Below are 115,343 nucleotides of genomic sequence, written 5' to 3'. Positions count from 1 at the left end.
ATCTTAGTGAAACATCTGATAAATCTAAAATATCTACTATCCCATCATCATTTAAATCACATTTATCCTTAATATTAACTTCAATAGTTTTTTCAATATAATTTCCTGCTAAATCTTTTACTCCTAAAGTTATATTTTGTATTCCTACTTCACTCCATTTAGGTTCACTAGCAAACTCAACATTAACTTGTCCATTATTATCTCTTGCATTTAAAAATTGAGATGCTTCAATTTTTTCATCTTCTATAATTGAACTTATTTTTATTCCATCTATAACTGGTAAAGTTTTATCAATAACAAATCTAATTGCATCATTACTATCAGCATCTGCATTTACTCTAGTAATATTATTAAGAGATACTGCATATTCCCCCTCTTCATATAAAATTCCATCATTGCTTACGTTATATTCTTGACCATCTTTTACTATATTAAGAACTTTGTTATCTATTCCTGAAATATTAACTTCTACATCATTTTTAAAATAAGATAAATTATCTACTGATTCATTATCACAAACTGTTATCCATCTATAGTCTTCATATATATCTCCATTATTGCCTTTTACTAAATATTTAATTAAATATAGACCTTCCTTATTTATGTTTACTTGTCCATAATATTCTAATTTGTTTGTAAGATCCCCTTCTAGGTTATTAGAAAAAATTACTCCCTTAAGCGTATCAAATTCTTCACCCTTTTTTATTACTTTATTTTCTGTGCCTATAAATGAATATTCTACATTAAAATTATATTTCGTTGAATCAGTATTCTCAAAATACTTATAATTCCCTGCTTTATCATATAAACTAATAGATGATATCCACCAATTTCCACTTTTCATGTTTGATGGTATTTTATAATCCACTTCAAAATTTCCTGTATTTATATTATATTTTGCTCTTACAAGTGTTATAACATTGTGTCCATTATACAAATTTAATGAACAAGAAGTCTTTTCATCAAATCCAGATTCTGTATCTGATGCTTCTATACTTACTTTTAAAATATCCCCTGTCTTAACTTCTTTGTTTAATATATTTATCTTATCTATACTTGGCTCTGTAATATCACCATCATTATTTACTACATTAAAATTATATTTCGTTGAATCAGTATTCTCACAATATTTATAATTCCCTGCTTTATCATATAAACTAATAGATGATATCCACCAATTTCCACTTTTCATGTTTGATGGTATTGTGTACTCTACTTCAAAATTTCCTGTATTTATATTATATTTTGCTCTTACAAGTGTTATAACATTGTGTCCATTATACAAATTTAATGAACAAGAAGTCTTTTCATCAAATCCAGATTCTGTATCTGATGCTTCTATACTTACTTTTAAAATATCCCCTGTCTTAACTTCTTTGTTTAATATATTTATCTTGTCTATACTTGGTGCTATAATATCACCATCATTATTTACTACATTAAAATTATATTTTGTTGAATCAGTATTATTAAAATATTTATAATTCCCTGCTTTATCATATAAACTAATAGATGATATCCACCAATTTCCACTTCTCATGTTTGATGGTATTGTATAATCTACTTCAAAATTCCCTGTATTTACATTATATTTCGCTCTTATAAGTGTTATAACATTACGTCCATTATACAAGTTTAATGAACAAGACGTCTTTTCATCAAATCCAGACTCTGTATCTGAAGCTTCTATTATTATTTTCAAAGTATCTCCTGGTTTAAGCTCTTCTTTATTTAATATTGTTATATTATTTATAACTGGTGGTGTAGTATCAGATTGTGCATACGCTGGTAAAGTGTTCATAAAAACTATAATAATAACTAAAAAACAAAGTATTTTCTTTTTCAAGTTAATATACCCCCTATTAATTTCTTATATTTACCTTAATAAGATAATTTTACATTATTTTAGCTAATACTTCTACTGAAATAAACCAAAACCGTTTATAATTTTAGAATTCACTCTATATTTGTTTTGATTTCATTATTTAATAAAACATTAAAACAAAAAAAGTGATGATATTTAGCTACCATCACTTTTTACTATTTTTAATTATCTTTATTTTTATTTCTTCTAAATTTGTAATAATAGTATCCTGCTCCAGCTACAAGAACTACAGGTATTAGTATATAAAATATCATAGAAAAATTACTCTTAGAAGTTTCACTACTTCCGTCTTTATCCTTTGAAGTATTGCTTCCTTTTATTCCATTAGCTTTACTACCAGAATTGCCTTCATCATTTGAAGTATTTCTATCTTTATTATCTTTATTTTCTTCAGTACTTTCTAAATTATTTTTATCATTGGAACTCTTATTATTTGAACTTTTATTATCACTTTCATCATTACTTGAACTATTACTTCCACCATTATTTGAACCAGTATTATATCCATTTGATGAGCTACTACTAGAATCATTCCCTCCATTATAGCCTATAAAATTGTAATCATAATTTTTTACTGTCCCATCAGCTTTTTGAACTAATTTTATTTTCATATTTTCTTTAGTAATTGATACTTTATCATTATTAAGTACATTTGCATTAATTTTCACTAGTGTTCCTGATCCCATAAGTCCATCTACATCTCCTAAAAACGTAAATGAATAAGATGCAGTATCACCATTTTTATCAACTTCTCCTCCGAGCTCCATTATATTATCTATATTCTTTGATATATATTCTGTTGATTTAATACTTTCTACCTCTAGTTGCTTTGTATCGTATGTGAAATCTATTGATGCAGCATATAAATTATCAACATTTTTTACATCAATTAAAATCTCAATATTGAAGCCTTTTTTAATTTCTCCTATTACCTTAGCCTCTACAGATACATTATTTTCTGCAAAAGCTTTTACTGGTGTCATAATCATAAAATATGATAATAATATCATTATTATTTTTCTCATTTAGTTCTCCATTCATTTATCTAACTTTTAATACTTTTTGAGATATATACAATATCAAACAAATCAATTATTCCATCTTCGTTTATATCTATTTGAGGGTAAAAGTCAGTTGTTTTATTATAATTTAAGGCTGCCACTGATATATCTTCAATATCAATTTCCCCATCTTTATTTACATCTTCCTTACTATAACCTGAAATAAAACTATTCTTAGGATTATTTACAAGCTTAACATTATTTGAGTTTATAAATCCATTTTCATTCCAATCATAATTTCCACCATAGGTACCTTCATTAATATTAGTAGTTCTATCTGCAAAAATCTGATATCTTCCTAAGTTATTTTTATAATTAAACTTTAATGCAACTAAATTGCCAGCATAACCACCATATCCACTAACTGTTGGATTAATATTATATAGTAATTCTCCTTTTGAGTTTAAAACATCATTACCGCCAGTAAGCAATCCAATTTGATATCCATCATAATCTCTAAGATTATTTAAATTTTTACCAGATAATTCATAGTCTACAGTAAATACATGTTGAGCTGCTTTTTCTCCCCAATATGGATCAGAAGCATATTTAACATTAGCTCCTAAAGCTTTATTGCCAAGATATCCACCATAATATCTCCAGTCATTTGGATCTGCATATCCACTAGATATATAGTTTTTACAAAATTCTAAAACACTATCTCCTGGGGTTGCAAAAGCGCTTGCTGATTCTCCTGGATTTGAGTCTACTGCTTTAATACCAAAAAGATTATTCTTTTCTTGAGCAATAGGTGATTCGCCCCACTTAGACTCATTAATAGCAACTCCTAATGCCAGTACTGGATTAACTCCATATTTATCTTGACCATCAATCAAAGCTTGTCCTATACCTCTTAACTTGCTGTAATCTACAGTATTACTATTTATAAAAGAATTAAGCTCTTCAGCCGTGTAATTTGATTTAGTTCTAAATGGTAGGTAACCATAATAATTATAATGTGGCTTATCGTAATTTACTGCATTGCTATTTGTACTATTTTTCAAATCAGTAACAAGCTTATTTAATCCATCAACTCTACTATTTCCACTATAGAAATATATACCATCATAACTATAATACTCAACTCCAGGAACTAAAAAATCAGGAGCTTTTCCTATTATAATTTGATGTCCATTAGTATCATTTAAGTCAGTCATATTATAGGATATATAATGATATAAAAATCCATTACTAACATAATAGCAACTTGGATTAGTTACTTGGTTTATTGGAACTACTACTAAATCATAATTTCCTGATGCCGAATCCTTATTTATCCATCCCTTATATCCGCTTACTTGTATCTTTGCTGATTTTCCGGCATCTTCAATAATTGGAACATCATCTATACTTACTTGATTTATATAAGTATATGCATTTGTTAAAGAAGAATCTAAGAATATATTTGTTACTACAGTGTCCCCTTGAAGAGCTTCTCCATTTCTATGATTCCAAATTCTTCCCATTGAATTAGTTGAATAAATAACTTGTCCATCATTATTAATTATTGCTGGAATCACTGTATTATCATTATATGCTTTTTCTAATTCATTGACTTCTACTAAAGCATTTTCAAAATCATTTGTATCTTTCATATATTTATAGCTTCCATCACTATATGCAAGAGCAATTTCATAATTGGATTCTGTCTTAGGTTGTAACATTTTATAGTTACTCATTTCAGCCATCTTTTCTTTAATTTCTAATTTTTCTTCACTAATATTTATACTTCTTTTATTATTATAAGGCATCATTTCTTTTACTCTTACTTCTTCGTACACTTCACCTTCTACGGGTTTCCCTTTTATTTCAGCCTGTACAGGAATTCCTGTAAAAACAAATAAACCAATTGTTAAACATACCAAAAACCTCTTCATATATAATCACTCCCTTATAAGTCTTAAGATAATTATCATTATATTACATAATTACCTATATTAATTATATACTATTTATTCACTTTTTCATAAATATTCCATTAAATTTATTATAAAAAAGTAGACATATATAAATTTACTTATTTCAAAAATTTAATCTAAATCATTACAAGCTTATATATCTATTAGGAAATTAAAGGAGAAACATTGTAAAGAGTATTTCATTGTAACTACTTAATAACTTTCTAAATAATAAAATAAAATTCTGTAAAAATAGTTATATTAATATTTTTACAGAATTTCATATTTAAGTTACATTCTTTTTCCTATGAACACTAAATCATATAAGTCTATTATCATATCCTCATTTAAATCATACTTGTTAAAATTTTCTCTCTCATCTATAGGAAAATTATATTTTTTGTTATTATATTTTAAAGCTACTGCACTTAAATCCAATATATCGACAACTCCATCTTCATTTGTATCTTCTTTTATATATTCTTCTTCTAAAACAATAACTTTTAAATCTACATCCATGCCATCTCTCGAATTACTAAATGTAATTGTAGCCTCACCTGCATTTTGCGCTGTAAGTTTATACTTTTTATCTACAGTAGCTATTCTTGAATTACTACTACTTATAGGTACACTATATATATTTTCATATGTGTTCATTAACCTGCCTAAATCTAATGTTTGTCCCTTTTTAAGTTTAACTTCTTTACTTTTTAAAATAATTGAAGGTTCTTTTCCTATATATATTTTTTTACCAATTAATATTTTATCATTATTATTAAGCCTTGCTGTTATTAACACTTCTCCTTTAGAACAGTTTTTAGGAATTAATAACTTTCCAGTATCATTATCAATTTTTATACCTAAATCATTTTTCTCTACTTGCCAATTTACTTTATAATTTAGTATCTCATTATCATTTTGATCTACCAATCTACTCTTAAATTGTATTTCTCTATCTATATTTTCTATATTAAAATATTGTTCTCCTATTATTTCTAATCTTGAAGGGATTAACTCATTTTTAACTGTCTTAGTAGAAATTACATTAGCATATCCATAAGATGTCCTTCCACGCCCTACTGAGACATATTTAGAACCATTATATGCTATACCTGCTCCTCCAATAGGTTTATCTATTGCTTCAAGAACTTCCCAATCAACTCCATCTTTTGATATTATTGTATACTGATCACTTGCTACTCGAAACTCCTCTCCTGTCCATAATATTTCATTTGAATTATATAAAGAAATTCCAAACTTCTTTACTACATTCCAAGAAATACCATCAATAGAACTTAATATAGAGTCATTTCCAATTGTAAGGCCCTTTCCAATTGCATAGTATTTTCCATCTGCAAATATTACTTCGTTTATACGCCCCTTATACTCATATCTATCCCACTTACTATAATCATCAGTCTTAATAATTATAGTTTCCTCTGTATAATTATTATAATTATATATCCACGTACTGCCATTAGCTCTTACTATATTTTGTATATTTAATTTTCCCCAAGGTATAGGATCAATTTGATATATTTTTTCCCAATTTAATCCGTTAAATGAAGAAAGAACTTCTCCATTTGTAGATACACAAATATATCTATCCCCTACCCACTTGATATCATTTAAAACTGTTCTATTACTTGATAATTCAGGAGTTTCTGCTATCGTCCATAAATCTCCATTCTTTGAAAAATAAATCTTACAATAAGCTCCGCATGCCACATAACCTAAAGGTCCATAATCAGTGGATACAATCTCCCTAAATCCATATTTATCTTTATTCCACTTTACACCATCAAATGATTGAAGTAATTCTCCATTATTTCCAACTACGATAAAATTACCATTTCCCCATTCAGCATCAGTATACATTTCAGCACTTGCAAATTCACGTATATCCTGTAAATTTACCCCATCTTCTGATTTAGATATATTACTATTACCATATGGTTCATTAAATATTATTATAATTTTATCTTTATAATAAATTAAATCACTTGGACGGCCAGATTTTGAAATATTATTACTACGTGTCCAATCTATTCCATCAGTTGAACTGTTTAATCCGTTGTTTGAATACATTAAAAATTTTCCACCACCCCACCTTAGCTTTGAGTTATCATATTCATCTATGAATTTTTTACTCCACACTTTACCATCACTAGTAGTATCAAAATATAAATATATTCCCCTGTATTTTGGATTAACTTCATAGACTCCTTCATCCTTATATGCTATTACTAATTTATCATCATTCGCTTCTATGCTAATATAGCTATGTACACTTTTTATTTTCATAAAATCTTTCATATTAGTTGATTTATATAAATTATTATTGCTTATCATATATATTTCGCCTTTAAAAACCTCCATTTCAAGTATATTTTCGCTTATCTCTACTTCCCTTTTATTCCAAATATATTTATCACTTGAATATAAAACTGTTCCTGAATCTCCTACTAAATAATATGTATCATTATAAAAAATTATATCTTTTAAGTTTGTACTTACTCCAGTATAAACCTCTTCCCAATTTAATCCATCACTTGAAATTAAAAGAGTACCTTTATCTCCTACAATAAAAAAATTATCATTAATATTCCTAACTTTATATAAATTATTTTTATTATTAGTATAAATAATATTCCAGTTATCCCCATCATTTGATCTTTTAATTAGACCTAAATCACCAACAGTGACTAATATATCATCTTTATTTTTGCTAATAGAATTTAAAGGTATTCTACTTGCTTCTAATGATATCTGCCAATCTTCATCCTTTTGATATCCTTCATTATTATCAGCATAAGCTAATAAATTAAAATTCATAAATAATAAAATAGTTAATAAAAAACTTGTCGTTTGCATTATTATTTTTTTCAATATTTATCCCCCGCTCTGTAAAAATTTATAGTATGTAAATCCGCTTTATTTAAATACTTGGTATTAATTAAAAAAATATTAATATTATACCAAATATGCTTTTCTATTATACCAAATATATCTTTTTTAGGAAACATATAGCTAAATATAATATAAACTGTTTAAATTTCACAATTTATGTCTAAGTAAATATCACATAGTTATTTACTTTAATGATCACTTATAGTAAAATTTACATTGTAAAATTATTGTATAAAAGGGGGATAAATGTGAATTTAATGAAAAAAACTAAATTACGAAAACTTTCACTATTAGTTTGTTTAACCTTTATGTTTCAGCTAATAGTTTTAAGTCCCAAAACTACTTTAGCTGCTTCTATTGGAAACGCTAGTACAAGCATTTCCTATGATATAAAAGGTGATCCTAAAGTTGGAAACACTATAGAAATAGCTGTTAATACTTCAAATGTAAGTGACCTATATGGTGCTTCTATCGATTTTGTTTATGATTCTAGTTTAATTGAAGTTCAAAGCATAAACAAAGGTTCTATATGGGGTACGGGTACTAATGTAAAGGAACCAGTTAAAACCATAAAAAATGGACAAGCAAATTTAGCAATTACTTTTACTGGTAATACTCAAGGAATATCTGGTAATGGTACTATTGCTATAATAAAAGCTAAGGTTTTAAAATCTGGAACTGTTAACCTTAAAACTACTAATCTAAATGATAGCTTATCATTGTCTGGATTTACTAGTAGGGTTAAATTAGCTGATAGTGAAGCAACTAAAATTGACTATGTTTGTACAGATAAAACTATAAATTTATATAATTTTAATAATATGGAAGTTATTCAATCTGGTAAATACGAACAAAATAATACTAATATTTCTTACTTAGGTTCTTGGAATTCTCAAAACCATTCTTCTTATTCTGGTGGATCTGCTATGCTTTCTAAAAAGCCTGGTGATTCTATTACGTTTAAGTTTAATGGTACTGGTATTAAGCTTTATTCTTATACTTCTTATATATGCGGTATTTCTAAAATTACTATTGATGATGAAACTTTCACTATCGATAATTACTCAGCTACAGCTACACCAAATAAATTAATTCTTGATAAAAAGGATCTTTCTTCTGGTGTTCATACTGTTCGTATTGAAGTTTCTAACACTAAAAATACTGCTTCTAAAGACTATAACTTTGTATTAGATAATTTTGAAGTTATTGATACTAAACCTTCTATGGAAGTTATTCAACCTGGTAAGTATGAACAAAATAATACTAATATTTCTTACTTAGGTTCTTGGAATTCTCAAAACCATTCTTCTTATTCTGGTGGATCTGCTATGCTTTCTAAAAAGCCTGGTGATTCTATTACGTTTAAGTTTAATGGTACTGGTATTAAGCTTTATTCTTATACTTCTTATATATGCGGTATTTCTAAAATTACTATTGATGATGAAACTTTCACTATCGATAATTACTCAGCTACAGCTACACCAAATAAATTAATTCTTGATAAAAAGGATCTTTCTTCTGGTGTTCATACTGTTCGTATTGAAGTTTCTAATACTAAAAACACTGCTTCTAAAGACTATAACTTTGTATTAGATAATTTTGAAGTTATTGATACTAAACCTTCTATAGAAGTTATTCAACCTGGTAAGTATGAACAAAATAATACTAATATTTCTTACTTAGGTTCTTGGAATTCTCAAAACCATTCTTCTTATTCTGGTGGATCTGCTATGCTTTCTAAAAAGCCTGGTGATTCTATTACGTTTAAGTTTAATGGTACTGGTATTAAGCTTTATTCTTATACTTCTTATATATGCGGTATTTCTAAAATTACTATTGATGATGAAACTTTCACTATCGATAATTACTCAGCTACAGCTACACCAAATAAATTAATTCTTGATAAAAAGGATCTTTCTTCTGGTGTTCATACTGTTCGTATTGAAGTTTCCAACACTAAAAACACTGCTTCTAAAGACTATAACTTTGTATTAGATAATTTTGAAGTTATTGATACTAAACCTTCTATAGAAGTTATTCAACCTGGTAAGTATGAACAAAATAATACTAATATTTCTTACTTAGGTTCTTGGAATTCTCAAAACCATTCTTCTTATTCTGGTGGATCTGCTATGCTTTCTAAAAAGCCTGGTGATTCTATTACGTTTAAGTTTAATGGTACTGGTATTAAGCTTTATTCTTATACTTCTTATATATGCGGTATTTCTAAAATCACTATTGATGATGAAACTTTCACTATAGATAATTATTCGGCTGTACCTACACCTAATAAATTAATCCTTGATAAAAAGGATCTTACTTCTGGTGATCATACCGTTCGTATTGAAGTTGCTAACACTAAGAATCCTGCTTCTAGAGATTACAACTTTGTATTAGATAATTTTGAGATTGTTAAATAAATAAAAAATGAAATTATATCTAAATTAATTTAGATATAATTTCATTTTTATCTTTTTTAATCTATATTAATATAGATTATTGTTTTTATGTTAATGTTATTCCAGCTTCTGAGTTTAATTCTTTTATCTTCTTTGCAGGCACACCTATATATACGCCTAATCTCTCAGTATTTTTTATAATTAAACTTCCAGCCCCTATTAATGACTCATCTTCAATTGTTAAATTATTTATTATAGTTGAACCTATTCCTATAAAACACCCTTTTTTTATTTTTGTAAATCCAGCTATATTATTTCCAATTGATATAATATTATTTTCTCCTAAAATACTATCATGTCCAATAACTGTATTGCTATAAACAATATTATTATTTCCTATCTTTACATTAGGTTCAATAACTACATTAGATAAAATTAAATTGTTCTTCCCTAATTGTATAGGCTTATTTATAATTGCACTTTCATGAATATAATTTATGAAGTCGTACCCCTTTGCTAAAATATCATTATATATCTTATTACGAATTCTCATATTACTGTATCCAATAGCAGTTATAAACTTATATTTATTAACTGGAAATTTTGATTCTATATCTTCAAATGGTATAATATCTTTTCCTAACAAACATTTATCTTTTATATACTTCTCATTCACAGTAAAACAAGCAACATTGAATTCTTCATCATTGTTTAAATAGTAATAAACTTGTTTAGCTAAATCTCCACAGCCAAATATTATCACATCTATCATTTATACATCTTCTCCTAATAATATATCTTCAACTTCTAAATACTCAGAATATGTACCAAATTGAAATAATATATATCCATATCTATTAGAACTATCAGTTACACTTGTAAATATATTATTTATAGGTAAATCCTTCTCAATAATATATTTATTGAGATATTTATAATTCTTTATGATGTTATTTAAATCATCTTCGTTAAAAATAAAATAAACAAAAGAATATTTATTATATTTTTTTTCAATATTGCTAATCTTTCCTAGAGATTTGTTCATTACAGCTTCAGTAAAGTCAATTCCTGTAGACAATCTTACTAATTCACTTCCTATGAAATCTCCACCCATTCTAGCTCCTATTTCAATAATAAATATTGCATCTCTATCAACTTTTATCTCAACATGAGACGCACCATCGCAAATCTCCAATGCATTCAATCCATTAATTGCAACCTCTATAGCTTTCAATAAGGTTTCTTCTTTTATTCTTCCAGGTTGAAGATGAGCTCTCTCAATAAAATTTGGTGCTCCTGTAGTAAATTTTTCCGTTATTGCTAAAAAGCTATGTTTACCATTATCACTAAAAAACTCCATACTATATTCTTTTCCATCAATAAATTCTTCTACAATTACTTCTTTGCAAAAAGACTCATTTTTAGCCTTATTAATAGCTTCTTTTAACTCATTTATGTTGTTAATTTTATTTACTCCTCTACTACCTGACCTATCAGTAGGCTTTACTATTAATGGAGTTATCATATACTCAATATCACTATTATTAAACAAATCTTTAACTTTCTTAAATTTAGGACAAGGAACTTCTTTTTCGGATAAAGCTTTTCTCATTTCATATTTATCCGTAGAAATTTTTGTACAAAATAGTGAATTACCAACAAGATTTAAATTTGCTGCAATATAATTAACTGTTATCATCGCTAAATCTGAGCCAATAGATAATACTGCATCGACTCCTATTTCTATGCACTTTTTTAAGATTTTCTCTTTCTCTGTAATACTTATATCATAAAAAAAATCACAATACTGCTTTCCTACAGCACCATCCTCCCAAGCAAAAACATGGGTCTCTATATTGTTTTCTCTACACTTTAATATTAACTTAGCTTGATATTCATTTGCTCCAATTATCGCTATTTTCATTTATAATCCTCCGGATCATTTTAATTTTTAATCTCATCTCCATATAATTAAGTTCTTGCTCACTATATATTTAAATTATATTAACCTTAGTTATTAAAACTCGTTTAAGAAAAATTTATGTAATTATCTAAAATTACTATCTTTATTTAATAAAAAAATCGTTAATTTTGTCTATTATATATTCAACTTTAGATTTGTCCAATCCATAATACAATGGTAATCTCAATAATCTTTCACTTTCTCTAGTAGTGTATTTATCTTCTCCATGGAATCTTCCAAATTCTAAGCCAGCTTTTGAAGAATGAAGAGGTACATAATGAAACACACTTGATATATTTCTATCTTTTAAATAATTTATTAATTTAGTTCTTTCTTCTAAATCTTTAACTTTTATATAAAACATATGAGCATTATGTTTGCATTCCTTTGGAATATAAGGTAATTCTATCACGCCTTTATTTTCTAAATCTTTTAGACCTGTATAATATAAATTCCAACTATTTAACCTATCTTCATTTATATTATCTGCTTCCTCTAACTGAGCATAAAGATACGCCGCATTAAGTTCACTTGGTAAAAATGATGATCCAACATCCACCCATGAATACTTGTCAACCTGCCCTCTAAAAAATCTACTTCTATCAGTACCTTTTTCTCTTATAATTTCAGCTCTTTCAATAAAATCTTTATTTTGTATTAAAATAGCTCCGCCTTCACCCATACTATAATTCTTTGTTTCATGAAAACTATAACACCCAAAATCTCCTATTGTTCCTAAAGGTTGTCCTTTATAGCTTGCCATAACTCCTTGAGCTGCATCTTCTACAACATATAGATTATACTTTTTAGCGATTTTCATTATTTTATCCATCTCGCAAGAAATTCCTGCATAGTGAACTGGTATTATAACTTTTGTTTTTTCTGTTATAGCATCTTCAATTAACCTTTCATCTATATTCATAGTATCTGGTCTTATATCTACAAATACAATTTTAGCTCCTCTTAATACAAATGCATTTACCGTAGACACAAATGTATATGATGGAGCTATAACCTCATCTCCTGGTTTTATATCACATAATATAGCAGCCATTTCTAAAGCATGTGTACAAGATGTAGTTAATAGTGCCTTAGGTGTACTAAATTTACTTTGAAACCACTCATTACACTTCTTAGTAAAATTGCCATCTCCACACAACTTTCTATATTCCCTAATTGCTTCGCTTATATATTTTTCTTCTTTTCCAACAAAAGGTGGAACATTAAAATTTATCATATCTAATTCCCCAATCTAATATAATTTTTTCTCTAATATATTAGTATAAATCAGTTACCTATACATTTCATTATAGTAATTCAAATACTCACCAGATGTTACATTGTCCATCCATTCTTTATTATCTAAGTACCACTTAATAGTTTTAACTATTCCAACTTCAAATGTAGTTTCTGGGTACCATCCAAGTTCTTCTTTGATCTTAGTTGGATCTATTCCATATCTTCTATCATGACCTTTTCTATCTTCAACAAACTTCTTTAAATACGTATTTACTTTACTATCTACATTTTTATTTATATAGTCTATAACAGTATCAACTATTTGAAGGTTTGTTCTTTCATTATGTCCACCAACGTTGTAAATTTCACCTAATCTACCATTATTTATTACCATATCAATAGCCTTAGCATGATCTTCGACATATAACCAATCTCTTATATTTAATCCATCACCATAAATAGGTAAATCCTTTAATTTAAGGCAGTTATTTATAAGTAGTGGTATTAGTTTTTCTGGAAATTGGAATGGTCCATAGTTATTAGAGCATCTTGTTATGTTAACTGGCATTTTATAAGTATCTCCATATGCCTTAACCATCATATCTGAAGATGCTTTGCTTGCTGAATATGGACTATGTGGATCTAAAGGTGTATTTTCCATAAAATATCCAGTTTTTCCAAGAGATCCATAAACCTCATCAGTTGATACATGAAGAAATTTAACTCCTTTTTTCCAGCCAATTTCAGTTTCCCATGCATTCTTAGCACAGTTTAAAAGATTAACTGTTCCCATTACATTAGTTTTAGCAAAAACCTCTGGCTCTTTTATACTTCTATCAACATGAGATTCTGCTGCAAAATGAGCTACAAAATTAATTTCATACTTTTCAAATAAAGAAGATACTAATTCTGCATCACATATATCTCCTTGAACAAATATGTATCTCTTATCATCTTCAATAGATTTTAAATTTTCTAAATTTCCCGCATAAGTTAATTTATCTAAATTTATTATTCTAATATCTTCATATTTCTTTAGCATATATAAAACAAAATTAGAGCCTATAAATCCTGCTCCACCAGTTACTAGATAAGTCTTCATATAATCACCTACTTTAATCCTCATTAATAATATCAATCAAATATTTTCCGTACCCAGTTTTCATTAGTGGTTCTGCTAACTCTCTAACTTGATCTCTTGATATCCATCCTTTTCTATATGATATTTCCTCTAAACAAGCTATGTAAGTTCCCTGTGTATTTTGAATCACTTCAACAAAGTTAGAAGCCTGTAACATAGAGGTATGGGTTCCTGTATCTAACCATGCCATTCCACGACCAAATATTTCTACCTTTAACCTATTTTCATTCATATATAGCCTATTTAAATCAGTTATTTCTAGCTCTCCTCTTTCAGATGGCTTTAAGCTCTTAACTTTGTTGATAACAGTATTATCATAAAAATATAACCCTGGAACTGCATATTTTGATTTAGGTTTTAATGGCTTTTCTTCTAATGAAATAACATCTCTATTATTATCAAACTCAACTACTCCAAAAGCTCTAGGATCTTGAACATACTGTCCAAAAACTATAGCTCCTTCTTTTAATTTAGCAGCTCTTTCTAAATATCCTACCAATCCTTGTCCATAAAATATATTATCCCCTAAAATCATGGTAACATTATCTTTTCCAATGAAGTCCTCACCAATTAAAAAAGCTTCCGCTAGACCATTTGGTGATTCTTGAATTGCATATTCTATTCTCAATCCTAATTCTAAACCATCTTTAAACAACTCTTTAAAGCTAATAATATCTCTTGGTGTAGATATTATTAATATCTCTCTAATACCAGCTAACATAAGAACTGACATTGGATAATAAATCATAGGCTTATCATAAATAGGCACCATTTGCTTTGACATTGCTTTCGTAACAGGATAAAGTCTAGTACCTGAGCCACCGGCTAATATTATTCCTTTCATAATTCACACCTCTATATTTTTATAATTTAGTTTTTAAATATTTTTTGCAAGTCCAATATTAATTTCTCTTTTGAAAAATACCTTTTTACACTTTCAATATTTTTCACACTATCATTTAAATCTAAAGGAGTTAATAAGTCATTATAACTTGTAGTTGCATCAAATACTGTCAAATCGTGAGCCTTGCAAAAATCCCATGTAGTTACATCACTTCTTATATAAACCTTTTTACCAAATCCAAGTAAAGAAGTTATGTTACCTACTGCTTGCTGTCTTTTATGGTTAAATATTGCTATATCTATTTTGCTCAATATTTCTAGATATTCTTGAAGATCCATAAAGTCTAATAATGGGTTAAATTTATCCCCAAATATTCTTTTACCCTCATTTATTACTTTGTCTTTATAATCTTCATCCCCATAGGATAATGGACAAATTATTTTTATATTTTTATCTAAATAATTTTCTAACTTTTTAAAGATATCCAAGTGGTTATTAGTCGGATCTGCTGAATTTCCTATTTGTATATAAGTTGATCTATTTAAGTCTAAGTTATTTTGGGGTAAATCGTAGCACTTATAAAGATTGCTTGGATACATAAAAGAATACATATACTTACCCTTCGCTCCATACCATTCTTTAGCTAACTCATAATCTCCTTTTATATGAGTTATTAATCCTCCTAAATTACTTATTATTTTTTTTCTAATAACTTCGTTTAAATCAGATTTTAAATTTTTATTTCTTATTTTATATAAATATAAGTCTCCGCCCCAAATAACCCAATTACTTTTTTTTATTATACTTTTATTAATAAATAAATAATACTTAATCCAATTAGGAATAAATAATGAGTGCAATATAATCTTATCTGCTTTATTTACATATCTAATAGATTCTATTAGATTATTTTTACTATCTCTATTAACATATATTATATTATTGTATTGTTCCACTTCATGCTTATTATAATTAACATTTCTGCCATGTACTATAAATAAATGTTCATTTTCATTAAAAGTACTATTTATAAGCTTAATAAATGGAACAGTAAACTTTTCCTGCGGAAATAAATGTACTACCATATTTACCTCTCTAAACTTATTTCTTTATCTTATTTTTAACTATATCTATTAGTTCTAAAAATACATCTTTATATAAAAATATAACTATAATTATGTTGATAAAAGTTAAAATTACTACACCTATATTAAACTTATAGAAACTTGAATATGTAGCTAAAATATATATTGCTATAATAGATACTGCAAATTTCCCTAAGTTATAGTTAATGTAATAAAGCTTTTTTGAAAAATATGTTCTTAACATAAAAAATATTATATATGCGAATCCTGTTGATATAGCTGCTCCAGTAGCACCAAATTTAGGTACAAGAATTAAGTTTCCTATTAAGTTTACTAATGCTGATATAGCTGCTACATATATATGCTTCTTAGGCTGCTTTTTAAAATTAATGCCTATTACTGTAGTTTCCGATATTGTGTACATTATAGGCATAAATACTAAATAAGGAAAAATAAAAACAGCTTCTCTATATTTAGGTCCTAGTAATAAAACTATTATATCCTTGCAAGAAATAAGGCCAATTGCAATAACTAACATTCCAACTGTTACTATTTTGTTTATTTTTTGAAAGAATTCTTTATCACTTGGATTTTTAGAATATTTCTCAAATGCCACTGGTGTCCAAAAAGTAGTAAATGTAGTTTGTACAGCATTTAATAATGCAATTATAGTCATAGCTCCATTATATAACCCCACTTGTTCATATCCTGAAAATTCTTTAATCGTTATTCTATCTATTGATTGGAATATCCAAGTTATTGCCATAGAAAATACTAGTGGTAAACCATACTTTATAATTTCTTTTCTTGATGTATGTAATTTAATTCTACTCTTACTTGTCCACTCTTTATTTTCTATTGCAACAGCTAAAACTGTTATTAATGCATTTGTTAATACTATTGCTAATGTTAATGTCATATAATTATTTTTATAAACAAAAAATATTGCAATAGCAAATAATAAATTAGCTATTTTCATTATTATATTAAGTAAAGAATATAATTTAGCCTTTTGCTTCATTCTGATCTGAAGTAAGGCAAATCTTGAAATTATACTTAATAATAAGTTTATTACTAATAATACTGTAACAGCAAATGATTCTTGCTGAACTATATATATTGATATAGGTTTATAAAAAACTATAATTAAAACTCCTACAAATAAATTTATTATTAAAGGTAGCTTAATACAATTCCTTAAAAGTTTTCCCCTATTCTCCTCTTCTTCATCATAATAATACCTAACATACGCTTGATCTAATCCTAACATTCCTATTACTAATAACAGATTTGTAACAGTATTAAACATTCCAAATTTCCCGTTTTCTTCAGGGCTTATCATTCTAGTTATTATTGGAGATGATATAAAACCTAAGATTAAGGTTATTATACTTCCTATACCAAATTCCATAAACTTTTTAAACAAATTATTTTTCATCTTATCTCCTACATTACTTCACTATTTAAAACTATCTTATATTACTGTTAGATTTGATACTAGCCATAAATTTATAGATTTTTCTTAAATCTAATACTAAAATATAATTTTTCTACTTCTTCTCTAAATCTATAAAGACTTTATATTAAATCTCTATTTATATTACTTCATCTTCTTTGATTAAATGTGATTTAGAAGAGATTAAATAAATATAAATCATAATAACAATATACCTTGTTTGCCTAATTAGGTGAGTTGAAACTAATCCACTTGAGAGCATACTAATTAATAATATTCTTTCTGCTGGTCTATTTTTTAAACTTATATACATTTTTATAATAACTAAACATAAAAATATAATACTAATTATATTTAACTTCCACATAACTGTTATATATGTATTATCTGTAATAGTATACTCAATGATTTCACTATTACTATTTAGTTGAAAATAATAAGTGCTACCTAACCCTGAACCTAAAGGAAAATTATTCTTTATTTCTTTATGAAGTATATCATTAGTATATAGTCTATATTTTATAGATGTATCCATTTTAATATTAATCATATTTTGTATTCTTGGATCATTTGATGTTTTAATAGTATATATACCTAAAATAGCGATAAATGTTAATACATATATCGAAAAAATACGTTTATAATAATTCTTATCAGTAAATATCTTGTAAATAAAAATTAATACTATTGCTAATGAAAACATAACAATTGTTTGCCTATTTTTTAGAATGATAATTGAAGGAATTCCTAAAATTAAAAAACTAAATAATTTAATTTTTCCTTTTTTAAACTTATTAAAAATAAGATCAATTATTACTGGTAACCAAAAAGATAGCTCTGGGCCATATATTCTATTTTGAATTTCTTCTTTTTCTGAAACCATCATCTTATAAAAATTATTTATTTCTCCATTAGGAAAAATATAATTAATTATACATATTACACTACTTACTAAAGCTATATAATAAAATAATTCTAGCATATATGTTTTATTATTATACTTATTTTTATTATTAAATATTATTAAATACCAAAACATATAATTCATTATTATCATTACATCTGAAAATATGTAATTAATTTTGTTTCCGCTAATAATACCAACTAAAAAATCTATTAATAAACTAATGAAAAATATTATATTCGACTTTTTAATGTTATACTCCTTTGTTTTAATTTTATTAAATATAGATATCATTATGTATCCTAATATTATAATATCTAGTAATGAAATACCTTTAACATAGATTAACCTTCTAGTATAATAATTATATCCAAAAAATATTAGTATCCATAATGCAATATCTTTAATATTAATTTTCATCCATTTATAATCCTCGCTATTTATTTTTAATATAATCTTGTTTAGTAATTATTATAGTTACTTACCTTCACTGTTATTATAAAATTACTTCTTACTTTTTTTATATTACGATTAATAAATTTTAATATAAAATATATTTTTCTTATCTAGAAATTATTTTTCCTGCCTTTACAAATGAATTTTTCTTAATTACAACTGGACCAAATATCATACTATTCGGAGCTATTACACAATTTTCTTCTATGACAGGTTGTGATATTTCTTTACCTTCATAAATATCTGTTTTACCATTGTTACCTCCCAATGTAACTCCTTGATATATTTTGACTCTTCTATCTATTCTAACTTCATGCCCAATTACAATTCCTAAACCATGTATAAGCATGACTTCCTCTGAAATTTCAGCTCTATAGTCAATATCAACATTAAAAGTTACTCTATTAATAAACCAAATAACTTTAGCTAATAACTTTAATTTTCTTTTATACATATAATTGCTAATTCTAAATAATACCATACATAAAAAACAAGGGTTTATTATTACTGCCACTCTTGATTTAGATAATGAATTATTTTTATAATATTTAAAGTCTTTAATTATTTTTTTCATTTAATTTCTCCGTAATAATATAAATATTCTTTAATACAATATTCTTTTGAATACTTATTTGAAATAGCCGTTCTATAATTTATATCATAATATGTTTGTATGTTTTCTAGACTTTTTATTTCTTCTTCATCTAAATCCTCTATATTTTCTACAGCTACACCTAGCCTATTGTCATTTTTTATTAAATTGTAAAAATCTCCTATTTTACCTATCATACAAACTGAAAGACCTTTTGAAAAATATTCAGCCACTTTAACCGGACATGCAACTTCATTAAGTACAATATTATCTCTAAATATAACTCCTACATTTGATTTTGAATATATATTATCTAATTTATCTTTACTCAAGTTATACAATATTTGTAACTCAATATTTTTAACTTTTGCTACATTTCCTATTTTATTTTCAAACTCTATATTCCTATTTCCATTAAGGCAAAATATCCATTTAGATCCATCCTTACTTAATCTCATTACTTTATCATATTTTTCTAGCTTCTGATAAAATTGCTGTCCTCCAACATATAAATAAGTTAACTTCTTATCTTTTAAGTTAGTTATATTATTAATATTAGATTCAAATGAAGCAAAACAAGGTATTATAGACTTAAAATTTTCAATGTTATATATCGATTTGTAGTAATAAAATAGCTTCTTTGAAATAAAGTTTAAATATATGTCTTTATTTTCAAATAACTTTCTATCTATTTCTTTAAAGTAAATACTTCTTTTATAATTTAGATTCTTTAATTCTTCCGATGGAACGCTTCTTATATCTGAGTAAATAATTGTTTTATCAGTTTTACATTCTGAAGCTATAAGTCCTGCTTCTTGTCCTCTGCAGTGTACTATACTTTCTCTGATTTCTTTTGATAACTTATCTATTTTATGTTTTATTATCTTTTTTGCTATACTATATGATAGCATATTCTTATATCCTATATATGGAATAATTGTTACTTTAAACGTTTTGTTTTTCTTAACTTTTTTTATCTTATTTAAAATCTTTCTATTCCACCTAATATTTACTGCCTGAAGACATAATAGCTCTACATCATACTCTATACTAATTCTGCTATTTAATAATTCATATACCTGAGAATCAAAAACCGTAGAATTTATTCCCTCAAGTGTTATATATAGAATTTTTTTTTTCATTTTCATGCCTCACTTATTTTAAGTAATTCTAAGTAGTAACTAATATGATTTTTAATCATATTAGTCAAAGTAAATTGACTTAGAACCTTAGACTTCGCTTCTACCCCTAATTCATCTAAAATTTGCTTATTATCTAAAACAAACATCATTTTATTTAATATATCGTCCACCGATTTAGAGCTAACTATATATCCATTGAAATTATTATCTATTATTTCTCTATTTCCTCCTACATCTGTTGCTATTAATGATTTTGAATTAATCATTATCTCCATATTAGTCATTGGAAATCCTTCAAATATTGATGGTAATATATACATATCTAAAGAGGAGATTATGTTTATAATATCATTTCTAAATCCAGTCATAAATATATTTTTTTCTAATTTATTCACTTCAATAAAATTCTTAATTTCTGTTCTTAATTCCCCATCACCTATCAGTACAAGATTACAATCATATTTTTCGTTAACAATAGATTTGAATGCCTCTAACATATATCTTATACCTTTTTGTTCACTTAATCTTCCTATAAATCCAAAAGTAAAGCCCTCTATATTAAGTTCTTTTTTTAAATCTATTTTTTTTGCATTTATATATTTTTTTTCGTCTATACCATTATATATAACAGTTATATTTTTTTCTTTTACGCCATGCTTAATTAAATTATCTTTTACACTCTGTGATACAGAAATAATATTTTTTCCTCTTAAATTAATAAAGTTTTTACTTGGAAACACATTATGTTCTGAATGAACTACTTGTAAATTAGAATTCATTTTTGCCATTCTACATAAAAATGTAGTATATCTATGGTGTGAATGAATTATATTTATTTTCTCTTTTTTTATTATTTCTTTTATCTGAAAAATGGATTTTAATATATTTTTCTTATTATCTATCTTTAAATTATGAATATTTATATTTTTATTAACATACTCTAAAAACTTACCACCATTACAAATTAAATGTATTTCAAATTTATTTTCATCTAAATTATTCATTAAATCTAATATAACTTTTTGTGCTCCACCTATATTTAAATTAGGATATATATATATAATTTTAATCTTATCTTCCATGTAAAATCCCTTTCATTGTAAATTTAAAGTTTATTATATATATAACAAACTTTAAATTACCTATTATATATCTTTTAAACATTCTTCGTGGCTCTTGAATAAATCTGTAAAACCACTCTAGACCATACTTTTGCATCCATTTAGGTGCTCTTTTTGTTTTACCAGCTATAACATCAAAGCTACCTCCAACTCCCATAGCAAATGGCACTTGCATTATTTCCATATGATCTCTTATCCAGAACTCTTTTTTAGGTGAACTAAACGCCACAAATAATATATCAGCATTAGATTTTCTTATATCTTCTGCAATACTTTTAGACTCCTCATCTTTAAAATATCCATTTCTATAACCTGCTATTTTAAGCTTAGGATATTGTTCTTCAAACTTTCTTATTACTTCAGTTACTACTTCTTCTGTAGCTCCAAAAAAATATGGTCTATAACCCTTTTCAGCCGATATTTCAATTAATTCTGTAAATATATCTATACCTGCAACTCTTTCTGGTAAAGTATTTCCTAAAATTTTTGATCCCCAAACTATAGATTGTCCGTCGGCATTTATTATTGGACACTCATTAATTATTTTGGTTAATTCTTCATCCCTTTGCATTAAATTAATTTTACCTGCATTAATAACCACGTGCTGGATACACTTTCTATTCTTAATAGAATCCTCTATTTGTTCTAAAGTTTGCTCCATCGTTAAAGCATCTATATATGTATTTAAAAACCTTACTCTTTTCTTCATAAGAATTCTTAATTAGAATAAAATATTAACCATTAATTCTAATATTTTATCCTAATGTTCCCTTCATAGTTTCTATATCTTATAGATTTTCTTTCCTATATTAATAATATTTCTAGTATCATAAACAACTTTTTCACTCAACAATTCTTGATTATCTTTAATTTCATCATGACTTACTAAAACAATAACTAACTCTGTTTCCGTTAAAAAAGTATCCATATCCATTACTTGATTTTCAAACTTTTTTTCTTTTACAAGAGGATCATAAACTTTGATGTTATCTATATTATACTTATCAAATATAGATAATAATTGTAATGTTGGACTCTCTCTCAAATCATCAACATTTTCCTTATATGTTAGTCCATATAATCCTACTTTAGAATAATCCTTAATATTATTTTCTTTCATTATTCTATGTATCTTATCAAATACATATTTAGGCATTCCATCATTAACTTCTCTTGCACCTAACACAACATTAACTATATCAGGGTAATCTCCAACTAAGAACCATGGATCTACTGATATACAATGTCCTCCAACTCCCGGACCTGGTTGAAGTATATTAACTCTTGGATGCTTATTAGCTATTTTGATTAATTCATAAACATCCATACCTTCTCTATCACACATTTTCGCTAACTCATTGGCGAATGCTATATTTATATCTCTAAAAGTATTTTCTACTACTTTACTCATTTCAGCAGTCTTTATATCTGTAACAACAATCTCATTTTTACAAAACGACTTATACCAGGATTTAACTTCTTCTCCTACTTCTCTTGAATCTGCTCCAATAGTTCTGGAGTTATTTTCCAACTCATAAACCATTTTTCCTGGTATTATTCTTTCAGGGGCATGCACTAAATGTATATCTTGTCCTATTACAAATCCTCTTTCTTCTATTATAGGTCTAACAAATTTATCTATTGTTCCAGGAGATATTGTAGATTCAATAACAAGAATTGTTCCATTTTCACAAACTTCTAATACTTGTTTTACTGCTGAAACAACATAATTTGCATCAATTTGTTTTGTTTTCTTAATATAAGGTGTTGGAACTGTAATTATATATCTATTAGTTTTTTCATATTCAGCTTGAAACTTAATACCATTATTTACAGCTACATTAAATACTTCCTCTAAACCTTCTTCTTCAAAAGTTAATTTCCCCTTATTTAAAGTATCAACTAACTTTTTATTTAAATCAGTACCAACTACTTCTATTCCATTTGATGCAAACATAAGCGCTGTTGGTAATCCTATATATCCTAATCCTATAATATTTAATTTATTCATTTGCACTTCCCCCTTTAATTGTTAATGTCACATTTATGCTTTAATATTTCTAATATTCTTTCACAAGCTTTACCATCACCATAAGGATTAGTAGCTTGTTCCATAATTTTATAAGCTTCATCATTATTTATTAATTCATTTGCAGTACTTACTATTATTTCTTTTTCAATTCCTGCTAGCTTTACAGTACCAGATTCAACAGCTTCTGGTCTTTCTGTTTCTGTTCTTAACACGATGACCGGCTTTCCAAGTGCTGGAGCTTCTTCTTGTATTCCACCAGAGTCAGTCATTATTAAATAAACTTTACTCATTAAATTAGTAAACTCAACATATTCTAAAGGCTCAATTAAATGTACTTTCCCTTTATAACTATCAAAATATTTATGTGCTAATTCTCTAATTGATGGATTTTTATGCATTGGGAATATTATTTCTACCGCTTTATTATTTTCTATTAACTTAATAATAGCTTTAAATATATTTTCCATTGGTTCTCCCCAATTTTCTCTTCTATGAGTAGTTAGTAATATTACCTTTTTATTTTCAAAATCTATCTTATTTAAAGCATTTTCTTCAAATATATGATTCTTATTCACTACACTAAGTAAAGCATCTATAACTGTGTTTCCTGTTACATAAATTTTTTCATTACTTATGCCTTCTGAAAGTAAGTTACTTTCATTTGTTTTAGTTGGTGCAAAATGAAGGTTTGTAATAACTCCTGTTAATTTCCTATTTGCTTCTTCTGGGAAAGGAGAGTATATATCATAACTTCTTAGTCCAGCTTCAACATGTCCTACTGGCACCTTGTTATAAAATGCAGCTAAAGCTCCATTTAAAGTTGTTGATGTATCTCCATGAACAAGTACTATATCTGGACTACATTTTTTAATTACTTCATCTACACCATTAAGGACTTTATTTGAAATATCAACTATCGTTTGTCCATGAGCCATTATATCTAAATCATATTGTGGCTTTATATTAAATATATCTAAAACTGAATCTAGCATTTCCCTATGCTGAGCTGTTACACAAACTATTGATTCAAATATATCATCCTTCTCTAATGCTTTTACTAGAGGAGCCATTTTTATAGCTTCGGGTCTAGTTCCAAAAACACTAAGCACTCTTATTTTTTGCATAGTTTATTTCTCCTTCCCTTAACAAGCATTCTTATCCCCAAACAAAACAAAAAATGTTTGGAATATTAATTTTAAGTCTAGTAAAAAACCTCTATCATTTACATACTGTAAATCAAGATTCATCCAATCGTAAAAATCTATATTGTTTCGCCCTGAAACTTGCCAGTAACATGTTAAACCTGGTTTTACGCTTAATCTTTTTAACATCCACGGTTCAAATTTTTCTACTTCTTTTGGAAGGCTTGGCCTAGGTCCCACTAAACTCATTTCTCCCTTTAATATATTTATTAATTGTGGAAGTTCATCTATACTTGTTTTTCTTATAAACTTGCCTACTTTAGTAACTCTAGGATCATTTTTTATTTTAAACATAGGTCCTGACATTTCATTTTCTTTAGCTAAATTTACTTTTAGCTCTTCCGCATTTTCTACCATAGAACGAAACTTATACATTTTGAATTCTTTTCCATTTAATCCTATACGTTTTTGTGAGAATATAGCCTTGCCTTTAGATTCTAGTTTTATTAAAATAGCCACAATTAACAGGACTGGACTTAGAATAGTCAATCCTAAAAATGAAGCTATAATGTCAATAAATCTTTTTGATATTTCGTATAAAGCACTTTCTTTTTTTTCTATTTCAATTATCTCTTCATTTTCAATCTGAATTCTTTCCATTTTCCATTCTCAACCCCTTCACACCTAATATATAAATTATTTATTTAATTAACCTATACTAAACATACCAAAAAGCCCCTTTTTCTCTTTTATTAAGCTTCCATTAAACTTAACTTCCTCATTCTCTATAAGCTTTTCTCCTGAAGCTTTTAAGTAATTAAAGTAATCTTTATCTAAATTCTTTATAGCTTCAGTTCCACTTCTCATATCTGTGTTTCTTTTTGTATCTCTATGAGCATCAGAACCTATAAAGCTATAAATCTTATTTTTCAAAAACATATCAGCTGTTTTTTTAACATCTTTACCAAAGTCTCCAGTTATGCTTCCCATATTTACTTGAAAAAGAAATCCCTCTTTTATAAACTCATTTATCAAAGAAGGATTTTTTATAAATTTTTGATATCTTTCTGGATGGGCTATAACTGGTACTATTCCCTTAAGTTGTAACTCATATATATTTTCAACTGCTTCTTTAATAGAAAAATCTCTCATATTAAATTCAATTAGCATATATCTTGAATCATTTATGGTTCCTATATATCCATTATAATAATTTTCTAATAAGCTTGATGAGTAATATACTTCTTGTCCATAATATATATCAATATTTAAATTTTCCTCTTTGGCTAAGTTTTTTACATCTTCTATTCTTTTTTTCACTTCTTCTAGGGGAGCCTCGTAATATCCAGGCAGGAAGTGTGGGGTAGAAACTATCTTTGTAGTCCCTCCCTCAATTGCCTTTTTTAACATATTTAAGGTCATTTCCCTAGATTTAGATCCATCATCAATTTCCCAAATTAAATGAGAATGTAAATCTACCATATTTAACCCGCCTTTATAATATTTATTTTTCTCCGTAATAATAATAGTATTTATTTCTTGAGTTATCTACTCCATTTAATACTGTTCCAATAACATGTGCATTTACTTTCTTTAAAAGACTAACTGCATTTTGAACTGAATCTTTTTTTGTTTTTTCTGCTCTTACTACTAAAATTGTTCCATCTGCTTTGGTTGACAAAATTTGTGAATCCGTGACAGCTTGTACTGGTGGTGTATCTAAAATTATATAATCAAAGTTTTCTTTAAGATTTTCTATTAAATTAGTCATTGACTTTGATGAAAGCATTTCTGATGGGTTTGGTGGTATTTTACCAGAAGTTAAAATTACTAAATTTTTATTATATCTATGCATAGCTGTAGTTAAATCTTCTTTTCCTATAATTACATCTGATAAACCTATTATGTTTGAAATTCTAAATTTCTTATGTATTGAAGGCTTTCTTAAATCACAATCTATTAATATAACCTTTTTATCTCCTTGAGCTAAACATAAAGCAAGGTTTCCTGAAGTAGTTGACTTTCCTTCGCCTGGCTCTGAGCTTGTAACCATTATTACTCTGTATTCTTTATCAAAGGATGAGTATTGTATATTTGTTCTTAAAGTTCTATAGGTTTCTGCCGCTATAGATTTTGGTTCTTTTTCTACTATAAACATATTGTCCTCCTAAAGCTCCTTAACGTTAGGTATTACACCAATTACTGGAATATCTAACTCTCTTTCTAATTGTTCTTTAGTTTTAAATGTATTATCTAAAAATTCTAATAAAAATGCTAAGCCTACACTTACCATTAATCCAAGTAAAAATGCTATTGCTATATTGAGCTTTTTATTTGGACTTACTGGCTTTTCTGGGAACTGAACTTCTTCTATTACTTTTATATTTCCATTTGGAACTAAATCTTTAGATGTTTTTATAAATTCATCTGTTATTTCGCTTATAACTTCCTTTGCTTCTTGAGGATTAGTGCTTTTATATTTAATTTGTAGTATTTGTGTATCTGCAACTGGTACTACAGTTAAATTTGCTAAAACTCCTTCTGGCTTTAAATTAAAACTTGTATTATCTATACTTCTTGAAACTAAATCCTTAGTTTTTATTGCTTCAGAATATGTTTTCATAAGCTTTTGATACATAAGAACATCATTTTGATTATAAGCTTGATTTTCTCCTTCTTTACCTATAAACACTTTTGTAGAGGCCTCGTATTTAGGTTTTATTACAAAAAAATTTAACGCAGCTACTATTACTGTAGCTATTATTGTAATTGTAAATATCATTAACCATCTCTTTTTTAAGGCTTCAAATAATTCGTCTAATCTTATTACTTGTTCTTCCAATTAAATTCCTCCTAAACCATAATTACATTACAGGCTTATTATAACATTAAATCGTATATTTTTACACGTTTTAACATTTAAATTAAATATAAAATTTACTATTATTTAATTTTCTATTTAAACTCCCTTATATATCACTTAATTAAATATGTATTTTATCTGATTTATTAATTTAATATTATTTTTTATAATTATACCATTTTTTAACATAATTATTCGCATAAAATTTATTATTCCTTCTATAAACTTATTCAACAATATAAAATTATACCATAAATACACTATTTTGTTATGATTTTTTCATTAAAAATTATCTACATATTTAGATAATTTAAACCTTTCGACATTAATGTAGTTTTTTAATATCACTTTTATTAAATTTTTTATGAATTTTTATTTAATAAAATTATATATTTTGTTGATAAAAATTAAAATTATGTATATTTTTTATGCAAAATCGTGTATTTTCCTTGCTTGTAAACTCTTTTAATTGTAAAAACATTACCTATACTTCATCATACTTAAATTTAGTTTTTAATTTTATTTAATTGATTTTTATTAAATGTATTTTTTTGTCGTATCGCAATTTGTTTTTCTAATAATATAATATTTTTTTAATAAATATACATTTTACAGATGAATATACATTACTTCTATAGTTTTCTAAATTTCATCTATTTTATTGCATAAAAATAAGATATTCAGACCTTTACTGAATATCTTATTAAAAAATCTAACCCTTATTTAAAAAATCCAACCTTTTTTCTTTTTAGAATCTCTTAAAGGTTTTCTAGTTCCTGAACCTTCAGGTTTTAAAATAAATAAACTTTTTTTGCTTAAATCTATTACCTGCCTATCTATAAATTCTTTTTCTATTTTCTCTTCAAATCCAACAAATTGATATACATCTTTTTTTATTAAAGCCTTTGCTGCTTTTTGAACCTTTTTCCCATAAATCCCCTGTAAACTTCCTGGGTCTAATTGAAAAAGACAATCTTCTTCTAAAAGCTTATCTATCTTTTTATTATCTTCTATTATTTCTTCTATTTTTTCTGGACTAACTATTATAGGCACTAAATTACGTAACCTATACTCAAAAACTATTTCTAAAAGCTCATCTATTTTATTAGATTCTTCAACATCAAGCAAAATATAGTTACTATTATTTATACCTCCTGCATCCCCACTTATATAGTCTTTTACATTTTCATAGTTATCTCTTAATAAATTAGCTGAATATAATGTTAAATCTATATTTTTAGCTTTTAAGTAAGCGTTTAACTCTTCTACAATATTATTAACTTCATCTATACTTGTTTTACTTTCTATATCATAATATGCTGGTGCTAAAACTAATCTTTTTATATTACACTTAATTGCTTCATCTATTTTTTTAAGTAAACATGTTGATTTAAATTCTCCTCGTATAACTAAATCCTTAAAAATTAAATTTGCAAATAACATTTTATCCCCCCGCTCCCATATATCATATTTTAATTATAGATTTAAAATTTTCTTTAAACCACAATTTTATTTCTACAGCTTTAGACAGGTTAATAGTAAATTTATATATTTAATGTTAAATATTAGTTCAAATCTAGTTAATATATACTCTATTAGCATATATTTAATTATTTTTATTCCCTTATTTAATATTGTTTATAACTAGATTAATGTATTTGGAGTAAATTTCCATTTTTTTGTATTATTTTAACTAAATATTTTTTTAAAATTTTTTCTCAAAAAATATTTTTTTAGGATATTTATTTAATGAAATAAATTTTTATATTAAAGGAGAGAAGAATTTTATGGAGGATTTATTAAAGAAAGCAAAAAATCAGGATTCTTTTGCAAAGGAAGAAATAATAAAAATGTATTATCCATTAATAATAAAAGAAGCTAAAGGAATTTATCTTAAGAACAAATCCTTTGATGATCTTATTCAAATTGGTATTGTAAATTTACTTAATGCTATAAATAAATTTGATTTATCTAAAAAGGCTAGTAGTTTTCCTTCTTATGCTCTTTGGGCAATTAAAAATGGTTTTAGATATATTTGTAGAAGGGAAATTAAATATAATGATGAGTTTAGTTTAAATAAAACTACTGATGATGGTTATGAGTTAGGGGAAAGTATATTAGATGCAGGCACTAACCCTGAAGAAGATGTAATTAATGATATTTTATATGAAAGGCTATATTTAGCTTTAGATTATTTAGATCCTGAGGAAAGGGAGTTAATTGAATTTCTTTATATATCTAATAAAAAACCAAATCTTTCTAAGTACAGTATTTTAAAGGACAAAGATTATTATTATTGTAGTTGCTTAAAAAAGAGAGCTCTTCATAAATTAAAAAGTATAACGCTTAATGTGTATTAATACAAGTGAGGAGAGTAATTTTCTTTGTTCCGTCGCTTCGCTCCAAGTCACCATAAAATTACTCTCCACACTTGTAATCACATTTTAAAAACTTTAAACTTTTATACTTTCATAAAAATTAAAAAAATTATACTTTAAATAACTACTTCCTTTCTTAATTTTTCTATTATTTTATCCTTCATGTATCTCATTTTATGATATTCAATATTTTGACTTTTTGAGTAATCCTTTAAGGTTATTCCTTTTACATATAGTGAGTTAAGTAAAGCCTTTTCACTGGATTTTAGTTTTTCTATAACATTATATAAACTTTCTCTTAATTCTTTTTTTATATAATCTTCAGTTATATTAGTATTTTTATCTACTATTTCTTTTATATCTATTGAGGAGACTATTTCTTTATTCAATTTATTGTCATAGTATTTTTTAGTAGCCTTTTCTATTTCTTTATACATTTGGTTTCTTATTCCCTTTTGTACATAAGCCGAAAAGGATTCACTTAAGTCAATGTTAAACTTATCTACTAATTTAATTATTGTAAGCCTTGTTATTTGTTTAATATCTTCTGTATCGCAGCCGTATATATAGTAGCTAATTGAAGTTTTGTAAACTAATGGCTCAAAACTATTTAGTATTTCTTCCATTGCTTTTTTATCCCCTTGTTTAGCTTTTTTGATTAATTGATTCATAAATTCATCTCCCTCAAATTTATTACAATTAAATTATATCAAACACACGTTCGTTGTTCCACATATTATTATCGCAATTTATGACAGAATGCTTTATTTTAATAAAATTTTTATTTTTTTGAATTTTAGATTATACTAGTGATAAAGAGTTTTTTAAACTTATATTTTTACTAGGAGGATTTTATATATGAAGCAAAATATTAAACTAATTTGCATAGATATGGATGGTACTTTACTTAATAGTAAACATGAAGTAAGTGAAAAAAATAAGAATGCCCTAAAAAAAGCTAAAGAAATGGGTATTAATATAGCTGTTACTACTGGAAGACTTTTTTGCTCTGCAAGATATTACTCTGATTTACTTGGGATTGATACCCCTGTTATAGCTTCTAATGGTGCTTATATTAAAAATAAGTATGAAGATGACCCTATACTTGAATGTCCTATCCCTAAAGATATGTTAATCGACATTTATAAAATTATTAAAAAACATGATTTAATTGTTAACTCTAATAGTTGGAATACTTTTATTAGAGATGCTGAAATCCCTGAAGGCCATGCTTATAAAACTATGAATAAGGATTTACCTGAAGGAAAAAAGGTTAATTTTATAGTAAGTGAAGATTTTATATCTGCTATAAATGAATTTGAAGGTAACCTTCTCAAGATAATAATCGTCGAAGATGAAAATAAAGAGAAGCTTTGGAGAGCTAAAGAAGAGCTTCAATCAATTTACAAGGATAAACTTCACATAGTTAGCTCTGGTACAAATAATTTTGAAATAATGATTGGAAATGTTTCTAAGGGAAATGCTGTAGCTTACTTAGCTGATTCTCTTCATATACCAAGTGAAGAAATTATGTGCATAGGTGACTCTGAAAATGATATTTCAATGCTTAAGTTTGCTGGACTTGGAGTTGCAATGGGAAATGGGCTTCAAATGGTTAAGGATATAGCAGATTTTGTAACTGATACTAATGATAATGATGGCGTTGCTAAAGCCATTGAAAAGTTTGTTTTAGGACAGTAAGGGATATTAGATAAATTTACATAAAATTTCAAAAAGGCTATATCAACTCTAAGTGATATAGCCTATACTTTTTATTTATTCATATTTTCGTAGTCTTTTAAGAATTTTTCTATTCCTATGTCTGTTAATGTATGTTTTGTCATTTGGACTATTACATTGTATGGAATTGTTGCTATATGTGATCCTGCTAATGCACATTCTAAAACATGCATTGGATTTCTTACACTAGCAGATATTATTTCTGTATTTATATTATGTATTTTAAACATTTCTGCTATTTCTTTAACTATGTTTATTCCTGGGTTTCCTATATCATCCAATCTACCTAAGAATGGGCTTACATAAGATGCACCTGCTCTTGCTGCAAGTAAGGCTTGTAGTGGAGAGAATATTAATGTTACATTTGTTTTTATTCCTTCTTTTGATAAAACACTAACTGCTTTTAATCCTTCTTCACACATAGGAATTTTTATTACTATGTTTTTATGAAGTTTTGATAATTCTCTTCCTTCTTTAATCATAGCTTCATGCTCTAAAGATATAACTTCTCCACTTATAGGGCCATCTACTATTTCACATATTTCCTCTATTACTTCTTTTAGATCTCTTCCCTCCTTTGCTATTAAAGATGGATTAGTTGTAACTCCTGCTAGTACTCCTAGCTTACTTGCTTTTCTTATTTCGTCAACATTAGCTGTATCTATAAAAATTTTCATATATTAACTCCTCCTAAGGCTTTGCCATTTTTATTTTGTAGATTAATCATCTTATACTCTAGCTATGTTATGGCAATTTATAATGTTAATTATACTGTTTTATTAAACATGTTATTTTATAATATTTCTTTAGCTCTTGAAGCTATTTCTTCTGCTGTTAGTTTATATTTTTCCATTAATTCATCTGGAGTTCCTGACTCTCCAAAAACATCATTTATTCCTACTTTTTCTACTCTTGCTGGAGAGTTCTTACAAACTACTGCACTTACTGTATCTCCAAGTCCACCTATAATAGAATGTTCTTCAGCTGTTATTATTCCTTTTGTTTCTTTAGCTGCTTTTATAATTATTTCTTCATCTATTGGCTTTATAGTTGCCATATTTATAACCCTTGCATTTATTCCTTCTTCTTCTAGGATTTTAGCTGCATCTAAAGCTTTTGCAACCATCATACCTGTAGCAATAATAGTTATATCATTACCTTCTTTTAAAAGTGATCCTTTTCCTATTTCAAATTTATAATTTTCATCATATAAGTCTGGTGTTGTACATCTACCAAATCTTAAGTATACTGGTCCATTCATTTTTGCTGCTGCTTTTACTGCTTCCATTGCTTCTTTATCATCAGCTGGTACTATTACTGTCATATTAGGTAGTGAAGTCATTAATGCTATATCTTCTATAGATTGATGAGAGCCTCCATCTTCTCCAACTGTTATTCCTGCATGAGTTGCTGCTATTTTAACATTCATCTTTGGATAACAAATTGAATTTCTTATTATTTCAAAAGCCCGTCCCGTTGCAAATACAGCAAAGGTACTTGCAAATGGTATTTTTCCTACATTAGCTAATCCTGCTGCTACTCCCATTAAATTTTGCTCTGCTATTCCTACATTAAAAAATCTATCTGGAAATTCATTTAAGAATATATTTGTTTTTGTTGATTTTGAAAGGTCAGCATCTAAAACCACTATATTTTCGTTTTTTCTGCCTATAGCTGCCAGTGCTGCTCCATAAGATTCTCTAGTTGCTTTTCCCATATTAACCTCCTAGTTACCTAGCTCTTTTATAGCTAATTGTTGTTGTTCATCATTAGGTGCTTGTCCATGCCATCCTGCTTGGTTTTCCATAAAGCTTACGCCTTTACCTTTAACTGTTTTAGCTATAATCATAGCTGGTCCATTTACTTCATTTGCTTTTTTAAAAGCTTCATCTATAGAATCATAGTCATGTCCATCACATGGAATTACAGTCCATCCAAAGCTTTCAAATTTTTCTTTTACTGGAGAAATAGTCATTACATCATCATTTTTACCATCAATTTGTAAGCCATTATAATCTAATATAGCTACTAAATTATTTAATTTATAATGAGCTGCACACATTGAAGCTTCCCATACTAAACCTTCTTGTATTTCTCCATCTCCTAACAAGCAATAAACTTTGCTTTCTTGGTTGCTTAATTTTAAACCTAAAGCCATTCCAACTGCATTTGATATACCTTGACCAAGAGATCCCGTTGAAACATCTACTCCTGGGATATGCTTAGAATCTGGATGTCCTTGAAGGAGTCTTCCTATTTTTCTAAGTCCAGTAAATTCACTTTTATCAAAGAAACCTTTTTCTCCAAGTACACTATATAAAGCTGGTGCTCCATGACCTTTTGATAAAACAAATCTATCTCTATTTACCATCTTCGGATTTTCAGGATCTATGCTCATTTCTTCAAAGAATAAGTATGTCATTATATCTGCACAGGATAAGGAACCACCTGGATGTCCTGATTTTGCACTGTGAATCATATTAATAATATTTTTTCTTACTTCTTTAGATACTTCTATTAAATAATCTTTATTCAAGTTACTTTCCCCCTTTGTTACTTAGAGCACTTTTGAATTTTATATCCATAAATTTTCTTGTGTTCTTTATAACTTCTTTCCAATCTTCATTTCCTACATACCAAAATTCTGCTGTAAATTTTCTAACTCCTAGGTTTAATGAAGTTTCTATTATATCTTCAAAATTTACGTGACCTGTTCCAAATGGTATTTCTCTAAACTTTCCTGGAACTGTTTCTTTAAGATGTACTGCTGCTAAATGTCCTGCTCCTATTTTAAAGTCATCACTAGCTGTTCTTTCTGTATTTAACACAGCATTAGTTACGTTACCACAATCAGGATAAACTTGAAGATACGGTGAGTTTACTAAATTTACGTATTCCATTGCTTTTTCTACAGTATTTAAGAAATCTGTTTCCATAGTTTCAAAGGCTAGAATTACTCCTTTTTTTGATGCCATTTCTACTGATTTTTCTAGATTTTTTATGAAAAGCTCTTTTGTTTCTTCGTTGCTTTCTTCATAGTAAACATCATAGCCAGCTATTTGAATTACTCTTATTCCAAGGTCATAAGCTAGGTCTATTGCTTTCTCCATTATTTCTAAGGCTCTATTTCTTGTTTCTTCATTTAAACTTCCTAAAGGATATTTTCTATGTCCACTTAAGCACATTGTTCTTATCGGAAGTCCAACTTCAAACATAGCCTTTACTATTTCAAATCTTTCTTCTTTAGTCATATCAAGTCTTGCTAGTTTTTCATCAGTTTCATCTATACTTATTTCCATATAATCGAATCCACATTCTCTAGCACATTGTAATTTTTCTTTGAAGCTTAATGTATTAGGCATTGATTTTTCGTATAAGCCTAATGTATATTCAAAGCTCATATATATACCTCCTTAGCTTTTAGTTAGAAGTTTGTCCATAATATGCATTAGGGCCATGTTTTCTCATAAAGTGTTTATCAATAAGCTCTTGAGGCATTTTCTTTATATAGGTTCCACCTAAGATTTCAGTGTTCCATGCCATCATTGCAATTTCTTCTAAAACTACTGCATTATGAACTGCTTCATTTGCATTTTTTCCCCAAGTAAATGGTCCATGATTTTTAACTAAAACTCCTGGTATAAAATCTGGGTTTAGGTTTTTGAATGTTTCTACTATAACTTCTCCTGTGTTGTATTCGTAGTTATTAGCTATTTCTTCAGAAGTCATATCTCTAGTACATGGAACTTCATTATAGAAGTAATCTGCTTGAGTAGTTCCATATGGTATTACGCTCTTTCCAGCTTGTGCAAAAATAGTTGCCCATCTTGAATGTGTATGAACTACTCCTCCTATATTTTTAAACTCTTTGTAAAGTCTTATATGTGTTGGAGTATCTGATGAAGGCTTGTACTTTCCTTCTACAACATTTCCATCTAAGTCAACTACAACCATATCTTCCGGACTCATTTCGTCATATTCAACACCTGATGGTTTTATTACTATCAAGCCTTTTTCTCTATCTATTGCTGATACATTTCCCCATGTGAATGTAATTAATTCATATTTTGGCAAAAGCATATTTGCTTTATAAACTTCTTTTTTTAGTTCTTCTAGCATAAATATTCCTCCTCTTTATGATGTAGTTATAAGATTTGATAGAACACTACATCCATTTCTAACGAATATTAAGACACATCATTTATTTTATTATTCTTATTTTAATATTTTTCCCCTAAATTTAGAGGTATAGAACTTTTTAATTCGTATACCTCCTAAGATGTCTTTATTCTTCTGTTACAAAGTAAAGTGCAGCTTCTCCAAGTTCTCTGTTTGCTGAAATTATTATATCTCTATCTTCTTCATTTATTACTGCAACGTTACTTGGTCCTACCCCTGCTTCAATAACTTGTGTTTTAAATGTAAGCTTTTCTTTATCATCACATTGGATAATAAATAATTCTTTTTCATTTCTTCTGTATCCACCAATTATAGTTGGGATTCCTCTTAATTTTCCACCCCATACTACATGTCCAAAATCCATTTCTTTTGGATATTTATATATAGTTTTGTATTCGCCATCTATTTTTTTATTTATTAAGAAGTTTCCTCCATGGAAGTCTTCAATTGTAACTAATTCGTCTTCTCCATCTTCATCGATATCTACAACAGCAATATCACTTGTTGGTCTATTCATTATTTGTTCTACTGACCACTCGTCTCCATCTTTTTGAGGTGGAGTTACTACAAATACTCCTTCTTCAGATGTTACAAGTCCTGCCATTTTTCCATTCCATGTAGTTCTACAGTATCCATGATTTTTAGTTAATCCTTCTTTTATAATTTTAAATTCAAAAGGAGTATTTAAATCTTCTGGAATTTCTGCTATATATATTTTTCCTGGATTACTCCAGTCATCTTTAAATTCTTTTGTTGTGCATAAAGTAGCTCCTATAAAATAGTGCTTATCTCCAGCTGATAATATATCAAATCTATGAACATATGGCATTTTAAATAAAGTTTTTACTTCAAATTTGCCATCTTCAACTGGTTTTGCCCATACTATAGTTGCATTTTCTGATTGGAAAGTTGGGAAGAAATTTTGTACTGCTAAAAAATCTCCATTTTTTCCTGGTACAGGTATCATAGACATTGTTCCACCTGGTCCATCCCAAACTGTATTTTGCTCAAACTCTTCTCCTCTATAGCTATAGCAAGGACCTTCTCCTTCTGTCGCTAATAATATATGTCTTTCTCCATCGATTACAGTGCTACTTGTTGCATAACATCTATGCAAGTTTGTAAGAAATTTCTTTTCAAATTTCATATCCTTCTCCCCCTGATACTACTTTTTTTGTTACTATTGTTAACTATTCTTATCTCAAAATTGTTAATATAAATTAACTTATTTATTTTCTTTATCAATTTGTAGATAAACTATTTTTTGTTTACTACATTTTCCATAATCTTTTGCTCTATTTCTTGCTCTGATAATAAATTTCTAAGTCCTATAACTATCGTTCCTGCTTCTTCCGCTCTCTTAAAATTGCTTTTTAAGGCATCTGAGCAAAATACTACATCATAGTTTGATGCTTGAGTTTTAGCTTCTCCAACGCTTGAATGCTTTATAGTAACTTGAATATTTAATTTTTTAAATATCTTCTCTATTTTCATTTTTATAATTTGACTTGACCCCATTCCACTTCCACATGCTGCTATTACTTTTAACATATTAATCCCTCCAAAATTTTCATATAGATTTTATTTATTTTAATGTTTAAAGATCCTATTTCTTTTGATGCTTAAATTTATTTATGTAAATTTTTAATTGCTTTCGATTCAATATTTTTTCTTTGTTTATATTATTTGTATTGGTTACATTTATTTTTATTTGTTGGCATTAGCTATTTATATTAGCTAACCACAATTTTAACAAAGTGCCAAAAATGTTAAGGAGTATATTATTATAGTGCATAATATATTGTGGTTAGCTAATTTTAAGCTATTTATTATTTTAATATGAGTGTTATTACTTAATATATTTTTACTAAATAGTAAGTTATTTAGTTATGGTTTACTTATTTTTAATCAGTTATAAATTATTAAATTTCTCCTGCTGCTTTCTCAGCGATATATTCATCATAATTTTCTGCTAACTTGAAGTATCCTTTTTTGTTCTTCATATATTGAAGTTGTGGAATAGCTAGTAATGCTATTATAGCGATACCTACTCCTACGTATTGTAATTTGTTCATTAATATACCAATTACTGGCCAAACTGTTGCAAAGTCGAAGTTTCCATGCCATCCTCCAAATTGTGCTAATTGGAAGTAGTATGCTGCAAAAGCTCCACCTATAACTTGGATTACTCCTGATGCAAATGGTATAATCATAGCTGCTCTTAAACCACCTTTTTTGTTTGCAAATACTGCAAAAGTAGCATTATCAAAGAATACTGGTACGAAACCTGTTATTATTAATACTGGGCTCTTAAATACGATTAACCCTAAAATTGCTATGAACTGTCCTATAGCTCCAAATATAAATCCTATAGTTACTGCATTTGGATGTCCAAATCCATATACTGCTGCACAGTCTACAGCTGGTACTGAACCTGGAAGTAATTTGTTTGATATACCTTGGAATGACTCAGTAAGTTCTGATACGAACATTCTAACTCCAAGTTGTAATATACTTAAATAAACTGCAAAGTTAAGTGATTTTTCCATAATGTAGAATATAAAGTTTCTATCTGCTTTAAATCCTGCATCTATTTTGTGTAATAGATCTGGTCCTAATATAAGCATTATTGCTCCAAAGAATAACATCATTAATGTACCAGTTGCGACAACGTTATCATTGAATATTGATAAGAACCCTGGTAATTCTAAATCTTCAATAGACTTTTCTTTATTACCAACTTTTCCTGCAATTTTGTCTGTTAACCAAACTCCAAACATTTGTTGATGTCCTATTGCAAATCCACCACCTTCAGTAAGCTCTTGACATGCTTCAACTGTAAGGTTAGAAGAAACTGCCCAATATGTTCCTAGAAGTAATCCTAGCATAGCTACTACTTTTGTATCTTGTAATTGTGGGAAACAGAAAAGTACTAACCATAAAACTGTTGATGATTGCTGAACCATTATATGTCCTGTTATAAATACTGTTCTAACTTTTGTTACTTTTCTAAATAATACCAATATTATGTTAAACATGAATGCTACAAGTAGAACAAGCATCATCATTGAGAATGATCTGCCTACGCTTTCAACAGCTGACTGTGCTGCTGTTTGACCAAAGTAAGGGTCAATAACTGCTGCTGTTAAATTAAAACGATCTTTAAGTCCTGCTAATATAGGTCTAAAGTTATTTACAAGTCCCCCCGCTGCTACATTTAAGATTAAATAACCAACTGTTGCTTTTATAAATCCAGCAAATGCTTCATATATAGGTCTCTTTAATAATAAGTAACCAATAAGTACTATAAATCCGACAAAGAATGCTGGCTGTGTTAAAATATTAACTTGGAAAAATTGCCATATAGAAACTATAAAATCCATTTAAAATCCCCCTTAAACTTTTGATTTTAATTTTTTAATAAAGCTTTTAGATCTTGTGCTGAATTTGAGTTTAGTAATTTTTCTACAACTTGTTGGTCTTCTACTAATTCACATAGTCCTACTAAATTTTGCATATGTTTTTCATTGTCTGTTGATGCTAATACAAAGAATAACCTTGCATCATGCTCTGCCGTCTCTCCAAAGTGAACAGGTTTTTCTGTTCTCATGAAACAAATTGCAGTATCCTTTACCCCCTTTCCTTCTTGTGCATGTGGAATACATATATTAGGAGCAATAACTATGTAAGGCCCAAAGCTTTTTACATTTTCTATTATTGAATCTACATAGCTTGTTTCAATTACCCCTTCTTCAATTAAAGGTTTACACGCAGCCTGAACTGCATCTTCCCAATTATCAAATTCTTTATGGAATGAATATCTTTTATTATCTATTAGCTCTTTTAACATATAGATTACTCCCCTTCTTCATGTACTTCTTTAGTTTTTACTTTGCAAGCTAGATATATACCTAGCTTGCAAAATGTTTACTTTTATAGGAATGAGTTGTATGGAGTATTAATTTCAACTGAGAAACAATCATCAAATCCTCTTGGATAATGATATTCTCTATTATTTTTATCTGCTGGGTAAACAAATTTACCGCCAACTTGCCAAATATATGGGTTGAATTTATATTGTAATCTGTGTTTTTTCATATCATATAGCGCTAATATTTCATTTGTATCAGCTTGGAAGTTTGACCATATATCATGGTGGAATGGAATTACAACTTGAGTATTTAAGCATTCTGCCATTCTTAATATATCCACAGATGTCATCTTATCTGTTATACCTCTTGGATTTTCACCGTAAGATCCTAATGCAACATCTATTTTGTGGTCATTTCCATGTTTCGCATAATAGTTTGAATAATGAGAGTCTCCTGAGTGATATATATTTCCACCTGGTGTTTTAATTAAGTAGTTAACAGCTTTTATATCCATATTTATTGGCATTGTTCCTACTAAATTTCCCTTTGGTGGAGCTGTAATTAATGCTGTTCTATCAAAAGATTCTAATGCAACTAATTCTATATCTTTTACTTTTACTGTATCTCCAGGTTTAACTACTATACATCTTTCTTTTGGAACTCCCCAAGATACCCATTTATCTACGCAAGCTTGTGGTCCTATAAATGGAATTGATGAATCACAGTTTTGCATAACTGCTGCAGCAACGTTTACATCAATATGATCATTGTGGTCATGTGTTGAAATTACAGCGTCTATTTCCTTTATTGCAAATGGATCTAGAACGAAAGGAGTAACTCTTAAATTCGGTTGTAATTTCTTTCCTCCACACATTCTTGCCATTTGATGTTCTGGATCTATGTAAGGGTTCTTTCTAGTCTTCTTTCCAGTTCCACACCAGAAATCTACACATATATTCGTATTTCCTTCTGTTTTAACCCAAATTCCTGTGCAACCTAACCACCACATAGCGAAAGTTCCAGGTGCAACCTTTTCTTCTTGGATTTCTTCATTTAACCATGTTCCCCATTCAGGAAATGTATTTAAAACCCATGATTCTCTTGTAATTTTTTCTACTTGTGACATTGCTATACCTCCTAAAATATATGCATTCTTAATTTATTACTTTGTAAATTTGTTATTTTATTTCTTTATTATTTTATATTTTTGTTTTTTTGTTTCTTTGCTCATTAAATTTAATTAAATGTTCTTTTTTTATTGTTACTTTTCACTTTATCTTTAATTTTTATTATTATTTTTGTTCTTTTTGTTCTTTTAGTTTGTTTTTCTTGTTTATATTTTTATAATAATCTATTTTTTCACAAAAATCAACACCTTTTTTATATTATTTTTATCTTTTCTTATTTTAATTGATTTTTATGTTCTTTTCTTTTATAATAAAGATGCAAACAATCATAATTAAACTTTAATTTGTTCATTTTATATTTTCAAGTAGTATATAATGATTTTTTTATTACAATCATGAAGAGATTCTAGTTTGTTCATCTTTAATTTTTTATACTTATAATAAGTAATAAAATTTTCTTAACAATTTATAAGAGGGGGAACTTTCATGGGTAAAAAGGGTTGGTATTCTTTAAGTAAGAAAAATAAACAGTATTTAGATTATTTAGTTTATATATTATTTGTAATATATATGATCTATTTAATTTCTACTTCTACTGATATTAGACTAAAACTTGTTTATTTATTATTTTCATTAATAATGATATGTTTTGTATTTTTACATGAATATTTGGATAAGCTTTATAAAAAAGCTATTAATGAGCTTACTGTAAGCTGTAATCCTGTTAATGGTTTAGAAACTTTATCTAAGCTAGAAAAGTATGACTTACTTAAAAGCTATAGAAAATCTATTTTAGTTTATAAACTTTTAGCTTTTAGTGATTTGAATAAGTACAATGAAATAATTGAATTACTAGAAAAGGTTACAATAAAGCCTTTTAAAGCATCTTATGATTTACTATTAATTTATTACTATAGTTTATTTCTATCTTATATAAGCCTTGATAATAGTAAAAAGGTTAAGGAATATTATAATAAATGTATGGACTTGAAAGATAGAAAAGATGTAAGAAAAAAGATTGCTCCTATTTTATCCTGGAATGAAATTTCTGGCATATATAACCTTTATCAAAAGGATTATGTGTTAGCTAAAAAGTATTTTAAAAAGGTAAATGTGACCTTACTAAATAATCGTGAGAAATATTTACATTTTTTCAATTTATCTTTGCTAAAAATCTATGATAATGATTTTATTAGTGCTAAAATCTATTTAGATGATATAAAGAATAATACTACTTCAATGTATATAACATACAAATCTGAAGTTATTTTTAAAATAAAACCTAAAAGATCGGAGGACATCTATAATGGGATTGTATAATTCACTTTCACCAAGACAACAAAAGATAATTGATTATTTGACTCAAAATAAAGAAGCTAAAACTGAAGAGTTATCTGAGTTATTTAATACAGCTCCTATTACAATAAGAAGAGATTTTAAAGAACTTGAATCTATGGGTTTGGTTCTTAGATATTACGGCGGAGCTAAAATATTAGAAGATGAGGTTTCTAATGAAACTGACATTGTTAAGATAAAAAAACAATCTATTGCTAAATATGCAGCTTCTTTAGTTGAGGATGGAGATACAATTTTTATAAATTCTAGTTCTACTGCTATTTCTATACTAGATTATTTAGAAGATAAGAGAGTTACAGTTGTAACTAATAATGGTAGAGCTCTTGAAAAGAATTTACCATCTAATATATATTTAATATTAACCGGTGGAGAAGTTTATGGTAGAAAGCATTCTATGGTTGGGGATTTAGCAATGCAAGTACTTTCAAACATAACATCTACTAAATGCTTTATGGGAGTTTCCGGAATAAAGCCTGATTACGGAATAAGTACTTCTGTTATACAAGAAACTACAATAAATAAAGAAATGATAAAGCGTTGCACTGGCCCTGTATATATACTCGCTACAAGCAACAAAATTGGAATTCATCATAATTTTTCTAGTGGTAAAATATCTGATGTTGATTATTTAATTACTGACTCAGATGCAGATCCTAAAAAAATATCTGAACTTAACTCTGCTGGAGTTAAATCAATCATAATTGATTATAATGAAAATTAATTAAGATTTAATTATTCTAGATTTAATAGATAAATTAAACTTCAAATAATTAAAGATATTGCTGACTATAAACAGATAGTAATAATAATGATGGAATTGCTAAAGCAATCGAATATTTTGTTTTAAATAAAAAATCATATGACTTAAAAATTAACTGAGGCTATATTATTTATATTACTATAAATAATATAGCCTCAGTTTTTTGCTTATATTAATTATTCATCACTCTTACCAACGCCAGATAATACTAATCCTTTATTATGGTCTAATGCCCAACTAATACCCCAATCATTTTGGAATATAAGGATATTTCTATCTTTAAAGTCTTTAACCTTTTTAGTATCTGAAGTTAGATTTAATTTATCCATATCAATATCTTTGTTTTCTATCCATCTTACATATCTAAATGAAAGTCTATCCATCTTTATATCAACGTTATATTCATTCTTCAATCTATATTCTAGAACTTCAAATTGAAGTACACCAACAACTCCAACTATTATTTCTTCCATTCCTATAAATAGTTCTCTAAATACTTGAATTGCTCCTTCTTGAGCTATTTGAGTAACACCTTTTACGAATTGTTTTCTCTTCATAGTATCTACTGGTCTTACTCTTGCAAAGTGTTCTGGCGCAAAGGTTGGAATTCCTTCAAATTTAAACTTCTTTGATGGTGCACACAATGTATCTCCTATTGCGAATATACCTGGGTCAAATACCCCAATTATGTCTCCTGCATATGCTTCTTCAACTATTTCTCTATCTTGAGCCATAAATTGTTGTGGTTGTGCTAATTTTATCTTTTTACCACCTTGCATATGGTAAACATCTTCACCCTTTTCAAATTTACCTGAACATATTCTCATAAATGCAATTCTATCTCTATGAGCTTTATTCATATTTGCTTGTATTTTAAATACAAAGGCTGAGAAGTTATCATCAAATGGATTTATTTCTCCTATGCTTGAATTTCTTGGTAGTGGTGATGTAGTCATTTCTAAGAAATGCTCTAAGAATGGCTCAACACCAAAGTTTGTTAAAGCTGATCCAAAGAATACTGGTGTTAATTCTCCTGATTTAACTTTTTCTAAATCAAGCTCATCTCCAGCTATATCTAAAAGTTCTATATCTTCCATTAACTTATCATGAAGGGCATCTCCTAATATTTCTCTAAACTTAGGATCGTCTACTGAACCTTCTACTGCATCTACTTCACTTTGACCGTGATTTCCTGCTGAAAAGGCTATAATTCTATTGTTATCTCTTTCATATACACCTTTAAACTCTTTACCTGAGCCTATTGGCCAGTTCATTGGGTATGTTTTTATTCCAAGTTCATTTTCTATTTCTTCTAATAATTCAAATGGATCTTTAGATTCTCTATCCATCTTATTAACGAATGTAAATATAGGCATTTCTCTAAGAGATGCAACATGGAATAGCTTTCTTGTTTGATCCTCTATACCTTTTGCTCCATCTACTACCATAACAGCACTATCTGCTGCCATAAGAGTCCTATATGTATCTTCTGAGAAGTCTTGGTGACCTGGTGTATCTAATATGTTAATACAATGTCCTTTATAATTAAATTGCATTACTGAGGAAGTAACTGAAATCCCTCTTTGCTTTTCTATTTCCATCCAGTCTGATACTGCATGAGTAGAAGCCTTTCTTGCTTTAACTGAACCTGCAAGCCTTATAGCTCCTCCATATAACAAGAACTTTTCTGTTAATGTTGTTTTACCTGCATCTGGGTGAGATATAATAGCAAAGGTTCTTCTTTTTTCTATTTCATTTATATAATCTGCCAAAGTAGCTTCCTCCTTAAAATTAAGTTAAGTTTTATCTCTATTTCTCTAGTTATTCATTATACCCTAAAGTTTAATAATTTAAAATGTATTTTTTTAGATTAAAAGAACTTGATATATATTCATGTAAAAATCGACTTAGAGCCTGCGACGGAGAATTTAACATAATATCTATCAAGTCCTATTTTAAAATTTTATTTACTATACACCCAATATTCAATACATTGCTCTAAGAACAGGCTTGATTTTACTTTTATAATTTCGTCCTTAGGATTACTATAAATTATGTTTCCGTTATTCTTATAATTTTTATTATCTTTATTACTATCTAAGGTATTAAAATAATTAACTCCATTTATTGTTTCTACTCCATATAGAACTAAATAATGGCCTTCTGTTGTAAAGTCTCCTTGTCTCATTAATGCAACTGCTATATGCTTCCCATCACTTACAAGTCTTTTTACCTTTAATATTTCATCTTCATTGAATTTTTCCAAATTTAGCTTATATCTTTCATCTTTCACTACATTATCAAAAAACTCTATTTCAGTGTTATTATTACAATACTCATTTTCTATTGAAAACTCTGCCATTTCAATCGGAGTTATTGCTCTATCTTTCATAGTTGATTCTATCATTGCCATAGCTGTGACTCCACAACCTGTCTTCCCTAATAAGTTATCATTAGTTTTATAAGGAAAACTTGCCCACTTTTCGTCCTCTTGATTAAAGTATTTTACTTTATTTTCGTATTTCCCATTTAATAATATATTGTAATCAATGTTTTTATCTCTAATATCATCAAAGTTTTCTTGTAGCTGGTTATTCATATATTTAGCTCTTTTATTTAAATTTTCATAGTTTTTATAATAAGTAGATTCCAAATCTTTAATTTTATCTTCATATTTTTTATCACCAGTTTCTCCATAAAGCCTCATTAAATAATCATATTGCTTTACATATACCTCTGGGTAAAACCTCTCTCTATCTATTACCTCTTCCCCATAACTTAAAGCTTTTTCATCTTCTCCTAAGGCTTCATATAAATATGATAAATTCCATATTACCATTGGATCATAAGGATTTATTTCTTTACTAATTTCTAGTAATTCAATACCTTCTTTTAAATATTCATAATTATTATTTTCATCATATTGATTTTTCTTTACCTGAGCCTTATAGAAATATCCTCTATAATCTCTTTTAAGGGAAATACTATTTGAAAAACCTAATATTTTATCTGATAAATTACTATTAACATCTATTAAATACTTCCCTAAAACTATGCTTCCTTCATAAAGGATAAAATAAATAGAAATAGTAGCTAGAACAATATATAAACCCTTATGAATTTTTATTGAGCCTTGATTAATATCATTTTCACATAAAACAACTAGAAACATAAGAAGTATTGTCATTGTACTAAAGGAAAAATCAAAATCAAGTGCAGAATGAATCATTATTGTTATATAAGCTAATAATAAATAATTTCTATTTTTCCCTTTGCTTTTAAATATAATAACTAGTCCTATAATTATTACTGCTATAAATATAATTGCATTAATAATCCCAGTATCACAAGCTATTTGTAAATAAGAATTATGTAAATACTTAACATCGTAGAAAGCTGTTGCTGTTTCAAACTGTTTATACTGAAACATATTTATCCCATTACCTAAAGGATCTGCAAATACTTCTTTAACTGAATCTCCATAATAAACAAATCTTTCTTGGAGAGTTCCTGTATATAATGAAATCTCTTTAAATCTACTAATTGTACTACTATTAGTAATAAATAATAATATTACTAATACTCCTCCAAAAGCATAGTATAGCTTATCTCTAGATTTGATATCTTTTATAAAGTAATAAATTATTATAAGCACAGGTACTATTAAGATAGAATAAATCTTAAACTTATCCATTACTATGTATAAAACAGTACCAAACCCTATTGACTCTAAAGATAAAATAAATTTAATATTATTATATCTGTACTCTACATACAATTTATAAACTATGTATAATGGCGATAATATAATAGTTGTTCTTGATCCTGTAAATAATAAAGCTAAGAATAAAATTGTTTCTATAATTCCATTAAACTTATCTTTTTCTCTAATTTGATTTAAATATAGTCCAACTAATATAAGTAAAGCATAACTATTTGCATATCCTATATTACCGAAAATTCTAATTCCTTGGTATATACCATGGTAACATATATAAAATAGGCAAGATGCTGTAATTGATAAAACTATGTACTTTAAAATGTCATCTTTATTTTCTTCAATTAAATATCTATAAATTAAATAATAAAGTGGAATATTTAGAAATAAAAATACTCCTGAAATACTTTCTATATAAGGTGAAATTATTAATTGTGATAATAAGATTAATAAACTCATTATCCCTAATGCATAGAAATACTTATTTTCTTTAAGCTTATCTTTATTCTTTATTATAAAAATACTACCCAATAAAAATAATACTAAAGAACCTAGATTTTCTTTTAATACAGAAAACATCATTATAAAAGGCAATATCCCTATTAGTATTTTAAAAATCATATTATCTCCTTAAATCTAATAATTTTAAGTTTTACACTTTAATTATCGTAAAGATTTATTTTAATTTAATTAACTCTTTTATAACCTCAATTTATAATTTAAAAATATGTTATTCATTATAATTAAAACCCATGCACTAAATTCTTAATGCATGGATTTATTATTTCATATAGTTAGATTAATTCTCAACTTCTAATTAATCTATTTTTATGCATGTTTCTTTCTTCTGATTAATAAAGTTCCACCAAATACTAAGGCAACTAATCCTAATGCGAATACTACTGAACTTGATACCACTGCACCTGTATTAGGTAAGTTTCCTTTTTCAGCTTCAATGTTACTGTTAGTATTTGATGAATTAGTATTACCTTCTGGCTTAGTTGTATTTTCATTCTTATCAATTACAAGGATATCATCTAACTTTTCAGCTATAACATATTTTGAGAAATGTGAAGTTTTAAATGTAACTTTATTTCCATCAACCTTAGTTTCCATAGCTTCAAATTTCTTTTCACCATCATTATAATAGTAAACTACAATCTTATCCTTATTTAAACCTTCTAAATCTTTATCAGTTAAGTTAATAGTTACTTCAGCTTGTCCATCCTTAAAATTATGAACAAAAGTACTTCCATTTTCCTTATTTATAACTAAATTAAAGTCAAATACTTTATTAACTCCTTTTATATCTTTAACTATATCAGAGTTTTCTATTACATCTAAACTAATAGTAACATCCTTTGCACCTTCTAAAAGGTTCTTATCTATTGTAGATAATGGTAAGTTTAATTGAACTCCATTATTTACAGTAATATTTAAAGATCCTGTTCCATTCTTTATTGACTCAACATCTTTAATAGCTACTTCTATCTTCTTAGCTGAAGATTCTGTATTAACCTTAATTTCATTCTTTTCGTTAGGATTAATCTTAGATACCTCTGCAACAACCTTATCTTCTGAAGGTTTAATTACTACATTATCGTTATTATCTGGATTTTCAGGCTTTGACGGCTCATCTGGATTGTTATTATCTTGTCCATCTTTATTAAATAATATAGTTTTTAATCCAACCCCTGTTATAATCATATTATTCTCATCATGTACATATGTTTGCATATCATAGTATGGCGATTGTGATATAAATGGTAGTTCAACTTTATCTTTAAGTTCACCATTTTCTAATTTACTTAATATTATTTTATTATCTTTTACATGTGAAACCCATGCATTTTTATTTACATCTATAGCTAAATTATCCATAACTGAGCTTAATAAATATTCTCCGGACTTTTTATATACATTATTATTTAATGTATATGAAACTAAGCTTTTTTGATTTTTATCCCAATCCATTTTTATTCCATAAATAGAATTATCATTAATTTCTTTAATTTCTCCAAGCCATCCATCTTCAACGACTATTTCCTTAGGTATTGATATTTTACCATCCTTTAGTTCATAAAGCTTATGTTTATTATCTTCATCATTTTTACTCTCAAGTATATAAAGCTTATCATCAGAATAATTTACACTTAAAATACTAAATAAATCTCTATTATTATTTCCATCTCTTATAAAATCAAAGTTATCATTATAAATTCCACTATATTTTCTAACAATACTGTGCTTTTCATTTCTAACTATAACATCAAAATTCACAGTAGAATAAGAATCTTTTAAAACTTGAGCTTTAATATCAATATTTCTTGATCCATATTCATCTACTAATATTTTATAATCTGTATTATACTTTTTATTAATTATTTCTAAAATTTGATTTTCTAAATTAGAATCCATCGGTTTCCATTCCCTACCAGAAAAGCTCCAATCTGAAAAATCTAAAGCAAAATTATCTGATAAATTTTGGTATTCAATTTTATAGATTTTATTAGTATTAATATCATATTCATAAGCATCAACTAATTTATAATCTCCATTTATTCTTTCGGATATTACAAATTGAGCCTTTACCCCGTCAATATTATACTGCTCAACCCTATCTGCACTTTCTATTTCTTTTAATACTGTTTCTTGACCATTTTCAAATAGTGAAATATAAACTTTCCCATTTGAATTATATGAAGTTACAGTTTTATTACCATATTGTAATACTTTTCTTAAATAATAATCACTTTCTACTATAGCTGATTTATTATTCTCTGCAGCATTAGCAACTGTTTGTAAAAGTTTCACAGGTAATAGCGAAATTACCATAAAGTAAGTTAAAACACTTGCTATAAATAGTTTAAACTTTTTCATTTTACCCCTCCATTGATGTATAAATTATTTGCAAATTTCATTATAATATACAAATTTTACATATTCAACTAAATTATTCATTTATTTTTTCAATTTTCCTTTAATTTGTATAATTTTATATTTTATTTTTTAATTTTATTTAATAATTAAACTCTTAAGATTATCTATTTTCATATAAACATAAGAAATACTACATAAATCTAGTTAATATATATTCATATAGTTTTTACATTAATATTAACACCAAAAAATCCAATGCTTTTTTCATAAGCATTGGATTTCTCTATTTTATCTAACTTTTTAATTCTCTCACATTCCACTTAATAAACAATATAAGTCCAAAATTAATTATAGCTGTTATAAATAAAATTATTCCTAGCGGTATTCCAAAATCTATGACTTGTCCATATAGAAATTGTCCTGGTGCTACGCTTATTGTTGCTACTGCAGTTGAAAAAGCTGAAACTCTTCCTAGCATTTCTAGTGGCACTTCTTTTTGTATAAATGTTAGCGTTAAAACATTTGACAATGAAAGAGACATCATTATCGCAAGTCCACCTATTGCAAACAAGAAAGCTATAGTATAGTTATTTGCTTTTATTCTACCTAATGTTGACATTAATATAACACCTGCAACCATTGGAAAATATGTATAATGAACCTTCTTTATTTTAAACATATTTGGTTTTACACTTATCCAAAGTCCACCTAAGATCATTCCTAAGACACATATACCTTCCACTATTCCATATACTTCTGAAGGTAAACCTAAGAAAATGTTTATAAAATATGGTGCTAGTATTGTTAATACTGGAACTAAGAATATATTACATAATGCATATGAAGCTATGATTCCAAGAATAACCTTTTTCTCTTTCGATAGATACTTGAAGGTTTTTCCCATATCTATAAAGGAATTTTTTATAAACTCCATTGATAGTATCTTGTCTTTCTTCTTTATATTTTCCTTAACTTCTGTAGATGCTGCTCCTATTTCTTCTAATTCTGAAGCTTGTGAATCTAATACTGTTGCTGCTACTTCTGTAGTTACTGTATTTTTTTCTAAAGTAACTACACCACTTGATTCTAGTTTCTCTTCCTTTACTACTACATCTGGAATATCTAAGAATAATTCCATTATTGCAGAAGCAAAAAAGCTTATGGCATTTATTATAACTATTAATTTTATTCCAACTATTCCATAAAGAATACCTGCAAGTATTGGTCCTGCAAAGTTTACTATTGACCCTACTTGATTTATTATACCATTTGCACTTGTAAGCTTATCTTCTTCAACTATTTGAGGAATTGATGCTGTAACTGCTGGTCCATATAATGTAAAGCAAATTGATAGCATAAACATTACTATAGCAACTATTACTTCATGATCTCTACCATTAAGTAATATTATTGCATATCCTCCAATTAAGAATGAGCAGAAGAAATCTAAGTAAACCATTATCTTTTTCTTATTTACACGATCTGATAACATTCCAGCAATAGGTGCAAATAAGATATATGGTATTGTTGATATTGCTAATATATTTGCAAAGGCAGCTGTACTACCTGTAAATTCTAGTAAGTATAGAGACATACTAAATCTTTGAATAGCATTACCAAACAAAGATATAATTTGCCCTATAACTATTATTATAAAGTTTTTATTTTTCATGCTCCCCCCTCAGAAGTTCGTATTCCATACATATTGGGTATTCACCATTTTCACTTGTTTGAAGGTTTGCTCCTACCCCATATATTTCTTTTAATGATTCTTTTGTTATTACATCTATTGGTCTTCCCTCACAAATAATCTTTCCCTTTTTAAGACCAATAATATTATCTGCGAATCTACAAGCATTGTTAAGCTCATGAAGAACTATTACTACTGTAATTTGCTTCTCTTTATTTAATTTTTGTAATACTTCTAAAACCTCAAGTTGATATGACATATCTAAGTAAGTTGTAGGCTCATCAAGCATGATAATATCTGTTTCTTGAGCTAAAGTCATTGCTATCCATGCTCTTTGTCTTTGTCCTCCAGATAGGTTTTCAACTTCTCTTTCTGCAAATTCTTTAAGGCCTGTTTCTTCTATTGCCCAATCAATAACTTCTTTATCATGGCTATTTAATCCACCTATCATTTTCTGGTGTGGAAATCTTCCATAGGCTACAAGTTCTCTTACTGTAAGTCCAGTAGGACATACTGGTCCTTGAGGAAGAAATGCTACTTCTTTTGCTATATCTTTTTCTTTTACCTTCTTTATATTTTTATTATTTATAAAGATATCGCCAGACTTTGGTTTATTAATTCTTGATATAGTCTTAAGAAGTGTTGACTTTCCACATCCATTTGCTCCAATTATTATACTGATTTTTCCCTTTGGTATTGATAAGCTCATATTTTCAATTATAGTATTGCTTTCATATGCAACTGATAAATTCTTTACACTAATAGCTTCCATAATTATTTCTCCTTCATCATTAAATAAATAAAATATGGTACTCCAAATATTGATACAGTAATTCCAACTGGAATTTCAATTGGAGAAAATAGATTTCTTGAAACTGCGTCTGCAAGAAGAATTATTATAATACTTATTATTGCCGAAATTGAAACAAAGTGCTTATGATAAGGACCAACTAATTTCCTCGCAATATGAGGAGATACAAGTCCTAAAAATCCAATGTTTCCTGCAAAAGCTGTTGCAGTTCCTGCTAATATAACTACATAGCTTAAAAACTTTTTTCTTTCTTTTTCTATGTTTAATCCAAGAGATATTGAAAGCTCATCTGAAAGATTTAAAACATCTAGTTTTTTATGGTTTAGTAAAACTAATATAAACATAAAAGTCACTATTGGAATTATTACTTTAGCATAACTCCATCCAGATCCCCAAAGGCTTCCTGATGTCCAAACTAACACTCTATTATAATCTCCAACTCCACCTCTAAATGTAAAGAAGGTAATAAAAGCATTAAATGCTGCATTCATTCCTATACCAATTAAAAGTAGTCTTTTTGGTCTTATTCCATTTTTGCTAGATAGCACATACATTATAAATGAAGAAATTGCAGCTCCAACTATAGCCATGAAAGGAAGAACAAAAATAGATAATGATCCAAGATCGCTATAGTAATTTGCAGTTTTGTATGTAATAAATAAAACTGCTGCAACTGCTGCTCCTGCATTTATCCCTATTATTCCTGTATCAGCTAGATCATTTTTTGTTATAGTCTGAAGTATAGATCCTGCTGTTGATAACGCAATTGCTACAAATACCCCAACTAACATCCTTGGAAGTCTTATATTTAAAACTGCTGTATTTTGAAGTTTTGTTCCATTTCCAAGTAAAGTATTTATAACTTCTAAAGGAGTTACTTTAAATGTCCCCCAGCATAATGTAACAAAAAAGGAGATAAGCAATAAGATTAGTAAAATAATTAAAACTAGTTTAAATCTTTTTTTCTTCATTATCCTCTCTCCTTTCTTGCCACTGCTATGAAAAATGGTATTCCTATAAGGGCTGTAAATACTCCAATTGGAGTTTCATATGGGTCAAATAACATTCTTGCTGCTATATCTGCATATGTTAAAAGGGTTGCCCCTAATAAAAAAGCACAAGGTATATTTCTTCTGTAATCTTCTCCTAATGTTTTTCTAACTATTTGAGGTACAATAAGCCCAACAAAAGCTATATTTTTTCCAACTGCTACTGCTGCTGCACTCATTGGTATCATAACCATAAGTGTTGTAAATCTTATTTTTTCTGGATTCTCTCCAAGGCCAATTGCAACGTCATCTCCAAGATTTAAAATATTGATTTTAGGTGATAAAAAAATTGCTATTATAAGTCCTATAACTCCTACAAAAAATACTAATTTAAAATCTGACCAGCTTGCATTTCTAAAGCCTCCAGATACCCAAAATCCTATCATTTGAGATTGATTTGATAAAAGTCCAACTATAGTTGTTAATGAAATAAAAAATGTACTCATAGCTGTTCCTGCTAAAAGTATCTTTGCAATTGAATTATTATTTGCTTTTTTAGATATAAAGGCTAAAACTATAAGACCTGTTATAAGTGCTCCTATTAAAGATGCTATCATAACATTTTTTGTATTTATTGTTATTCCTAATGCATAAAAAATTGATATTACTAAAGTTGCTCCTTGGCTAACCCCTAAAATTGATGGTTCAGCTATTGGATTTCTAGTAACACCTTGTATCATTGCACCTGTCACTCCTAAAATCCCTCCTGTAAATAATACAGAAAGTGCTCTTGGAATACGAACATCTCTAACTAACATAAGCTCAAGAGTTTCACTATAATTAAAGATACTATCCCAAATTTCTGAAAAACCAATATGGACAGATCCTAGCCTTATGGCTAGAACCATTCCTATTATTAGAAGTAACATACTACAAATTGTAAAAGCTATTGTATGTTTCTTACTTTGTTCCATTTAACATTTCACCTATTTCGTTTACTAATAGTTCTCTACCTACTGAGCTATAACCTTGGTTAAAGTATGGTGAAGCTCCTAATTTAACTACTTTACCTTCTTTAACTGCAGGTAAGCTATTCCAAATTGCATTGCTTTCAAGTTGAGCTAAGTCTTCATCAGTTGCCATTAAGAATATATAATCTGATTTAATTGATGCTAAACCTTCATATGTAACAACTGGAAGGCTAATATCACTTTGTTCTGGCATTCCTTCTGGTTTCTTAAGTCCCATGTCTTCATATAATACACTACCAAATCCTGCACCATCAAATATAAAGAATTGTCCACCACTTGCTAAGAATGAAAGATATGTTGTATCTTCACCGTACTCTTTCTTAATATTATCTCCTGCTGCTTTTGCTTTTGCTTCATAATCTTCAAGCCATTTATTTGCTACATCTTCTTTATTAAATACTTTTGCAAATGCCTTAACATCCTCTTTCCAATTTAATGCTTCTAATTTAATCATAACTGTTGGAGCAATTTCGCTTAATTGATCATACATCTTTTCTTGAACTGTTGATATAACTATTAAGTCTGGTTTTAAGTTCATAACTGCTTCTATATCCATAGTATCTTGCATGCTATATCCTAAAATTTCTGCTCCTTTTAATGTTTCTTCTAAATATGAAGGAAATTTAGTGTAATCATAAGCATCACTATTAGCAGTTCCAGTTACTTTATATCCTAATATTGATAAAATATCACTATTTCCACTTAAGTCTACTATTCTTTGAGGATTTTCTGGTATTTCTACTTCTCCTCTTACATCTGTTACTGTTATAGTCTTTTCTGATGTCTTATTCTCTGTTGTACCACCATTTGCACTACATCCTACAAGCATAATTGCAGTAACACAAGAAGCTACTATTGTTTTTAATAAATTTTTCTTCATAATTTACCTCCATACATTTCCATAACTATTTTATTTACTACTTAATCTCTGTAGTGATTGTATATGATACTCATTCTCAATTCAATACTTGCAACCAATTTAATAATTTTATCATCTATTATGATAATTTTTTATTTATAAATAATCTGTTTCTTTGATATAATAATTATAAAATTAAGTTACAAATGCTATTTTTTATTAAAAATAGTATTACCAAAACTATTATTTTTATTATAACTTCATAAATCTAAACAGAAGGAAATAATATTTATTACTATAAACTGCTAGTTCTAAACAGGAGGAAAAATGATATCAAAATCAACACAAGAGTTTCAAGATACAGTTTTAAATAAGATGACATTTTCAGCATATCCTATGGAAAACTACACTATATACAAAAATGAAAATAGACCTGATCTTGGTTATTTTATTAAATACAGTCGTGAAGGATATTATGATTTTGGAATTGGTGACTACACTATTGCTGAAGATTTTTCACTTTCTTTTGACCATCAAGATGAAATAATGCGCTTTGGAACTGTTTATACTGGAGTTACAAAATTTAAAATAGAAAATAACCCTATTTCTTCATTTACTCCCTCTTCCTTTTTTGTTGTAGAAAAGAACTTAAAAGGGACACAGGTTTGGAAAAAGAGACAGCACTTTCATGGAGCAGAAATAACAATTTATAAGAAGTATTTTGATGAAATTATTAAGCCAAACTTTTCTAATATTGTTGATTTTAATAGTTTCATTTTTAATTATACTTATCATTATCTTCCCCTTGAAATTGCTACTATTATTCAGCAATTAAGAAACTTAGCTCAAGCTGATGCTTTAACCCCGCTATATTTAGAAAGTAAGATTTTAGAAGCAATTGCCTTAATATCAAAAGAAATTCATTCTTCACCTGAAAACACTTTTACTAATCAATTAAATTATGGCGATATTATGATTGGAAAAAATAGAAAAGTTACATTAACAGCCTCAGATGCTAATGCAATACAAAATGCCTATGAAATTTTGACAATGGAAGCTTGTAATCCTCCCACCATAAAAGCTTTAAGCAAGATGGTATATTTAAATGAACAAAAATTAAAGGCAGGATTTTCAGCAAAATATCATATGTCAATTAGTCAATATACAAACTCAATTCGTATGACAATTGCCGAGAACTTATTATCAACAACCGACTTAAGCATTGAAGAAATTTCTAAAATGATTGGTTATAATTATTGTGGAAACTTTGTAAAAATGTTTAAAAAAGTACATGGAAAAACACCTCTAGCTTTTAGAAAAATCAAAGAATGAAAAAGAGGGAATTAAAAGTATATCATTCAAGCTTTTAATTCCCTTTACATAATTCAATTTTTTCTTTATATTTTTAACTTAAAAACAAATTATTGCTTTATATATAACTTTTTAGTGTAAATTAATAACTCTTTTATATATTAAAAACTTTTACTTAAACTCATTAAATTCTTTTCTAGCATATTCATGATGTTCCATGCAAGCCACTAATGGCATATCGTATCCATCCTCTGTAAAGTTTATTTCCGTTAGGCTTGTCTGCTTTATAAATGGTGGATCCCATAAAGTATCTATATCTCTTTTTTCTAATTCACATAAATAAGATTTTAAAGTTATTGTATGGGTTACTACTAAAACAGTTTTACCTTTCTCTTTTTCTAAGATCTCATTTATGGCTTTAAAAGCCCTGTCTTTTACTTCATAGAAGTTTTCTCCATCTCCTGTTGGTACATATTTTGATGGAACATTCCAAAAGTTGTAGTAATTTTCTTCTCCCATACTTTTCATTTCTTCTTGGTTTAAGCCTTCCCAACTACCTATTTTAATTTCTTTTAATCCATCATGAGTTTTAAGAAGTATGTCTCTTTCACCTTTTACTATTTTAGCTGTATCATAAGCTCTTCCTATTGGACTTGAATATATTACATCTATATGTAAATCTTTCATCCTATCGCCAAGCCACTTTGCTTGTTTTCTTCCAAGATCAGTTAGTGGTGAATTTCCCCATCCTTGCATTATTCCTTTTTCATTCCATTCTGTTTCTCCATGTCTTGTTAAATATAATTTAGTCATATGCCCTCCGTAAATTCTTATAATTATTGATTTATATAAATAGTAAAATAATTCATTTTTATATTAATTTAAAAAAATCTGAAAATTATCAACAATTAATATTTAATTATTCACAGTTTCCAGTTGATAAGTTTTCTTTTAGTGTTGATAATTTGTTAATATTTCATTTTTATAGTTTATATTTTCTAAACTTTGTCCAATAAGCTCGTCTTACTATTATATATTAATATAATTTATAATTAAATAAAATCTCATTATAAAAAAGTGTATATATGTAAGTTTACTTATTCCACCCTTTCACTCCAAGTTAACGTAAACTTACATATATACACTTGAAAACTGAAGGAAGAAAAGTATAAAATAAATCTACTCTTAAGCATTGAGACACTAACAGCATTATATAATTACTTTTTTTAAATTTTACACTTTTCTAAACATAAAAAAGGAGCTACTTAAACGTTAGCCCCTTTTTAATTATTTTTTATTTCGCCATATCTAGATTTATTTCCTGAGAAATTCCTACAATTTGTAGTATTTTTTCTGCTCTTTCTTTTGTTGGTCCTGTTATTAATGTATAGTTAACATTTTCTGCTTCTAAAAAGCTTAGTATAGCCTTGTCCACAGCTTGTGCAACTTCTTCGTCTTGCCATCTTACACCATCTTTTGAATAACCAAATTCTCTTGGTACAAAGAATATATGGTCATACTTTGGTAAATCTCTTAAAGCTAACACATAAAGATCTTTTAATATTTCTATTTCTTTTGTTGTTCTTTTTTTATCACCAAGCATGAATCTAGCATATATGTATGGCACAAATGTAGCATAATCTGTAATAGCATAATCAAAATCATTTAAGCTTTCTTCTAAGTGAAGTTGTCCTAAATATATTCCATATTGTTCAGCTATATTTTCTATCATGCCTTTATCTCTTAAGTAATCCGTGCTATATTCTGTTGCTACACCTACATTTAAATCTTTTATTTTCATTTCTACATAAAGTTGTTGTATTAATGTAGTTTTTCCACATCTTGGCCCACCTAAAATGGCAATTCTCTTTGGCATTGCAAACCCTCCAAAAACTTCTATATGAAATTAAATTATTTTTCAAAACAGATTTTAATTATATCAATAATCTAAGTTAATTTCAATGTATATTGGAGGGAATCTTGATTTTGATTTAATTTTGCTAAGTTATATTAATTTATTAAACCTTCAGCTTGTAAAAATTCTTTTGCAACTGCTTTTGCATCCCTTTTATTTACATCTACTTCATAGTTTAACTTTCTCATTTTTTCGTCTGTTAATTTTCCATCTAATTCACCTAAAACTTCTCTAAGCTCTGGGAACTTTTCTAAAGTTTTTTCATTTATAATTGGAACTGCATAATATGGTGGGAAGAAGTTCTTATCATCCTCTAAAACAGTTAATTTAAATTGTTCTATTAATCCATCTGTTGTAAATGCATCAATAACTTGAGTTTCATTACTATTTAATGCTGTATATCTTAAACCACCATCTATAGGCTTAACGGTTTTAAAGCCCATATTATAAGCCTTGTTAATTCCTAATAACCCATCTTCTCTATTAGCAAATTCTATCGTAGGCCCTGCTACTAATTCACTTGATATCTTAGCTAAATCTGATACTGTCTTTAAGTTATATTTATCTGCAGTTTCTTTTGTAACTGCCATTGCATAAGTATTATTAAATCCCATTGGATTTAACACTTCAATTCCATAGTCTTCCTTAAATCTATCTTTCATTACGTTATAAACTTCATCTGTATTTGAATTAGGCTCTTTTATGTTTAGTATATTTACATAACCAGTACCTGTATATTCAACATACATATCTATTGACCCAGATTTTAACGCATTAAATGCAACTTGTGTTCCACCTAAGTTTAGTTTAGTTTCTACATCTATATCTGTCTTATTTTCAATTAATTCTTCTAACATATTTCCTAATATAAGCTGCTCTGTATAATTTTTAGATCCTATAGTTATCTTGTTATCACTTCTTGATAATATACTTGAAGCTAATGCTCCTCCTATAACAACAACAGCTACCACAGATGCTATAATTATATTTCCCTTTTTATTTTTATTAGAACCATTTCTTTTAACCTTCATAGTTCCATCTGATTTTTTTATACCATTTGGCATTGTTGCTTCTTCTATTTTTCCTGTTATCCAATCTATTATTAAAGCTAATATAGCTGCTGGAATTGCTCCAAATAGTATAAGGTTATTATCAACTGTTTGAATACCTGAGAATACTAGGTATCCAAGACCACCTGCCCCTACAAAGGCTGCTATTGTCATAAGTCCAACTGCTGTAACAGCTGCCATTCTTATACCTGCCATCATAACCGGCATTGCTAGAGGTATTTTTATAAGCTCAAGTGTTTGTCCACTAGTCATACCTAATCCCTTTGCAGCTTCCAACATATCTGGGTTTATATTTGTAACTCCTGTATAGGTATTTTTAATTATAGGTAACATTGAATACAATACTACCATAGTTATAGCTGGTGCTGATCCTATTCCTATAACTGGTATTAAGAAACCTAAAATAGCTAAACTTGGTATAGCTTGAGTTAAATTTGCAAATCCAATTACACCCTTAGCTAGCTTTTTATTCTTAGTTATAAATATACCTAGTGGTACACCAATTACAACTGCTATCAATACAGCTATAACTGTAAGTTGTATATGCTCTAGTAGAAGAGATAGGATTTCTGATTTTTTCGATATTAGTTGTTCCATAAAAGCATTCATTAATTATCTCCTCCCATCTCGATATATTGACTACTTAAAACTGATATTAAACTACTTCTAGTTACTAATCCTAGTAATCTACCAACTTCATCACAAACCGGCAAGTATCCTTTCTTTAAATTATTAAATACTTCTAGTAATTCTGGTAGACTCTTATCTCCTGAAACCCACTTAGGTTCTTTATTCATAACTTCTTCAACTAATTTATTTTTCTCTGATATTTTTTGAATATCTTCTAATGTAATATATCCTAATAAGGTTCCTAATTTATTTATTACAAGTAGACTATCTACTTTCTTTTCTCTCATTATTTCTCTTGCTTGTAGCAAGTTTCTCTTCGGACTAACTGTTACTGGTTTTGATATCATAACATCTTCTGCTTTTATCATTTCAGGCTTAGTCCAAATTTTATTTTTACCAACAAATTCTTCAACATATTCTCCTGCTGGATTTTTTAATATATTTTCTGGAGTATCATATTGAAGTATTTTACCGCCCTTTAATATACATATTTTATCTGCTAAATTTATAGCTTCATCCATATCATGAGTTACGAAAACTATAGTCTTTCTATATTCTTTTTGAATATTGAAAAGTTCTTCTTGAAGCTCTGTTCTTGTTATTGGATCTAGAGCACTAAAAGGCTCGTCCATAAGTATTATCTCAGCATCTGCTGCAAAAGCTCTTGCAACTCCAACTCTTTGTTGCTGACCTCCGCTTAGTTCTACTGGATATCGTTCGCTATATTTTTCTGGCTCTAGTCCAACCATATTTAATAGCTCAACTGTCTTTTCATCAATTTCCTCTTGGCTCTTCCCCATAAGCTTAGGTATTATTTCTATATTTTCTTTTACTGTCATATGTGGAAATAAACCTGTTTGCTGAATTACATAACCAATACTTCTTCTTAGCTTTATAGGATCCATATCTTTTATATTTTTCCCATTAACTAATATTTCTCCAGATGTAGATTCTATTAATCTGTTTATCATTTTTAATAAGGTTGTTTTACCACAACCACTTGAACCTATTAATACAACTAAATTTCCGTCTTCTATATTTAAATTAAAATCTTCTAATATAATGTTATTTTTATAGCTTTTTTTAACATTTCTAAACTCTATCATAAATTACCTCCCTTTCTCAGTAACAACTCAATACTATCACTAAGTTGTCAGTTTGTCAAATTACAACCCTGAAATTTTACATTTACTGTATTTTTTTTAACATTAAATTATTAAAAATTTAGATTTTCCTTTAAGCCAGTGTTGTAATTGACCTAAATAATAAAGGACAAGTCTACACTTGTCCTTTATTATTTATTAGTTATATCTTTTTCTGCATCGTCATTATTATTATTTTTAGAATCATATATAGATCCAAGTGTTAGTCCAACACCAGTTCCAATGATTATTCCCCAAAGAAGCTCATTAAATATGATCCCTAATGCTATACCTAATCCACTACCAAATACGATTCCTAAGCTTACTCCTGAATTTTTTCTTTCATTATTACCCATAAATTTCCCCCAATTATGCTTTTAATAATATATTATAACTATTTGTTAGTTTATATAGTATTATTATATCTATAATTTGGATAAATAACCCATAAATGCCAAGTAAATTATTATATTCATACAAATATTGTTTGTATATGCTTAAAATCACTTATTTTAGTGTAACTATATAGGCTTATTACTATCTTCAGCTAGCTTTATTTCATTATTTATTATTAACTTTTAATTACTATCCTTTAATTTTACTCATTTTCTACAATATAATTCACTATATCTTCACATAATTTATGTGTAATTATAGAATCACTAATTGATGGATTTGGAGCTGTATCTTCTTTTATAGAGTTTATAAAATGATCTATTATATCTTCAAAACCTCTTTTATATAGTGTTGAATCCCATCCACCAAAACTAGTTTTTGTTTTGCCTTTGTTATTAACTTCCAATGTATCAACTAAATCCTCAATAATGTATTTATTTCCCTTAACCATGTATTCTATATTTTCTTCAGTAATACCTGCTGTTCTATTCATTACTCCAATTGTAGTTACCTTATTTCCCTTTAAAGTAACTACTACATTATTGAGATTATTTCCATCCTTTGAATAATTAATATCAACCGCTGTAGCTTCCTCCCCCATTAAAAACCTTAATGTATCCACAACATGAATAAAGTCTTCCACAACAAATCTTCTAATATCACCAGGTGGGTATTCTCTATTTTTTTGCATTATAATTATATCTGCTTTTCCTCTACCCTTAAGCTCTCTAACCCTTGGACAAAATCTTCTATTAAATCCAACCATAGCAATCACATTATTTTCTATAGCTAATTTTTCAATTTCTTTGCTCTCTTCAAAGTTAAAACTAAGTGGCTTGTCTATATATACATTAACACCTTTTTCTATTAACTTTTTAGATATTTCAAAATGACCATCTGCATGTGTGGAAACTATTGCTCCATCTATTTCTTCCTTAAGCAAATCATCTATGTTATTATATGCTCTATCTATTTTATATTTATTTGATACTTCTTCTAATACGTCTTTATTTCTAGTACAGATTAAAAGCTCTACTCCTTCTTTAACAGCTAAAATAGGTAAATAAGCCTTTTTAGCTATTGAGCCTAAGCCAATTATAGCAATTTTCATAATATCACTCCTATAATTAATATATATTAATCTTATTTTATCACTTTTAGATTATAGTTGTTATATTAATCCTAACTTTTTAAGCCCTTTAGTTATTCCTTCATTTTCTACATCCTCAGTGAAATCATAAGCATGTTCTTCTAGTAACTCATGATATCCTCCCATAGCTATCCCATGCTTTACAGCTTGAAACATTTCTATGTCATTTTCTCCATCTCCAAAAGCATATGTATTTTCCATGTTTATTTGTAGTCTATCAGCTAATTCAGTAACTCCATATCCTTTAGTGTATTCACTTTTATATATTTCGAATGAAATTCCATATGGATGTTTCATAAATGCAAATTCTTCGCTATACTTTTCTACTGTTTTATTATAGTCATCTTCTGTATTAATAATTGCTATTATTTTATTACACTCTATATCATTTATATCCCATTTATCTGTTAAAACATCCTGTCCAATATTTGCTCCCTTTAATAAGTCATTTAGTTTTTCATTATTACTTGAGGAAAGATAATTTAATTCTTGTCCCTCTAGAATATAATCCATATTATTTTCATTTAAGTACTCTACAATTTCAACTAGCTTTTCTTTATTAATTGGATAGCTAAAAATTATTTTATCATCTATATCTGCATATGATCCATTAGATGTTATATATCCATCTAGCCCTAATGACAATAATCCTTCATCTAAGCAGCTTTTAGATCTACCAGTTGCTAACATTGTTAAATAACCATTTTCTTTTAATTTTTTAATAGACTCCCTAGTTTTCTCTGTTGGTTTTGTAATCCCTTTAAAGCAATCTATTAGTGTTCCATCTACATCAAAAAATACTATTCCTTTATTGCTCATTGTGCTTCTCCCCTATTCTATTAAATATTCACTTTATATTATTACAGTATAATAGTAATATGTAAAATTCAATAAAAAAGTGGACATATGTAAATTTGCTTATTCCGTCGCTTCGTTCCAAGTCAACGCAAACTTACATATGTCCACTTGAAAACTGAAGGAAGGAAATTATAAAAAAATGAATATATGTAAGTAGTTACTGCGTTGATTAATCCAGTACCTACAACTAATTTAAGTTCATATTCATGTTGCCAAACTTCATAGGGCCAGTCCCTCCATCTTTCTTGATAAAATCTATTCATTTTTTTATTTCTTGTTCCTCATTATATATGTATATATTTCTACTGTTAATAGTGTTTTTGCTTTATTATTTGGCTATCTTCTACTTTATGTTTTAAAACAAAATCAAATAAGAGAAGAAAACTACCAAAATATAACAAAGCAACTTAGTAATACACTTCCTGAAATTGGAGTTCATATACAATTTGTTAAGTCTAAAACAGAAATTTTTAACTATATAAATACGGGGAAAATTTCAAGTGTTGGTAAAAGAATGTATCCAATAAGCGACTTCACTTTATTTGGTCATGGTGAAGTAGGAAAATTATTATTTGGTTCTAATTACAATATTGAAATAGCTGATTTGAGCCAAATTAATAGCTCTGCATTCCAAAATACACATAGTATTTTCTATTCTTGTAATACAGCTACTGGTGGAAATAATAGTTTCGCATATGCATGGAAGCTTAAAACTAATGGAGTAACAGAAGCTGTTGTATACAGAACAGAATATGCTTTCACAACTTACACAGAAAATGCTTCTATAGTTGAAAAAGCTGCAGTAAGAGCTTTAAGAGCTCAAACTGGGTACATCCCGGCTGGATCTTCTAGATATCCAATTCCAGCTAAAGAAGATAATGCATACTGGGTTACTTTTTAATTTTTAAACTGGCTAATATTAAAAAAATAATTATAATAATTATAATAGGATATATCTTTAATTCATAAAAAATCATACTATCATATAGTGTTACGTATTGGTTCTTAGGATACCATTCTTTAATATCAAAACTAACCTCATTAAATCTTGAATAACCTTCTTTAAATTCTCCATAAACAACAAATTCCCTATATGAAGGAATTCCCTGCCTAAATGTTGATATACTTTCATATGGAGTATTTCCAATTAAATTTACAGTATCTCTTGAAATAGTTTTGTCAGGTAAAGTGTCTAGAAATCTATCTAAATGTTCTTGGCCACCAATAACTTTAGGCCCACCACTCCACTCATGACATTGGATCTCTAATCTTATCAAATTATCATATTCATATCTATCTCTTTCTGGCATTTTATATGGTAAACAAGGAATTACAATTAAAATAATTAAAATAAAAATTAATAATAACTTTAATCTATATAATTTCATAAATACCCCCCAATTTTTATTTAATATTATATTACATTTAAATTTATTTTTTAAAAGTTGTATTCTAACATCCAACCTCTAACTTATAAAAAGAAGCTACTACTATTGGAAATATATTTACACTATCTAGTTTTGTCGATATGATTCCTAATACAGGATATGGAGCTGGATTATCAAGAATGCCTTGTAATTATTATACTAATTACAGTAAAGTAGAAGCTTATTTTTCAAATGCAAGTCTTATTACTTATAATCTCGAAAATTTTAGAATCTATTTTAATTTTGATGTCAAAATAATTAAAGAGCTTGATAAAATTCCTTATTATATATATATGATTGCTGATAGTTGTGAATTAATAATTTATAAAACATAAACATTCTAATTTCGTTAAAAGTATCTTTAATGAATAACAAAAGCCAATGCTCAATGATCATTGGCTTTAAAATTACGTTAAGTTCAACTTTAGCGAATTTAGATTTAATAAAAATAATAGTTTACTATTTTATAAGAAAAACTCTTTATATATATTGAAAGGAGTGATTTTATGAATAGTTAACTATTTAATTTTTTAACTACTCAAGGTGTTTTCGCTCTATTATTTGGCTATCTTCTACTTTATGTTTTAAAACAAAATCAAATAAGAGAAGAAAATTACCAAAATATAATAAAGCAGCTTAGTAATACACGTCCCGAAATTCAGAGTGATTTTAAAAAATAATAGAAATAAAAAAACTTCATGATTATGTTGACAATCCTAATAAAAAGAAGATAACATCGCTTATTGCAAGAAAAAAGTACTCAGCAACAGATTTAGAAAAATTCAAAGACTCTGCTAAAAGATTGGGAGTTAACATTGAATTTTTTAGCACTACAGATGAGTTTACAAACTATTTAAATACTGGTAGGAATAATGTGAAAATAACATCTCTTATATTTTATTCACACGGCTATCCTGGATGGGTTGCACTCGGAGCAGACAGTTCTGCTAGTTGTGAATTAGCATTAAAACCTTCTGATATAGTTAAAATAAATAAAAATTCATTCCAGTCTGTAGTTACAGAGTTTTATTCATGTAATACAGGCGTACCATCTACTCCTATGAATACTATAAGTTTTGCTGAGCAGTGGCAAAATCATATTGGTGGATACACTAAAGCCGCCATGTGCAAAACTGACTATACAGTAATATTTGGATTTGGAAAGGAACAACAAGATGAACATATAGCTAAACGTTCTTATAAAGGTTACGTTGAAGAAGGTGCTAGATTTTATCCAGAATTAGACCTTGATGCACCTTCTTCAGATCGTAAATGGCTGTATTTACCTTAATAATTATTTATACGTAACATAAACTATAAAACACTATTCAACTTCCTATAGGCTTAGGGAGTTGAATTTACTTAAGTCAATTAAGTTTATTTTTAATAATATTAATAAACTTAATTGACACTCTATGCAGAATACTTAAAGTAATAAAATATGATAACATTATTAAAAAACTATACTGTGTTAAGCTTTTTAATACAATCCAATTTATTAAATAATAACTAAAGGGGTTCGTAAGTATAGACATAAAAGGATTTCTTGATTTAACATTAAAACCAAAAATTCTTGAATTCATAAATATTATAATACACATAATTAGTAGAATTATTAAATATATATTTACAGCATTATTTTCTACTTTAAATAATATAATTAATATCAAAAACATAATGGAAGAAATCATCAAATGTTTCCCTATATAAGTAGAATATTGTGATCCACCAATATACATATCACCAGTATGATCAATTCTAGATATTATCACTGTAGAAACAAACATAGTTATATATATAGCTACAATTTTTAGGAAATTTTTGACACTATTACCTCTTAACATAAAATTATCACTCCCCATAAGCTTTTATTTCTATTTTCTAATTTTTTAATGCTAATATTTAAATTATTTCAAGTTAAATTATACCATATTATTGAAAATGTCTTTAATTAATTTCGCTAAAAGGAATTTTCACGAAGAAATAAAAAAGTACGATTTTAAGCCATTTGCAAGGTATGATATAATACAAAAATTGTAGTTAACTGTTTAGTGTGCCTAAACAAAAATAAAAAAAGCTATTATTTCGCATTGATAGATGCGAAATAATAGCTTTTTTATATTTATTCTTATATTCTACTCTTTCAACTCTTCGCTCATTGGTGGAAGTTCACCACTCTTTATATTTATTAACCCATAATAGCTACATTTATAGGTAAAATTCAAGGACTATTTTGTCGGAAGGGTGCATCATTACGAGCAACTAGATTTTTATAATCCACCGTTTCAAATTACCATTAAGAACTGGCACTGTTTGAGCCTATGCGAGTTGTGCCATGTTTAGATGATTCGAATAAGGTGAATTATAAAAAATCTTTGCCAATAATTCAAAACTTTAATATTCTCTCTTCTTCTGCCTTTAACTTATACTCATCATGTACCTCTGCTCCCCAGCTATCATCTCCTCCAACCCCTGATTGTTTTAGGAATATCTTTAAAACTGTATGATATATTGGTGGTAGCTCATAGGCATGGTATGCATTTTCTAGTTCATGTGGAGTATATGGTAATACACTCATTTCTATATTATCTCCAGTTATTTTTATTCCTTCATTGTTATTATCAATTATCTCTGCCCATCTAACTCATGTTCTGTTTCCACACTCTTGCGGATTTACATATCACTTCTTAATGCATGGGAATCAGATGTTATTATTTTTATGTATTTGCTATATGTTTCATTATCATAATATTTGTTATTTACAAAATAATAAATAATTAAAGCTAAACCTATAATTACAAATGGTAAACTAAATGTTATTTTTCCTAGTATTTCATTAGTAATAACAATGTATATTAAAATAAATATTCCTAAGTATAAAGTAAATTTATTATTTTTATTAAACATATTCCCTCCCTATTTATTTATATTAAAAACATTATATAAATCTATTAATAAACTTTAAAACATTATATACTATTGTTTCCTAAATATTCTATATTTATTATATACCACAAGTTCTTACTTATAAATTTATCATATAATCCTTATATTGAAACCTATATAATACAATACTATCTATAATAAAAAAATAGTAGATAGATTAGCTCTCACCATTCTATCTACTATCTAAAATTTACTTAATGTGTTAAATTTCCATCTACTATTACTATAAATAAGTTCTATTTCTTATTTATCACAAAACCAAATTGTTTCAGCGCTCCATTAATAGTATTGTTTTCATATAATGTTTTAAAGTTATTATTATAAGTATAAACATCTTCACCATAATTTATTATAACCTCTACCTCTTTACTTCCTAATTGTCTAGTAAAAGATAAAACATTGTTATTAAATGATATTTCTTTATATATGCCATACATTAAAACTTCATTATTATATCTTAATTTTATTAAATCTTTATACAACTTTAATATACTATTATTATCTTGTAAACACTTTTCAACATTAGTATCGTCTAGTTTGTCTTCTATGTTTATCCATGGCTCAACACTGCTAAAGCCATAGTATTTTGAGTTATTCCATTGCATTGGGCTTCTTGATTTATCCCTTGAACTTTTATTTGCACTAATTAATGCTTCACTTTCAGTTTTACCTTTTTCTAGCTCAAGCTTATATTTAGTAATACCTTGTATATCATTCATCTTTTTAATATCAAAACATAATAAATCTTTCATACCTATTTCTTCACCAAAATACATAAATGGAACACCATATGAAGTTAAAAGTAAAGCTGCCATTGCTTTTTCTATTCCATTTAAATCTCCTTTTGGATTAAACCTTGATATGCTTCTACCCATATCATGACTATTAAAGAATATTGTAGGTATTTGATTTTCCTCATACACTTCATCCATAGATTTAATTTCTTTATATATTTTTTCTGAAGAAAACTCTTCCATACTTCCTAAGTTAAAATTAAATACTACATCTAATAAATCTTTCCCTAAGTAATTCTTTAACTCATTTATGTCTTCTGAACCAACTTCTCCAACTAAAAAAGCATCTTCCTTAATTGCTTTTATATCAGATACTAGTCTGCTAATTATATCTAATACACCATCTTGATCCTTGTCAAACTTATGTATTTGTTCTCCTTTTTCATCAAAAGGATTGTCTTTGCTTAAATCATTTTGAACTGTTAAGAAGTTTATTACATCAAATCTAAATCCATCAACACCAAAGTCTAACCAATATTTTAATACATCTTTCATTGCATCATATACCTTAGGATTAGACCAGTTTAGATCTACTTGTTCCTTTGCAAAAGCATGATAATAATATTCCTTAGTTTCTTTGTCAAACTCCCAAGCATCTCCCCCAAAGAAAGACTCCCAATTGTTTGGAACTTCTTTTTTCCATATATAAAAATCTCTTTTATCATTATCTTTAGAACTTCTTGATTCTATAAACCATGGATGCATACTTGATGTATGATTTAAAACTATATCAACTATTACTTTTATCCCTAAGTTATGTGCTTTATTAATAAAGCTTTTAAAGTCTTCTAAAGTACCATAATCTTTATCTACATTATAATAATCTGAAATATCGTATCCATTATCTACTCTAGGGGATGGATAAAATGGTGTTAACCATATTCCCTTTACTCCTAAATCTGATAAATAATCAAGTTTAGATGTAATTCCTTTAAAATCACCAATACCATCATTGTTTCCGTCCATAAAGCTAGACATATATATCTCATAAAATACGCTTTCTTTCCACCATATTTTATTCATTTAAATACCTCCTACTTAAATGGATTATCTATTTCTATAAATTGAGCTTCTGCATCACTAATTCCTGAATATAATCTTGCCTTATTACCTTCTATTATTAAACCACCACTAAATACAACATCTTCTAGGTCTGGTCTTTTAGCTTCTCCTGGTTTAAAATCTTTTCTTATTGCTATAAGCTTTTGTTCTGATACTTTTAAAGTATTAATATCTAATTTGAAAGTCATTGGATAATAATGTCTATTTCCATCATTATCAAAGCATGCTATATGACCTAATATTCCTAATGTTGATGAATCCAAGGGCCTTGCTTCATTAGCTCCTCCCCATTCTTCATCTATAAATAATCCATTTAATAATGGAGATTCATTAACTACTTCTATAGTTAATTCATTTAAAGAATTTATTATAGTAAATCCAATTTTACCTCTACCACCTTTTTCACCTTGTGGTCTTGTTAAAACTGCTATTTTTCCATCTAATAATTGTGCTAATCTTAAATCCTTCATTCCATCAGGGCCAACAAAAAATCTTTCTAATGATTGTATATTCTTTCCTTTATAGAATATAGTTCTCCATTTTAATGTATCTTCTTTTTCCGGGTCAGGGAATATTTCTACCCCTCCAACTATTAACTCATCATTAATTCTAGTATAAAAAGGATCTTGTAATTCTAACACTGGATATCCTTTAGCTGGACTCCAACCTTCACTTATATTTTCAAAGAAATATACTTTTGAATGTTCACTATCTCTAGCTTCTACTCTACCTGCTATTATAGTTTTATCATCATTTTTAAAAGGAGCAGTTATATTATATACATCATTATCCCCTACATTTACAAACTTAATTTTTTCTACATTGTACACTGATGGTTTTGCCTCTAAATATTCCTTTAATAATCCATTACAAGTTTTTATCATGTTCTTTTACCCCACCTTCTTATAATTATCTTTTATGTGAATCTCTCTCAACTACTTCAACGCTCATTACAATATTTTCATTTGGTTCATTTTTATGTTCTAATCTCCAAAGCAATCTATTTACTGCTTTTCTACCCATATAATCCTTTTGAACCCTTACAGTTGTAACCTTTGGTATTACTAGTGAACTTAATACAATATCATCAAAACCTACAACTGCAATATCATCTGGAATTGAATATCCTAATTCCCTTAAAGCAGTAATTACAATTATCGCTGCATTATCATTTGAGCAAACAAATGCTTCTGGAATATTCTCCATTTCAGAAATAATTTTTTGTATTCCTTTTTCATCCTGATTAATTATATACTCCTCTAAATTATGAAGTACAGAATAATTATCTATATATTCTAAAGTTTCATCTTCTGAATTAATACAAACAAACTTCTTTATTGCTTCTTTATAACCAAAATATCTTTCTTTAATACTTAACGAGTATTCTAAATCACCAAAAAAACCTATATTCTTATAACCTTTATCTAAAAGCAGCTTTGTAACTTTAAAGCTACCAAGCTTATTATCTGATAAAATACTATCTGTACTTTCTAATAATGATGTATGGTCTACTAATACAACTGGAAGCTTATAATCTTTAAGTTTAACTAAATATTCATCTTCAATAGCTGCAACTACTATTATTCCACAAACCTTTTTACTTTCTATACAGCTTGGAATACTTTGCTCATTTTCATTAATCATACATGTTATAATATCATATCCCTTTTTTCTAGCCTCTTCATTTATTCCCATTAATATTTTTGAATAAAAAGTACTATCTTCAAAGTGAGATTTTTTTATAAGTGTACATATATTTCGACTTGCATAGGATTGTACAAATCTAGGAGATTTATCTAAATATCCTAATTCTTCTGCCATATCAAGAACTTGCTTTCTTGTTTCTTCGCTAACACCAATTTTATTATTTAATGCAAGGGATACAGCATTAATTGATATATTTAACTTGTTTGCTATTTCTTTCATTGTTACTTTCGCCATACTATATCTCCTAATATTAATTTAGGAAGCAACCAATAAAGACTGCCCCCAAAATATTTTCTATAATTTTAAATTAAACTATTTTATCCATTACTTTAAATATATCTTCTATTTTAATATCTGCTCTGCAAACTTTATCATCTGCTGCACCATAGTAAATTTTAACTATTCCATCTTCAAATAAGCATCCACATGTAAATACTACATTTCCAAAGAATCCTTCTATTTCATAATCTTCTTTTGGTTCTAATATTGCTCTATTTGTTTTAGCTAATATTTTACTTGGATCATCTTTATCTAATAAGAAAGCCCCTAAGCAATATCTATTATCTTTATCTGCTGCATGGTAAATTTTTACCCATCCTTTTTCAGTTAAGAAAGGAACTGCTCCTCCTCCAACTCTTCCATTTTCCCATGAATCATCATTTGACACTCCATAAAAATGCTTTTGTTTTCCCCAGTGAATTAAATCATGTGATTCTGCCATCCACATATCTGGCCCACCAATAGCACTTGGTACTGGTCTATTAAATGTTATATATTTACCATTAATTTTTTCTGGGAATATAGTTACATCCTTATTTTCTGGAGCAAATATAATTCCATGTCTTTCATAGCTTACAAAATCTTTAGTAGATACTAATGAAGTTGCTGCTCCATTTCTTGTAACTGAAGTATAGTTTATATAATAAGTATCATCAATTTGTGTTATTCTTGGGTCTTCTATTCCCCATTCTTCTTCTGAAGCAATTGGCTTTATAAAAGCTTCATCTGCTATTTCAAAGTTCTCTCCATCTTTAGATCTCGCAACTCTTATATGAGATAATGAAGTTAAGTAAGCTATCTTTCTTCCTCCCTTAACATCAGTTATCCATAATGATCTTGAATCTGAATAATCAAACTGTGTATCTACTTTTTTGTTAAAAGATACTATCTCAATAACATCCTCACCATTTTTATTAACTACCACAGGTATCTTAACTTCATTTTCACTTACTACTTTAACCGATTCTGCTACTCTACATAATAAAATATATTCATCATTATATTTACATACTCCACAGTTAAATACACCATCAACCTTAAAGTCTTCCCTACTTGCCTTAACGTCACTTGGCTTTATTAATGGATTTCTTAAACTTCTTTTTACGTCTATATTATTACTCATACTAGTCCTCCTCTTACTTTAACATAAAGTTTATTCCTTCTTTGAAATGCTTAGAGAAGCATAGGAACATAATTACTATTGGAATTGTTAATATAACTGATGCTGCATACATAGGTCCTGGCAAATTCCCCATTGGCTTAAATTGTGTTGATATTAACACGTTAAGTGTTTGCATATCTACCTTTGGTGAAATTAGCATATCCCACATAAGTTCTGACCATCTTGTCATAAATGTTGATAAAAATACTATTGTCGTTACTGATTTTGTTACTGGGAAAGCTATATGACAAAGTATTTTTAGTTCTGAAGCACCATCTATTCTTGCAGCTTCAAAAACAGCATTTGGTAATGATTTAAAATAATTTATATACATAAACACACCCCAAATAGATACTGACAAAGGTAATATCATACCCAAATATGTGTTTGTAAGTGGCTTTGAAATTATATATCTTGGTACCAGTAATATTATTACTGGGAAGAACATTTGAAATAATAATGAGTTCATTATTACTTTTTCTCCTTTAAAGTTCTTCATTTTAGATACTGAATAACCAACTAATAAACCAACTAATACTGAAATTATTGCAGTAGGTAATGATACTATAAATGAGTTTACTAATGATTTAATCCACATGCTAGCATTAGCTGCACCATTTCCGCCTAAAAGATATTCATAACTTTTTAATGTAAAGCCATCTGGCATCATAACCTTATCTACTTGATCCCAAGGTGCTAATGATTGTACTATCATATAAAAGTAAGGAAATAATGAAATTCCTAATATTATAATAGTAGCTACTATTACTAAAATAGTTTTTATATTTAACTTATTTTTCATTTTATTAACCTCCAATTTTATATTTGCGTAAGTACTTTTATTGACCGTATTTCTTATTGAATTTTTCCATTATAAATGTAATTATTTTTATTGTTACAAATACATGAACTGCACTAGCTATTGCAATAGCTGCACCATATCCTGATTGGAAGTTTGTAAATGAAGTATTGTAAATTTCTAATTGCCATGTAGTTGTTGCTAAATTTGGCCCTCCACCTGTTAATAAATAAGGTTCTGTAAAGATACCAAATGCAAGTCCTGCTGCTAATACAATAACTGTTGTTAATGTTGGTATAACCATTGGTAATGTTACACTTTTAAATTTTTTAAAACCAGTAGCTCCATCAATTTTACAAGCGTCATGAACATCATCTGGAATAGACTCTAATGCTGATAATATAAATAATGCATAATATCCTGACATTTTCCAAACTACTATTCCAACTATTATAATAAATGCCCATTTTGGATCTCTAAACCAATCAATATTAATTCCTTTGTCTCTCAAAGATACATTTAAAGCTGAATTAAAGCTAAAGAAATATCTTACTACAACTGATATTGCAACACCTGAAGTTAAATAAGGTATAAAAAATAAAACTGCTGTAATTCCCTTTATTTTCTCTGGTAACTTATGAACTAATAATGCAATTATCATCGCTGCAACAAATGTAAAAATAACTATAGGTATTAAATATTTAAATGAGTTTATAAAAGCAGCTTTAACTCTTGGATCACTGAATAAAGCTGTAAAATTATCAAACCCTACAAAATTCTTATTCTTTGACATTAAGTTCCAGTCTGTCATTGACAACCAAAATGCCCACACTAATGGTATTAAAAAGAAAATAACTGAATATGCAATATATGGCAAATTAAATAGCCATCCTAAAAACCCACCTTTATTTTTTAAGTTCTGTATTTTTTCCTTCATCTAGTGTCACTCCTTTATAAATAAAGCAAAGATAAAGTTTATTCATCTTTGCTTTACTTTAATAAACTATTCTAGTCCGCCAGCTTGTTTCATTGCGTCAAATGCTTGGTTAACAAATTGTGTAGCATCATTTGGTTTAATATTAGTTGATGTTAATGTAGTTTCTAAATATGCTGCTAAACTAGTTCCTAATGCTTCTTGTATTGGTGTCATCTTATCATGAGGCATACAAGGAATAGCATATGGTACATATTTTGCTAAGTCTTTTAATTCTGGATTTTCATTTAAGTATTTAGTGAAAGTTTCATTTGTAACTAAGTCACCTCTAACTGGTAACATTGTAGTAGCTTCTAACCATTCTAAATCTGTTTGCGCTGAATTTTCTTCATTATATAACCACTTAATAAACTCTACTGCGCCTTGATGCATTTCATCAGTAATATTACTATCTTTATATAAAACTAAACCTTTTGCATCTGCATAGTTATAAGTAGTATTACCTTGGTTTTTAACTATCATTGGACCATATTTATAATCTTCACCATATTTTTTTCCACCTTCTCTTAAAGATTGAATTTCCCATGGTGCTGCTATTGTACATAATACTGGTGGATTTTCTTCTGACCATACATTTGGAACTTCTGATGTTAATAATGTATCTCCTAATGATCCAAAGAATTCAAATGTTTCTTTTGTTAATTCCTTATCTAAAACTAATTTATTTCCTTCAACCCATGGCTTACCACCACTAAATGATAAATAAATATTTTGGAAATCAGACCATCTGTCCCACCATTGATCTGGTCTTATTAATGAATTTCTATAGAATACGTGACTTACACCAATTGAAGCCATCTTATCTTTATTTTCTCTGAATTTAGTTATTAAGCTTTCAAATTCTGCTTTAGTTTCTGGAGCTTTATCAACACCTAACTCCTTTAGTGCTTTAGTGTTCCATTGTAATACCATTGGGTTAACATACATTGGTATTACATATTGTTTTCCATCTATTTGCCAACCTGGCATTACTGTTTCAAGTGCTCTATTTTCAACTAAGTCTTTAAACCATTCTTCATTTTCTAGTGAGTATACAGCATCTGATGCTGCTAACGTAGTTGCAAATCCTCTATTTATGTTTTCTGATATAGCTGGAGTAGTATCAGTAGCTAATGCATTTTGAATCCCAGCTTCTGATGATGGTGTTTCTGGCATTTGTTGTACTTCTAATTTAACTTTCTTTCCATTTACCTCAGTATTGGTTGCATTAAATGCTTCTGCCTTCTTTGTCCAAAAATCATACTGAACTTTTTGTGGTGCTGTCCAAAAGTTTACTGTAATAGCATCTCCTGAAGATTTTGAACCTGAATTACCACCTGAACAACCTACTAATGATGTAGCCATAATAGTTGTTAATGTTAATGCAGAAATTATTTTAGTGATTTTGCTCATAAAAATTCCTCCCTAAAAATTTAATTATCATAAGTATCATAGATACACTATAAACTTGAATTTAACTTTAATTTTTTAATACAAGTATTTATATTTTAGCATTTTACTACTTGCTTCGACATATTTTTTATTTTGTAAACCTTTCAATTATCATTTTATAGTTGATTTGCTTGAATTTCAACGCGAATTAACTTTAATTTTTATGTTTTTTAAATTAATTTGTAAATTTTTCTGGTATAAATAGAAAAAGAGGATTCAACATCCTCTTTTTACCATATTTATTGTCCAAAATTTTTCTTTTCTATTTTGCTTAATATCATAATGACTAATGCAATTATTGTAAGTGCTAAATATGTTGCACCAAATATTCCAACACCTAATTTTTCATATAAATTTCCTGTTATTAAATTTAAAATACTAGGTAGCATTGTCCCTAATATAGCTCCTAATAACATAAAGGCTGAAAATTGATACCGAGGCTCTACTATTTCTCCAAAAAGTTTATTTTGTATTTGAAAAATAGCTCCAGCTACAAAACCATGTAAAATTGTTATTAATAAAACTACAATATAAGAATTTGTTATAGTCATTATGCTCCATCTAATAGACCATTAAACCTTACTTTAATAGCCTATTAATCTTAAATTCTATTAATCTAGTATCTATATTATATTTTTTGTTATATTTTCTATAAAATTATATTCATTATCCAAACTTACTCTATAAATTCGTTTTTCTCTGAATTTTTTAACTTAACCCTACAATTATATTTATAAATTGAATTCTGCATCAACTTTTTTGAATTTAAATTTATTCTTTATACTTGTAAATATCATTATAAATATAGCTATTAATGTAAGTACTAAATAACATCCTCCGAATATCCAAATCCCCATATTCTCATATAAACTCCCTGTAATTAAGTTTAATATACTAGGTAGTATTGTATTGGAAAAGGAACTTATTATTATAAATGCTAAGAAGTGCTGATTAGATGGAACAGTTTCTCCAATTAACTTATTTTGAATTTGTAGAACTATTCCTGTAACTATTCCATGAAGTATAGTTATTAATAATATAGTTGAATATGATTTAGCAAAAAGCATTATACCCCATCTTAAAATTAGTATTAATAATGATATTACTAATGCTGTATCAACTTTTTTTAAAATCCTTATTTTATCATAAATTAACAAAAATATAACTTCAAAAATAACCATTATAAAAGGAATTAATCCTATAATTTCTTTTGACGCATTTAAATCAATCATCATTATTTGAATTCCATATCCAGATGCTGCATTTTGAGTTCCCCAAATGATTGATATTATTATTAAATACTTAATATATAGTTTATTTTTTAATAAATTTGCTATAGATTTAATAAGATTACCCTTACTTAATTCATTCTCTTTATAATTTTCTATATCATCATTGGGTATGTCTGGAATTTTGTTTATTAGAATAATACTTATAAATATTAAAACCATCCCCACTGACATAGCTAAATATACATCACCTAATTTAATAGCTATAGAACTTACTATTCCAGCTAATCCATATCCTATAGTAGATCTAACTCTTAAATTTCCATATGAACCTTTATTAATCTTTGATATGTTCAATAGGTACTTATCATTTAATGTTCCACCAGGTTGCAGTAAAATTGATCTTAATAAATTTATAATAAAGAATATTCTAAAATTATCTGTAAATATCAATAGCATCATTGTTATGATATTTGATAAATTTACTAACTTACTAAACCATATAATTTTTTTATATTTATCTAATACACTACCCCATATAAAAAATATGGGAAATATTATCAATGGTGTTGTTCCTATAATTAAGCTTATTTCTTTAGCACTAAATCCTTTAGTAGAACTTAAAAATAGAACAAATAAGCTTCCAATTATATTTCCACCTAAAGACGATATAAGAAGATAATTAGAAAACCTTTTAGATACAGTCTCCACTATTCCTTCCCCCCTTTTTTCAAGAATTCTCCTCACGAAATAGCTTACTATCTATGAAGCTTTAATTAAACAAATATTTACTTTAAATAAAACCAATTAAATCTTGCATTCTTTATTCTCTTTTTTGCTCTATAGAGCTAACTTCAATAACTTATATGCTATAAATAATTTATCCACAGATTTTAAAAATATAATCTCTTATAGGGTAAAAAATGGCTGTGTTAGATATCTTCCTCTAACACAGCCTAAACAATAGAAATAAATATTTTCTCTTTTTCTAATATTATTTTTATCCATTCCCATTAAACTATTTATTCTATTAAGAATCCTGCACCTTTAAGTCCAGCATCATCTCCAATTTCTGCTACCCTTATATTTACTGCTTCCTTATTTATAACCTTTTCCTTAACTTTATTTATTATTATTGGGATAATTGATTGATTATATAAAACTACAGAACCTCCTAAAACTATAATTTCAGGGTCAACTACTGATATTATATTAGAAATTCCTTTAGATAAATTTTCACATAATTCTTCAATTAGCTTAATTGCTACTTCATTATTATTTTTATATAAATCAAAAACTTCTGGTGTTTCTATGTATCTTCCTAGTTTTTCACTTGCTTTTCTTGAAATATTAGGGCCACTACATTGACCTTCTAATCCTCCTTTAACCAATCCTGAATGACTATATTTATCTTCATTTATTATTAAGTTGCATATTTCTCCTGCAAAACTATTTGCACCATTTACTATTTTATTATTAATTATTAAAGCTCCACCTACACCTGTGGATACAGTAATGTAAAAAACGCTTTCAGCACCTTTTGCAGAACCTATCATTGCTTCTGCAAGACCAGCAACATTTGCATCGTTATTAATTTCAGTTTTTAATAATGTGTTTTTTTCAATATATTCTTTCACATTGAAATTATCCCAGCCTTTTAAATTTGGAGCCTTAAGTATTTTACCACTTTTAATATCTAAAGGACCTGGACTTCCAATTCCTATCCCACTTATACCTTTTTCTTTCCAATTAGCATTAATATGATTTATAATTTTATCTAAATTGTATTCAGGCCCCTTGTTCACTTCATTTTCTATTTTAAGTTTTTCTATAATATTTCTTTCTTCATCCATTAAGGCAGTTCTAATATTAGTTCCACCTATATCTATACCTATTATATATTTCATTTTTATAATCTCCATTCTATTATTTTATATAATTTAAACATTTACATTATAATTAATAACAAGCTTAAGCTTGTTATTAATTATATTATGAGGGATTTATTATATAACTGGATAACTTTTTAAAACTGTAACATTACCTTTTATTGAATATTCTCCTAAAGTAGCTGGAATTAAATAACTATCTCCCATTTTTATTTTTTCTGAGAAATCTTTTCCTTCTATTGTTCCTTCACCTTCTACGCAAGTGTACATATCAAATTTTTCAATATCGCTTAGATCCTTATATTCTGAAGTTACAGATATTTTCTCTATTCCAAAGTACTCATTTTTACATAATAAACTTTGACTATATCCTTCATGCTTTATTTCTTCTTTTTCACTAAGATTTTCACATTGAAGGTCAAAGTTTATAACGTCTAATGCTTTTTCAACATGTATTTCCCTTGGCCTTCCATAATCATATACTCTATATGTTACATCACTATTTTGTTGAATCTCTGCTATTATAACTCCTTCGCATATAGCATGAACTAATCCACTATTTATTAAAAAGCAATCGCCTTTTTTAACTTCTATCTTATTTAAATAACTTTCTACTTCATTATTTTTTATAGCTTCTTCAAATTGTTCTTTACTACACTCTTTAGTTCCCACTATTAAACAAGCACCTGGTTTAGCATCCATAACATACCAAGCTTCTGTCTTACCATAATCCCCTTCATACTTTGCTGCATATTCATCACCTGGGTGAACTTGTACTGAAAGTTTTTCTTTTGAGTTTATAAGCTTTATAAGTAATGGGAACTTTTCAAGAGTAATCTTTTCTCCAACAAGTGCATGCCCGTATTTCTTTATTAAATCATTAAATCTAGTTCCTTTTAATGAGCCATTTTCTACTACTCCTGTTCCATTTGGATGGCATGCTATATCCCAGCTTTCACCTATTTCTCCCTCTGGCATATTATTTCTAAAGGCTTCGAAATCTCTACCACCCCATATTTTTTCATAATATAAATTTTCAAATCTAATTGGATACATTAAATCACCGCCTTATTTTAATTCTTCTTAAAGATAACATATTCTTATATAATATAAAGTAATCTTTAAAACAATCTTATAGCTGGATTAATTGAAATTCAATAATAACTCACTTTAATTTTGTATATAATCTAACATCTTATAATTTATTATATAGTGATATTTTTTATTTACTATTCTAATTTTTAGAAAATGAACTAGATAATTCTTAAAACGATTTTCCAAATAAAATTGCTAAAGGCTTTCTATATTAACATTTTCAAAATTTTAGACTTTTATAATTTCCTAAAAAAATTTCCCTAGGAAACAACTGTTTTGAACCTAGGGAAATAATTTTATAATAACTTATTTAATACATAATCTACTTCTATATTTGTAACTACTAATAATCCCGCTTCATCTATATCAAATAAATCATTATGATGTGCTACAGCAGTATTTGAATTACATGAATTTTTAGTTCCTACTTGTATATAGGTACCTGGTACTTCTATTAAGAATTCTGCGAAATCATCTGCTCCTAGTTTCTTTGGATAGTTGGTTATTACATTTTCTTCTCCCACAATATTTTTTGCAATAAGAGCAACTTCCTTACTAACTCTTTCATCATTTATTAAAGGTGATGCATAATCTCTAAACTCAACTATAGCCTCTGCCCCATAGCTTTCTGCTATATTTTTCGCTATTTTTTCTACTGACTTATTTGTCTTTTCTCTTGATTCAAAAGTAAAAGCTCTCGTTGTTCCTTCTAATGTGACTTCTCCTGCTACTGTATTGTAAGTAGTTCCCCCTTTGATTAATCCAACTCCTACAACTACTGTATCAATAGGATCTGTTTGCCTACTTACTATTGATTGTAGATTTACTACTATTTGGCTAGCAATATATAAAGCATCTGTTGATAAATGAGGTGCAGATACATGACCACCTTTGCCTTTAATAGTTATCTTAAAATAATCACAAGATGCACAGCTAGGCCCACTAGTTACTGATACCTTACCTAAGTCTATTCCTGAAGCTACGTGAGCTCCTATTATTTCTTCTACTCCATCTAAGCATCCTTCTTTAAGAAATATTTTAGCTCCTTGTCCAATTTCTTCTGCTTGTTGGAAGAATAATCTTACCTCTCCTACCAGCTCCTCTTCCTTTTCTTTTAATATTTTTGCAGTTCCAAGAAGGCTAGCCGTATGTCCATCATGACCACAAGCATGGTTATATCCATCATTTTCAGATTTATAGTCTTCCTTATTTAAATCTGGAACCTTAAGAGCATCTATATCTGCTCTTACAGCTAAAATTCTATTTGATGCTTTTTTACCTTTTATTATTCCTAAAACCCCAGTTTCCCCAATTCTTTTATGTGGAATATTTAGTTTGTCTAGCTCTTCTTCTATCTTCTTTGCTGTATTATATTCTTTTAAACTTTCTTCTGGATACTTATGAAAATATCTCCTTAATTCAGTAATATAGTCCTTTTCCTTTATTACATAATCTTTTATATTCATAAAAATAGCCCCCTTATATTAATCACTCACAGTATTTTACTTATTTATATTCATATTGTTATAAATAGTTTTATTCTTTAATTTCTATTTCCAAGTTGGTATATAAGCCCCTTTATATACTTCCTCTATAACCTTAGCTACTTCATCTGATCTAAATGCTTCAACAACTTTTTTATAAACTTCATTATCTTTATCTTCAGTTCTTGCAACAATTACGTTTATATAAGGATTGTCACTACCTTCTTTAACTTGTTCTAAGTAAATAGAATCTTCTTTTGGATTAAGTCCTGCATCAACTGCATGTCCACCATTTATTAAAGCTGCAGTTACATCTTCTAATAATCTTGGAGTTTGAGCTGCTTCAACTTCTATAAATTTTATATTTTTAGGGTTTTCAACTATATCATCTAAAGTTGGAGTGTATCCTGCTGCCTCATTTACCTTAATAACTCCTGCTGATTCTAAAACCTTTAAAGCTCTTCCTCCATTAGTTGCATCACTTGGTATAGCAATAGAGTCCCCATCTTTTAGCTCATCAATAGATTTTATTTTATTTGAATATACACCAAGAGGAGCTATTAAAGTTTCTCCTATAACTGATAAATCAAATCCTCTATCTGCAATATCTTTATTTAAGTATGCATAATGTTGGAAAGAGTTTAAATCTATCTCCCCATCTGCTAAAGCCTGGTTTGGCTGACTATAATCTGAGAAAGGAACAAGTTCTACAGTTATCCCTTCTTTTGCAAGATTTTTTATTACAGGATTCCATTGATCACTACTTTCACCAACTACTCCTACCTTAACTACTTTATTTTCTGTTTTTGATTTTCCTCCTTGACATCCTACTAATGAAAAAAGTAATGCCCCTGATAATATTATACTTAGTAAATTTTTAGCTTTCATATTTTAAGTCCCCTTTTTATTTATTTTTTATTTTTGCTTATTGCTTTAATTTTAATGTGTTGTTTTTTTAATTACTCTATCCCCTAGCCCTTGAATTATATTTACTACAATAAGTAATATTATTACTGTTACAAAGGTTATATCTATTTGATTTCTTTGATAGCCATATCTAATTGCTAGATCTCCAAGACCTCCGCCACCTACTGATCCTGCCATAGCTGTTAATCCAACTAAGCTTACAAAGGTTATTGTTGTTGCCCTAACAATATTTGGTATACTTTCTTTTAGATACACTCTAAATATTATTTCTAAAGGTGATGACCCCATTGCCTCTGCTGCCTCTATCACCCCCTTATCTATTTCTGATAAAGCACTTTCTATTTGCCTTGAAAAGAAGGGTATAGTTCCTAAAACTAGTGGTACAAAAGACCCCCTTGTTCCAATGGCTGTTCCTGCTATAGCCCTAGTTAATGGTATTGCTGCTGCTAATAAAATAATAAATGGTATTGATCTTGTTATATTTATTATCTTATCTAAAACATAATAAACTGGTTTATTTTCTAATATACTTCCCTTCTTAGTTACCACTAATATTACTCCTAATATAAGACCTATAACAAATGATATAGCTCCTGATACTAAAAGCATAATCAAGGTTTGTCCAGTTGCTTCATAAATTTCTGATATTTTTTTTACTGCATTAGGCAATAATTTTTGTATTAAGTCTGCCATCTTTAATCACCTCAACTTCCACATTTTTTTCTTTAAGATAGTTTATAACATTATGAATTTGTTCTTCTTGACCTTTAATTATTACAATAAGTCCACCAAGTGGAGATTCTTGAATTATCTCTACATTTCCAAAGATTATATTTGCATCTACATTAAATTCTCTAGATATTATCGAAATTATTGGTTCAGTTGTACTATTTTCTAAGTATTTGAGTTTTAGTATTTTTTCATTTTCCTTAATTTCTACAACTGAAGATTTATCTTCTATTAAGTCATATATATTACTTAATAAAGAAGTACTATCTATAAAATTCTTTGTTATTTTTTCTTTAGGCTCTGAGAATACCTTAAATATATTTCCTTCTTCTACAACTCTTCCATTTTCCATAACAGCAGCTCTTGTACATATTTCTTTAGCTACTTGCATTTCATGAGTTATTATTACTATGGTTATTCCAAATTTTCTATTTACCTCTTTTAAAAGCTTTAGTATTGATTTTGTAGTTTGTGGATCTAAGGCACTGGTTGCTTCATCACAAAGTAATACTTTTGGATCATTGGCTAAAGCCCTTGCAATGCCTACCCTTTGTTTTTGTCCTCCACTTAATTGAGATGGATAAGAATTGGCCTTATCTTCTAATTCAACAAGTTTTAATAATGATGTAACCTTATCTTTTATTTCCTCTTTTGAATATTTACTTCCCTTCAGAGGATAGGCTATATTTTCGAAAACTGTTCTAGACTTCATAAGATTAAAATGTTGAAATATCATTCCTATCTTTTTTCTTTCTTCTCTAAGTTCCTTATTTGATAAATCATTAAGGTCTTTTCCATCTATAAGTACTTGCCCCTTAGTAGGTCTCTCTAAAAAGTTTATGCATCTAACTAGAGTTGATTTTCCAGCTCCACTAAAGCCTATAATTCCATAAATTTCACCTTTGTTAATATTTAATGTTACATCCTTTACCGCTTCTACTTTTTCACCTTCTGTATCATAAGTCTTGTATAAATTTTTTAATTCAATCATGTTGCCCCTCCCTCTACCCTAAAAAAGGTAATAAAAAAACTGCTTTCCTAAAAAATAAGAAAGCAGTGTAATACACTTCTATATTTCATTCTTATCTTTCAGACGCAGTAAACATCTGCAGGATTTAGCACCTTAAATCATAACTAATTTAAGTTCGTAATTCAGGTTGCCAGACTTCACAGGGCCAGTCCCTCCATCTTTCTTGATAAAAATCTATTCATTTTTTTGTTTTTCATTTCTTGTTCCTCATTATATATGTATATATTTCCACTGTCAATAGTATTTTTACTTTTTTATAAAAAGTGGACATATGTAAGAAATCCATTATATTTTGCTAAGTCATTTTAATTTAAAATAAAAAACTAAAATTAAACCTCTAAATAATTAATTACTTAGAGGTTTTTTATTTAACTATATAACTGGATAGCTCTTTAAAACTGTAACATTACCTTTTATTGAATATTCTCCTAAAGTAGCTGGGATTAAATAACTATCTCCAGTCTTTATTTTTTCTGTGAAGTCTTTTCCTTCTATTATTCCTTCTCCATCTACGCAAGTTAACATATCAAACTTTTCTATATCACTTGCATCATTGTATTGTGAATCTATAGTTATTTTTTCTATTCCAAAGTATTCATTTTTACATAGTAAGCTTTGCTTATAGCCTTCATGCTTTATTTCTTCTTTTTCACTAAGGTTTTCACATTGAAGATCAAAGTTTATAACATCTAATGCTTTTTCAACATGAATTTCTCTTGGTCTTCCATAGTCATATACTCTGTATGTTACATCACTATTTTGTTGAATCTCTGCTATTATAACACCTTCGCATATAGCATGAACTAATCCACTATTAATTAAAAAGCAATCACCTTTTTTAACTTCTATTTTATTTAAATAACTTTCCACATTATTATTTTTTATAGCTTCTTCAAATTGTTCTTTACTACAATCTTTAGTTCCCACTATTAAACAAGCACCTGGTTTAGCATCCATAACATACCAAGCTTCTGTTTTACCATAATCCCCTTCATACTTTGCAGCATATTCATCTCCTGGATGTACTTGTACTGAAAGTTTTTCTTTTGAATTAATAAGCTTTATAAGTAATGGAAATTTTTCTAAAGTAACCTTCGCTCCTACAAGTGTATGTCCATACTTTTTAATTAAATCATCGAAGCTAGTTCCTTTTAATGAACCATTTTCTACAATTCCAGTCCCATTTGGATGACATGCTATATCCCATGTTTCACCTATTTCACCTTCTGGCATATTATCTCTAAAGGATTCAAAATCTCTTCCACCCCATATTTTTTCATAATATAAATTCTCAAATCTAATTGGATACATAATCTTTCTCCTTCCTTAACAACACTTCTTAAGTAAAATATATATTTCAATATATAGATTATTAAATTAATTGATTTTCTTCAGTTATTCTATTTTATTTATAATATTTATTTTCTATAATATTTATTTTCCATAATATTTATAATAAATAATTTTCTATACATTCTCCTACGGAGTTAACTAAATATTTAACATGTTTCTTTAGTTCTTCTTCTACATGGTTAAATGTAAATGAATTTTTAGTTATCTTAAACATAGTTACGTCATTCCATGAATCTCCTATGGTATATATATCTTCATTTTCTATTAATTCTTGATCTGCTAGATATTTTACTCCACTTCCTTTTGAGCATCCCACTGGAACTACATCTATATAAATATCATTTCTATATGCTACTACTGCATCACCATATTTTTCATTTATTTCATCTTTTATTTTTTCTATTTCATCCTTCTCTTTATTTGGATTATATATAGAAATTAAACTTAAATCATCTTCTATCTCATATATTGAATTTACCCTTTTTTTATTTGGATATGGTAAATTATCTCCATCTGTTAATAAATATGTGTCAAATCCAGATTCTACTGAAATATATACATCATCTTCACTTATTTCATTTACTATACTTTCTATTATTTTTTTATTAATTACTTCTTGATTTATTTTTCTTCCTAATGAATCTACTATTAATGCTCCATTTAGTAATACATAATAATTTGCAAATATCTTATAGTCATCTTTTAGCATTTCTACTCCATTATATGGTCTTCCCGTTGAAACTACTAATAAATTCTTTTCTCTTTGAAGTCTAAGTATAAACTCTTTATCCTCAATGGTAACCTCATTATCATTTATTAATGTTCCGTCAAGATCTGTTGCTAATAATTTACTCATTTATTCCTCCATTATTATATCGATATTTTTTTCTATTTTGTCACTATAATTTTATCATATAATTGGATAAATATTTACAAATAAATTTATAGACTTAAAAGTATTCTCTTTTAAGTCTATTTTATTGCTTATATTCTTTTTATATTTCAGTTCTTTGTAATAATAACTCTTCTATTACTTTTTTATCATTAGCTTTTTCTATTTCTGCTTTAAAATCATCATCCATTAAGCTTACTGCTAATATTTGAAGAATTTTTAAATGCTCATTTCCTTCACCATCTGGTACTGCTATTAAAAACACCATATTTACTGGTTCATCATCTAAGCTTTCCCATTCTATTCCTTTTTCACTTTTACCAACTATAACTGTTGGTATGTTTACCCATGGTGATTTTGCATGAGGTATCGCAACTCCATCACCTATACCTGTTGTTGATATAGCTTCTCTTCTTTTTACATCTTCAACATACTTATCAACATCTATTAATCTATCTTTTGCTAGTTGTGCTAGATGATTTATTGTTTCAAATTTTTCGTTAGTTTCTAAGTTTAAATCCATGTATTTTACATCAAATAATTTGCTATTCATTGCTATTACCTCTCTTTGAATTTTGAATTTAATATCAAGGAAATTAAAACTGTTAACTCCCTTGATATTATTTATGTTTTTACTATTTATTTTATTATAATATATTTCTTATTAATTTACTTAGCTGCTTTTCTATCTCTTAAAGATTTTAAATAGTTAACCATAAGTGCTGTTACTAATGAGCCTATCGCTATTGCAGCAAGGAACATAACTACTCCATCAACAGCTCCCATTAAAGCAACTATTGGACCTCCATGAGGTACTCTATCAGCTACTTTTGCAAACATTGCTATGTTAGCTCCAACTATTGAACCAACTATTAATGATGGAATAACTCTTAGTGGGTCAACTGATGCAAATGGTATTGCACCTTCTGTTATTCCACAAAGTCCCATTGTAAATGCAGCTTTACCTGCATCAAGCTCATCTTGACTGTAATGTTTCTTTCCTAAGAATGTTGCTAATCCCATTCCTATTGGAGGAATAGCTATTGCTGCTGCTATAGGTCCCATTATTTCTGGTCTACCTTCTGTAATCATTGCAACACCAAATAAGAATGCAACTTTATTTACTGGACCACCCATATCAAATGCAACCATTGCACCTAATACTGTAGCTAAAACTACTGAACTTGCTCCTGATAATCCTGCTAAGAAGTTAGTTAATCCTTCAAATATTGAAGTTATTGGTCCACCTAATACTAATATAAATGCCAATCCTGTAACTAATGTTGTTATTATTGGAATTATGATTATTGGCATTATTGGTTTAATCATATTTGGTACTTTTATTGATTTTAATCCTTTTGCTACATAACCTGCTAAGAAACCAGTTACTATACCACCTAAGAAACCAGCATTTGCTTCAGATCCATAGAATGAACCATTTGCTGCTATATATCCACCGATTAACCCTGGAACTAAACCTGGTCTATCTGCAATTGAATAAGCTATAAATCCTGATAAAACTGGAACCATAAATGTAAATCCTGCTCCACCTATCATCTCTATCTTTTTCCAAAATGAATCTGCTGGTATTGCTAATCCGTTTGCTGTTGGCTCTCCACCGAAAGCTAAAGCTATTGCTATTAAAAGACCTGCAACTACAACTACTGGAATCATGTAAGAAACTCCACCCATTAAGTGCTTATAGAAAGCAGGTTGCTTTGATTTCATTTCTTTCTTAGCTTCATCAACTGATTTTATTTTTGAAGACTTTTTCTTTTCAACTTTTCCATCTAAAAACATTTGAATTAAAACATCTGGCTCCTTTATAGCCTTAGCTATAGGACATTCATAAATTGCCATTCCTTCAAATCTGTCTAAGTTTACAGCTTTGTCTGCTGCTATTATAACACCATCTGCTTCTCTTATATCTTCGTCTGTTATAATATTTTCAGCTCCTGTTGACCCTTGAGTTTCTACCTTTATTTCTACTCCCATTTTCTTTGCCATCTTATTTAGCTTTTCTGCTGCTATATAAGTATGAGCAATTCCTACTGGACATGATGTAACTGCTAATAGTTTCATTTTTTATTTCCTCCTAAAACTCACTTTGAATTTTGTTTGTCATTTGATGATTTAATTATATTGCCTATGAAAACATATTCACAGTTAGATAATTGCACTTAGTAGAGGAAATTTTTTAATTAAATACTTTTATAAATTCATTAAAGCTGTTAACTTTTATTAACTCTAGTATTAAATCACTATCTATAATCTTCTTGTATATTTGCTCTAAAATTGACTTTAATAATTGTTGATCTTTTTGAGCTATACCTACCATAAATACAATTTGAACCTTTTCCTTTTCCCATGTAATTGATTTTTTTAAAATAGCTACTGATATAAATGACTTTTCTATTCCTTCTTGCATAGTATGAGGAATAGCTACTAAATCACCAATTTCAGTGCTAGCTAATTCTTCTCTTTTAAATATCTCATCTTTCACATTTTCTTTTATGTAACTTAAATCTATTAAATGGTTTGTCATCATCTCAAGTACATCATACTTATTTGCTGCATCTACCGACTTTATAAATAATTCCTCTTTAAATATATCTAATATATTTTTACCATCTAGATTTGTATTGTATATACTTTCTTCTATTAATTTCACTTCATTTTTATCTAATAAATTTTTAACATATATTACTTTCTTTGACTCTATACCTAAAGGTATTGTTGTAATTATTAGATCTACGTTTTCAAATAAGTTTTCATTGAATTCATACCAAGGAATAGTATCTACAATATCTAATTTATCTTTAAATCTATCCCCAAGCTTTACTTTTAGTAAAAGAGAAGTTCCAACTCCCGTAGTACATACAAGAATTACTCTCTTTACTTTTCCCTTTTTTCCCTTCATCCTCTCTAGGGATGCTGCAAAGTGTAAAGTCAAAAATCCAATATCATCTTCACTTAAGCTTATTCCTATACTTTTGCTAATTATTTTATTAGCTAAAACGCCTAATTCAAAAGCAAATGGATAATTATTTTTTATTGTTGAAAGCATATTATTTTCAATTTTAATTTCATATTTTGCTCTATTTATAGATGCACTTAAATGACTTCCCAAGAAACTTCTTAAAATATCGTCTTTACTTAAATCAATATAATAAACCTGATAAATTTCTTTTAATATTTCATTTATTAAATTATAATTTGCTTCTTCATTTGTTAACTTGTATTTTTCTACTTCTGTAATTATTAAATTACTTGAAATTATATATTGAGTTATATAATAAACACCACATACCTCTAATTTTATTTTTAATTTTTCTTCTAAATCACTACATATATTTTCTGCTATTTCTATTTTACTTTCTTTATTTAATGAACTGATTATTTCTTCTGTGTAATTTATGTGTTTTCCCATTAAGCTTCTAATAATCATTATATAAGTAAGATTTAATAAATTACTAAAGGCTATATCAGTTAACCTAAGCTTATACTTTAAAAGATTTTCTTTTAATATATTTTCTATAATTAATAATGTATCATTACCTACTTTTTCTTGGAAAATCTTTTTAAATTCATCAAAGAAAAATTTATTATAAGCTTTTAAATATATTGATATACATTTTCTTATATCGTCCTCTTTTCCACTTATTATTATTCCTTTATTTTTATTTTTAACAATATCAAGCTTAATTTCACTTAGTATAGTTTTGCTTAATTTAATATCGTTTTTTAAAGAAGATAAACTAATAAAAAGTTCATCAGCTAAATCTATTTGTGTAACACCATCTAAGCCTTTAATATCATTTAAAAGAAGCTTCATAACTATATATTCTGCTCTTTCTTTTATAGTTAAATTTATATAACCACCTTTTTCATCTACTTTTAAAAAATCTAAAAACTGTTTAAAATCATCTTTATCAGTTATTTCTATACTATAACCTTTACCTTTTTCGGATAAAATAAAAGCTCCGTGCTTTTTTAATACATCATTCAGCTCTTTTATATCGCTTCTTATAGTTCTCGATGAAACCCCTATTGTAGTACATAAATCTTCACCTTTAACAATTTTATTTTTGCTTATTAAGATATTAATAATTTGTTTTTGTCTTTCGCTACTTATCATAAAAAATCACCTTTTAAAATTATATACTTAGTGAAAACATATTCATATATATATAATTGCCTCATACAGAGGAAATTTCATATCTAAATTTTAAAATTTTATATATTTTTATCTGTTTTAGTTTACCCTAAATTTTATAAAATCTTTATGCATTTTTAGAAGATAATACTAGGAATTAAATAAGCTATAATTCAAATAATATAATTATAAGGAGGGATTATTTATGCCAACTAAACTAAACAATAAAAAAATTTATACACCTCATGAAAGAACAGGATATGCTCCAGAAAAACATGCTTTGATTAGTCATGGGAAAATTGAAGCACCATCAAGTCCATTACCTAGTCCAGTGGAAGATGCCATAGTTGCAAATAATATATCTAATGCGGAGTTCGATTATACAGAACAATCTAATATAGATATAGAATTAGATAAATAAATTTTAAGGAGAGATGTAATATGTCTAACAAGAAAAAAAGCAGAACAGACGGAGTAATTCCAATGAAAAATAAAACTGTTGCTACACCTGTGAATCATAGCAATGTAGCCTCTTCATCTTATGAATATACAAGGAAACAAGAAGTAAATAAAACATCAAAAACAAATCAATTATATTAATTATTTATACATCATCATAATATTTATATGGACAACTACTAAATTATTGGATTAATTTTCCGATAATTTAAGTAATTGTCTTTTTTGTTATTTCACTAAATAAATTATTGTATAAATAGGAGAGAATTAAATGAGTACAGAAACTAAATCCCAACTAATTAAAAAAGAAAAAATTCCAAAAGAAAAAGTTAAAAAGGCTAATAAAAAATTACATAAAATATCTCATAGACTTATAAAGTCATATGGATTAATTATAGCTTTACTATTATTTATATGGGGACTTGGTCTTTATAATATGAATAAAGTTAATAAGGCTTCCGAAAACCTTTACTCCAATAATACTTTGGGAGTAATTTATATTAATGAATTAAGTGAAAATACTACTTATAATTATCTAAGTAGCAAATTACTACTTTCAACAACTGATGAATCAGAAAGAAAAACTTTAACTGAAAATATAGCTTATAATATTAAAAGAAACTCACAAATTGTAGAACTCTACGAAAGTTCAATTGTAAAAGAAGAAGATAAACAACGTTTTGATGAAATAGTAAAATCTTTAGATACTATTGATGATTTATCAAATAAAATAATTACATTAGTAAATGAAAATAAAATTAATGAAGCCAAAAACTTTGTATATGATTTAGATAAAACATGTGGATATTTTACAATTAAACTAGATAGATTGGTAGAATTAAATAATACATGGGCAGAAGAATCTCTAAAATCAAATGGAAACATTTATAATAGCTCATTAAAAATTACATCCATAGTTCTAATTTTATCAATAATCCTTGCTCTAGTATCTGCAATTCGTATTATACTTAGAATTAGTAAATCACTAAATAGGATAATGTCTTTATCTAATAGAATAGCTAAATATGACTTATCTGAATCTATAGTGGACAACCATAATGATGAGTTTGCAGTTATAGGTATTTCCCTTAATACAGCTCAAGAAAATTTAAAAGGAATAATTCATACTGTTATAGATAGCACTAACAAGGTTAACTTTGCTACCGAAGATTTAGCTATGGCTATTGAGGAAGTTACATGTCAATTTGATCAAATAAATGATTCTTCAAGTGAAATTAACTCTATAGTTCAAGAAACTAGTGCTATAACAGAAGAGTTATCTGCTTCTATTTTAGAAGTAAGTTCAAGCATAGATGTCCTTTCTGAAAAAGCTACTGATGGAAATATGAATTCAGAAAAGATACAAAAAAGAGCTACTAATATTAAGGAGAATACTGAATATGTAATTGAAAATACAAACAATTTATATAAAGATGTTGAAAGTGACATAAAATCTTCAATTGAAAAAGGTAAAATCGTAAATGAAATAGTTTATATGGCAAATTCTATTGAAGAAATTGCTGAGCAAACTAATCTTCTCGCTTTGAATGCTGCAATAGAAGCTGCTCGTGCTGGAGAGCAAGGCAAAGGATTCGCAGTAGTGGCTGAAGAGGTAAGAAACCTTGCTGAGCAATCTAGAGCCTCAGTTCAAAATGTTAAAGATACTGTTAAACAGGTGCAAATAGCTTTTAATAGTATAACTGATAGTAGTAATACTTTACTGGAATTTATGAATAATGAAATAATGAAAGAATTTAAAAACTTTATTGAAATAGGCAGTAAATATGAAAGTGATGGAGTATTTGTTAGAAAAATGAGTGAAGATATTGCATCTATGTCTGAAGAAGTATCTGCAACAATGTCTCAATTAAGTGATGCTGTTCAATCAGTTGCTTCAATGACTCAAGGTTCATCATCAAATGTTAATGCTGTTAAAGATAGCATTAACGAAACTATAGGTGCCATAACTAAAATTGCTGAAACAGCTCAAAGTCAAGCTGAGCTAGCACAAGAACTTTCAGAAACTCTAACAAAATTTAAATTCTAAAATCAATATAGAACCTTAAATATTATACTTAATGTTCTATTAATCGGAAATTAATAAGATTTTATATAATTTTATATAATTATGATTTTTTTATTAGAAATTACACTAGGTAGTGCCATATAAAAATGATTCTACCTAGTATAATTTTTAAATAAACCTTATTCTCTATAAACTACCAAATCATCTACATAAATATAACTAATAATTATATTCTACTTTTGCATTCCGCCTCTAAAGCCCATTCTTTGACCTGTTCCATCACAGTTTCCTCTTTTTTCACCATTTCCTAAACTTTGATTTCCAGATCCTCCTTGACAATTCCTTCTACCTAATCCTTGCCCATCAGTTCTACATTTTCCAGATCCTTCACAGCCTTCTCCATTATATGGACAATTCTTATTGTATTGGCAGTAAGTATTTGTATCTTGGCTATCTATAGTAGCTTCATCAACTTGTGTTATTGTAGTAGTATTTTCATTTGTAGTTGTTGCTACCTCCCCATCAGCCGCAAATGCAATAGCACCAGTACCTACTGTAAGGGCTGCAATTAATGATAAAGATAAAAATATTTTTTTCATGATTATACCTCCAATTTTAATATAATTTGTCACTTAAAATTATTTTGAAAACTCTCCTCTTAAGCAACTTTAATTATATAATAAAGGTAATATTTAATAGTTTAATGATAAACTTGTGATGAATTTGTGAAAATTTATTGTATTTCTATTAGCTTCTTTGGAATAATAAAATAGAAATCACTCCCAATTCTAACTTCACTTTCAACTCCATATTTAAATCCATGAGCTAATATTATTTCTTTAGAAATAGCTAAGCCTAATCCCATTCCCCCACTTTTTTCTCCTTTATAATATCTATCCCAAATATATTTAAGTTCCTCTGAATCTATTCCTTTTCCATAGTCTCTAATAGATACCTTTATATCTTCATTCAACTCTTCTACTCTAAAAAGTACACTTCCATCCTTTTTTCCTGAATGCTTCATAGCATTAATAAAAAAATTAGATATAACTCTAAACAAATAATTTTTATCTATTAGAATAAAAATATTTCTGTTAATTAAATTATCATCTATTTTTAATTCTAATTTATAACCCAAATTTTCATCATTTTTTAAATAGCAAATTAATCTACTATGACTTTCTTCTATAAACTCTTTTAAGCTACATTTTGAAAGTTTAATTAATTTATTATTATCCTTCAGCCTAGATAAAGTTAATATTTCACTAACAAGCTCTGTTAAGTTATCCACTTCTTTAATTATATTAGAAGCATACTCATTAACCTCTTCTCCAGATACTAATCCATCTTTTATAACTTCACTATTAGCTCTAATTACACTTAAAGGAGTTTTTAAATCATGACTAACATTTGCAATAAATTCTTTTTGCATATTATCTTTTATTTCAAGTTCTTTAGCCATTTCATCTATACTATCATTTAATTCTTGAATTTCATCTCCTGTATTAACCAAAAATTCCCCTTTATATATTCCTTTTGAAATATTGCTAGCTCTTTTTTGTAAAATTATAATTGGCTTTGTAAATTTATTACCTAAATAACTAGCTATCAAAGTTGACACAATTAATGAAAATAAAAATATTGATATAAGAATTAAATTAACGCTTTTTATTAAAGATTTTGTACCTTCATAACTTTTATAAACAACTATATCCCCATAATCTGTAGTCTTTTTAAGTCCTATGTATGTATCTCCATTTCTAGATTTAAATATCTCCTTTCCTCTTATGCTTTCAAAATCTATAGATTTCATCTGAGCCATTTGTCCCATCTGCCCCATCTGCCCCATCTGTCCATGCCCATTTGCTGGTCTACACATATTAGAAATTTTTCCATCATTTATTAACACAGCTGATATATTAGCTAGATCTGTAACAGTATTATTTTGAGCTGCTTCCAAAACATATTCACTTGCTTTTTCTAAATCTTTATACTCATTATTTATGTAAATCTTTGGTAAAATAAAAGAGGTTAAAAGAAATCCTACAAGTGCTACTGCTAGATTCATAGCAAATAGATACTTAACCATTCTTTCAGTTATTTTATTCATTACTCTATTGTAAGGCTATAGCCTACCCTCCATACAGTTTTTAAGTTTTCTTTAAAGAAATCTATTTTTTCTCTAAGCTTTTTAACGTGAGTATCTACAGTTCTTGTATCGCCATAAAAATCATATCCCCATACACTTACTATTAAATCTTCTCTTGTGAAAACTCTATTTTTATTCTTAATTAAAAATATCATTAAGTCATATTCTTTAGGAGTTAAAATAACTTCACTCTCCTTCTCAAATACTCTTCTATTTTCTTCTTCTATTTTTAAATCATTGTACTTAATATCCTTAAAGTATTCTTTCTTATCGCTATTAATTCTTAATGAAACCCTTAATACCAACTCTCTCATACTCAATGGCTTAACCATATAATCATCAGCACCAAGTTCAAATCCAAAAATTCTATCCTCTTCTTCCCCTCTGGCACTGGTTATAATTACTTGTGTTTTGCTATTTAAAAATTTTATTTTCTTTAAAAGATACCATCCATCCTTATTAGGTAGCATTATATCTAATACAACCAAATCATATATATTATCTTCTATTAATCTTTCAGCTATCTTCCCATCATTAGCTAAAGTAATATCATATCCTTCTCTTTCTAGATATAACTTTATAATTTTACTAAGTTGTTTTTCATCTTCCACCACTAATATCTTTTTCATAAAATCCTCCAAGTATTAAATTTCGATCTCTAATCCCTTTTCGTAAATATCTGAATATATAATTAACTAACACTTTTATAAATGTTTACTTATAATATTAATCTCATATTTTCTTAAGATTATCAACTATACATTTACCTGGAGCTATCAGTTTTTTTATTTTTATCTTATTATTTTAACTTTTATATTTCAGTAATAAAGATTAAAAGAGTAAGGATAACTAAAATATTATACTTACTCTTTTAATTTATTTTAACTTTAAGATTTATATTCTGCTCCTGCACCTACTTTAGTTACTTGAACAGCCGTCATTTTATTTTTGCTTCCGTTAGTTATTTCATGCCACTCTCCAGTAGGTATAAATACTGTGCTTCCTTCACTTACATCAAATTCATTTTCTCCAACTTTAATTTTTCCTTCTCCCTTTAAAAATATAAAAATTTGCTCTCCACTTGGATGTCTATGACTTTTCAAAACTTGTCCTGGCTTAAAAAAGTAAACTTCTGAAGTAATATCATTTCCTGTAAAAACTGGGATCTTTGGTACGACCATATCATTGTATTGTTCTAATACTCCATTTAAAAGATGATTGTTAATATCCATCTAAATAACCTCCATATTAATAAAATTTAAATTTACTTAGTTTTACTTAAATTTAGTATTACTTTTTAATCAGATATTATTCTATATAAATACTAGCGTTAAATTTTAAAAATATTATTATTTGATTTTTGTAGATATATAAATATGTTATTTAAATGTAACTTATCAATATTTATATTAAATTAGCTTAACTTTTTATTAAGTATTATTGGCTTATTTAACATTAATATTACATATACTTTATTATATTTTTAACTTTTATACGATATAATTAATATATAATTACTAATTAAAAGGTAGGTAAATATTAAATGAAAACTAAACATTTGATAATTCTATCCTTTGATGCTGTTTCATCTGAGGATGTAGTTAAACTAAGAGAATTTAAAAATTTTAAGTATTTAATTGAAAATGGAAGTTTAATAAATAATATTGAAAGTGTTTATCCTACTTTAACTTATCCTGCACATGCTAGTATCATAACAGGAACGTATCCTAGTAAGCATGGAATTGTTAACAATACTTTAAATAAAGCATTTGATGCTAACCCTGACTGGTATTGGTATAGTAAATATATTAAATCAAAAACTTTATTTGAATTAGCCAGAGAAAATGACTTAACCACAGTATCATTATTATGGCCTGTAACTGGTAGAAGCAATATAGACTATAATCTACCTGAAATTTTCTGCACTAAGCCTTGGCATAATCAATTGGTAATGTCTATCTTATCAGGCTCTTTAAAATACCAGCTTGATTTAAATAAAAGGTTTGGTCATATTAGAAATGGAATTTCTCAACCTCCTCTAGATAATTTTGTCCAAGAGTCTGCAAAGTACACAATCTTAAAATATAAACCTAACTTAATGCTTATCCACTTTACTGATGTTGATGCTCATAGACACTACTATGGATATAATAGTGTTGAAGCAAATGAAGCTCTAAAAAGACATGATATTAGACTAGGTGAGATAATAGATACTTTAAAAAAGGCTAATATACTAGAAGATAGTACAATTATCGCTTTAGGTGATCATAGTACTATTGATGGAAATAATATGATTAATGTTAATGTGCTACTTAAGGAAAATGGATTGCTTGAAGTTGATTCAAAAGGTAAATTAAAAAGTTATAAGGCTATAGCTAAAAGTTGTGATGGTTCTTCTTATATTTATTTAAAAAATAGAAACGATAAAGAAATATTGAATCTTATTTCTACTATATTAAATGACTTCAAAAATACTTCTGACTCACCTATAGAATTTATATTAAACAATGAAGAAGCTGTTAATTGTGGTGCTGATCCGGAATGTAGCTTTATGCTTGAGGCAAAAAGAGGATTTTACTTTGTTGATGAGCTTTGTGGAAATGTTGTTGAAGAAGTTAATGAATGTGATGTTGGAAAATTACCTCATAGAACTAAATCTACTCACGGATACTCTCCTACTAAAGATAACTATGGAACATTTTTAGTTGCCTTTGGAAAAGGAATTAAAAAAGGTATTGTTTTAGAAAGCGGAAAAATAATAAATCATGGACCTACTTTTGCAAAATTATTAGGATTAAATTTAGTAAATACTGATGGTATGGTAGAAGATAGAATTTTAGACTTATAAAAAAGTTCACCTATGTAAATTTTGCTTATTCCGTCGCTTTGCTCCAAGTCATCGCAAAATTACATAGATGAACTTCAAAACCGAAGGATGGAAATTATAAAAAGTTATTCACAGGGTAAACTTTTTATAATTTCCTATATAGTAAATAATTTATATTATAAATTTAATTTAGGAAAATAGATCAATTAATGTTAAGTGTATAAAAGGTTAAAATCTATAAATTATGGGGGATTAATTATGAAATATTTAACCAAACAAGAAAAAAGCTGGGCTCTTTATGACTGGGCTAATTCTGCATACTCAATGACAATAACTTCATCTATACTGCCAATGTATTTTAAGTCTGTAGCTGAGGCTGGAGGTATGTCACCCTCAAACTCTACAGCTCTTTGGGGGTACACAATTTCTCTTTCTACTATGGTAGTATCTCTCCTTGCCCCTATTTTAGGAACTATCGCTGATTATAAGGGGAATAAAAAGAGATTCTTTAAGTACTTTTTCTCTATTGGTGTTATTTTCACTATACTTCTTGCATTTATTCCTGCAAACAACCCTATACTTTTACTTCTTTGCTACGGATTCACTCTTGTTGGATTTTCAGGAACAAATATATTTTATGATTCCTTTTTAGTAGATGTATCTACTAAAGAAAGAATGGATAAGGTTTCATCCTATGGATTTGCACTTGGATATATAGGAAGTACTATTCCTTTTATAATTTCAATAGGAGTTGTTTTGCTTACTCAAATGAAGGTACTACCAATTACACTTCCAGCAGCATGTAAGTTAACATTTTTAATTACAGCTATTTGGTGGCTAATATTTACTATTCCTATACTTAAAAATGTTAATCAAGTATATTATATTGAACCTGAAGATAATCCTATTTCTAATTCCCTTAAAAGACTCTTTTCAACTATAAAAGAAATTAAAAAACATAGAAATATATTTTTATTCTTAATTGCATATTTTTTCTATATTGATGGTGTAGATACTATAATAAGAATGGCTTCTTCCTATGGTACAGATCTTGGAATATCTATGATTTCTTTACTTGTAATACTTCTTCTTACACAATTTGTAGCTTTTCCATTTACAATCTTATATGGTAAGATGTCAGAAAAATATGGTGGGAAAAAGCTTCTTTATATTGGAATAATAACCTATATGATAATTTGTATATATGGATATTTTATTAAAACTGTCTTAGGTTTTTGGATACTTGCAATGGCTGTCGGCTCTGCTCAAGGTGGTATCCAAGCAATATCTAGATCCTTCTATGGCAAAATGGTTCCTAAAGAAAATGCTAATGAATTTTTTGGGTTCTATAATATATTTGGAAAATTTGCAGCAATTATGGGGCCATTCCTTGTTGCAATAACAACTCAAGTAACAGGTCAAACAAAGAATGGTATATTGAGCTTAATAATTTTATTTGCTATAGGATTTTTCTGCTTAACTAAAGTAAAGGATGATAAAAATATTTAATATGTAATACAGGTTTCAATTTAATTTATATAGTCACTATAAAAAAGTTCACCTATGTAAATTTTGCTTATGACCTTGTGACCCTCGAAGTCATCGCAAAATTACATAGGTGAACTTCAAAGCTGAAGGAAGGAAATTGTAAAAATTATTCACAGGGTAAACTTCTTATAATTTCCAAATAATAAAAAAAGATGTAGAAATTATTAAAAACTTCTACATCTTTTTGTTATTGATTTTATAGTAATTATTTATTTAGTTATTAAATTTTAATTTTATAATCTAGTTAATCCTATGCTGTCATTTCTGATTTTCTTCCTTCTATCTTTTCGGCTATCTTTTCTCCAACATTTTTTAGAGCTATAGACATAATTAAAAATACTACTAGTATTACGCCTAAGATTAAGAAGTCTTTTCCTATTATGCTATAGTTAATTACTTCTGCAGATATAACTTCTCTTAAAGCTTCAACTGCATAAGTAAATGGCATAAATGGATTCAATGCTTTAAAGAATCCAGGTACTACTTCTAGTGGGAATGTACCCGCACATGAAGTAAGTTGAAGTATTAATAATACTATACCTAATAATCTTCCTGCATCACCTAATAATGAAATTAGGAATTGAATAATTGAAATAAACACTAGCGATAAGAATATATTTGTTGCTACATAAGCAACCACATTGCTTGTCTTTAATCCAAGCATTAATACTACCACACTTACAAGCACTGCTTGTAAAACACCTACAAATGCGTAAGATAAATATTTACCTGCTACCTTATCAAACTTAGATAAGTTTTCTTCATCTCTAACATTTGCTGGTATTACAAAGAACATCATTATTGCACCTATCCATAATGAAAGTGGTATAAAGTATGGTGCAAATCCTGTTCCGTAATTTGGAATTTTATTTATTGACTCTAAATTCATATTAATTGGTTCTGATACAAATTCACCCATTGTATCTGATGGATTTACTAAACCTTTTTCCATCTCATCTGCACCTTCATTAAGCTTAGTTGCTAATTCATTACTTCCATCATGAAGCTGTTTAACTCCATCGCTTAACTCTGGTACCTTTGATGTTAATTGAGATACTCCATCATTTAATGCCTTTTGTCCGGTTACTAATTGATTTGAACCATCATTAATTGCAGTTATTCCTGAGCTTAATGTTGGTATACTTGAATTTATCTCACTAGCACCTGCATTCACCTTTGAAGCACCTGCATTTATCTGAGTTAAACCAACGCTTAAACTTCCATTTCCATCTGATACAGTTTTTAGTCCTAAACCAAACTCACTAGCATTAGGATCTAAGCTAGCATATAATCCATTTAATCCATTATTTAATTCTGAAACTCCTGCTGATACTTCTCCAACTTTTGAAGTTAATTTAGTTGTACCTGCTGCTAAAGCCTTTGATCCTGTTGTATAATCATTTAAGGATTTTCTAAAGAATTCCTTTCCATCTGTTAATTCCTTAACTTTTGGTGTATTTTTTGCTGCTTCAGCTTGTATTTTTTGAGTTATTTGCATTGCTTGCTGTATCAATTGATTTTTTTCATCAATATCTTTTGAATTTGATGCTTTATTTAAAATATCTTGTATCATTGCTGTTGCTTTTGTTGAATCTGATACCCCTGCTATTAACTCATTTATTCCATCATTTATTTCTGAATATCCTGCTACTAAAGGATCTGAATTATTAGTTACTAAAGCAGCTCCCCCATTTAATTTAGCTATATCTTCTTGTCCTGATGCCAATCCTTGATTTAGCTGATTTGCTCCCGTCTTTAATTTACCAATACCTGGATATATTATACCTATATAAGAATTATATAAATTTTTATTTCCATCAGCTAATTTCTTTGATACATCTGTTGCTTGAGAAATTTTTTCACTTATTTGTCCTGTTCCTTTTGCTAACTCATTCATGCCACCACTTAATGTTGGAACTTTTCCATATAATTGTCCAATACCATCATTAAGTGCAACTTGTCCATTTACTAGTTTACCTGAACCATCGCCTAATTTGTTTGCTCCATCAACTAATTCTGGCACTTTTTCGTTCATTGTACTTAAACCATCATAAATTTGTTTACTTCCATCAGCAGCTTGAGTTAATCCGTCCTTAGCTTCGTATAAACTATCAAATGCTACTTCTACATAATTATTTGTTATTGTTTTAGTTATGTTTGCCTTAAGTTCACCTTCTACTTTTGAGTTTATTTGTGATGCTAAGAAGTTCTTTTTATCATTTGTTATAAACTCAATCTTTGCAACCTTTGGCGCTCCATCCTTAGCTGCTATAACTTTTGATGAAAAATCCTTTGGAATAACTACTTTTGCATAGTATGCTTTGCCTTCTAGGCCTTCTTTAGCATCTTCTTCTGATGTTATAACCCATCCGATTTCGTTATTTCCCCTTAATTCTTCTTCAATATCCTTACCATAGTTAACCTTGTCCCCATCTAAGATGGTACCTTCATCTTTATTTACTACCGCAACGTTGACATCACTAAGTTTTGCATATGGATCCCAGAAAGCATATAAGTATAATAATGAATATAATAGTGGTACTATAATAATTGCAATTATCGATACTCGTATGAATCGGTTTTTAAATATGCTCTTGATGTCTTCCCCTGCAATCTTTAGGAAATTCATACAATCACCCTCTGTTTAATTTTTTGTACTGATTAGTCAGTTAATCAGTATGATATATTTATACTACTTTTGTACTGGCTAGTCAATATAATTTTTTAAAATTTTTTTAGGTTTTTTCATTAATTTTTAGAATAGTATAATGAAAACATTTACCAATAAATTCGAAATAAAAAAGTGAAAATATGTAAATTTGCTTCTTCCGTCGCCCTGCTCCAAGTCAACGCAAACTTACATATTTCCACTTACAAACTGAAGATAAGAAAAGTATAAAAAAAGACTAGTCTATAGCTTTAAGTGCTTATAACTAACCTTTTTAAGAAGTATTTTTAAATTTTTTGTATATTTATCACTTATATTATAAATTGATTATTTTTTAATTCTATGTTTTTTATTATTTTAGCAGGATTTCCTCCCACTACAACATTATCTGGAACATCTTTAGTTACAACTGATCCTGAAGCTATTACAACATTATTTCCTATTGTGACTCCTGGATTTATAGTTGAATGTCCTCCTATCCAAACATTATCTCCTATAGTAACACTTTTCCCAAATTCATACTTTAGCCTTTCAGTTGGATCTATTGGATGAGTTGCTGTATATATATGTACTCCTGGTGCAATAAAGCAATTTTTACCTATCTTTATTTCACATACATCAAGCATTATACAATCAAAATTTGCATAGAATCCTTCTCCGACATGTATGTTATATCCATAATCACATTTGAAATTGGGCTCTATATAAATATTTTCTCCTGTTGAACCGAAAAGCTCCTTTAATATTTTTTTACGCTCATCCAATTCTGTTTCTATAGTTGAATTAAATAATCTAGTTAGCTTTCTGGCTCTTAATCTTCCATTTACTAATTCTTCATCATTAGGATCATACGGTAATCCTTTAAGCATTTTTTCTTTTTCTTTCATGTCATACTCTCTCCTAAATCAAAATAACTATTTCAATCTCTTTTTACATTTATTCCATATTGAAAATACTTCATAAATTTCTCAACTATTTCTTCATGGTCGTATTTATCTTCATTTAAAATTTCATAAAGAGCTGAAGACACTAATACCCCAATTAAACCGTAGCTCAAGAAAGCTGGATCATCATTTTCAATAAATCCTCCATCCATTACAGCTCTAAACTTAAGTGAACTTCTATCTATAAGAGTTTTTATTTCTTCTCTTAACATATTATTTCTATCACCAGTTCCCCAAAGCTGGCTAACTATTACCTTAAATAAATCTTTGTTTTCATAAACATATTTAAGTTGAACCTTTGCAGAAACTTTTATTATTTCATATGGATTATCAATATCTTTTGTTGCTTCTTCTATTTCTTCATTTATAAGATTTATTCCTTCTTTAATTATAAACATAAAGAGTTCTTCTTTACTTTTAAAGTGATAATACAAGCTACCCTTAGCTACTCCAGCTCTAGCTACAACTTCATCCATTGTTGCTCCAGTATAACCATAACTAGAAAAAACCTTTATAGCTGATTCAAAAATAGCTCTTTTAGTTTTATTCATTAAGATCTCCACCTTCTTAGAAATTATCTTTTCTTATTTTATCATAATAATCTACAATATTTTTCTCATACTCTTCATTAAACCTATCTGAACTTAGAAGAAAATCTGCTGCAGATTTATTCATTGCAATTGCTACATCATATAGTACCCCTATTCTAAGTAGTGCTTTTACATCTGGATCATGAGGTTGAGATGTTAATGGATCCCAAAAGAAAATCATTAAATCTATTTCTCCATTTACTATGGCTGCTCCAATTTGTTGATCTCCTCCCATTGGTCCACTTTCAAAACCATGTACACTTAATCCAGTTTTCTCACTAATAAGCTTAGCAGTTGTTCCAGTTCCACAAAGTATATGTTTTTCTAATAACTCTTTATTTTCATACACCCATTCAATTAAAGCAGATTTTCTATTATCATGAGCTACAAGTGCTATTTTTTTTCTTTCACCCATTTTATATTTACTCATATCTCTCCCCCTAATCAACCAAAGGTTTATTTTTTATTTAAAACTAAGAATAAATTTGTATCATCTCAGTTATTACTAAAATTATACATAACTAAATATTAATTTACAATGGTATATAACTTTTAATATTTTTTAAATATTCTGTAGTTTCATTATAAAATTATAGTTTACTAATAAAAATATAATCTTCTAAAGAGTTAAGAACATTTAAAATAAAGCTATATTACCGATAAGGAAAATTTCAGTAATATAGCTTTTTATAATTTTATATGAAATTTTTTACTCTTTAGGAAATTATAAAAAGTTTACCCTGCAAATAACTTTTTATAATCTCTTCCTTTAGCTTTGAAGTTCACCTATGTAATTTTGCGATGACTTGGAAGGTCACTACGGAATAAGTAAAATTTACATAGGTGAACTTTTTTATATTGTAACTTCTATATTTAGGTTTCCTTTATCTTTAGGAATTAAATCATCTTTAACCTTTTCTCCATTTATAATAAGACCTCTATTTTCACCTCTTTTTACTTTTATACTATATTGTTCTTTTTCATTTTTAATGTTTATTTCGTATTCATTCCACGCCTCAGGAATACACGGTTTTATTTTATATCCTTTTCCTTCTATTTTCTTTAACCCTAATATATCCTCAAGTCCTACTTTATACATCCATCCTGATGCTCCTGTATACCAGCTCCATCCACCTCTTCCACCATGAGGCTCTTTTATGTATACATCTGCTGCCATTACATATGGTTCTACTTTATAATTTCTTGCTTCAAGCTCTGTATTAGAGTGATTTATTGGATTTATCATATTGTAATATCTCCATGCTTTATCACCTAATCCCAGCTTAGTTAAGGCTAAAATAACCCATACTGCTGCATGCGTATATTGACCACCATTTTCTCTAACTCCTGGTACATAACCTTTTATATATCCTGGTTCTAAAGTAGATTTATCAAAAGGTGGTGCTAGTAATTTTATAAGCCCCTTATCCTTATCTACAAGATGTTTATCAACTGCTTCCATAGCTTCTTTTACCCTTGTAGACTTTCCTGCATTAGAAATTATTGACCAACTTTGTGCTATTGCATCTATTTTACATTCATCATTTTCTCTTGATCCAAGAGGCTTTCCATCATCAAAATATGCTCTTCTGTACCATCCTCCATCCCAAGCATTTTTCTCTAAGTTCTCTTGTATAAAGCTTTGGAATGTATTATATTCTTCTTCTTTTTCATTGTCTTTTCTATAATTACAAATTTCTTTAAATCCATCTAATATTTTATATAAGAACCAGCCTACCCAAACACTTTCTCCTTCTCCTTTATTTCCTACAGTACTCATTCCATCATTCCAATCTCCACTACCCATAAGAGGAATATTATGTTTTCCAAATCTTAACCCTTTATCTATAGCTTTTAAGCAGTGTTCATATATGTTTCCACTTTTTCTTGACTGATTTACTATTGTGTACCTTTCATCTTCTCCATCTCTTAATGGTTCATCCTCTAAATAAGGTACCTCTTCATCTAAAATACTATAATCACCTGTTGACTTTATATATTCAATTGTTACATAAGGTAACCATAATAAATCATCTGAAAATCTAGTTCTTATACCAGAATTAATTATTGGATGCCACCAGTGTTGGACATCTCCTTCAATATATTGTCTTGAAGCACTCCTTAAAATTTGTTCTCTTGTTATATTTGGATCTAGTACTCCTATTGCCATTGAGTCTTGAAGTTGATCTCTAAAGCCATAGGCTCCACCACTTTGATAAAATGCTGTTCTTGATAAATATCTACAAGCTAATGTTTGATACATAAGCCATCCATTTAACATATAATCCATAGATAAATCTGGTGTCTTTACTTGTATATTTCCTAGGAAATTTGACCAATATTCTTTTATATTAGCTAATTCTTTATGAACATTCGCCATATTGCTATATTTATTTATTTTTTCTTCGATTAATTTCTCATCCTCTTCTTCACCAAAAATTATTACAATTTCCTTTTCTTCTCCAGCATTTAAATCTATATTTAATTGAGCTGCTAAACAAGGATCATAGACACTTCCATACACACTATTTAATTTATCTAAGGATAATGCCTTAGGAGCACTTAAGTCTTCACCTACACCTATAAAACTTTTTCTATCTCCTGTAAAGCTTTGCTCTTTATCACCATTAATAGATAAATAAGCCTTTAACTTGCCAAAATATTTTGAATAAGGATTTTGGCCATATATATATTTGCCTTGGGCATGGGTACTTATATATTTAGCACTTCCATAATTATATACACCAAGTACTAATTGAGCGTAGTAAAATATAGATAAGCTTTTATTTGCATTTGATAAATTTTTAAGAGAAACCTTGCATAATTTTAACTTTTCTTCTTGTGGACAGAAAATCTTCATTTCACCACTAATGTTATATGCAGTATGTTTAAATGTTGAAACTCCAAAGCTATGTTCAACAATATACTCTCCACCGTCCCTTATTGGCATAGGAGTAATTGTAAAATATGCTCCTGTATTGTTATCTCTTATATATAAAGCTTCTCCTGTTGGATCAACAACCCAATCATTGCTCCAAGGCGTTATTTTATTTTCCCTACTGTTTCCACACCAGGTATAAGTTGAACCCACCTCGGAAATATGGAATCCAAAATCCTTATTAGAAATTACATTTATCCATGGTGCCGGAGTGTTTTCATAATCTTTAAGCCTTATAACATAACTTTTATCGATTTTATTAAAGCCTCCATAACCATTGAAGAAATCTAATTCTTCTATGTTTAAATGTTCATTCATAAGTTCAGTATTTCTTAATTCGCCTAATTTATTCTTATTAAATTCTCTTAAACCATACTCTTTTAATCCTTTATTTGAAGTCTTATCTTTTTTATTTATTTCCTTATCTACAAAGCTCTTTATATAATCACTTTCGTTTATATTTACCCTTATTCTATTAATATGTGATAACTCTTCTTTATTTTTATAATCATCATATTTGTACTCTATTGATTCTATTAATTGCTTTGCTAAAGTGCCTTCAGATGAATTTATATAAATCTTTGCTATTCCTATTATAAATTTTTTTACATTATCATCCATTGTTGATTTGTTATGAATAAAAATTCCACCTGATTTATTTAAGCTTTCTCTTTCAACAGAATTTTTCACTGTAGACATAATATTTTTTTGTAATGGCTCTTCATATGATACTTCTTCTTCATTGTAAATTATTAAATCTGATTTTATTCCTTTATTTCTAAAGTAATAATGCATATTAATAACTTGCCTTAATAAATCAATGTCGTCTTCTGTTTCTAATACTAAAAATATTATAGGTAAATCTCCTGATATTCCATAAGACCATAAATTTTCTTGATTCATACTAATATTCTTTATATAATATTCTCTATTTTTTCTTCCACTGTGTAAGTATAAAATATAAGATGCCAAGCTTTGATATATATTAGCTTGAGCAGATCTAATACCCATATGCTTAATCTCTAATTGATTAGCATAATTATAAGCTTCATATGCTTTTTCTATCCTTGGAATATCCTTATATTTTTTAATAATATCTATTACTTCTTCCTTTGATTCTCCAACCCCTGTTAAATAGTAAATCTCTTTTTCTTCTCCTGCTTTAAGAGTAACTGCGCTTCTTATACTCATTATAGGGTCTAGTACTATTCCAACTGTATTTTGAAGTGGTGTATCATTATCCATAACTTCTGGAGATTTTAAACTTCTATTTCTTCCTATAAAGTTTAGCCTTGATGTTTCATAAGTTAAGTCTCCATCTAACTCATAATTTGTAGCTACAGTATGGAATATGTATGGAGTAACTGCTCCTTTAGCTCTAGGTCTTCTATTACCTATTAAGCTTTTGGTTTCTTCATCATATTCTGTGCTTATGAAAAGATTTGAGAAACTTGGATGAACTGCATCTCCTTCAAAGGATTGTAAAGTTACTTCTAAATAACTTGTTACTTCTAAACATCTTGATTTATCACCAGTATTTTTTAATGTTAATTTCCTTATTTCTAAATTATCTTCACATGCTAAAGTGATTTCATAATTAGTTTTTATGCTTCCATCTTTTCTTTCATATTTTGCTTTATCTAGAGTAAATTCAACTAAATAATCATCATTCTCTTCCTTACAAGGTTCATAAGTAGCACTCCAGTAATCATTTGAGTTTAAGTTCTTTATATAAAAGAACATTCCACTTGAATCAGATGTACTATCACCTTTCCATCTGTATACTGTCATATCATCTTTTCTAGAATATCCACTACCACTATCTGCAATCATAGTAGAATATGTACCATTTGATAACAATAATACTTCTGAATTTTCTCTTTTAGTCCCTTTAAATATTCTTGGAATGAAATCTTCTTTTTCTATCTTTACATTATTTTTATTAGTAATATCTACTTCTCTTTCAAAGGTTATATTTTGAGGAACCTTTTCTTTTAGAAGAATTTCAACTGCTTTTATTTCTGGTATATTATGAAACCTCTTCTTTAATATATCATTATTTAATATATTATCTAAAGCCAAAAGGGACATTCCTAAATGGTGCACCATATAACACCTTACTTGTTTTGCTTCGTCTTTAGATTTTTCATCACTATAATCAATTGATTCTATAAATCCATATCTACCAAATGCTTTAATTTCATATAATTTTTTAAGATTCTCTATTGATCCTTTTCTATCATAAGGTAACGTCATTATTGAAGAATATGGAGATATAACAACATCCTCTTCTAGCCCTCTCTTTAAACCTATTCCAGGTACTCCAAAGGCTTTATATTGATAATTTTGGTTTATATCAAATTCATAATAAGCTGACTCTGATATTCCCCATGGAATGTTTTTCTTTTCGCCATAATTTTTTTGAGCATTTATTACTGAGGAATATGTTAAATCCCATATAGTCTTTCTGAAACTTTTCATTATTTGGAATGGCATGAAATACTCAAACATAGTACCACTCCATGAAGCCAAGCTTTTTTCACCAAAGGCCTTTGTCATATTTCTACTTAAGTTATACCAATGTTCTTTTGGAATCTCACCTCTTGCTATAGCTAAAAATGAGGATATTCTTGCTTCTGATGCCATTAAATCATAATAAGAATTTCCTAAGGATTTTTCCTCAACATTATATCCTATAGCAAAAAGACCTCTGTTTTTGCTGTATAAGAAACTGAAGTTCATATCTTCCATTATGCTATCTATTTCTGAATAAATAAGCTTAAGTCTTTCATCAAATTCTCTTAAATTATTTATTTTTTTAGATAATATTTCTCTAAACTCTTCACCTGAAGAATTCTTTATATCTTCTAATCTATCTATTAACTCTATTAATGTTGGTGATTTATAATTTTCAAAAGAATCTATAACTATTTTTTCTATACCATCAAATATATAATCATAAAAATCTATTTTTATTTCTATTTCTCTTTTCAACTTTTTTAGCCAATAATATTCACTCTTGTCTTTTTCATTATTTTCTTTATTTTTCTCTAATTTATCATTTACTCTCTTTAGCTCATCTAATAAAATATTTTTATAATCCTTCAAATCTATATTATCAGGTAAACCATCATAAAATTCTTCTTTTTCGTCTTTTCTAATTAAGCTATAGGTATCTTTTATTGCAAAAATTTCTTTTTCTCTAACTATTGGATCATTATTGAAATCCTTTATAGTTTCTTTAATTATCCACAGGTATCCTAAAAGATTTCCACTATCTACTGTTGATACATATCTAGGCCAAAGTGGTTCTTTTGTTTTTGTATCATACCAATTTAAGTAATGACCTTTAAACTTTTCTAATCCCCTCATGCCATCTAGTATTAATTCTGTTCTGTAAACAACTTCTCCTATTGATATATATCCTAAGTCATAAGCTGTTAGATTAGTAATCAATCCCATACCTATATTAGTAGGTGATGTTCTATGAGCTAATCCTTTAAATGGCTTTTCTTGATAATTGTCTGGTGCTAAATAATTATTTTCTTCGTTTATAAAATCTTCATAATAAGCCCATATTCTTCTGCTACTTTCTCTTAAAAATTCTTCATCCTCTAACTCTATCCTATCCTCTACAAATATCGCTTCTTTTGATATTTTGCATGCTATTGCAGGCGCTATAGCCCAAAGGATAAAAATTACTATTGTTGCTATTAAAACTTCTATAGAATTATCTAAGCTAAGTAATAATACTACTAAAGATACGCCTACTGATATCCACATTTTTTGATAATACCACATATATGTATTTTTTACTGACTTCTCAACTCTATCAGCAGTTTTCCATTGAAGTAAATTCTTTTTAGATATAAGTAATCTATAGATTGTTCTAAATATAGCATCAAACATTAACCACGCTTGATATGGGATAAAACTTAATATCAATATTATTTGTTTTGAATTTTTAAAGGTTCCCATAAGCTTATTTTTAGGGGTTACAACAAAATCTGTTACTGTAAATACTAATGGTGTTATTAAAGCTAAGAATAGCAATATGGATATTTGCACTGCTCCATTTAATACTGTTAAGACTGCTAGTAAAGCTATTAGTAAGCTTGGTGCTAATAAACTTCTTCTAAGATTATCTATAATCTTCCACTTAGATATTGCTGATAGTTTCCTTGAAAATATCCAACCTGATATTTGCCAGTCTCCTCTTACCCATCTATGAAGTCTTAAAGCACTTGAAATATAACTAGATGGATATCCATCTATGACTTCAACATCTGTTATTAGTGCACATCTTGTTAAGACACCTTCTATTAAATCGTGAGATAAAACCTTATTCTCTGGAATTTCATCTTTTAGAACATCATAGAAAGTATCTATTTCTATAATTCCCTTTCCGGTAAATATTCCTTCTCCAAAAAGATCCTGATATGTATCTGATGAAGCTGTAGAATAAGCATCTACCCCTGCTTCACCTGCAAAAACTTCTGAAAAATATGTTTTATGTTTATCTTCTAAATGTACACCTACTTTTGGTTGCATTATTCCATATCCTCTAACTACAACCTGATTTTCTATGCAAGGAGTATTTAATATATGGCTCATAGCTCCTATAAGTTTTTTAGCTGCTCCTATAGGTAAAAATGTATCACTATCTAAAGTTATAACATATTTGGCACTTTTTAATGAGTCTATCTTACCGCTCATCACATTATATGTAGTTTCTTCACTACCTCTTACAAGTGCCATAAATTCCATGAGCTTTCCTCTTTTTCTTTCATAGCCCATGAAAACTCCTTCTGCCTTATTGTATAATCTCTTTCTGTTGAAGAAGAAAAATCTATCTTCTCCATCTATTGAATATTTTTTATTTAATTCTTTTGTAAACTTTATTGCTTCATCATTTATAGATTTATCTACAGGTTCACTTTCATTATTACTGTCACATAAATCTCCAAGTAAAGCAAAAAATATATTTTTATCTCTATTAGCTAAATAATAAATTTCTAATTTTTTTAATAACTCAACTGCACCTTTTCCTGAGCTTAATATTGCAGGAATAACTACTATAGTTCTTTGACTTTCTGGAACTCCCTTTGAGTAATCAATTTTAGGTATAAAGCTAACAGGAGTTACCTTTGCTATAAACCAATTAAATAATGATATTACAACCTCACTTGATGGAATTATCATTAATATAAATGCTAATATATATTGTCCTATGTTAAAATTTAATGGTATTAAGTATGTTAATAGTAAGACTACTAGATCTACTAACATTGTTCCAAAAAATATTGTTGATAAATATGTTGCTCTTGAAATTTTTCTATCTATATTCTTATTAATATTAAATCTTTTTAATACATCCTTTATTCCTTCATCTACTATGTAATAACCTATATGCCTTTTATATGGATCTTTACCTTCAAGATACAAAGTACTAAGCTCTAACGCTGTTTTAACTAACTCTAGTTCTTTTATATCTATCTTTCTTGAAATTTCTTCTATCTTATGTCTATAATAATCTTTTGTTTCAAAATCCATTTTTTCATAAATTTCTGCTGGGTCTTGTTGTAATATTTTCTCCACATTTGATGTTTCTGAAAAGAATCTCTTCCAATTTACAGAATCCATTATTCTTAACGAACTTATAATCCGTCCTATTGTTGTAGCTATATTCCCTTCTCTTATATGATCTTTTATTATTTCCTTTTCAAAGCTTGTATTTTCCTTCTCCTTTAATCTATCTAGAGCAAATTTATATATTCTTTCATCATCTATTGAGTTATTTCTTAAAATATTAAAAAACTTATCTAAAAATTCCGGCGAAAATAGGCCATCATGGAGAATATCCTCATCTCCCATATAATTAATTTCAGAAATATCTTTTGTAGTATCTTCTACTTCTATTGGATATTTACTTTCTAACTTAGATAATAATATATCTAACTTTTGATTATTGTAAGAATCTATAACTGTATTTGCTAAGTCCTTTGCTCCTAATCGTTGTTTTTGAAGAACTACCATATCATTGGTTATAATCGCTAAGTTTGTAATTAATGCAATTCTAAGCATTAACGGAAAAGCCCAAAGTTCTCCTATTGTAAATATTTCTCCTTGCTCATTTATAAATTTTATTATTTCACTTTCTTCTATTGTATTTTGATTTTTTTCAATATAATTTTTTGCTAAAATATATACTCTTGGATATTCTATATCTTCCATTGTAACAGTTGGTAAGTTATCAAAATAATTAATTGGTAAATTGAATTTTATTGCTTTATATTCCTTTTCTATTAAATATATATTATCTAATAACCATTCAGCTGAAGAAATTACATCTTCACCATGCTTTGCAAGCTTATTTAAATATTTATGATTATGAATTATACCTTTAAAGGCTTCATTTAACTCCATTAAGACTGTTTTTCTGCCACTTTTTAAAACCTCTTCCTTCATAAATAAATACTCCTCTACTCTTTAATTTAAATAAATTTATTGTTATAGTAAAATGAATTTTTCTTGTTAAAAATATACTTAAACTTATTCATTTTAGATTTTTCTATAATTTCTTTTATTAAAAAATCTTCTTTAAGAATTATACCCATAGGATAAGTTTATTATTTGCAGAATTAAGGATTTTTACTCATGAAGAAAAAGAAAGTCTAGTGAAAATTAGATAAATAAAAAAGTGGACATAAAAATTGGCTTCTGCACAATGAACTAATTTAGTTCATTGTGCAGAAGCCAATTTTATTAGTAAAGTATTTATTAACTCTTTAATTTTTTAACTCTTCTACAGCTTTTCTTGTTATTCTAAGCTTTTCTTCTACTTCTCTCAAATTATTTCTTGCCATTCCTATAAACAGCATATCTATTATTGCAAGCTGTGATATTCTTGAACTCATAGCACCTTCTCTTAAAGATTTTTCTACAAATGGGACATGTAGAACTATATCTGATATACTTGCTAATGTATTATTTATACTAGCCTTTGTAATCGATATAACAGGAACGTCACTTTTTTTAGCATTTTCAATGCATCTAATAACTTCTTTTGTTTCTCCAGAATAAGATATAGCTATTGCCACATCTCCTTTTTCCATAAGAGCAGAAGAAGTCATCTGAAGATGAGTATCAGTATGAGAAATACATCTCTTATTTATTCTACTTAACTTATAATAAAAATCCAAACCTACTAAATTAGAAACACCTACACTAAAAATATAGATATTTTTAGCTTTATTAAGTACATTTATAGCTTTTTCTAGTTGGTCTTCTTTTAAAGTCCCCACTGTTTGATTTACTATTGAATCTATAGATCTTTTTATTCCATGGATTATATTTTTTGTAGATAAGTCACCCTCTAAATATTCAAAATCTGAAGCCTTCTCATGATTTTTTATATTTAATGACAATTGCAACTTCATTTCATTTAAAGTATCAAAACCTATTTTTTTAGAAAATCTAACAACTGTTGGAGCTGATGTATTTGTAATATCTCCAATCTCCTTTGCTGACATACCTATAATACTTTTTTTATTACTAAGTAAATATTCAGCTATTAGCTTTTCCCTATCTGTAAAACTATCATAATTTTGTTTAATATACTGCAATACGTTCATCATTAACACCTTACTACTCTTTCATCAGCTTATTTATTGACTATATTAAAGTTAAATTTTTTACCACCATGTATATATTTTAATAAATAAATATCTTTTTGTAAAACAGAAGCTACTATATTTGTTCTAAAATCTTCACTTTGATTTATTTTTAATATTTGAAGTTCTCCCATATATCTC

At 27.7% G+C, this 115,343-nt stretch carries 96 protein-coding genes, 2 pseudogenes and 1 riboswitch (2 of these 99 cut by a window edge); of the genes and pseudogenes, 15 read left to right on the top strand and 83 right to left on the bottom strand.

The window, feature by feature from the left end; genetic code table 11:
- The 4 genes from ACH36K_RS04795 to ACH36K_RS04780 all read right to left on the bottom strand — a co-directional run.
- Nucleotides 1-1,846, bottom strand: partial view of an immunoglobulin-like domain-containing protein gene (locus ACH36K_RS04795; RefSeq protein ID WP_411169819.1) — the 5' portion only. The gene continues 107 nt to the left of window position 1, outside the view; the window shows 1,846 of its 1,953 coding nt (coding positions 1-1,846); its start codon is at nucleotides 1,844-1,846; its stop codon lies beyond the left edge, outside the window.
- A gap of 200 nt (nucleotides 1,847-2,046) precedes the next feature.
- A complete protein-coding gene (locus ACH36K_RS04790; RefSeq protein ID WP_411169818.1) occupies nucleotides 2,047-2,910 on the bottom strand; it encodes a cohesin domain-containing protein in 864 nt (287 codons plus the stop codon).
- 20 nt (nucleotides 2,911-2,930) lie between these two features.
- Nucleotides 2,931-4,823, bottom strand: a complete 1,893-nt coding sequence (locus tag ACH36K_RS04785) for a glucosaminidase domain-containing protein (protein ID WP_411169817.1) — start codon at nucleotides 4,821-4,823, stop codon at nucleotides 2,931-2,933.
- Nucleotides 4,824-5,135: 312 nt separating this feature from the next.
- Complete coding sequence (locus tag ACH36K_RS04780; protein ID WP_411169816.1) at nucleotides 5,136-7,733, bottom strand: Ig-like domain-containing protein; 2,598 nt, start codon at nucleotides 7,731-7,733, stop codon at nucleotides 5,136-5,138.
- A gap of 278 nt (nucleotides 7,734-8,011) precedes the next feature.
- Here ACH36K_RS04780 and ACH36K_RS04775 point away from each other — a divergent pair, with 278 nt between their 5' ends.
- Entirely contained in the window at nucleotides 8,012-10,174 is a 2,163-nt protein-coding gene (locus tag ACH36K_RS04775; protein ID WP_411170653.1) for a cohesin domain-containing protein, read from the top strand.
- 85 nt (nucleotides 10,175-10,259) lie between these two features.
- On the opposite strand, the gene ACH36K_RS04770 is transcribed toward ACH36K_RS04775, so the two are convergent.
- The 19 genes from ACH36K_RS04770 to ACH36K_RS04680 all read right to left on the bottom strand — a co-directional run bounded on the left by ACH36K_RS04770 (nucleotide 10,260) and on the right by ACH36K_RS04680 (nucleotide 29,576).
- Nucleotides 10,260-10,925, bottom strand: a complete 666-nt coding sequence (locus ACH36K_RS04770) for an acetyltransferase (protein ID WP_411169815.1) — start codon at nucleotides 10,923-10,925, stop codon at nucleotides 10,260-10,262.
- Nucleotides 10,926-12,077, bottom strand: coding sequence for an acetyl-CoA carboxylase biotin carboxylase subunit family protein (locus ACH36K_RS04765; RefSeq protein ID WP_411169814.1), 1,152 nt, complete (start codon nucleotides 12,075-12,077; stop codon nucleotides 10,926-10,928). It abuts the gene before it with no gap.
- A 142-nt stretch (nucleotides 12,078-12,219) separates the two neighbouring features.
- Nucleotides 12,220-13,353: a dTDP-4-amino-4,6-dideoxygalactose transaminase gene (gene rffA / locus ACH36K_RS04760; protein ID WP_411169813.1), complete on the bottom strand. Its 1,134-nt coding sequence runs from the start codon at nucleotides 13,351-13,353 to the stop codon at nucleotides 12,220-12,222.
- 54 nt (nucleotides 13,354-13,407) lie between these two features.
- Nucleotides 13,408-14,457 (bottom strand): dTDP-glucose 4,6-dehydratase, encoded by a 1,050-nt coding sequence (rfbB, locus tag ACH36K_RS04755; protein ID WP_411169812.1) that lies wholly within the window; start codon nucleotides 14,455-14,457, stop codon nucleotides 13,408-13,410.
- A 13-nt stretch (nucleotides 14,458-14,470) separates the two neighbouring features.
- The gene (gene rfbA / locus ACH36K_RS04750) at nucleotides 14,471-15,340 is read right to left on the bottom strand and encodes a glucose-1-phosphate thymidylyltransferase RfbA (RefSeq protein ID WP_411169811.1); all 870 of its coding nucleotides are present in this window, start codon (nucleotides 15,338-15,340) and stop codon (nucleotides 14,471-14,473) included.
- Between the two features lie 26 nt (nucleotides 15,341-15,366).
- Nucleotides 15,367-16,425, bottom strand: coding sequence for a TDP-N-acetylfucosamine:lipid II N-acetylfucosaminyltransferase (locus ACH36K_RS04745; RefSeq protein ID WP_411169810.1), 1,059 nt, complete (start codon nucleotides 16,423-16,425; stop codon nucleotides 15,367-15,369).
- Nucleotides 16,426-16,441: 16 nt separating this feature from the next.
- A complete protein-coding gene (locus tag ACH36K_RS04740) occupies nucleotides 16,442-17,863 on the bottom strand; it encodes an oligosaccharide flippase family protein (RefSeq protein WP_411169809.1) in 1,422 nt (473 codons plus the stop codon).
- A 157-nt stretch (nucleotides 17,864-18,020) separates the two neighbouring features.
- Nucleotides 18,021-19,205: a hypothetical protein gene (locus ACH36K_RS04735; RefSeq protein WP_411169808.1), complete on the bottom strand. Its 1,185-nt coding sequence runs from the start codon at nucleotides 19,203-19,205 to the stop codon at nucleotides 18,021-18,023.
- Nucleotides 19,206-19,347: 142 nt separating this feature from the next.
- Entirely contained in the window at nucleotides 19,348-19,815 is a 468-nt protein-coding gene (locus tag ACH36K_RS04730) for a serine O-acetyltransferase (RefSeq protein ID WP_411169807.1), read from the bottom strand.
- Nucleotides 19,812-20,975, bottom strand: coding sequence for a hypothetical protein (locus ACH36K_RS04725; protein WP_411169806.1), 1,164 nt, complete (start codon nucleotides 20,973-20,975; stop codon nucleotides 19,812-19,814). The genes ACH36K_RS04730 and ACH36K_RS04725 overlap by 4 nt, the downstream gene beginning before the upstream one ends.
- 2 nt (nucleotides 20,976-20,977) lie before the next feature.
- Entirely contained in the window at nucleotides 20,978-22,057 is a 1,080-nt protein-coding gene (locus ACH36K_RS04720) for a glycosyltransferase family 4 protein (RefSeq protein WP_411169805.1), read from the bottom strand.
- Nucleotides 22,047-22,805 carry a WecB/TagA/CpsF family glycosyltransferase gene (locus tag ACH36K_RS04715; RefSeq protein ID WP_411169804.1) on the bottom strand — a complete coding sequence of 253 codons (759 nt, stop codon included), beginning with the start codon at nucleotides 22,803-22,805 and terminating at the stop codon, nucleotides 22,047-22,049. The genes ACH36K_RS04720 and ACH36K_RS04715 overlap by 11 nt, the downstream gene beginning before the upstream one ends.
- A 72-nt stretch (nucleotides 22,806-22,877) precedes the next feature.
- A complete protein-coding gene (locus ACH36K_RS04710) occupies nucleotides 22,878-24,107 on the bottom strand; it encodes a nucleotide sugar dehydrogenase (protein ID WP_411169803.1) in 1,230 nt (409 codons plus the stop codon).
- A 14-nt stretch (nucleotides 24,108-24,121) separates the two neighbouring features.
- Complete coding sequence (gene wecB / locus ACH36K_RS04705; protein WP_411169802.1) at nucleotides 24,122-25,252, bottom strand: non-hydrolyzing UDP-N-acetylglucosamine 2-epimerase; 1,131 nt, start codon at nucleotides 25,250-25,252, stop codon at nucleotides 24,122-24,124.
- 18 nt (nucleotides 25,253-25,270) lie between these two features.
- Nucleotides 25,271-25,930: a sugar transferase gene (locus tag ACH36K_RS04700; protein WP_411169801.1), complete on the bottom strand. Its 660-nt coding sequence runs from the start codon at nucleotides 25,928-25,930 to the stop codon at nucleotides 25,271-25,273.
- 48 nt (nucleotides 25,931-25,978) lie between these two features.
- Complete coding sequence (locus ACH36K_RS04695) at nucleotides 25,979-26,752, bottom strand: tyrosine-protein phosphatase (RefSeq protein WP_411169800.1); 774 nt, start codon at nucleotides 26,750-26,752, stop codon at nucleotides 25,979-25,981.
- Between the two features lie 22 nt (nucleotides 26,753-26,774).
- On the bottom strand, nucleotides 26,775-27,428 hold the full coding sequence (locus tag ACH36K_RS04690; RefSeq protein ID WP_411169799.1) for a CpsD/CapB family tyrosine-protein kinase: 654 nt from the start codon (nucleotides 27,426-27,428) through the stop codon (nucleotides 26,775-26,777).
- Nucleotides 27,429-27,437: 9 nt separating this feature from the next.
- On the bottom strand, nucleotides 27,438-28,112 hold the full coding sequence (locus tag ACH36K_RS04685; protein ID WP_411169798.1) for a YveK family protein: 675 nt from the start codon (nucleotides 28,110-28,112) through the stop codon (nucleotides 27,438-27,440).
- Nucleotides 28,113-28,856: 744 nt separating this feature from the next.
- Nucleotides 28,857-29,576: a CpsB/CapC family capsule biosynthesis tyrosine phosphatase gene (locus ACH36K_RS04680; protein WP_411169797.1), complete on the bottom strand. Its 720-nt coding sequence runs from the start codon at nucleotides 29,574-29,576 to the stop codon at nucleotides 28,857-28,859.
- A gap of 344 nt (nucleotides 29,577-29,920) precedes the next feature.
- Here ACH36K_RS04680 and ACH36K_RS04675 point away from each other — a divergent pair, with 344 nt between their 5' ends.
- Nucleotides 29,921-30,493 carry a sigma-70 family RNA polymerase sigma factor gene (locus tag ACH36K_RS04675; protein ID WP_411169796.1) on the top strand — a complete coding sequence of 191 codons (573 nt, stop codon included), beginning with the start codon at nucleotides 29,921-29,923 and terminating at the stop codon, nucleotides 30,491-30,493.
- A gap of 134 nt (nucleotides 30,494-30,627) precedes the next feature.
- On the opposite strand, the gene ACH36K_RS04670 is transcribed toward ACH36K_RS04675, so the two are convergent.
- A complete protein-coding gene (locus ACH36K_RS04670) occupies nucleotides 30,628-31,182 on the bottom strand; it encodes a sigma-70 family RNA polymerase sigma factor (RefSeq protein WP_411169795.1) in 555 nt (184 codons plus the stop codon).
- A 187-nt stretch (nucleotides 31,183-31,369) separates the two neighbouring features.
- Between ACH36K_RS04670 and ACH36K_RS04665 the strand changes: the two genes are divergently transcribed.
- Nucleotides 31,370-32,212, top strand: coding sequence for a Cof-type HAD-IIB family hydrolase (locus ACH36K_RS04665; RefSeq protein WP_411169794.1), 843 nt, complete (start codon nucleotides 31,370-31,372; stop codon nucleotides 32,210-32,212).
- A gap of 71 nt (nucleotides 32,213-32,283) precedes the next feature.
- On the opposite strand, the gene fsa is transcribed toward ACH36K_RS04665, so the two are convergent.
- The 10 genes from fsa to ulaG form a co-directional block, all read right to left on the bottom strand.
- A complete protein-coding gene (fsa, locus tag ACH36K_RS04660) occupies nucleotides 32,284-32,928 on the bottom strand; it encodes a fructose-6-phosphate aldolase (protein ID WP_411169793.1) in 645 nt (214 codons plus the stop codon).
- A 116-nt stretch (nucleotides 32,929-33,044) separates the two neighbouring features.
- A complete protein-coding gene (locus tag ACH36K_RS04655) occupies nucleotides 33,045-33,968 on the bottom strand; it encodes a transketolase family protein (RefSeq protein WP_411169792.1) in 924 nt (307 codons plus the stop codon).
- A 9-nt stretch (nucleotides 33,969-33,977) separates the two neighbouring features.
- Complete coding sequence (locus ACH36K_RS04650) at nucleotides 33,978-34,787, bottom strand: transketolase (RefSeq protein ID WP_411169791.1); 810 nt, start codon at nucleotides 34,785-34,787, stop codon at nucleotides 33,978-33,980.
- A gap of 1 nt (nucleotide 34,788) precedes the next feature.
- On the bottom strand, nucleotides 34,789-35,652 hold the full coding sequence (locus ACH36K_RS04645) for an L-ribulose-5-phosphate 3-epimerase (protein WP_411169790.1): 864 nt from the start codon (nucleotides 35,650-35,652) through the stop codon (nucleotides 34,789-34,791).
- A gap of 19 nt (nucleotides 35,653-35,671) precedes the next feature.
- Nucleotides 35,672-36,370, bottom strand: coding sequence for an L-ribulose-5-phosphate 4-epimerase (araD, locus tag ACH36K_RS04640; RefSeq protein WP_322412498.1), 699 nt, complete (start codon nucleotides 36,368-36,370; stop codon nucleotides 35,672-35,674).
- Nucleotides 36,371-36,536: 166 nt separating this feature from the next.
- Nucleotides 36,537-37,577, bottom strand: coding sequence for a hypothetical protein (locus ACH36K_RS04635; protein WP_411169789.1), 1,041 nt, complete (start codon nucleotides 37,575-37,577; stop codon nucleotides 36,537-36,539).
- Nucleotides 37,578-37,687: 110 nt separating this feature from the next.
- Nucleotides 37,688-37,981, bottom strand: coding sequence for a PTS sugar transporter subunit IIB (locus ACH36K_RS04630; protein ID WP_411169788.1), 294 nt, complete (start codon nucleotides 37,979-37,981; stop codon nucleotides 37,688-37,690).
- A gap of 371 nt (nucleotides 37,982-38,352) precedes the next feature.
- Nucleotides 38,353-39,813, bottom strand: coding sequence for a PTS ascorbate transporter subunit IIC (locus ACH36K_RS04625; protein WP_411169787.1), 1,461 nt, complete (start codon nucleotides 39,811-39,813; stop codon nucleotides 38,353-38,355).
- A gap of 26 nt (nucleotides 39,814-39,839) precedes the next feature.
- Nucleotides 39,840-40,280 carry a PTS sugar transporter subunit IIA gene (locus ACH36K_RS04620; protein WP_411169786.1) on the bottom strand — a complete coding sequence of 147 codons (441 nt, stop codon included), beginning with the start codon at nucleotides 40,278-40,280 and terminating at the stop codon, nucleotides 39,840-39,842.
- 83 nt (nucleotides 40,281-40,363) lie between these two features.
- Nucleotides 40,364-41,428 carry an L-ascorbate 6-phosphate lactonase gene (gene ulaG, locus ACH36K_RS04615; protein WP_411169785.1) on the bottom strand — a complete coding sequence of 355 codons (1,065 nt, stop codon included), beginning with the start codon at nucleotides 41,426-41,428 and terminating at the stop codon, nucleotides 40,364-40,366.
- 487 nt (nucleotides 41,429-41,915) lie between these two features.
- Between ulaG and ACH36K_RS04610 the strand changes: the two genes are divergently transcribed.
- The gene (locus tag ACH36K_RS04610; RefSeq protein WP_411169784.1) at nucleotides 41,916-42,749 is read left to right on the top strand and encodes a hypothetical protein; all 834 of its coding nucleotides are present in this window, start codon (nucleotides 41,916-41,918) and stop codon (nucleotides 42,747-42,749) included.
- Nucleotides 42,736-43,506, top strand: coding sequence for a DeoR/GlpR family DNA-binding transcription regulator (locus ACH36K_RS04605; protein WP_411169783.1), 771 nt, complete (start codon nucleotides 42,736-42,738; stop codon nucleotides 43,504-43,506). The genes ACH36K_RS04610 and ACH36K_RS04605 overlap by 14 nt, the downstream gene beginning before the upstream one ends.
- Before the next feature lie 215 nt (nucleotides 43,507-43,721).
- Here ACH36K_RS04605 and ACH36K_RS04600 read toward each other — a convergent pair whose 3' ends face one another.
- The 8 genes from ACH36K_RS04600 to ACH36K_RS04565 all read right to left on the bottom strand — a co-directional run bounded on the left by ACH36K_RS04600 (nucleotide 43,722) and on the right by ACH36K_RS04565 (nucleotide 55,544).
- A complete protein-coding gene (locus ACH36K_RS04600; RefSeq protein ID WP_411169782.1) occupies nucleotides 43,722-45,317 on the bottom strand; it encodes a peptide chain release factor 3 in 1,596 nt (531 codons plus the stop codon).
- 191 nt (nucleotides 45,318-45,508) lie between these two features.
- On the bottom strand, nucleotides 45,509-47,884 hold the full coding sequence (locus tag ACH36K_RS04595) for a C39 family peptidase (RefSeq protein WP_411169781.1): 2,376 nt from the start codon (nucleotides 47,882-47,884) through the stop codon (nucleotides 45,509-45,511).
- 207 nt (nucleotides 47,885-48,091) lie between these two features.
- Complete coding sequence (locus ACH36K_RS04590; protein WP_411169780.1) at nucleotides 48,092-50,143, bottom strand: LPXTG cell wall anchor domain-containing protein; 2,052 nt, start codon at nucleotides 50,141-50,143, stop codon at nucleotides 48,092-48,094.
- A gap of 292 nt (nucleotides 50,144-50,435) precedes the next feature.
- The gene (locus ACH36K_RS04585) at nucleotides 50,436-51,815 is read right to left on the bottom strand and encodes an MFS transporter (protein ID WP_411169779.1); all 1,380 of its coding nucleotides are present in this window, start codon (nucleotides 51,813-51,815) and stop codon (nucleotides 50,436-50,438) included.
- Nucleotides 51,805-52,605: an ABC transporter ATP-binding protein gene (locus ACH36K_RS04580; RefSeq protein ID WP_411169778.1), complete on the bottom strand. Its 801-nt coding sequence runs from the start codon at nucleotides 52,603-52,605 to the stop codon at nucleotides 51,805-51,807. Before ACH36K_RS04580 ends, ACH36K_RS04585 begins: the two co-directional genes overlap by 11 nt.
- A gap of 2 nt (nucleotides 52,606-52,607) precedes the next feature.
- On the bottom strand, nucleotides 52,608-53,615 hold the full coding sequence (locus ACH36K_RS04575) for a FecCD family ABC transporter permease (RefSeq protein ID WP_411169777.1): 1,008 nt from the start codon (nucleotides 53,613-53,615) through the stop codon (nucleotides 52,608-52,610).
- On the bottom strand, nucleotides 53,615-54,607 hold the full coding sequence (locus ACH36K_RS04570; RefSeq protein WP_411169776.1) for a FecCD family ABC transporter permease: 993 nt from the start codon (nucleotides 54,605-54,607) through the stop codon (nucleotides 53,615-53,617). Before ACH36K_RS04570 ends, ACH36K_RS04575 begins: the two co-directional genes overlap by 1 nt.
- Nucleotides 54,594-55,544 (bottom strand): iron-hydroxamate ABC transporter substrate-binding protein, encoded by a 951-nt coding sequence (locus ACH36K_RS04565; RefSeq protein WP_411169775.1) that lies wholly within the window; start codon nucleotides 55,542-55,544, stop codon nucleotides 54,594-54,596. Before ACH36K_RS04565 ends, ACH36K_RS04570 begins: the two co-directional genes overlap by 14 nt.
- A 306-nt stretch (nucleotides 55,545-55,850) precedes the next feature.
- On the opposite strand from ACH36K_RS04565, the gene ACH36K_RS04560 reads away from it, so the two are divergent.
- A complete protein-coding gene (locus tag ACH36K_RS04560; protein ID WP_411169774.1) occupies nucleotides 55,851-56,855 on the top strand; it encodes a helix-turn-helix domain-containing protein in 1,005 nt (334 codons plus the stop codon).
- 150 nt (nucleotides 56,856-57,005) lie between these two features.
- Here the strand turns inward: ACH36K_RS04560 and ACH36K_RS04555 are convergent, their stop codons facing one another.
- The 7 genes from ACH36K_RS04555 to ACH36K_RS04525 all read right to left on the bottom strand — a co-directional run bounded on the left by ACH36K_RS04555 (nucleotide 57,006) and on the right by ACH36K_RS04525 (nucleotide 63,956).
- Nucleotides 57,006-57,647, bottom strand: a complete 642-nt coding sequence (locus tag ACH36K_RS04555; RefSeq protein WP_411169773.1) for a histidine phosphatase family protein — start codon at nucleotides 57,645-57,647, stop codon at nucleotides 57,006-57,008.
- 481 nt (nucleotides 57,648-58,128) lie between these two features.
- Entirely contained in the window at nucleotides 58,129-58,710 is a 582-nt protein-coding gene (locus tag ACH36K_RS04550) for an AAA family ATPase (RefSeq protein WP_411169772.1), read from the bottom strand.
- A 134-nt stretch (nucleotides 58,711-58,844) separates the two neighbouring features.
- Entirely contained in the window at nucleotides 58,845-60,428 is a 1,584-nt protein-coding gene (locus tag ACH36K_RS04545; RefSeq protein WP_411169771.1) for a glycine betaine ABC transporter substrate-binding protein, read from the bottom strand.
- Nucleotides 60,428-61,555 carry an ABC transporter ATP-binding protein gene (locus ACH36K_RS04540; protein ID WP_411169770.1) on the bottom strand — a complete coding sequence of 376 codons (1,128 nt, stop codon included), beginning with the start codon at nucleotides 61,553-61,555 and terminating at the stop codon, nucleotides 60,428-60,430. Before ACH36K_RS04540 ends, ACH36K_RS04545 begins: the two co-directional genes overlap by 1 nt.
- A 188-nt stretch (nucleotides 61,556-61,743) precedes the next feature.
- Nucleotides 61,744-61,947, bottom strand: coding sequence for a hypothetical protein (locus tag ACH36K_RS04535; protein WP_322397150.1), 204 nt, complete (start codon nucleotides 61,945-61,947; stop codon nucleotides 61,744-61,746).
- 242 nt (nucleotides 61,948-62,189) lie between these two features.
- Nucleotides 62,190-63,098 (bottom strand): Gfo/Idh/MocA family protein, encoded by a 909-nt coding sequence (locus ACH36K_RS04530; RefSeq protein ID WP_411169769.1) that lies wholly within the window; start codon nucleotides 63,096-63,098, stop codon nucleotides 62,190-62,192.
- 60 nt (nucleotides 63,099-63,158) lie between these two features.
- A complete protein-coding gene (locus ACH36K_RS04525) occupies nucleotides 63,159-63,956 on the bottom strand; it encodes a Cof-type HAD-IIB family hydrolase (protein ID WP_411169768.1) in 798 nt (265 codons plus the stop codon).
- A 313-nt stretch (nucleotides 63,957-64,269) separates the two neighbouring features.
- Here ACH36K_RS04525 and ACH36K_RS04520 point away from each other — a divergent pair, with 313 nt between their 5' ends.
- The gene (locus ACH36K_RS04520) at nucleotides 64,270-64,896 is read left to right on the top strand and encodes a hypothetical protein (protein ID WP_411169767.1); all 627 of its coding nucleotides are present in this window, start codon (nucleotides 64,270-64,272) and stop codon (nucleotides 64,894-64,896) included.
- Here ACH36K_RS04520 and ACH36K_RS04515 read toward each other — a convergent pair.
- On the bottom strand, nucleotides 64,886-65,383 hold the full coding sequence (locus tag ACH36K_RS04515; RefSeq protein WP_411169766.1) for a hypothetical protein: 498 nt from the start codon (nucleotides 65,381-65,383) through the stop codon (nucleotides 64,886-64,888). The two genes, ACH36K_RS04520 and ACH36K_RS04515, sit on opposite strands and share 11 nt — an antisense overlap.
- A gap of 140 nt (nucleotides 65,384-65,523) precedes the next feature.
- Between ACH36K_RS04515 and ACH36K_RS04510 the strand changes: the two genes are divergently transcribed.
- From ACH36K_RS04510 to ACH36K_RS04500, 3 genes and pseudogenes are all read left to right on the top strand, one after another.
- Nucleotides 65,524-65,757 carry a hypothetical protein gene (locus ACH36K_RS04510; RefSeq protein WP_411169765.1) on the top strand — a complete coding sequence of 78 codons (234 nt, stop codon included), beginning with the start codon at nucleotides 65,524-65,526 and terminating at the stop codon, nucleotides 65,755-65,757.
- A 201-nt stretch (nucleotides 65,758-65,958) separates the two neighbouring features.
- Nucleotides 65,959-66,102, top strand: a pseudogene (locus ACH36K_RS04505) (BhlA/UviB family holin-like peptide); the annotation flags it as partial.
- Between the two features lie 122 nt (nucleotides 66,103-66,224).
- Nucleotides 66,225-66,713, top strand: a complete 489-nt coding sequence (locus ACH36K_RS04500; protein WP_411169764.1) for a hypothetical protein — start codon at nucleotides 66,225-66,227, stop codon at nucleotides 66,711-66,713.
- A 1,095-nt stretch (nucleotides 66,714-67,808) separates the two neighbouring features.
- On the opposite strand, the pseudogene ACH36K_RS04495 reads toward ACH36K_RS04500, so the two are convergent.
- The 22 genes and pseudogenes from ACH36K_RS04495 to ACH36K_RS04390 form a co-directional block, all read right to left on the bottom strand.
- Nucleotides 67,809-68,054: pseudogene (locus ACH36K_RS04495) on the bottom strand (hypothetical protein); the annotation flags it as partial.
- Nucleotides 68,055-68,095: 41 nt separating this feature from the next.
- Complete coding sequence (locus ACH36K_RS04490) at nucleotides 68,096-68,329, bottom strand: hypothetical protein (protein WP_411169763.1); 234 nt, start codon at nucleotides 68,327-68,329, stop codon at nucleotides 68,096-68,098.
- Nucleotides 68,330-68,604: 275 nt separating this feature from the next.
- Nucleotides 68,605-70,185 (bottom strand): alpha-glucosidase, encoded by a 1,581-nt coding sequence (locus tag ACH36K_RS04485; RefSeq protein ID WP_411169762.1) that lies wholly within the window; start codon nucleotides 70,183-70,185, stop codon nucleotides 68,605-68,607.
- A gap of 11 nt (nucleotides 70,186-70,196) precedes the next feature.
- Complete coding sequence (locus ACH36K_RS04480) at nucleotides 70,197-71,108, bottom strand: DUF1861 family protein (protein WP_411169761.1); 912 nt, start codon at nucleotides 71,106-71,108, stop codon at nucleotides 70,197-70,199.
- Between the two features lie 25 nt (nucleotides 71,109-71,133).
- The gene (locus ACH36K_RS04475) at nucleotides 71,134-72,165 is read right to left on the bottom strand and encodes a LacI family DNA-binding transcriptional regulator (RefSeq protein WP_411169760.1); all 1,032 of its coding nucleotides are present in this window, start codon (nucleotides 72,163-72,165) and stop codon (nucleotides 71,134-71,136) included.
- Between the two features lie 73 nt (nucleotides 72,166-72,238).
- Nucleotides 72,239-73,333 (bottom strand): glycoside hydrolase family 130 protein, encoded by a 1,095-nt coding sequence (locus ACH36K_RS04470; RefSeq protein WP_411169759.1) that lies wholly within the window; start codon nucleotides 73,331-73,333, stop codon nucleotides 72,239-72,241.
- A 13-nt stretch (nucleotides 73,334-73,346) separates the two neighbouring features.
- Nucleotides 73,347-74,174, bottom strand: a complete 828-nt coding sequence (locus ACH36K_RS04465) for a carbohydrate ABC transporter permease (protein WP_411169758.1) — start codon at nucleotides 74,172-74,174, stop codon at nucleotides 73,347-73,349.
- Nucleotides 74,175-74,211: 37 nt separating this feature from the next.
- Nucleotides 74,212-75,108: a carbohydrate ABC transporter permease gene (locus ACH36K_RS04460; RefSeq protein ID WP_411169757.1), complete on the bottom strand. Its 897-nt coding sequence runs from the start codon at nucleotides 75,106-75,108 to the stop codon at nucleotides 74,212-74,214.
- A 66-nt stretch (nucleotides 75,109-75,174) separates the two neighbouring features.
- Nucleotides 75,175-76,557: an ABC transporter substrate-binding protein gene (locus ACH36K_RS04455; RefSeq protein WP_411169756.1), complete on the bottom strand. Its 1,383-nt coding sequence runs from the start codon at nucleotides 76,555-76,557 to the stop codon at nucleotides 75,175-75,177.
- A gap of 278 nt (nucleotides 76,558-76,835) precedes the next feature.
- Nucleotides 76,836-77,147, bottom strand: coding sequence for a hypothetical protein (locus ACH36K_RS04450; RefSeq protein ID WP_411169755.1), 312 nt, complete (start codon nucleotides 77,145-77,147; stop codon nucleotides 76,836-76,838).
- A 180-nt stretch (nucleotides 77,148-77,327) separates the two neighbouring features.
- Nucleotides 77,328-78,536 (bottom strand): MFS transporter, encoded by a 1,209-nt coding sequence (locus tag ACH36K_RS04445; RefSeq protein ID WP_411169754.1) that lies wholly within the window; start codon nucleotides 78,534-78,536, stop codon nucleotides 77,328-77,330.
- 311 nt (nucleotides 78,537-78,847) lie between these two features.
- Nucleotides 78,848-79,732, bottom strand: a complete 885-nt coding sequence (locus ACH36K_RS04440) for an ROK family protein (RefSeq protein ID WP_411169753.1) — start codon at nucleotides 79,730-79,732, stop codon at nucleotides 78,848-78,850.
- 99 nt (nucleotides 79,733-79,831) lie between these two features.
- On the bottom strand, nucleotides 79,832-80,770 hold the full coding sequence (locus ACH36K_RS04435; RefSeq protein WP_411169752.1) for a type I phosphomannose isomerase catalytic subunit: 939 nt from the start codon (nucleotides 80,768-80,770) through the stop codon (nucleotides 79,832-79,834).
- Nucleotides 80,771-81,105: 335 nt separating this feature from the next.
- The gene (locus tag ACH36K_RS04430; protein ID WP_411169751.1) at nucleotides 81,106-82,275 is read right to left on the bottom strand and encodes a M20 metallopeptidase family protein; all 1,170 of its coding nucleotides are present in this window, start codon (nucleotides 82,273-82,275) and stop codon (nucleotides 81,106-81,108) included.
- Nucleotides 82,276-82,359: 84 nt separating this feature from the next.
- Nucleotides 82,360-83,181, bottom strand: coding sequence for a MetQ/NlpA family ABC transporter substrate-binding protein (locus ACH36K_RS04425; RefSeq protein ID WP_411169750.1), 822 nt, complete (start codon nucleotides 83,179-83,181; stop codon nucleotides 82,360-82,362).
- 51 nt (nucleotides 83,182-83,232) lie between these two features.
- The gene (locus tag ACH36K_RS04420; protein ID WP_411169749.1) at nucleotides 83,233-83,913 is read right to left on the bottom strand and encodes a methionine ABC transporter permease; all 681 of its coding nucleotides are present in this window, start codon (nucleotides 83,911-83,913) and stop codon (nucleotides 83,233-83,235) included.
- Complete coding sequence (locus tag ACH36K_RS04415) at nucleotides 83,882-84,940, bottom strand: methionine ABC transporter ATP-binding protein (protein WP_411169748.1); 1,059 nt, start codon at nucleotides 84,938-84,940, stop codon at nucleotides 83,882-83,884. The genes ACH36K_RS04420 and ACH36K_RS04415 overlap by 32 nt, the downstream gene beginning before the upstream one ends.
- A gap of 88 nt (nucleotides 84,941-85,028) precedes the next feature.
- Nucleotides 85,029-85,152, bottom strand: a riboswitch (SAM riboswitch).
- Between the two features lie 199 nt (nucleotides 85,153-85,351).
- On the bottom strand, nucleotides 85,352-86,290 hold the full coding sequence (locus tag ACH36K_RS04410; protein ID WP_411169747.1) for a type I phosphomannose isomerase catalytic subunit: 939 nt from the start codon (nucleotides 86,288-86,290) through the stop codon (nucleotides 85,352-85,354).
- Nucleotides 86,291-86,429: 139 nt separating this feature from the next.
- Nucleotides 86,430-87,188 (bottom strand): HAD-IIB family hydrolase, encoded by a 759-nt coding sequence (locus tag ACH36K_RS04405; protein ID WP_411169746.1) that lies wholly within the window; start codon nucleotides 87,186-87,188, stop codon nucleotides 86,430-86,432.
- Between the two features lie 139 nt (nucleotides 87,189-87,327).
- Nucleotides 87,328-87,777: a PTS sugar transporter subunit IIA gene (locus ACH36K_RS04400; RefSeq protein ID WP_411169745.1), complete on the bottom strand. Its 450-nt coding sequence runs from the start codon at nucleotides 87,775-87,777 to the stop codon at nucleotides 87,328-87,330.
- Between the two features lie 116 nt (nucleotides 87,778-87,893).
- The gene (locus ACH36K_RS04395) at nucleotides 87,894-89,306 is read right to left on the bottom strand and encodes a PTS fructose transporter subunit IIC (RefSeq protein ID WP_411169744.1); all 1,413 of its coding nucleotides are present in this window, start codon (nucleotides 89,304-89,306) and stop codon (nucleotides 87,894-87,896) included.
- A gap of 115 nt (nucleotides 89,307-89,421) precedes the next feature.
- A complete protein-coding gene (locus ACH36K_RS04390) occupies nucleotides 89,422-91,362 on the bottom strand; it encodes a BglG family transcription antiterminator (RefSeq protein ID WP_411169743.1) in 1,941 nt (646 codons plus the stop codon).
- Nucleotides 91,363-91,585: 223 nt separating this feature from the next.
- Between ACH36K_RS04390 and ACH36K_RS04385 the strand changes: the two genes are divergently transcribed.
- From ACH36K_RS04385 to ACH36K_RS04375, 3 genes are all read left to right on the top strand, one after another.
- Complete coding sequence (locus ACH36K_RS04385; RefSeq protein WP_411169742.1) at nucleotides 91,586-91,801, top strand: hypothetical protein; 216 nt, start codon at nucleotides 91,586-91,588, stop codon at nucleotides 91,799-91,801.
- 20 nt (nucleotides 91,802-91,821) lie between these two features.
- A complete protein-coding gene (locus ACH36K_RS04380; RefSeq protein ID WP_411169741.1) occupies nucleotides 91,822-91,980 on the top strand; it encodes a hypothetical protein in 159 nt (52 codons plus the stop codon).
- Nucleotides 91,981-92,110: 130 nt separating this feature from the next.
- Nucleotides 92,111-93,886, top strand: a complete 1,776-nt coding sequence (locus tag ACH36K_RS04375) for a methyl-accepting chemotaxis protein (protein WP_411169740.1) — start codon at nucleotides 92,111-92,113, stop codon at nucleotides 93,884-93,886.
- 212 nt (nucleotides 93,887-94,098) lie between these two features.
- Here ACH36K_RS04375 and ACH36K_RS04370 read toward each other — a convergent pair whose 3' ends face one another.
- The 4 genes from ACH36K_RS04370 to ACH36K_RS04355 form a co-directional block, all read right to left on the bottom strand.
- The gene (locus ACH36K_RS04370; protein ID WP_411169739.1) at nucleotides 94,099-94,464 is read right to left on the bottom strand and encodes a hypothetical protein; all 366 of its coding nucleotides are present in this window, start codon (nucleotides 94,462-94,464) and stop codon (nucleotides 94,099-94,101) included.
- 134 nt (nucleotides 94,465-94,598) lie between these two features.
- Nucleotides 94,599-95,975, bottom strand: coding sequence for an ATP-binding protein (locus tag ACH36K_RS04365; protein WP_411169738.1), 1,377 nt, complete (start codon nucleotides 95,973-95,975; stop codon nucleotides 94,599-94,601).
- Nucleotides 95,975-96,643, bottom strand: coding sequence for a response regulator transcription factor (locus ACH36K_RS04360; protein ID WP_411169737.1), 669 nt, complete (start codon nucleotides 96,641-96,643; stop codon nucleotides 95,975-95,977). Before ACH36K_RS04360 ends, ACH36K_RS04365 begins: the two co-directional genes overlap by 1 nt.
- Nucleotides 96,644-96,901: 258 nt before the next feature.
- Complete coding sequence (locus ACH36K_RS04355) at nucleotides 96,902-97,246, bottom strand: cupin domain-containing protein (protein WP_411169736.1); 345 nt, start codon at nucleotides 97,244-97,246, stop codon at nucleotides 96,902-96,904.
- A 311-nt stretch (nucleotides 97,247-97,557) separates the two neighbouring features.
- Between ACH36K_RS04355 and ACH36K_RS04350 the strand changes: the two genes are divergently transcribed.
- Entirely contained in the window at nucleotides 97,558-98,862 is a 1,305-nt protein-coding gene (locus ACH36K_RS04350; RefSeq protein WP_411169735.1) for an ectonucleotide pyrophosphatase/phosphodiesterase, read from the top strand.
- A gap of 237 nt (nucleotides 98,863-99,099) precedes the next feature.
- A complete protein-coding gene (locus tag ACH36K_RS04345) occupies nucleotides 99,100-100,350 on the top strand; it encodes an MFS transporter (protein WP_411169734.1) in 1,251 nt (416 codons plus the stop codon).
- A 289-nt stretch (nucleotides 100,351-100,639) separates the two neighbouring features.
- On the opposite strand, the gene ACH36K_RS04340 is transcribed toward ACH36K_RS04345, so the two are convergent.
- The 7 genes from ACH36K_RS04340 to ACH36K_RS04310 all read right to left on the bottom strand — a co-directional run.
- Nucleotides 100,640-103,018 carry a YhgE/Pip family protein gene (locus ACH36K_RS04340; RefSeq protein WP_411169733.1) on the bottom strand — a complete coding sequence of 793 codons (2,379 nt, stop codon included), beginning with the start codon at nucleotides 103,016-103,018 and terminating at the stop codon, nucleotides 100,640-100,642.
- Nucleotides 103,019-103,368: 350 nt separating this feature from the next.
- Nucleotides 103,369-103,944 (bottom strand): sugar O-acetyltransferase, encoded by a 576-nt coding sequence (locus ACH36K_RS04335; protein WP_411169732.1) that lies wholly within the window; start codon nucleotides 103,942-103,944, stop codon nucleotides 103,369-103,371.
- Nucleotides 103,945-103,976: 32 nt separating this feature from the next.
- Complete coding sequence (locus tag ACH36K_RS04330) at nucleotides 103,977-104,552, bottom strand: TetR/AcrR family transcriptional regulator (protein ID WP_411169731.1); 576 nt, start codon at nucleotides 104,550-104,552, stop codon at nucleotides 103,977-103,979.
- A gap of 16 nt (nucleotides 104,553-104,568) precedes the next feature.
- The gene (locus tag ACH36K_RS04325; RefSeq protein ID WP_411169730.1) at nucleotides 104,569-105,021 is read right to left on the bottom strand and encodes a methylglyoxal synthase; all 453 of its coding nucleotides are present in this window, start codon (nucleotides 105,019-105,021) and stop codon (nucleotides 104,569-104,571) included.
- A gap of 423 nt (nucleotides 105,022-105,444) precedes the next feature.
- Nucleotides 105,445-113,997, bottom strand: a complete 8,553-nt coding sequence (locus ACH36K_RS04320; RefSeq protein ID WP_411169729.1) for a GH36-type glycosyl hydrolase domain-containing protein — start codon at nucleotides 113,995-113,997, stop codon at nucleotides 105,445-105,447.
- A 320-nt stretch (nucleotides 113,998-114,317) separates the two neighbouring features.
- Nucleotides 114,318-115,166, bottom strand: a complete 849-nt coding sequence (locus tag ACH36K_RS04315) for a MurR/RpiR family transcriptional regulator (protein ID WP_411169728.1) — start codon at nucleotides 115,164-115,166, stop codon at nucleotides 114,318-114,320.
- Between the two features lie 26 nt (nucleotides 115,167-115,192).
- Nucleotides 115,193-115,343, bottom strand: partial view of a MupG family TIM beta-alpha barrel fold protein gene (locus tag ACH36K_RS04310; RefSeq protein WP_411169727.1) — the end only. The gene runs 929 nt beyond the window's last position; 151 of the gene's 1,080 nt are visible here — the last part of the coding sequence; its start codon lies off the right edge, out of view; it ends in the stop codon at nucleotides 115,193-115,195.

Source organism: Clostridium sp. MB05, from assembly GCF_046581255.1.
Classification (GTDB): Bacteria; Bacillota; Clostridia; order Clostridiales; family Clostridiaceae; genus Clostridium.
This window is presented reverse-complemented; position numbering and strand designations above follow the sequence as displayed.

What these genes read in the sequence shown, in the direction of transcription:
- ACH36K_RS04365 (WP_411169738.1), bottom strand. Translation starts at nt 95,975, where the DNA reads ATGAATAAAATAACTGAAAGAATGGTTAAGTATCTATTTGCTATGAAT.
- ACH36K_RS04465 (WP_411169758.1), bottom strand. Translation starts at nt 74,174, where the DNA reads ATGAAAAATAAGTTAAATATAAAAACTATTTTAGTAATAGTAGCTACT.
- ACH36K_RS04460 (WP_411169757.1), bottom strand. Translation starts at nt 75,108, where the DNA reads ATGAAGGAAAAAATACAGAACTTAAAAAATAAAGGTGGGTTTTTAGGA.
- ACH36K_RS04420 (WP_411169749.1), bottom strand. Translation starts at nt 83,913, where the DNA reads ATGGCAGACTTAATACAAAAATTATTGCCTAATGCAGTAAAAAAAATA.
- ACH36K_RS04570 (WP_411169776.1), bottom strand. Translation starts at nt 54,607, where the DNA reads ATGGAACAAAGTAAGAAACATACAATAGCTTTTACAATTTGTAGTATG.
- ACH36K_RS04405 (WP_411169746.1), bottom strand. Translation starts at nt 87,188, where the DNA reads ATGAGTAAATTATTAGCAACAGATCTTGACGGAACATTAATAAATGAT.
- ACH36K_RS04360 (WP_411169737.1), bottom strand. Translation starts at nt 96,643, where the DNA reads ATGAAAAAGATATTAGTGGTGGAAGATGAAAAACAACTTAGTAAAATT.
- ACH36K_RS04555 (WP_411169773.1), bottom strand. Translation starts at nt 57,647, where the DNA reads ATGACTAAATTATATTTAACAAGACATGGAGAAACAGAATGGAATGAA.
- ACH36K_RS04430 (WP_411169751.1), bottom strand. Translation starts at nt 82,275, where the DNA reads ATGAATATAAAAGATTATGTAATAAAGGAAAAGGACTATATTACTGAA.
- ACH36K_RS04775 (WP_411170653.1), top strand. Translation starts at nt 8,012, where the DNA reads ATGAAAAAAACTAAATTACGAAAACTTTCACTATTAGTTTGTTTAACC.
- ACH36K_RS04565 (WP_411169775.1), bottom strand. Translation starts at nt 55,544, where the DNA reads ATGAAGAAAAATTTATTAAAAACAATAGTAGCTTCTTGTGTTACTGCA.
- ACH36K_RS04400 (WP_411169745.1), bottom strand. Translation starts at nt 87,777, where the DNA reads ATGAATAGCAAATTATTTGATGTAAAATACATGGATTTAAACTTAGAA.
- wecB (WP_411169802.1), bottom strand. Translation starts at nt 25,252, where the DNA reads ATGCAAAAAATAAGAGTGCTTAGTGTTTTTGGAACTAGACCCGAAGCT.
- ACH36K_RS04410 (WP_411169747.1), bottom strand. Translation starts at nt 86,290, where the DNA reads ATGTATCCAATTAGATTTGAGAATTTATATTATGAAAAAATATGGGGT.
- ACH36K_RS04390 (WP_411169743.1), bottom strand. Translation starts at nt 91,362, where the DNA reads ATGATAAGTAGCGAAAGACAAAAACAAATTATTAATATCTTAATAAGC.
- ACH36K_RS04435 (WP_411169752.1), bottom strand. Translation starts at nt 80,770, where the DNA reads ATGTATCCAATTAGATTTGAAAATTTATATTATGAAAAAATATGGGGT.
- ACH36K_RS04425 (WP_411169750.1), bottom strand. Translation starts at nt 83,181, where the DNA reads ATGAAAGCTAAAAATTTACTAAGTATAATATTATCAGGGGCATTACTT.
- ACH36K_RS04710 (WP_411169803.1), bottom strand. Translation starts at nt 24,107, where the DNA reads ATGAATAAATTAAATATTATAGGATTAGGATATATAGGATTACCAACA.
- ACH36K_RS04530 (WP_411169769.1), bottom strand. Translation starts at nt 63,098, where the DNA reads ATGAAAATTGCTATAATTGGCTTAGGCTCAATAGCTAAAAAGGCTTAT.
- ACH36K_RS04700 (WP_411169801.1), bottom strand. Translation starts at nt 25,930, where the DNA reads ATGGAAAGAATTCAGATTGAAAATGAAGAGATAATTGAAATAGAAAAA.
- ACH36K_RS04525 (WP_411169768.1), bottom strand. Translation starts at nt 63,956, where the DNA reads ATGAGCAATAAAGGAATAGTATTTTTTGATGTAGATGGAACACTAATA.
- ACH36K_RS04625 (WP_411169787.1), bottom strand. Translation starts at nt 39,813, where the DNA reads ATGGATTTTATAGTTTCTATATGGCAATTTTTCCAAGTTAATATTTTA.
- ACH36K_RS04335 (WP_411169732.1), bottom strand. Translation starts at nt 103,944, where the DNA reads ATGAAAGAAAAAGAAAAAATGCTTAAAGGATTACCGTATGATCCTAAT.
- ACH36K_RS04470 (WP_411169759.1), bottom strand. Translation starts at nt 73,333, where the DNA reads ATGAGTAATAATATAGACGTAAAAAGAAGTTTAAGAAATCCATTAATA.
- ACH36K_RS04375 (WP_411169740.1), top strand. Translation starts at nt 92,111, where the DNA reads ATGAGTACAGAAACTAAATCCCAACTAATTAAAAAAGAAAAAATTCCA.
- ACH36K_RS04370 (WP_411169739.1), bottom strand. Translation starts at nt 94,464, where the DNA reads ATGAAAAAAATATTTTTATCTTTATCATTAATTGCAGCCCTTACAGTA.
- ACH36K_RS04340 (WP_411169733.1), bottom strand. Translation starts at nt 103,018, where the DNA reads ATGAATTTCCTAAAGATTGCAGGGGAAGACATCAAGAGCATATTTAAA.
- ACH36K_RS04695 (WP_411169800.1), bottom strand. Translation starts at nt 26,752, where the DNA reads ATGGTAGATTTACATTCTCATTTAATTTGGGAAATTGATGATGGATCT.
- ACH36K_RS04670 (WP_411169795.1), bottom strand. Translation starts at nt 31,182, where the DNA reads ATGAATCAATTAATCAAAAAAGCTAAACAAGGGGATAAAAAAGCAATG.
- ACH36K_RS04315 (WP_411169728.1), bottom strand. Translation starts at nt 115,166, where the DNA reads ATGATGAACGTATTGCAGTATATTAAACAAAATTATGATAGTTTTACA.
- ACH36K_RS04655 (WP_411169792.1), bottom strand. Translation starts at nt 33,968, where the DNA reads ATGGGAAAAGCAACTAGAGAATCTTATGGAGCAGCACTGGCAGCTATA.
- ACH36K_RS04785 (WP_411169817.1), bottom strand. Translation starts at nt 4,823, where the DNA reads ATGAAGAGGTTTTTGGTATGTTTAACAATTGGTTTATTTGTTTTTACA.
- ACH36K_RS04730 (WP_411169807.1), bottom strand. Translation starts at nt 19,815, where the DNA reads ATGAAAAAAATAATTAAAGACTTTAAATATTATAAAAATAATTCATTA.
- ACH36K_RS04790 (WP_411169818.1), bottom strand. Translation starts at nt 2,910, where the DNA reads ATGAGAAAAATAATAATGATATTATTATCATATTTTATGATTATGACA.
- ACH36K_RS04510 (WP_411169765.1), top strand. Translation starts at nt 65,524, where the DNA reads ATGATTCCTAATACAGGATATGGAGCTGGATTATCAAGAATGCCTTGT.
- ACH36K_RS04325 (WP_411169730.1), bottom strand. Translation starts at nt 105,021, where the DNA reads ATGAGTAAATATAAAATGGGTGAAAGAAAAAAAATAGCACTTGTAGCT.
- rfbB (WP_411169812.1), bottom strand. Translation starts at nt 14,457, where the DNA reads ATGAAGACTTATCTAGTAACTGGTGGAGCAGGATTTATAGGCTCTAAT.
- ACH36K_RS04450 (WP_411169755.1), bottom strand. Translation starts at nt 77,147, where the DNA reads ATGACTATAACAAATTCTTATATTGTAGTTTTATTAATAACAATTTTA.
- ACH36K_RS04690 (WP_411169799.1), bottom strand. Translation starts at nt 27,428, where the DNA reads ATGTTTATAGTAGAAAAAGAACCAAAATCTATAGCGGCAGAAACCTAT.
- ACH36K_RS04665 (WP_411169794.1), top strand. Translation starts at nt 31,370, where the DNA reads ATGAAGCAAAATATTAAACTAATTTGCATAGATATGGATGGTACTTTA.
- ACH36K_RS04440 (WP_411169753.1), bottom strand. Translation starts at nt 79,732, where the DNA reads ATGAAATATATAATAGGTATAGATATAGGTGGAACTAATATTAGAACT.
- ACH36K_RS04595 (WP_411169781.1), bottom strand. Translation starts at nt 47,884, where the DNA reads ATGATTTTTAAAATACTAATAGGGATATTGCCTTTTATAATGATGTTT.
- ACH36K_RS04740 (WP_411169809.1), bottom strand. Translation starts at nt 17,863, where the DNA reads ATGAAAAATAATTTGTTTAAAAAGTTTATGGAATTTGGTATAGGAAGT.
- ACH36K_RS04345 (WP_411169734.1), top strand. Translation starts at nt 99,100, where the DNA reads ATGAAATATTTAACCAAACAAGAAAAAAGCTGGGCTCTTTATGACTGG.
- ACH36K_RS04580 (WP_411169778.1), bottom strand. Translation starts at nt 52,605, where the DNA reads ATGGAAGCTATTAGTGTAAAGAATTTATCAGTTGCATATGAAAGCAAT.
- ACH36K_RS04515 (WP_411169766.1), bottom strand. Translation starts at nt 65,383, where the DNA reads ATGAAATTATATAGATTAAAGTTATTATTAATTTTTATTTTAATTATT.
- ACH36K_RS04350 (WP_411169735.1), top strand. Translation starts at nt 97,558, where the DNA reads ATGAAAACTAAACATTTGATAATTCTATCCTTTGATGCTGTTTCATCT.
- ACH36K_RS04575 (WP_411169777.1), bottom strand. Translation starts at nt 53,615, where the DNA reads ATGAAGAAAAAAAGATTTAAACTAGTTTTAATTATTTTACTAATCTTA.
- ACH36K_RS04320 (WP_411169729.1), bottom strand. Translation starts at nt 113,997, where the DNA reads ATGAAGGAAGAGGTTTTAAAAAGTGGCAGAAAAACAGTCTTAATGGAG.
- ACH36K_RS04475 (WP_411169760.1), bottom strand. Translation starts at nt 72,165, where the DNA reads ATGGCGAAAGTAACAATGAAAGAAATAGCAAACAAGTTAAATATATCA.
- ACH36K_RS04680 (WP_411169797.1), bottom strand. Translation starts at nt 29,576, where the DNA reads ATGTTATTTGCAAATTTAATTTTTAAGGATTTAGTTATACGAGGAGAA.
- ACH36K_RS04355 (WP_411169736.1), bottom strand. Translation starts at nt 97,246, where the DNA reads ATGGATATTAACAATCATCTTTTAAATGGAGTATTAGAACAATACAAT.
- ulaG (WP_411169785.1), bottom strand. Translation starts at nt 41,428, where the DNA reads ATGTCACAAGTAGAAAAAATTACAAGAGAATCATGGGTTTTAAATACA.
- ACH36K_RS04535 (WP_322397150.1), bottom strand. Translation starts at nt 61,947, where the DNA reads ATGGGTAATAATGAAAGAAAAAATTCAGGAGTAAGCTTAGGAATCGTA.
- ACH36K_RS04455 (WP_411169756.1), bottom strand. Translation starts at nt 76,557, where the DNA reads ATGAGCAAAATCACTAAAATAATTTCTGCATTAACATTAACAACTATT.
- ACH36K_RS04610 (WP_411169784.1), top strand. Translation starts at nt 41,916, where the DNA reads ATGGGTAAAAAGGGTTGGTATTCTTTAAGTAAGAAAAATAAACAGTAT.
- ACH36K_RS04540 (WP_411169770.1), bottom strand. Translation starts at nt 61,555, where the DNA reads ATGATAGAGTTTAGAAATGTTAAAAAAAGCTATAAAAATAACATTATA.
- ACH36K_RS04585 (WP_411169779.1), bottom strand. Translation starts at nt 51,815, where the DNA reads ATGAAAAATAAAAACTTTATAATAATAGTTATAGGGCAAATTATATCT.
- ACH36K_RS04560 (WP_411169774.1), top strand. Translation starts at nt 55,851, where the DNA reads ATGATATCAAAATCAACACAAGAGTTTCAAGATACAGTTTTAAATAAG.
- araD (WP_322412498.1), bottom strand. Translation starts at nt 36,370, where the DNA reads ATGCTAGAAGAACTAAAAAAAGAAGTTTATAAAGCAAATATGCTTTTG.
- ACH36K_RS04745 (WP_411169810.1), bottom strand. Translation starts at nt 16,425, where the DNA reads ATGGTAGTACATTTATTTCCGCAGGAAAAGTTTACTGTTCCATTTATT.
- ACH36K_RS04725 (WP_411169806.1), bottom strand. Translation starts at nt 20,975, where the DNA reads ATGAAAAAAAAAATTCTATATATAACACTTGAGGGAATAAATTCTACG.
- ACH36K_RS04415 (WP_411169748.1), bottom strand. Translation starts at nt 84,940, where the DNA reads ATGATTGAATTAAAAAATTTATACAAGACTTATGATACAGAAGGTGAA.
- ACH36K_RS04620 (WP_411169786.1), bottom strand. Translation starts at nt 40,280, where the DNA reads ATGTTAAAAGAGCTAATAGATAATAAAAGATATTCATTCCATAAAGAA.
- ACH36K_RS04485 (WP_411169762.1), bottom strand. Translation starts at nt 70,185, where the DNA reads ATGAATAAAATATGGTGGAAAGAAAGCGTATTTTATGAGATATATATG.
- ACH36K_RS04675 (WP_411169796.1), top strand. Translation starts at nt 29,921, where the DNA reads ATGGAGGATTTATTAAAGAAAGCAAAAAATCAGGATTCTTTTGCAAAG.
- ACH36K_RS04380 (WP_411169741.1), top strand. Translation starts at nt 91,822, where the DNA reads ATGTCTAACAAGAAAAAAAGCAGAACAGACGGAGTAATTCCAATGAAA.
- ACH36K_RS04645 (WP_411169790.1), bottom strand. Translation starts at nt 35,652, where the DNA reads ATGAGCTTTGAATATACATTAGGCTTATACGAAAAATCAATGCCTAAT.
- ACH36K_RS04545 (WP_411169771.1), bottom strand. Translation starts at nt 60,428, where the DNA reads ATGAATGCTTTTATGGAACAACTAATATCGAAAAAATCAGAAATCCTA.
- ACH36K_RS04480 (WP_411169761.1), bottom strand. Translation starts at nt 71,108, where the DNA reads ATGATAAAAACTTGTAATGGATTATTAAAGGAATATTTAGAGGCAAAA.
- ACH36K_RS04635 (WP_411169789.1), bottom strand. Translation starts at nt 37,577, where the DNA reads ATGAAATTTGAAAAGAAATTTCTTACAAACTTGCATAGATGTTATGCA.
- ACH36K_RS04330 (WP_411169731.1), bottom strand. Translation starts at nt 104,552, where the DNA reads ATGAATAAAACTAAAAGAGCTATTTTTGAATCAGCTATAAAGGTTTTT.
- rffA (WP_411169813.1), bottom strand. Translation starts at nt 13,353, where the DNA reads ATGATAAATTTTAATGTTCCACCTTTTGTTGGAAAAGAAGAAAAATAT.
- ACH36K_RS04765 (WP_411169814.1), bottom strand. Translation starts at nt 12,077, where the DNA reads ATGAAAATAGCGATAATTGGAGCAAATGAATATCAAGCTAAGTTAATA.
- ACH36K_RS04735 (WP_411169808.1), bottom strand. Translation starts at nt 19,205, where the DNA reads ATGAAAATTAATATTAAAGATATTGCATTATGGATACTAATATTTTTT.
- ACH36K_RS04720 (WP_411169805.1), bottom strand. Translation starts at nt 22,057, where the DNA reads ATGGAAGATAAGATTAAAATTATATATATATATCCTAATTTAAATATA.
- ACH36K_RS04605 (WP_411169783.1), top strand. Translation starts at nt 42,736, where the DNA reads ATGGGATTGTATAATTCACTTTCACCAAGACAACAAAAGATAATTGAT.
- ACH36K_RS04770 (WP_411169815.1), bottom strand. Translation starts at nt 10,925, where the DNA reads ATGATAGATGTGATAATATTTGGCTGTGGAGATTTAGCTAAACAAGTT.
- fsa (WP_411169793.1), bottom strand. Translation starts at nt 32,928, where the DNA reads ATGAAAATTTTTATAGATACAGCTAATGTTGACGAAATAAGAAAAGCA.
- rfbA (WP_411169811.1), bottom strand. Translation starts at nt 15,340, where the DNA reads ATGAAAGGAATAATATTAGCCGGTGGCTCAGGTACTAGACTTTATCCT.
- ACH36K_RS04590 (WP_411169780.1), bottom strand. Translation starts at nt 50,143, where the DNA reads ATGAAAAAGTTTAAACTATTTATAGCAAGTGTTTTAACTTACTTTATG.
- ACH36K_RS04385 (WP_411169742.1), top strand. Translation starts at nt 91,586, where the DNA reads ATGCCAACTAAACTAAACAATAAAAAAATTTATACACCTCATGAAAGA.
- ACH36K_RS04630 (WP_411169788.1), bottom strand. Translation starts at nt 37,981, where the DNA reads ATGTTAAAAGTAATAGCAGCATGTGGAAGTGGAATGGGGTCAAGTCAA.
- ACH36K_RS04550 (WP_411169772.1), bottom strand. Translation starts at nt 58,710, where the DNA reads ATGCCAAAGAGAATTGCCATTTTAGGTGGGCCAAGATGTGGAAAAACT.
- ACH36K_RS04395 (WP_411169744.1), bottom strand. Translation starts at nt 89,306, where the DNA reads ATGAAACTATTAGCAGTTACATCATGTCCAGTAGGAATTGCTCATACT.
- ACH36K_RS04715 (WP_411169804.1), bottom strand. Translation starts at nt 22,805, where the DNA reads ATGAAGAAAAGAGTAAGGTTTTTAAATACATATATAGATGCTTTAACG.
- ACH36K_RS04490 (WP_411169763.1), bottom strand. Translation starts at nt 68,329, where the DNA reads ATGTTTAATAAAAATAATAAATTTACTTTATACTTAGGAATATTTATT.